Source organism: Roseivivax sp. GX 12232 (assembly GCF_021272185.1).
Classification (GTDB): domain Bacteria; phylum Pseudomonadota; class Alphaproteobacteria; order Rhodobacterales; family Rhodobacteraceae; genus Roseivivax.
Genome location: NZ_JAJSEC010000009.1, coordinates 1 through 115,343 on the forward strand (window position 1 = coordinate 1; position 115,343 = coordinate 115,343).

General features: G+C 69.8%; 97 protein-coding genes (1 of these 97 running past the window's edge). 61 read left to right on the top strand and 36 right to left on the bottom strand.

What is annotated here, in order from left to right; genetic code table 11:
- Positions 1–406, top strand: a 406-nt coding sequence (locus LR948_RS14565) for an A24 family peptidase (protein ID WP_232754809.1), incomplete at its 5' end; no start/stop codon positions are given.
- Between the two features lie 41 nt (positions 407–447).
- Here the strand turns inward: LR948_RS14565 and LR948_RS14570 are convergent.
- Positions 448–1,353, bottom strand: a complete 906-nt coding sequence (locus LR948_RS14570) for a LysR family transcriptional regulator (RefSeq protein ID WP_232754810.1) — start codon at positions 1,351–1,353, stop codon at positions 448–450.
- A gap of 169 nt (positions 1,354–1,522) precedes the next feature.
- Between LR948_RS14570 and xdhA the strand changes: the two genes are divergently transcribed.
- The 5 genes from xdhA to guaD are packed head-to-tail and all read left to right on the top strand — an operon-like array spanning position 1,523 to position 9,284.
- Positions 1,523–2,983: a xanthine dehydrogenase small subunit gene (gene xdhA, locus LR948_RS14575; protein ID WP_232754811.1), complete on the top strand. Its 1,461-nt coding sequence runs from the start codon at positions 1,523–1,525 to the stop codon at positions 2,981–2,983.
- Between the two features lie 23 nt (positions 2,984–3,006).
- Positions 3,007–5,355: a xanthine dehydrogenase molybdopterin binding subunit gene (xdhB, locus tag LR948_RS14580; RefSeq protein ID WP_370634981.1), complete on the top strand. Its 2,349-nt coding sequence runs from the start codon at positions 3,007–3,009 to the stop codon at positions 5,353–5,355.
- The gene (gene xdhC / locus LR948_RS14585) at positions 5,352–6,230 is read left to right on the top strand and encodes a xanthine dehydrogenase accessory protein XdhC (RefSeq protein WP_232754813.1); all 879 of its coding nucleotides are present in this window, start codon (positions 5,352–5,354) and stop codon (positions 6,228–6,230) included. The genes xdhB and xdhC overlap by 4 nt, the downstream gene beginning before the upstream one ends.
- Positions 6,231–6,279: 49 nt before the next feature.
- Positions 6,280–7,863 (top strand): xanthine/uracil/vitamin C permease, encoded by a 1,584-nt coding sequence (locus LR948_RS14590; RefSeq protein WP_232754814.1) that lies wholly within the window; start codon positions 6,280–6,282, stop codon positions 7,861–7,863.
- 56 nt (positions 7,864–7,919) lie between these two features.
- Entirely contained in the window at positions 7,920–9,284 is a 1,365-nt protein-coding gene (gene guaD / locus LR948_RS14595; protein ID WP_232754815.1) for a guanine deaminase, read from the top strand.
- Positions 9,285–9,366: 82 nt separating this feature from the next.
- Here the strand turns inward: guaD and LR948_RS14600 are convergent, their stop codons facing one another.
- The 4 genes from LR948_RS14600 to LR948_RS14615 form a co-directional block, all read right to left on the bottom strand.
- Positions 9,367–10,014: a DsbA family oxidoreductase gene (locus LR948_RS14600; RefSeq protein WP_232754816.1), complete on the bottom strand. Its 648-nt coding sequence runs from the start codon at positions 10,012–10,014 to the stop codon at positions 9,367–9,369.
- 80 nt (positions 10,015–10,094) lie between these two features.
- Positions 10,095–10,796: a glutathione S-transferase family protein gene (locus LR948_RS14605; RefSeq protein ID WP_232754817.1), complete on the bottom strand. Its 702-nt coding sequence runs from the start codon at positions 10,794–10,796 to the stop codon at positions 10,095–10,097.
- The gene (locus tag LR948_RS14610; protein WP_232754818.1) at positions 10,783–10,995 is read right to left on the bottom strand and encodes a hypothetical protein; all 213 of its coding nucleotides are present in this window, start codon (positions 10,993–10,995) and stop codon (positions 10,783–10,785) included. Before LR948_RS14610 ends, LR948_RS14605 begins: the two co-directional genes overlap by 14 nt.
- Before the next feature lie 38 nt (positions 10,996–11,033).
- Positions 11,034–11,909 (bottom strand): LysR substrate-binding domain-containing protein, encoded by an 876-nt coding sequence (locus tag LR948_RS14615; protein ID WP_232754819.1) that lies wholly within the window; start codon positions 11,907–11,909, stop codon positions 11,034–11,036.
- Positions 11,910–12,029: 120 nt separating this feature from the next.
- Here LR948_RS14615 and LR948_RS14620 point away from each other — a divergent pair, with 120 nt between their 5' ends.
- The 7 genes from LR948_RS14620 (at position 12,030) to LR948_RS14650 (ending at position 21,475) form a co-directional block, all read left to right on the top strand.
- Complete coding sequence (locus LR948_RS14620) at positions 12,030–13,640, top strand: GMC family oxidoreductase (RefSeq protein WP_232754820.1); 1,611 nt, start codon at positions 12,030–12,032, stop codon at positions 13,638–13,640.
- Complete coding sequence (locus tag LR948_RS14625) at positions 13,637–14,812, top strand: mandelate racemase/muconate lactonizing enzyme family protein (protein ID WP_232754821.1); 1,176 nt, start codon at positions 13,637–13,639, stop codon at positions 14,810–14,812. The genes LR948_RS14620 and LR948_RS14625 overlap by 4 nt, the downstream gene beginning before the upstream one ends.
- Entirely contained in the window at positions 14,809–16,293 is a 1,485-nt protein-coding gene (locus LR948_RS14630; RefSeq protein WP_232754822.1) for an aldehyde dehydrogenase family protein, read from the top strand. The genes LR948_RS14625 and LR948_RS14630 overlap by 4 nt, the downstream gene beginning before the upstream one ends.
- A gap of 105 nt (positions 16,294–16,398) precedes the next feature.
- A complete protein-coding gene (locus tag LR948_RS14635; RefSeq protein ID WP_232754823.1) occupies positions 16,399–17,964 on the top strand; it encodes an ABC transporter substrate-binding protein in 1,566 nt (521 codons plus the stop codon).
- Between the two features lie 91 nt (positions 17,965–18,055).
- Positions 18,056–19,012 (top strand): ABC transporter permease, encoded by a 957-nt coding sequence (locus tag LR948_RS14640; protein ID WP_232754824.1) that lies wholly within the window; start codon positions 18,056–18,058, stop codon positions 19,010–19,012.
- An 11-nt stretch (positions 19,013–19,023) separates the two neighbouring features.
- A complete protein-coding gene (locus LR948_RS14645; RefSeq protein ID WP_232754825.1) occupies positions 19,024–19,839 on the top strand; it encodes an ABC transporter permease in 816 nt (271 codons plus the stop codon).
- 10 nt (positions 19,840–19,849) lie between these two features.
- Positions 19,850–21,475 carry an ABC transporter ATP-binding protein gene (locus LR948_RS14650; protein WP_232754826.1) on the top strand — a complete coding sequence of 542 codons (1,626 nt, stop codon included), beginning with the start codon at positions 19,850–19,852 and terminating at the stop codon, positions 21,473–21,475.
- Positions 21,476–21,700: 225 nt separating this feature from the next.
- On the opposite strand, the gene LR948_RS14655 is transcribed toward LR948_RS14650, so the two are convergent.
- The 5 genes from LR948_RS14655 to LR948_RS14675 form a co-directional block, all read right to left on the bottom strand.
- On the bottom strand, positions 21,701–22,933 hold the full coding sequence (locus LR948_RS14655) for a mandelate racemase/muconate lactonizing enzyme family protein (RefSeq protein WP_232754827.1): 1,233 nt from the start codon (positions 22,931–22,933) through the stop codon (positions 21,701–21,703).
- Between the two features lie 601 nt (positions 22,934–23,534).
- Entirely contained in the window at positions 23,535–23,990 is a 456-nt protein-coding gene (locus LR948_RS14660) for a CoxG family protein (protein WP_232754828.1), read from the bottom strand.
- 430 nt (positions 23,991–24,420) lie between these two features.
- The gene (locus LR948_RS14665) at positions 24,421–25,236 is read right to left on the bottom strand and encodes an alpha/beta fold hydrolase (RefSeq protein ID WP_232754829.1); all 816 of its coding nucleotides are present in this window, start codon (positions 25,234–25,236) and stop codon (positions 24,421–24,423) included.
- Positions 25,233–26,996 (bottom strand): thiamine pyrophosphate-binding protein, encoded by a 1,764-nt coding sequence (locus tag LR948_RS14670; RefSeq protein WP_232754830.1) that lies wholly within the window; start codon positions 26,994–26,996, stop codon positions 25,233–25,235. The genes LR948_RS14665 and LR948_RS14670 overlap by 4 nt, the downstream gene beginning before the upstream one ends.
- 32 nt (positions 26,997–27,028) lie before the next feature.
- Positions 27,029–29,080, bottom strand: coding sequence for a tripartite tricarboxylate transporter permease (locus tag LR948_RS14675; RefSeq protein WP_232754831.1), 2,052 nt, complete (start codon positions 29,078–29,080; stop codon positions 27,029–27,031).
- Between the two features lie 197 nt (positions 29,081–29,277).
- On the opposite strand from LR948_RS14675, the gene LR948_RS14680 reads away from it, so the two are divergent.
- The 5 genes from LR948_RS14680 (at position 29,278) to LR948_RS14700 (ending at position 34,395) form a co-directional block, all read left to right on the top strand.
- On the top strand, positions 29,278–30,330 hold the full coding sequence (locus tag LR948_RS14680; protein WP_232754832.1) for a tripartite tricarboxylate transporter substrate binding protein: 1,053 nt from the start codon (positions 29,278–29,280) through the stop codon (positions 30,328–30,330).
- 132 nt (positions 30,331–30,462) lie between these two features.
- Positions 30,463–32,064, top strand: a complete 1,602-nt coding sequence (locus LR948_RS14685; RefSeq protein WP_232754833.1) for a UbiD family decarboxylase — start codon at positions 30,463–30,465, stop codon at positions 32,062–32,064.
- The gene (locus LR948_RS14690; protein WP_232754834.1) at positions 32,061–33,167 is read left to right on the top strand and encodes an AbrB family transcriptional regulator; all 1,107 of its coding nucleotides are present in this window, start codon (positions 32,061–32,063) and stop codon (positions 33,165–33,167) included. Before LR948_RS14685 ends, LR948_RS14690 begins: the two co-directional genes overlap by 4 nt.
- A gap of 36 nt (positions 33,168–33,203) precedes the next feature.
- Entirely contained in the window at positions 33,204–33,881 is a 678-nt protein-coding gene (locus LR948_RS14695) for a GntR family transcriptional regulator (protein WP_232754835.1), read from the top strand.
- A gap of 10 nt (positions 33,882–33,891) precedes the next feature.
- Positions 33,892–34,395: a TIGR02444 family protein gene (locus tag LR948_RS14700; protein ID WP_232754836.1), complete on the top strand. Its 504-nt coding sequence runs from the start codon at positions 33,892–33,894 to the stop codon at positions 34,393–34,395.
- 127 nt (positions 34,396–34,522) lie between these two features.
- Here LR948_RS14700 and LR948_RS14705 read toward each other — a convergent pair whose 3' ends face one another.
- From LR948_RS14705 to LR948_RS14720, 4 genes are read right to left on the bottom strand one after another with little or no spacing between them, the layout of a single operon-like run.
- Positions 34,523–35,338 carry a xanthine dehydrogenase family protein subunit M gene (locus LR948_RS14705; RefSeq protein ID WP_370634976.1) on the bottom strand — a complete coding sequence of 272 codons (816 nt, stop codon included), beginning with the start codon at positions 35,336–35,338 and terminating at the stop codon, positions 34,523–34,525.
- Between the two features lie 6 nt (positions 35,339–35,344).
- Positions 35,345–35,830 carry a (2Fe-2S)-binding protein gene (locus LR948_RS14710; protein ID WP_232754837.1) on the bottom strand — a complete coding sequence of 162 codons (486 nt, stop codon included), beginning with the start codon at positions 35,828–35,830 and terminating at the stop codon, positions 35,345–35,347.
- Entirely contained in the window at positions 35,827–36,771 is a 945-nt protein-coding gene (locus LR948_RS14715) for an ABC transporter substrate-binding protein (protein ID WP_232754838.1), read from the bottom strand. The genes LR948_RS14710 and LR948_RS14715 overlap by 4 nt, the downstream gene beginning before the upstream one ends.
- A complete protein-coding gene (locus LR948_RS14720) occupies positions 36,768–39,233 on the bottom strand; it encodes a xanthine dehydrogenase family protein molybdopterin-binding subunit (protein ID WP_232754839.1) in 2,466 nt (821 codons plus the stop codon). The genes LR948_RS14715 and LR948_RS14720 overlap by 4 nt, the downstream gene beginning before the upstream one ends.
- A 126-nt stretch (positions 39,234–39,359) precedes the next feature.
- Between LR948_RS14720 and LR948_RS14725 the strand changes: the two genes are divergently transcribed.
- The gene (locus LR948_RS14725) at positions 39,360–41,648 is read left to right on the top strand and encodes a xanthine dehydrogenase family protein molybdopterin-binding subunit (RefSeq protein ID WP_232754840.1); all 2,289 of its coding nucleotides are present in this window, start codon (positions 39,360–39,362) and stop codon (positions 41,646–41,648) included.
- Positions 41,645–42,232, top strand: a complete 588-nt coding sequence (locus tag LR948_RS14730) for a UbiX family flavin prenyltransferase (protein WP_304621979.1) — start codon at positions 41,645–41,647, stop codon at positions 42,230–42,232. The genes LR948_RS14725 and LR948_RS14730 overlap by 4 nt, the downstream gene beginning before the upstream one ends.
- A gap of 721 nt (positions 42,233–42,953) precedes the next feature.
- On the opposite strand, the gene LR948_RS14735 is transcribed toward LR948_RS14730, so the two are convergent.
- Positions 42,954–43,934 carry an NAD(P)-dependent alcohol dehydrogenase gene (locus tag LR948_RS14735; RefSeq protein WP_232754841.1) on the bottom strand — a complete coding sequence of 327 codons (981 nt, stop codon included), beginning with the start codon at positions 43,932–43,934 and terminating at the stop codon, positions 42,954–42,956.
- Between the two features lie 107 nt (positions 43,935–44,041).
- Between LR948_RS14735 and LR948_RS14740 the strand changes: the two genes are divergently transcribed.
- Positions 44,042–44,923 carry a LysR family transcriptional regulator gene (locus LR948_RS14740; RefSeq protein ID WP_232754842.1) on the top strand — a complete coding sequence of 294 codons (882 nt, stop codon included), beginning with the start codon at positions 44,042–44,044 and terminating at the stop codon, positions 44,921–44,923.
- 318 nt (positions 44,924–45,241) lie between these two features.
- Here the strand turns inward: LR948_RS14740 and LR948_RS14745 are convergent, their stop codons facing one another.
- The 8 genes from LR948_RS14745 to LR948_RS14780 all read right to left on the bottom strand — a co-directional run bounded on the left by LR948_RS14745 (position 45,242) and on the right by LR948_RS14780 (position 55,074).
- On the bottom strand, positions 45,242–46,150 hold the full coding sequence (locus LR948_RS14745) for a 2-oxo acid dehydrogenase subunit E2 (protein ID WP_232754843.1): 909 nt from the start codon (positions 46,148–46,150) through the stop codon (positions 45,242–45,244).
- A gap of 10 nt (positions 46,151–46,160) precedes the next feature.
- A complete protein-coding gene (locus LR948_RS14750) occupies positions 46,161–47,591 on the bottom strand; it encodes an NAD-dependent succinate-semialdehyde dehydrogenase (RefSeq protein WP_232754844.1) in 1,431 nt (476 codons plus the stop codon).
- Between the two features lie 17 nt (positions 47,592–47,608).
- Positions 47,609–49,033, bottom strand: a complete 1,425-nt coding sequence (locus LR948_RS14755) for a biotin/lipoyl-containing protein (protein WP_232754845.1) — start codon at positions 49,031–49,033, stop codon at positions 47,609–47,611.
- Entirely contained in the window at positions 49,023–50,018 is a 996-nt protein-coding gene (locus LR948_RS14760; RefSeq protein ID WP_232754846.1) for an alpha-ketoacid dehydrogenase subunit beta, read from the bottom strand. Before LR948_RS14760 ends, LR948_RS14755 begins: the two co-directional genes overlap by 11 nt.
- 28 nt (positions 50,019–50,046) lie before the next feature.
- Positions 50,047–51,042 carry a thiamine pyrophosphate-dependent dehydrogenase E1 component subunit alpha gene (locus tag LR948_RS14765; RefSeq protein ID WP_232754847.1) on the bottom strand — a complete coding sequence of 332 codons (996 nt, stop codon included), beginning with the start codon at positions 51,040–51,042 and terminating at the stop codon, positions 50,047–50,049.
- A 69-nt stretch (positions 51,043–51,111) separates the two neighbouring features.
- On the bottom strand, positions 51,112–52,410 hold the full coding sequence (locus tag LR948_RS14770; RefSeq protein WP_232754848.1) for a Xaa-Pro peptidase family protein: 1,299 nt from the start codon (positions 52,408–52,410) through the stop codon (positions 51,112–51,114).
- An 87-nt stretch (positions 52,411–52,497) separates the two neighbouring features.
- Positions 52,498–53,307 carry an SDR family NAD(P)-dependent oxidoreductase gene (locus tag LR948_RS14775; RefSeq protein WP_232754849.1) on the bottom strand — a complete coding sequence of 270 codons (810 nt, stop codon included), beginning with the start codon at positions 53,305–53,307 and terminating at the stop codon, positions 52,498–52,500.
- An 18-nt stretch (positions 53,308–53,325) separates the two neighbouring features.
- Complete coding sequence (locus LR948_RS14780) at positions 53,326–55,074, bottom strand: extracellular solute-binding protein (protein ID WP_232754850.1); 1,749 nt, start codon at positions 55,072–55,074, stop codon at positions 53,326–53,328.
- Positions 55,075–55,378: 304 nt separating this feature from the next.
- Here LR948_RS14780 and LR948_RS14785 point away from each other — a divergent pair, with 304 nt between their 5' ends.
- From LR948_RS14785 to LR948_RS14815, 7 genes are all read left to right on the top strand, one after another.
- Positions 55,379–56,335 (top strand): sugar ABC transporter substrate-binding protein, encoded by a 957-nt coding sequence (locus LR948_RS14785; RefSeq protein WP_232754851.1) that lies wholly within the window; start codon positions 55,379–55,381, stop codon positions 56,333–56,335.
- Positions 56,336–56,409: 74 nt separating this feature from the next.
- Positions 56,410–57,207: an SDR family oxidoreductase gene (locus tag LR948_RS14790; protein WP_232754852.1), complete on the top strand. Its 798-nt coding sequence runs from the start codon at positions 56,410–56,412 to the stop codon at positions 57,205–57,207.
- Positions 57,208–57,300: 93 nt separating this feature from the next.
- Entirely contained in the window at positions 57,301–58,275 is a 975-nt protein-coding gene (locus tag LR948_RS14795) for an ABC transporter permease (protein ID WP_232754853.1), read from the top strand.
- A gap of 13 nt (positions 58,276–58,288) precedes the next feature.
- A complete protein-coding gene (locus LR948_RS14800) occupies positions 58,289–59,290 on the top strand; it encodes an ABC transporter permease (RefSeq protein ID WP_232754854.1) in 1,002 nt (333 codons plus the stop codon).
- The gene (locus LR948_RS14805; protein WP_232754855.1) at positions 59,287–60,801 is read left to right on the top strand and encodes a sugar ABC transporter ATP-binding protein; all 1,515 of its coding nucleotides are present in this window, start codon (positions 59,287–59,289) and stop codon (positions 60,799–60,801) included. Before LR948_RS14800 ends, LR948_RS14805 begins: the two co-directional genes overlap by 4 nt.
- A gap of 222 nt (positions 60,802–61,023) precedes the next feature.
- Positions 61,024–61,863 (top strand): cytochrome c, encoded by an 840-nt coding sequence (locus tag LR948_RS14810; RefSeq protein ID WP_232754856.1) that lies wholly within the window; start codon positions 61,024–61,026, stop codon positions 61,861–61,863.
- Between the two features lie 341 nt (positions 61,864–62,204).
- Positions 62,205–62,708 (top strand): fasciclin domain-containing protein, encoded by a 504-nt coding sequence (locus tag LR948_RS14815; RefSeq protein WP_232754857.1) that lies wholly within the window; start codon positions 62,205–62,207, stop codon positions 62,706–62,708.
- Between the two features lie 73 nt (positions 62,709–62,781).
- Here LR948_RS14815 and LR948_RS14820 read toward each other — a convergent pair whose 3' ends face one another.
- Positions 62,782–63,063: a type II toxin-antitoxin system RelE/ParE family toxin gene (locus tag LR948_RS14820; protein WP_232754858.1), complete on the bottom strand. Its 282-nt coding sequence runs from the start codon at positions 63,061–63,063 to the stop codon at positions 62,782–62,784.
- Positions 63,060–63,344 (bottom strand): CopG family ribbon-helix-helix protein, encoded by a 285-nt coding sequence (locus LR948_RS14825; protein ID WP_232754859.1) that lies wholly within the window; start codon positions 63,342–63,344, stop codon positions 63,060–63,062. The genes LR948_RS14820 and LR948_RS14825 overlap by 4 nt, the downstream gene beginning before the upstream one ends.
- 236 nt (positions 63,345–63,580) lie before the next feature.
- Between LR948_RS14825 and LR948_RS14830 the strand changes: the two genes are divergently transcribed.
- Positions 63,581–64,681, top strand: a complete 1,101-nt coding sequence (locus tag LR948_RS14830) for a hypothetical protein (RefSeq protein ID WP_232754860.1) — start codon at positions 63,581–63,583, stop codon at positions 64,679–64,681.
- Positions 64,682–65,555: 874 nt separating this feature from the next.
- Positions 65,556–65,984, top strand: a complete 429-nt coding sequence (locus LR948_RS14835; RefSeq protein WP_232754861.1) for a PACE efflux transporter — start codon at positions 65,556–65,558, stop codon at positions 65,982–65,984.
- A 199-nt stretch (positions 65,985–66,183) separates the two neighbouring features.
- Here the strand turns inward: LR948_RS14835 and LR948_RS14840 are convergent, their stop codons facing one another.
- The gene (locus tag LR948_RS14840; RefSeq protein ID WP_232754862.1) at positions 66,184–67,416 is read right to left on the bottom strand and encodes a urate hydroxylase PuuD; all 1,233 of its coding nucleotides are present in this window, start codon (positions 67,414–67,416) and stop codon (positions 66,184–66,186) included.
- A 105-nt stretch (positions 67,417–67,521) separates the two neighbouring features.
- On the opposite strand from LR948_RS14840, the gene LR948_RS14845 reads away from it, so the two are divergent.
- Positions 67,522–68,451, top strand: coding sequence for a LysR family transcriptional regulator (locus LR948_RS14845; RefSeq protein ID WP_232754863.1), 930 nt, complete (start codon positions 67,522–67,524; stop codon positions 68,449–68,451).
- Here the strand turns inward: LR948_RS14845 and uraH are convergent.
- Complete coding sequence (uraH, locus tag LR948_RS14850; protein ID WP_232754864.1) at positions 68,448–68,801, bottom strand: hydroxyisourate hydrolase; 354 nt, start codon at positions 68,799–68,801, stop codon at positions 68,448–68,450. The genes LR948_RS14845 and uraH overlap by 4 nt on opposite strands.
- A gap of 147 nt (positions 68,802–68,948) precedes the next feature.
- Here uraH and puuE point away from each other — a divergent pair, with 147 nt between their 5' ends.
- Genes puuE through LR948_RS14865 form a run of 3 tightly spaced genes read left to right on the top strand, consistent with a single transcriptional unit; the run spans position 68,949 to position 72,319 of the window.
- The gene (puuE, locus tag LR948_RS14855) at positions 68,949–70,361 is read left to right on the top strand and encodes an allantoinase PuuE (RefSeq protein WP_232754865.1); all 1,413 of its coding nucleotides are present in this window, start codon (positions 68,949–68,951) and stop codon (positions 70,359–70,361) included.
- Complete coding sequence (locus LR948_RS14860) at positions 70,358–70,843, top strand: ureidoglycolate lyase (protein ID WP_232754866.1); 486 nt, start codon at positions 70,358–70,360, stop codon at positions 70,841–70,843. Before puuE ends, LR948_RS14860 begins: the two co-directional genes overlap by 4 nt.
- A 51-nt stretch (positions 70,844–70,894) precedes the next feature.
- Positions 70,895–72,319 (top strand): uracil-xanthine permease family protein, encoded by a 1,425-nt coding sequence (locus tag LR948_RS14865; RefSeq protein ID WP_232754867.1) that lies wholly within the window; start codon positions 70,895–70,897, stop codon positions 72,317–72,319.
- Between the two features lie 832 nt (positions 72,320–73,151).
- Here the strand turns inward: LR948_RS14865 and bhcD are convergent.
- From bhcD to bhcA, 4 genes are all read right to left on the bottom strand, one after another.
- Entirely contained in the window at positions 73,152–74,117 is a 966-nt protein-coding gene (gene bhcD / locus LR948_RS14870; RefSeq protein ID WP_232754868.1) for an iminosuccinate reductase BhcD, read from the bottom strand.
- Positions 74,118–74,232: 115 nt separating this feature from the next.
- The gene (bhcC, locus tag LR948_RS14875) at positions 74,233–75,396 is read right to left on the bottom strand and encodes a 3-hydroxy-D-aspartate aldolase BhcC (RefSeq protein WP_232754869.1); all 1,164 of its coding nucleotides are present in this window, start codon (positions 75,394–75,396) and stop codon (positions 74,233–74,235) included.
- Between the two features lie 81 nt (positions 75,397–75,477).
- A complete protein-coding gene (gene bhcB, locus LR948_RS14880) occupies positions 75,478–76,446 on the bottom strand; it encodes a beta-hydroxyaspartate dehydratase BhcB (protein WP_232754870.1) in 969 nt (322 codons plus the stop codon).
- The gene (bhcA, locus tag LR948_RS14885) at positions 76,446–77,636 is read right to left on the bottom strand and encodes an L-aspartate--glyoxylate aminotransferase BhcA (protein ID WP_232754871.1); all 1,191 of its coding nucleotides are present in this window, start codon (positions 77,634–77,636) and stop codon (positions 76,446–76,448) included. Before bhcA ends, bhcB begins: the two co-directional genes overlap by 1 nt.
- Positions 77,637–77,804: 168 nt before the next feature.
- On the opposite strand from bhcA, the gene bhcR reads away from it, so the two are divergent.
- Positions 77,805–78,641, top strand: a complete 837-nt coding sequence (gene bhcR, locus LR948_RS14890; RefSeq protein ID WP_232754872.1) for an HTH-type transcriptional regulator BhcR — start codon at positions 77,805–77,807, stop codon at positions 78,639–78,641.
- Positions 78,642–79,176: 535 nt separating this feature from the next.
- On the opposite strand, the gene LR948_RS14895 is transcribed toward bhcR, so the two are convergent.
- From LR948_RS14895 to LR948_RS14905, 3 genes are all read right to left on the bottom strand, one after another.
- Positions 79,177–80,010, bottom strand: coding sequence for a bifunctional allantoicase/(S)-ureidoglycine aminohydrolase (locus LR948_RS14895; RefSeq protein ID WP_232754873.1), 834 nt, complete (start codon positions 80,008–80,010; stop codon positions 79,177–79,179).
- Between the two features lie 336 nt (positions 80,011–80,346).
- Positions 80,347–81,267, bottom strand: a complete 921-nt coding sequence (locus LR948_RS14900; RefSeq protein WP_232754874.1) for an SDR family NAD(P)-dependent oxidoreductase — start codon at positions 81,265–81,267, stop codon at positions 80,347–80,349.
- A gap of 29 nt (positions 81,268–81,296) precedes the next feature.
- Complete coding sequence (locus LR948_RS14905; protein ID WP_232754875.1) at positions 81,297–82,094, bottom strand: IclR family transcriptional regulator; 798 nt, start codon at positions 82,092–82,094, stop codon at positions 81,297–81,299.
- Positions 82,095–82,183: 89 nt separating this feature from the next.
- On the opposite strand from LR948_RS14905, the gene LR948_RS14910 reads away from it, so the two are divergent.
- From LR948_RS14910 to LR948_RS14945, 8 genes are all read left to right on the top strand, one after another.
- Positions 82,184–83,350: an acyl-CoA dehydrogenase family protein gene (locus tag LR948_RS14910; RefSeq protein ID WP_232754876.1), complete on the top strand. Its 1,167-nt coding sequence runs from the start codon at positions 82,184–82,186 to the stop codon at positions 83,348–83,350.
- A gap of 2 nt (positions 83,351–83,352) precedes the next feature.
- Entirely contained in the window at positions 83,353–83,784 is a 432-nt protein-coding gene (locus LR948_RS14915; protein ID WP_232754877.1) for a PaaI family thioesterase, read from the top strand.
- Between the two features lie 355 nt (positions 83,785–84,139).
- Positions 84,140–84,520, top strand: coding sequence for a Zn-ribbon domain-containing OB-fold protein (locus LR948_RS14920; protein ID WP_232754878.1), 381 nt, complete (start codon positions 84,140–84,142; stop codon positions 84,518–84,520).
- Positions 84,517–85,677, top strand: a complete 1,161-nt coding sequence (locus LR948_RS14925) for a thiolase (RefSeq protein WP_232754879.1) — start codon at positions 84,517–84,519, stop codon at positions 85,675–85,677. The genes LR948_RS14920 and LR948_RS14925 overlap by 4 nt, the downstream gene beginning before the upstream one ends.
- Positions 85,674–87,770 carry an acetate--CoA ligase family protein gene (locus LR948_RS14930; protein WP_232754880.1) on the top strand — a complete coding sequence of 699 codons (2,097 nt, stop codon included), beginning with the start codon at positions 85,674–85,676 and terminating at the stop codon, positions 87,768–87,770. The genes LR948_RS14925 and LR948_RS14930 overlap by 4 nt, the downstream gene beginning before the upstream one ends.
- Before the next feature lies 1 nt (position 87,771).
- Positions 87,772–88,638 (top strand): MaoC/PaaZ C-terminal domain-containing protein, encoded by an 867-nt coding sequence (locus LR948_RS14935; RefSeq protein ID WP_232754881.1) that lies wholly within the window; start codon positions 87,772–87,774, stop codon positions 88,636–88,638.
- Positions 88,635–89,396 carry an enoyl-CoA hydratase/isomerase family protein gene (locus LR948_RS14940; protein WP_232754882.1) on the top strand — a complete coding sequence of 254 codons (762 nt, stop codon included), beginning with the start codon at positions 88,635–88,637 and terminating at the stop codon, positions 89,394–89,396. The genes LR948_RS14935 and LR948_RS14940 overlap by 4 nt, the downstream gene beginning before the upstream one ends.
- A 17-nt stretch (positions 89,397–89,413) precedes the next feature.
- A complete protein-coding gene (locus tag LR948_RS14945; protein ID WP_232754883.1) occupies positions 89,414–90,868 on the top strand; it encodes a hypothetical protein in 1,455 nt (484 codons plus the stop codon).
- On the opposite strand, the gene LR948_RS14950 is transcribed toward LR948_RS14945, so the two are convergent.
- Both LR948_RS14950 and LR948_RS14955 read right to left on the bottom strand, forming a co-directional pair.
- Entirely contained in the window at positions 90,846–92,024 is a 1,179-nt protein-coding gene (locus tag LR948_RS14950; protein ID WP_232754884.1) for a CaiB/BaiF CoA-transferase family protein, read from the bottom strand. The genes LR948_RS14945 and LR948_RS14950 overlap by 23 nt on opposite strands.
- A 149-nt stretch (positions 92,025–92,173) precedes the next feature.
- A complete protein-coding gene (locus tag LR948_RS14955) occupies positions 92,174–93,100 on the bottom strand; it encodes a LysR family transcriptional regulator (protein ID WP_232754885.1) in 927 nt (308 codons plus the stop codon).
- 179 nt (positions 93,101–93,279) lie between these two features.
- On the opposite strand from LR948_RS14955, the gene LR948_RS14960 reads away from it, so the two are divergent.
- The 18 genes from LR948_RS14960 to LR948_RS15045 form a co-directional block, all read left to right on the top strand.
- Positions 93,280–94,407 (top strand): TAXI family TRAP transporter solute-binding subunit, encoded by a 1,128-nt coding sequence (locus LR948_RS14960; RefSeq protein ID WP_232754886.1) that lies wholly within the window; start codon positions 93,280–93,282, stop codon positions 94,405–94,407.
- Between the two features lie 75 nt (positions 94,408–94,482).
- The gene (locus LR948_RS14965) at positions 94,483–96,459 is read left to right on the top strand and encodes a TRAP transporter fused permease subunit (protein ID WP_232754887.1); all 1,977 of its coding nucleotides are present in this window, start codon (positions 94,483–94,485) and stop codon (positions 96,457–96,459) included.
- A gap of 11 nt (positions 96,460–96,470) precedes the next feature.
- The gene (locus LR948_RS14970; RefSeq protein WP_232754888.1) at positions 96,471–97,136 is read left to right on the top strand and encodes a 3-oxoacid CoA-transferase subunit A; all 666 of its coding nucleotides are present in this window, start codon (positions 96,471–96,473) and stop codon (positions 97,134–97,136) included.
- The gene (locus LR948_RS14975) at positions 97,133–97,819 is read left to right on the top strand and encodes a 3-oxoacid CoA-transferase subunit B (RefSeq protein ID WP_232754889.1); all 687 of its coding nucleotides are present in this window, start codon (positions 97,133–97,135) and stop codon (positions 97,817–97,819) included. Before LR948_RS14970 ends, LR948_RS14975 begins: the two co-directional genes overlap by 4 nt.
- Positions 97,820–97,915: 96 nt before the next feature.
- Positions 97,916–99,079 (top strand): acyl-CoA dehydrogenase family protein, encoded by a 1,164-nt coding sequence (locus tag LR948_RS14980; protein WP_232754890.1) that lies wholly within the window; start codon positions 97,916–97,918, stop codon positions 99,077–99,079.
- 7 nt (positions 99,080–99,086) lie between these two features.
- Positions 99,087–99,911 (top strand): CoA ester lyase, encoded by an 825-nt coding sequence (locus LR948_RS14985; RefSeq protein WP_232754891.1) that lies wholly within the window; start codon positions 99,087–99,089, stop codon positions 99,909–99,911.
- Positions 99,908–100,756 (top strand): MaoC family dehydratase N-terminal domain-containing protein, encoded by an 849-nt coding sequence (locus LR948_RS14990; protein ID WP_232754892.1) that lies wholly within the window; start codon positions 99,908–99,910, stop codon positions 100,754–100,756. Before LR948_RS14985 ends, LR948_RS14990 begins: the two co-directional genes overlap by 4 nt.
- The gene (locus tag LR948_RS14995) at positions 100,753–101,724 is read left to right on the top strand and encodes a nitronate monooxygenase family protein (protein WP_232754893.1); all 972 of its coding nucleotides are present in this window, start codon (positions 100,753–100,755) and stop codon (positions 101,722–101,724) included. Before LR948_RS14990 ends, LR948_RS14995 begins: the two co-directional genes overlap by 4 nt.
- Before the next feature lie 17 nt (positions 101,725–101,741).
- Positions 101,742–103,463, top strand: a complete 1,722-nt coding sequence (locus tag LR948_RS15000) for an acyl-CoA dehydrogenase family protein (protein ID WP_232754894.1) — start codon at positions 101,742–101,744, stop codon at positions 103,461–103,463.
- Positions 103,460–104,764, top strand: a complete 1,305-nt coding sequence (locus LR948_RS15005) for an MmgE/PrpD family protein (protein ID WP_232754895.1) — start codon at positions 103,460–103,462, stop codon at positions 104,762–104,764. The genes LR948_RS15000 and LR948_RS15005 overlap by 4 nt, the downstream gene beginning before the upstream one ends.
- Before the next feature lie 573 nt (positions 104,765–105,337).
- Entirely contained in the window at positions 105,338–106,255 is a 918-nt protein-coding gene (locus LR948_RS15010; RefSeq protein WP_232754896.1) for a HAMP domain-containing sensor histidine kinase, read from the top strand.
- Positions 106,256–106,649: 394 nt separating this feature from the next.
- The gene (locus LR948_RS15015; protein WP_232754897.1) at positions 106,650–108,230 is read left to right on the top strand and encodes an ATP-binding protein; all 1,581 of its coding nucleotides are present in this window, start codon (positions 106,650–106,652) and stop codon (positions 108,228–108,230) included.
- Between the two features lie 154 nt (positions 108,231–108,384).
- Positions 108,385–108,717 (top strand): Hpt domain-containing protein, encoded by a 333-nt coding sequence (locus tag LR948_RS15020; RefSeq protein WP_232754898.1) that lies wholly within the window; start codon positions 108,385–108,387, stop codon positions 108,715–108,717.
- Positions 108,714–110,711, top strand: a complete 1,998-nt coding sequence (locus LR948_RS15025) for a cellulose biosynthesis cyclic di-GMP-binding regulatory protein BcsB (RefSeq protein ID WP_232754899.1) — start codon at positions 108,714–108,716, stop codon at positions 110,709–110,711. Before LR948_RS15020 ends, LR948_RS15025 begins: the two co-directional genes overlap by 4 nt.
- Before the next feature lie 4 nt (positions 110,712–110,715).
- Complete coding sequence (locus tag LR948_RS15030) at positions 110,716–112,605, top strand: glycosyltransferase family 2 protein (RefSeq protein ID WP_232754900.1); 1,890 nt, start codon at positions 110,716–110,718, stop codon at positions 112,603–112,605.
- Positions 112,602–114,017, top strand: a complete 1,416-nt coding sequence (locus LR948_RS15035; RefSeq protein ID WP_232754901.1) for a hypothetical protein — start codon at positions 112,602–112,604, stop codon at positions 114,015–114,017. The genes LR948_RS15030 and LR948_RS15035 overlap by 4 nt, the downstream gene beginning before the upstream one ends.
- Positions 114,018–114,020: 3 nt before the next feature.
- On the top strand, positions 114,021–114,962 hold the full coding sequence (locus LR948_RS15040) for a response regulator (protein ID WP_232754902.1): 942 nt from the start codon (positions 114,021–114,023) through the stop codon (positions 114,960–114,962).
- Positions 114,946–115,343, top strand: the 5' portion of a protein-coding gene (locus tag LR948_RS15045; protein ID WP_232754903.1) for an ATP-binding protein. It continues 1,681 nt past the right edge of the window; only the first 398 of its 2,079 coding nucleotides appear in the window; its start codon is at positions 114,946–114,948; the stop codon falls past the right edge of the window. Before LR948_RS15040 ends, LR948_RS15045 begins: the two co-directional genes overlap by 17 nt.

Consider the following 115,343-nt stretch of genomic DNA (forward strand, 5'->3'; position numbering starts at 1 on the left):
GCTCGGGTATCTTGCCTGGCGCGATCTGGCCGACCGCCGGCTGCCGGATGCGGTCACCCTGCCGCTACTCGCGGCGGGCCTCGCGCTGGCGGCGCTCACGCCCGGGCTGGAGCTGCGCGCAGCGGTGCTGGGCGCGGGGGGCGGCTTCGCGGTTTTCTGGGCAATCGGGGCGTGGTTTTTCGCACGCCACGGGCGCGAGGGCCTCGGGCTGGGCGATGCGAAGCTCTTCGCAGGGGCGGGCGCCTGGCTCGGCTGGCAGGCCTTGCCGAGCCTCTTGCTGATCGCCTCGCTCGGCGGCCTGGCCGCCGCGCTTTTCCGGCGTGAGGGGCGGGGGGCGGAGCTGGCCTTCGGCCCCTGGTTGTGCCTGGGTTTTGCGCTGCTCTGGGGGGCGCGGCTGGCGGGCTGAGCGCGGATCGGAGCGCACCATCACGTCCCGTCCCGGGCCGCTCACCCAGTGAGCCGCCGCTTCCCCGCCTCCTGCATGAAATCGATAAAAAGCCGCAGCTTGGTGTCCTGCAGCTGCTTGTGCGGATAGAGGCACCCGAACAGCGCGGGCGGCGGCGGATAGTCGGGCAGCACCTCGACCAGCGCCCCGCTGTCGAGATGCCCGGCCACGTCGAAGCGCGGCTTCATCGCGATGCCCCGCCCAGCCAGCGCCCAGTCGGTCAGGATGTCGCCGTCGTCGGCGTCGTAGCGGCCCGCCACGTCGAGCTTGCGCGGCCCCTCCGGCGTGTTCAGCACCCAGTAATACTCGGGCGAGCGCGGATAGCGCAGCAGCAGGCAGTTGTGCGCCCCGCCCAGGAGGTCGTCGGGCCGCCGCGGGCTTCCGTGACGCTCCAGATAGGAGGGCGCGGCCACCAGCACCCGCGGGCAGTCGGCGATCTTGCGCATCTTCAGGTTGGAATCGCGCGGATTGCCGAGAAAGAAGGCCACGTCCATCTCCTCGCCCAGGATGTCGACGCGGCGGTCGGAAAGCCGCATGCGCACCTGCGTCTCGGGGTAGGCGTCGGTGAACTCCGGCACCAGGGGCGCCACCAGCCGCCGCCCGATGCCCAGCGGGGCGCTGACGCGGATCGCCCCGCGCGGGGTCTGCGAGTAATTCGCCACCGCGGCCTCGGCGCGGTCGAGCCGTTCGAGCACCTCCTTGGCCTCCTCGTAGAAGACCCGGCCGACCTCGGTCGGGGTAAGCGAGCGCGTGGTGCGGTTGAAAAGCCGCACGCCGAGCTTCTGTTCGAGCTCCTTGATCCGCTTGCTGGCCACCGCCGGGGTGAGCCGCAGGTCGCGGCCGCCCGAGGTGATGCTGCCCAGCTCCACCACCCGGGCGAAGACGCGCAGGCTTTCCACGTAAGGCATCGGGCCCTCCCTCTCAGGCCGGTCTGGCAAGGCCCTTCTAGCAGATCCCCCGGCGGGGGCATTTTCAACACTTCGTTGAAAGAATTTGCCGATTGGCTCTGTTATCGGTCGGGGTGCTCCGGGCGTATGGTCTGCCGCAGATTCCACAGATCCGCGACGGGGGAGAGCCATGGCGCATCGCACGGAGATCCGTTTCCTGCTGAACGACCGCGAGGTCGTGCTCGAGGGTGTCGGCGCGTCCGACACGCTTCTGGACCACCTGCGCCTGGCGCGGCGGCTGACCGGCACCAAGGAAGGCTGCGCCGAGGGCGACTGCGGCGCCTGCACCGTGCTGGTGGGCCGCTTGCAGGACGGGGCGCTGCGCTACGAGACGGTGAACGCCTGCATTCGCTTCCTCGCCTCGGTGGACGGCTGCCATGTGGTCACGGTCGAGCATCTCTCGCCGCGCGGCGGCGCGCTGCACCCGGTGCAGCAGGCCATGGTCGATCACCACGGCAGCCAGTGCGGCTTCTGCACGCCGGGCATCGTCATGTCGCTCTACGCGCTCTGGATGGCCTCGCCGCGGCCCACGACCGAGGAGATCGAGACCGCGCTGCAGGGCAACCTCTGTCGCTGCACCGGCTACGCGCCGATCCTGCGCGCGGCGCAGGCGGTCCATGGCTACGGCACGCCGGAAAACGACCCGATCGCGCAAGAGCGCGCGGCCATTGAGGCGCGGCTCCGGGCCATGCGCGACGGGCGGCGCGTGGTCAGCGGGCCCGAGAAGAACCGTGCGATCCTGCCGGGCTCGGTCGACGACCTGGCCGAGGTCCTGGCCGAACTGCCCGAGGCCACGGTGATCGCCGGGGCCACCGACGTAGGCCTCTGGGTCACGAAGTTCCTGAAGCCCATCGGCCCGGCGGTCTTCATCGGCCATCTCGACGGGCTGCGACAGATCGCGGTCGAGGAGGACGCCATCGAGATCGGCGCCGGCGTCAGCTATTCCGGCCTCGAGCCGGTGATCGCGGAACATGTCCCGCATCTCGCGCCCTATTGGGCCCGCATCGCCGGCTGGCAGGTGCGCAACATGGGCACCATCGGCGGCAATATCGCCAATGGCTCGCCGATCGGCGACACGCCCTGCGTGCTGATCGCGCTGGGTGCCACGGTCACGCTGCGGCACGGGCAGGCGCGGCGGACGCTGCCGCTCGAGGACTTCTTCATCGACTACGGCAAGCAGGACCGCGCCCCCGGCGAGTTCGTCGAGAGCATCCGCGTGCCGCGCCCCGCGACGGGCCAGCGCGACGCCGCCTACAAGGTCTCGAAGCGGCGCGACGAGGACATCTCGGCGCTCGCCGCGGGCATCAGCGTGACGGTGGCGGACGGGATCATCACCGACGCGCGGATCGCCTTCGGCGGCATGGCGGCGACGCCGCGCCGGGCGCCCGGACCCGAGGCGGCGCTGTTGGGCCAGCCCTTCGGCGCAGCCGCCTTCGAGGCGGCGGCCAAGGCACTGGCGCAGGATTACCAGCCGCTGACCGACTGGCGCGCCTCGGCCGAATACCGCGCGCTGGCGGCGCAGAACCTCCTGCGCCGCTTCCATCTCGAGCATGCCGACGGGGCCGCGGCCCGCGTCCGTTTGAGCGCCTGAGGGGAGGGGACCCGATGACCGACATGAAGACCATCCGCGCGCCGATCCGGGGCGACGAGAGTTTCGCGCCGATCCGCGGCGCCGTGCACAGCAGCCTCACCCACGACAGCGCCGCCAACCACGTCACCGGCCGCGCCGCCTACACCGACGACATCGCCGAGCCGGCGGGCACGCTGCACGCCTACCTCGGCGTCTCGGAGGTGGCCCACGGGCGCATCCTGTCGATGGACCTCGCAGCCGTGCGCGCGGCCCCCGGCGTGGTGGACGTGCTGACCGCCGCCGAGATCCCCGGCGAGAACGACGTGAGCCCGACCGGAAAGCACGACGACCCGGTCTTCCCCGAGGACCTGATCCAGTACCACGGCCAGCCGCTCTTCGCGGTGATCGCCGAGAGCCGCGATGCCGCGCGCCGCGCCGCGACGCTGGCCAAGGTCGAGGTCGAGGTGCTGCCGCATGCGCTCGACCCCGAGGCCGCCATCGCGGCGGGCTACCCGCATGTGACCGAACCGCTGACCTTGAAGCGCGGCGAGCTGGCCGAGGGCCGGGAGGGGGCCGCGCATCGGCTTGCCGGTCGGGTCCGCATCGGCGGGCAGGACCACATGTATCTCGAAGGCCAGATCTCCTTCGCGGTGCCCGGCGAGGACGACACCGTCACGGTGCATTGCTCGACCCAGCACCCGAGCGAGGCGCAGCACATGGTCGCCCACGTCCTCGGCGTGCCGTCGAACGCAGTGGTCGTGCAGGTCCGGCGCATGGGCGGCGGCTTCGGCGGCAAGGAAAGCCAGATGAACCTCTTCGCCGCGGTCGCCGCGGTGGCCGCCAAGCGGCTCGACCGGCCGGTGAAGATTCGCCCCGATCGCGACCAGGACATGACCGCCACCGGCAAGCGCCACGACTTCGTCGTGGACTACGACGTGGCCTTCGACGGTGACGGCGTGATCGCGGCGGTCGAGGGCAGCTTCGCGGCGCGCTGCGGCTTCTCCGCCGACCTCTCGGGTCCGGTGACCGACCGGGCGCTGTTCCACGCCGACAACGCCTACTTTTACCCGCACGTGCGGCTTCAGAGCCGGCCGATGAAGACCAACACGGTCTCCAATACCGCCTTCCGCGGCTTCGGCGGCCCGCAGGGCGTCGTCGCCGCCGAGCGCATGATCGAAGAGATCGCCTACGCCCTCGGCCGCGACCCGCTCGACGTGCGCAAGGCGAACTTCTACCGCAAGGGCCGCGATCTCACCCCCTACCACCAAGAGGTCACCGACAACGTGATCCTGCGGCTGGTGGAGGAGCTCGAGACCAGCGCCGATTACCGCGCGCGGCGCGCGGAGATCCTCGCCTTCAACCGCGAGAACCCGGTGATCCGGCGCGGCATCGCGCTGACGCCGGTGAAGTTCGGCATCTCCTTCACCGCCACGCATTTCAACCAGGCGGGCGCGCTGATCCACGTCTACAACGACGGCTCGATCCACCTGAACCACGGCGGCACCGAGATGGGGCAGGGCCTCAACACCAAGGTGGCGCAGGTGGTGGCCGACGCCTTCCAGGTCGACATCGACACGATCCGCATCACCGCGACGACCACCGAGAAGGTGCCGAACACCTCGGCCACGGCGGCCTCCTCGGGCTCGGACCTGAACGGCATGGCGGCGCTCGATGCCGCCGAGCAGATCAAGGCGCGGCTGGTGGGCTTCGCCTGCGAGAGCCGCGGGGTTGCCGCGGACGCCGTGCGCTTCCTGCCGAACGCAGTCGCCATCGGCGACGAAGTGGTGCCCTTCGCGGCTTTCGTGAAACAGGCCTACATGGCGCGCGTGCAGCTTTCCGCGGCGGGCTTCTACAAGACCCCGGACATCCACTGGGACCGCGCCAGCGGCACCGGGCGGCCGTTCTACTACTACGCCTATGGCGCGGCCTGTTCCGAGGTCGAGATCGACACGCTGACCGGCGAATACCGGGTGCTCAGGACCGACCTTCTGCACGACGTCGGCCGCTCGCTGAACCCGGATCTCGACCGCGGCCAGGTGGAGGGCGCCTTCGTCCAGGGCATGGGCTGGCTGACCACCGAGGAGCTCTGGTGGGACGAGGCCGGGCGGCTTCGCACGCACGCGCCCTCGACCTACAAGATCCCGCTGGCCTCGGATGCGCCGCGGATCTTCAACGTCGATCTCGTCAGCTGGAACGCCAACGCCGAGCGCACCATCAAGCGCTCCAAGGCCGTGGGCGAGCCGCCCTTCATGCTCGGCATCTCGGTCCTCGAGGCGCTGTCCATGGCGGTGGCGAGCGTCGCCGACTACCGGACTTGCCCGCGCCTCGACACGCCGGCCACGCCCGAGCGCGTGCTCATGGCGGTGGAGCGGCTGAAGGGGCAGGGGGCATGAGACCGCTGGAGGACTTCCTCGCGGCCCAGGGCGCGGTGGTGCGCGTCGCGCTCGACCGGGTGCGCGGGTCCTCCCCGCGCGAGGCCGGGGCCGCGATCTTCGTGGCGTCCGAGGACCTGCACGGCACCATCGGCGGCGGGCGGCTCGAATATATGGCCGTCGCCCGCGCCCGCGAGATGCTCGAGACCGGGGTGCTTTCGGACCGGATGGACCTGCCGCTCGGCCCGGAGATCGGCCAGTGCTGCGGCGGGCGCGTGGAGATCACCCTGACCCGCATGGGCCGGGGCGACCGGCGCGCCGCCTGCGACCGCGCGGCCCGGGCCCGCGCGGCCTGGCCCGAGGTCTTCATCTTCGGCGCGGGCCATGTCGGCCGGGCGCTGGCGGATCTGATGCAGCACATGCCGGTGCGCACCGTTCTGGTGGACATGCGCCCCGAGGAACTGGCGCTCTGCTCCGCCCAGGTCGAGACGCGGCTCGCCGTCCTGCCCGAGGCGCTGGTCGAAGCCGCCGCTCCGGGCGCGGCCTTCGTGGTCGCCACGCATGATCACGGGCTCGATTTCCTGGTCACCGACGCGGCGCTGGCGCGGGGCGACGCGGGATATGTCGGGCTGATCGGATCCCGAACCAAACGGGCGAAATTCGACCGCTGGGTGCGCCAGACCGGCGAGGCGCGCTCGACCGAGGGGCTGACCTGCCCGATCGGCGCGGGCCTGAGCCGCGACAAACGCCCCGAGATCATCGCCGCCTGCGTCACCGCCGAGGTGATGGGCGCGCTGACCCGGGAAGACACCGCGGCCCGCGCGCCGCGACACCCCACCCCATGCGACAGCATGGAACGGCCCCGCGCCGCGGTCCGGGAGGACCCGCACGGCTGAGGGCCGGCGGGAGAGACCAAGGCGCAACCACCCAGGGAGGAGACCTGACATGGACACCGGACACTCTAGCTACAGGCTATTTTCACGCAGCGATTTCAGTGCCTTCTGGGCGCTATTTACCGACAACCTGGTCAATCTGATCGTGCTTTCGGGGATCTGCCGCTTCGTCTTCGGCATGCCCTCGGAGATCGTTTTCGGGCGCATCCTGCCGGGCGCTGCCATGGCCATCATCGCCGGGGTCGCGGTCTACGTCTGGCTCGCCAAACGCACCGCCGCGCGCACCGGCCGCGACGTGACCGCGCTGCCCTACGGCATCTCGACGCCGGTGATGTTCGTCTATCTCTTCGGGGTCATCGGGCCGATCTACTGGGCCACCGAGGATCCGCTCCTGGCCTGGCAGGTCGGCATCGGCGCGGGCTTCATCGGCGGCATCGTGGCGGCCATGGGCGCGCTGGTCGGGCCCTGGCTGAAGCGCGTGACTCCGCGCGCCGGCATGCTCGGCACGCTCTGCGGGATCGCGCTGGTCTTCATCGGCACCGTGCCGCTCGCCACGGTCTTCGAGGACCCCTACGTCGGCTTCGCCTCGATGATCATCATCCTCTGGGGCCTCGTCGGGCGCTTCCGCCTGCCGGGCAACGTGCCGGCGGGCCTTCTGGCGCTGGTCGCGGGCACGCTGGTGGCGCTGGCGCTCGGCAAGTCCGAGATCGATGTCTCGACCGTCGGGGTCTACCTGCCCATGCCCTACCTGGGCGACCTCGTGGCGGGCATCCAGCACCTCTTCGCCAACCCCGAGCTCTTCCTCGTCCTGGTGCCGGTGCAGATCTACAACTTCATCGAGACCATGAACAACGTCGAGAGCGCCGAGGCGGTGGGCGACAGCTACCCGGTGGGGCTCTGCCAGGTGACCGACGGCGCCGGGACCATGGTCGGCGCGCTCTTCGGCTCGCCCTTCCCGACGACGGCCTATATCGGCCATCCCGCCTACAAGCGCATGGGCGCCCATGCGGGCTATGTGATCGGCGTGGGCACGGTGATCCCGCTGGCGGCCTTCACCGGGCTCCTGGCCTTCCTCAACGGGCTGATCCCCGCCGCCGCCGCCGCGCCGGTGCTGGTCTTCGTGGCGCTGAGCCTGATCACCAATACCGCGCAATCGGTGAAGCCCTCGCATATCGCCGCAGTGAGCATCGCGATGATGCCGCATATCTCGAGCTTCCTGGTGACCAAGTGGAACTCGATGATGAGCGCGCTCGGCGCCTCGGGCGTCGAGGGGCTGCCGGTGCTGGGCGACGCGGCGCTGACCGCCGAGCTGATGACCCAGGGCGCGCATTACCAGGGGCACCTGCTGCTGAGCCAGGGCGCGATCCTGACCGGGCTGATCTGGGGCGCCATCGTCGCCAGCGTGATCGACGGGCACTTCCGCACCTCCGCCGGGTTTGCCTTCGCGGCCTCGGTGATGTCGGCCTTCGGGGTGATCCACGCCGCCGGCCTGCAATGGCCCGAGCCGACGCCGGTGGCGATGGGCTACCTGATGGCGGCGGCCTTCCTGGCGATCTACCCGGTCTTCCACCGGCAGGAGAGCGCCGGCGAACCCTCTGACCCGGTCGACCCGGTCGGAATGCAGCCCGGCGAATGAAACACGGCCGGACGGGCGCCCCCCGCGCCCGTCCGCAGAACGAGGCAAGAGAGACGATGACACAGACCGACCAGATCATCCGCGGCCGCCTTCTGAGCTTCCACCGCGCGCCGGAAGGCCCCGAGGACCACGCGGCCTACACCTATCTCGAGGACGGCGCTTTGCGGCTTTCGGATGGCCGGATCACCGCCTGCGGGGACTGGGACCAAGTGCGCGCCGAAGCGCCCGCGCTGCCGGTGACCGATCACCGCCCGCATCTGATCCTGCCGGGCTTCATCGACACCCACATCCATTTTCCCCAGATCGAGATGATCGCCTCCTGGGGGGCGCAGCTTCTCGACTGGCTGAACGGCTACACCTTCCCCGCCGAGCTGCGCTACGGCGACCCCGACCATGCCGCGGCGATGGCGTCGGAGTTCTACGACCTCATCCTGTCGCATGGCACCACCACGGCGGTGGCCTTCTGCTCGGTCCATCCCGCTTCCGCCGAGGCCTATTTCGCCGAGGCCGAGCGGCGCGGCATGCGGATGCTGGGCGGCAAGGTGATGATGGACCGCAATGCCCCCGAGGGCCTCCGCGACACCGCGCAGAGCGGCTACGACGAAAGCCGCGCGCTGATCGAGCGCTGGGACGGCAGGGGCCGGGCGGGCTATGTCATCTCGCCGCGCTTCGCGCTGACATCGACGCCGGAACAGCTCGAGGCCGCGGGCGCCCTGGCGGCGGAGCATCCGGGCTGTCCCATCCAGACGCATCTCTCCGAGAACCTCGACGAGATCGCGGCGACCCGCGCGCTTTTCCCCGAGGCCCCGGACTACCTCGGCGTCTACGAGGCGCATGGGCTGGTGCGGCAGAACACGCTTCTCGGTCATGCCATCCACCTCGAGCCGCGCGAGATCGACCTCCTGGCCGAGCGCGGCGCGACGCCGGTCTTCTGTCCAACCTCGAACCTGTTCCTCGGCAGCGGGCTTTTCGACGACGCGGGCCTGCGGGCGCGCGGGATCACCCCGGGCGTGGCCACGGATGTGGGCGCCGGCACGAGCTATTCGATGCTGACCACGCTCGCCGAGGCCTACAAGGTGCTGCAGCTCCGCGGCCAGAAACTGCACCCGCTGGCCGCCTTCGACTGGATCACCCGCGGCAACGCCGAGGTGCTGGGCCTGTCGGACCGGATCGGCACGCTCGCGCCCGGAACGGAGGCCGACCTCGTGGTGCTCGACAGCCACGCAACCCCGGCGCTGGCGCTGCGCAGCGCGCGGGCGACCAGCCTGTCGGAAGAGCTGTTTGCGCTGCAGATCCTGGGCGACGACCGCGCCGTGGCGGAGGTCTACGTCGCGGGCGTAGCGCAGAAGGGGGGCATTGCGCGCCGCCGGGGCACGGTAGCCGAGGGCCCCGCCGCGCGAGATCCGGCGCTCGTTCCCTGAAACGGGGGCCGGTGAGGATCAGCCTCCGCACGGGAAGCACGCCGGTCCGACCGGAGCGCTTGTCGCAGAGGCTGTCGCCCCCTCAAGCCGCCGCGTCCTCGGCCAGGTGGTGCAGGATCTTGGCGTAGTTCTCCTCGCCCTGGGCGCCGGTGACCAGGTGCTTGCGGGCGAAGATCATCGCGGGCACGCCGGAGATGCCGCGCGCGGTCCAGAACTGCTCTTTCTGGCGCACCAGGTCGGCCAGCTCGCCGCTTTCGAGGACCGCCAGCGCCGCCGCGCGGTCGAGCCCGATGGCGGCGGCCTCATCGGCCAGCACCTGCGCATCGTCGAGGTTCTCGCGGCGGGTGAAGAACGCCTCGAAAAGCGCCATGTTCATCTCGTGGCCGCGGCCCTCGCCGGTGGCCCAGTCGATGAGCTGATGCGCGCGGAAGGTGTTCACCATGCGCATGTCCTCGGCGTAGTTGAAGGTGAAGCCGAGCGCCGCGCCCATCTCGGTCAGCCGGTCGCGGGCCCGGGCGGAGTCCTCGGGCGAGGTGCCGTATTTCTCGGCCAGATGCGCGCGCAGGTTCTGGCCCTCGGACGGCATCTGCGGGTTCAGCTCGAAGGGGTGCCACTGCACCTCGATCTCGAAGCCGGTCTCCTCGGCGGCGCGGGCGAGCTGCGAATAGCCGATCACGCACCAGGGGCAGACGACGTCGGAGACGATATCGACGCGGATGGGGTCAGGCATGGGGTCTCTCCAGAATCTTGGGACGGGGCAGGGCGCGCCTCAGGCGAGCGCCGCCCTATTGGCAGGGATCGCGGTCCGGCTCACCGGAACCGCGCGGCGTTTTCCTTGGCCGCCCGGGCCACGTCGCCCTCTCCGAAGGCCGAGGGCCGGGGTTCGGGCAGCTGCAGCGCCTCCTGCACCCGGGGCATGGCGTCGAGCCGGTCGAACCAGGCCTGCAGATGCGGCAACCCTTCGACGCTGACCGTGGCCCAGAAATGGCTGCGCGCCCAGGGATAGGTGGCGATATCGGCGATCGAGAGCGCCTCGCCCACCAGCCAGTCGCGGCCTGCGAGCCGGGTGTCCAGCACCTCGAGCAGGCGGCGGCTCTCGGTCACGTAGCGGTTGATGGCATAGGGCACCTCGTCGCCGTTGGGTTTGGCGATGCGCTGAAAGAACATCGCCTGGCCCATCATCGGGCCGATGCCGCCCATCTGGAACATCAGCCATTGCATGGTTTCCGAGCGTTCCTTGGGGTCGTGGCTCAGGAAGCGGTCGTATTTCTCGGCCAGGTACCAGAGGATCGCGCCGCTTTCGAAGACGGCGAAATCCTCCGCGCCGCGGTCGACGATGGACGGGATGCGGCCGTTGGGGTTGAGCTTGAGATACTCCGGCGCCTTCTGCTCCTTCTTGCCGAAGTCCACTGGCGCGAGCTCGTAGTCGATCCCGGCTTCGTGCAGGAAGATCAGGGGCTTCCAGCCGTTCATCGTGTTGGCGGTGTAAAGCAGGATGTCAGGCCGCGACATGGGCGTCCTCCGCGAGGGCATGGGCAAGATGGGCGTCGAGGCGGGCGAGGGTGCCCGCGCGGGGTTTCATCGCGTCGAAGCCGTCGAGGCGCGGCAGCGGCGTCGTCCCGAAGAACTTCGGGTCGAGAGGCCGCATTCGCAAGAGGGCGTCGGGCGACAGGTCGCCGAAGACGGCGCGCGGCGGGCGCGTCAAAGGCATCTCGCGACGCTGACCACCCCGGCGCGCCGCAAACCCTCTCACGGCTCCGCCGCGATCTCGCGCAGCCAGTCGATGATCGCCCGCATCCCGTAGCGGTTCCGGTCGGCGCTGGGGGGCACCACGATGAAATGCCCGTGCCGCGCCTCGAGCTCGGCGGGGCAGGAGCGCACCAGCCGCCCGGCGTCGAGATAGGGCCGCGCGAAGGTATCGGCGACCAGCGCATGGCCGAGGCCGCGCTCGGCCAGGTCCAGCGCCACCAGCGAGGTGTCGACCACGTAGCGGGGCAGGGGCGGGGCGACACCTTCGAGGTGCATCCCGAAGAAATGCTGCCAGGTGTCGACGACCCCCGCCATCTCGATCAGCCGGCCCGTCTCCAGCGACACCAGCCCGCCCGCGAGGCCCGGCGCGCAGACCGGCTGCACGGCGTGGCGCATCAGCGGGATGACCTCGCCGTCGGACCAGAGCCCCTCGCCGAAGCGGATGTCGAGGTCGATCAGCGCGCTGTCGCCGCCCTCGGCCCAGGAGGAGGACAGAAGGCTCAGGGTGATGTCGGGATGCCGGGCCTGGAAGCTCTCGATCCGCGGCACCAGCCAGAGCATGTTGAGCGAGGTCATGCAGCGCAGGGTGATCCGCTCGCCGCCGCTGCGCCCGAAGACCCCCGCGGTGCTGGCGTCGATGTCCACGAAGGCCTTGCTGACCACCGGCAGGTAGGATTGCGCCAGCCGCGTCAGCACCAGCGCGCGCCGCCGCCGCTCGAAGAGCTTGTGGCCGAGCCGCGCCTCGAGCGCGCGGACCTGGTAGCTCACCGCCGAGGGCGTGAGGTTCAACTCCTCGGCGGCGCGGGTGAAATTTCCAAGCCGCGCCGAGGCCTCGAAGGACCGCAGCCAGCCCAGCGGGGGAAGCTCGTCGAACATGGCGGCAGCCTAGCCCTTGCCGCGAAATTTTTTAAGGTTGCTGCGAATTATTTTTCGTTAGGGCATTCCGGCCCGGTTCTGACACCCTGCGGCCAAAGGCGAAGGCAAGGCAGGCCCGGTTTGGCAAGCTATGACTACATCATCATCGGCGCGGGATCGGCGGGCTGCGTGCTGGCCGAGCGGCTCAGCGCCTCGGGGCGGCACAGCGTCCTGGTGCTCGAGGCCGGCGGGCGGGACCGCTCGCCCTGGGTGCGGCTGCCGCTCGGTTACGGCAAGACCTTCTTCCACCCGGAGATGAACTGGCGCTACCAAAGCGAGGCCGACCCGGGCCTCGGCGGGCGCAGCGACTACTGGCCGCGCGGCCGCGTGGTCGGCGGATCAAGCTCGATCAACGCGCTGGTCTGGGCGCGCGGGCTGCCGCATGACTTCGACGACTGGGCCGCCGCCGGGGCCACCGGCTGGAGCTGGGAGGTCGCCCGCCGCACCTATGACGCCATGGAGACCCGCGTCTCCGCCGATGGTGGCCGCGAGGGGCAGGGGCCGCTGCACGTCCAGGACGTCTCGGACCAGATCCACAAGGTGAACCGGCATTTCTTCGCGGGCGCCGAGGAGGCCGGACTTCCGCGCACCGAGGATTGCAATGGCGCCACCCCCGAGGGCGCGACCACCTACCGGATCACCACCCGGGACGGGCTGCGGCACTCGGCGGCGCGGGCCTACCTGGCCCCGGCGCTGAAGCGCGCCAATGTCACCCTGCGCACCGGCGTCACCGTGACCCGCATCGGCTTCGAGGGCCGCCGCGCCAGGTCGGTGCACCTGCGCCACCACGGCCACGAGGAAGTGCTGCAGGCGGGGCGCGAGATCATCCTCTCGGCGGGCGCGGTCAGCTCGCCGCGGCTCCTGCAGCTTTCGGGCGTGGGGCCGGCGCAACTTCTGCGCGAGCATGGCATCGAGGTCCGGGCCGATGCGCCGCATGTGGGCGGCAACCTGCAGGATCACCTGGGGCTCAACTACTACTTCAAGGCCAACGAGCCGACGCTGAACGACCAGCTCCGCCCGCTCTGGGGCAAGGCCCTGGCGGCGCTGCGTTACGCGCTGACCCGGCGCGGGCCGCTGGCGCTCTCGGTGAACCAATGCGGCGGGCTTTTCCGCTCGACGCCCGAGGCGCCGGTGCCGGACCAGCAGATCTACTTCAACCCGGTCAGCTACACGACGACGCCCAGCGGCACGCGGAACGTGGTCAATCCCGACCCCTTCCCGGGCTTCATCATCGGCTACCAGCCGACCCGGCCGACAAGCCGCGGGCGGATCGACATTTCCTCGGCCGACCCCGAGGCGGCGCCGCGCATCCGTCCGAACTCGCTGGCCACCGAGGAGGACCGCGCGGCGGTCATCGCGGGCGGCACGCTTTGCCGGCGGATCATGCAGACCCCGGCGCTTGAGGGGCTGATCGATAGCGCGCTCGACCCCGACCTGCGCGAGCTTCAAGGCGAGCAGATCCTCGAGGACTTCCGCCGCCGCTGCGGCACCGTCTTCCATCCCGTCGGCACCTGCCGGATGGGCGCCGACCCCGCAAGCTCGGTCGTCGATCCGCGCCTGCGCCTGCACGGCTTCGAGGGGCTGCGCGTGGTCGACGCCTCGATCTTCCCGAACATCACCTCGGGCAACACCAATGCGCCGACCATGATGGCCGCGCATCACGCCGCCGAGCTGATCCTGGAGGCCACATGACATCCACGCCCTATTCCGCCTCGGGGGCGGTCCCGAAGCCCGGGCGCGGCGCCGGGGACAGCGGCCCGCGCATCACCCGGCTCGAGACCTTCTCGACCCCGCTCGTGGGCTTCGTGCGGCTGACCACCGAGGATGGCGCCCAGGGCTGGGGCCAGGTCTCGACCTATAACGCCGATATCACCGCGCAGGTCTTCCACCGCCAGATCGCCCCCTGGGCGCTGGGCCGGGGCGTCGATGCGCTGGAAGCGATCGTGGACGAGATCCCCGAGCGCGAGCACAAGTATCCCGGCACCTACCTGATGCGCGCGCTGGCGGGGCTCGACACCGCCGCCTGGGACTGGCGCGGCAAGGTGGCGGGCCAGCCGGTCGCGGCGCTTCTTGGCGGGTCGGCGGGCGAGATCCGGGCCTATGCCTCCTCCATGCGGCGCGACATCACCCCCGAGTCTGAGGCCGAGCGGATGCTGCGGCTCCAGGGTGAACAGGGCTTCGACGCCTTCAAGGTCCGGGTGGGCGCCGAATGCGGGCGCGACGTGGACGAATGGCCGGGCCGCACCGAGGCGATCCTGCCCGCGATGCGCCGCGCGCTCGGCCCCGATGCCGCGCTCCTGGCCGATGCCAATTCCGGCTTCTCGCCCGCCCGCGCCATCGAGGTCGGCCACCGGCTGGAGGCCGAGGGCTTCGAGCATTTCGAGGAGCCTTGCCGCTACTGGAAGCTCGAGGAGACCGCCGAGGTCACCCGCGCGCTCGACCTCGACGTGGCGGGGGGCGAACAGGACTGGGACCTCGAGAGCTGGCAGCGGATGATCGCGCTCGGCGCGGTCGACATCCTGCAGCCCGACATCCTCTATCTCGGCGGCATGACCCGCGCCATGCAAGTCGCCCGCATGGGCGCCGCGGCGGGCCTGCCGGTGACGCCCCATGCCGCCAACCTGTCCCTGGTGACGCTGTTCACCATGCATCTCATGCGCGCCCTGCCGCAGCCCGGCCGCTACCTCGAGTTCTCGATCGAGGGGCCGGACTACTACCCCTGGCAGGACGCGCTCTTCGTCGAAAGCCCCTATGCCATCGACGCGGGCCGGGTCCGCGTGACCGAGGCGCCCGGCTGGGGCGTCGAGATCGCCCCCGACTGGCTGGCACAATCCACCCATCAGACAAGCGAGGCTGACATATGACCGCCGAGGAGCTGATCACCACCTATTTCGAGACCGGCACCCTGCCGGATCTGCCGCAGGGCCATTTCATCGACGGCGCCTTCACCGCGCCCGCCTCGGGCGCGACGATGGAGAGCTTCGACCCGGGCCAGGGCCGCGCCTTCGCCAGCTTCGCCGCCGGCGGGGCCGAGGACGTGGACCAGGCGCTGGCCTCCGCGCAGCGGGGCTTTGCACTCTGGTCGCGGCGCAGCCCGGCCGAGCGCTGCGGCATCCTCAACGAGATCGCCCGCACCCTGCGCGCCCATGCCGAGCGTCTGGCCGTGGTCGAGGCGCTCGACAGCGGCAAGAGCCTCGACGAGGCGCGGGGCGACGTCGCCGGCTCGGCGCGGCTGTTCGAATATTACGCCGGGGCCGCCGACAAGCTCGATGGCCGCTCGGTCAACCTGGGCTCCGACGCCGCCGCCTTCACCCTGCGCGAGCCGGTCGGCGTGACCGCGCATATCGTGCCCTGGAACTACCCGACCTCGACGCTGGTGCGCGGCATCGCCCCGGCGCTGGCGGCGGGCTGTTCGGCGGTGGTGAAACCGGCCGAGACGACACCCTTCACCGCGCTCCTGATCGCCGAACTGCTGATCGAGGCGGGCCTGCCCGCGGGCGTGGTCAACGTGGTCACCGGCACCGGCACCGAGGCCGGCGCGCCGCTGGTCGCCGATCCGCGCGTCGCCCATGTGACCTTCACCGGCTCGGTCGCGACCGGCGTCAACGTCATGCGCTCGGTCGCGCCGAACGTCACCGGCCTGACGCTCGAGCTTGGCGGCAAGTCGCCGCTCGTGGCCTTCGAGGACGCCGACCCCGAGGCGGTGGCCGACGGCGCGCTCTGGGCGATCTTCTCGAACTCCGGGCAGATCTGCTCGGCGGGCTCGCGGCTGATCCTGCACGAGAGCCTGCGCGACGCGGTGCTGCCGCGCCTCGTCAAGAAGGCCCGCGCGCTGAAGCTCGGCCACGGGCTCCGCAACCCCGAGATGGGGGCGATCAACTCCGCCGCGCATCTCGACAAGGTGGCGGGCTTCGTCTCCCGCGCCCGCGCGCGCGGCATCGAGGTGCTGACCGGCGGATCGGTGACCAGCGACCCCGAGACCGGCCAGGGCTGGTTCTTCGAGCCGACCATCCTCGACACGCCCGATCCCGAGGACGAGGCCGTCCTGCAGGAGATTTTCGGCCCGGTTCTCGCGGTGCAGAGCTTCGCCAGTGAGGAAGAGGCCGTCGCCCGCGCCAACGGCACGGAATTCGCCTTGAATGCAGGGGTTTATACGCGCGATACGGGCCGCGCCCTGCGCGTCGCTCGCGCCATCGACGCGGGCCAGGTCACGGTCAACGACTACTGGGCGGGGGGCATCGAGCTGCCCTTCGGCGGCAACCGCAAATCCGGGTTCGGCCGCGAGAAGGGGCTCGAGGGCCTCGACGCCTACACCCGCGCCAAGGCGATCACGCTGGCCGCCTGAGCCAGCCCGGGCGGCCCCGCCGCCCCGACGCGCCCGAGCGCGCGCCAGACAGGCCCCCGGCGGCATCCGGCCGCCGGGGGAGCACACAACAGAGGAGGGATCCGTTTGACCCAGTTTTCCAGCTTCACCACGCCCAGCCGCCGCGGCTTTCTCGCAGGCAGCGCCGCCGCCGGCATGACCCTCGGCCTGGGGCTCACGCCCGCGCGGGCCGCGACGCCGCAGAAGGGCGGCACCCTGCGGGTCGGCTTCACCCAGGGCAGCACCTCGGATTCGCTTGATCCGGCGACCTATTCCAACGACTTCATGTTCGCCACGAGCTACGCCGTCTTCTCGACGCTGGTCGAAGTGGCCCCCGACGGCAGCGCCAAGCCGGACCTCGCCGAGAGCTTCGAGGCCACCCCCGACGCGGCGACCTGGACCTTCCGCCTGCGCGACGACGCCACCTTCTCGGACGGCAAGACGATCACCGCGCAGGACGTGATCGCTTCGGTCCGCCACCACATGGGCGAGGGCTCCAAGTCCGGCGTGAAGCCGCTCCTGAAGCAGATCAGCGACATCAAGGCCGATGGCGACAAGGTGGTGGTCTTCACGCTGGAGACCGGCAACGCCGATTTCCCCTTCATCTTCAACGACTACCACCTGACCATCCGGCAGGATCAGGGCGACGGCACGATCGACCCCGACAGCCGGATCGGCACCGGCGGCTACGTCATCGAGGCCTTCGAGCCCGGCGTCCGCATCGAGCTGGCGCGCCGCGACGACTACTGGAAGGAAGGCGCCGCGCATTTCGACCGCGTGGTGATCCTCAAGGTCGGCGACGCGGCGGCGCGGATGAACGCGCTGATGACCGGCGAGGTCGACCTGATCGACCGCCCGGACCTCAAGACCATCCACATGCTCGAGCGCAACCGCGACGTGCGCATCCACACCCAGAACGGCACGCTGCATTACACCATGCCGATGCATGTCACCACGGCGCCTTATGACGACGTGAACGTGCGGCTGGCGCTGAAACATGCGATCGACCGCGAGGCCATCGTCGAGAAGGTGCTCAAGGGCTACGGCACGGTCGGCAACGACCATCCGATCGCCAGCTCCATGCCGTTCTACAACGCCGAGCTGGAGCAGCACGCCTATGACCCCGAGAAGGCCAGGCACCATCTGAAGAAGGCCGGGCTCGAGGGGCTCGACGTGACGCTGCACACCGCCGACGCGGCCTTCAACGGCGCGGTGGATGCCTCGGTGCTATTCTCCGAGGCGGCGAAATCGGCGGGGATCAACCTCAAGGTCTCGCGCGAGCCCGACGACGGCTACTGGTCCAACGTCTGGCTGCAGAAGCCCTTCTGCACCAGCTACTGGGGCGGGCGGCCCACGCCGGACCTGATGTTCTCGGCCGGCTACGCCGCGGATGCGGACTGGAACGCCACCAAGTGGCAGAACGAGCGTTTCAACGAGCTGCTCGTCGGCGCCCGCGCCGAGCTCGACCAGGACCGCCGCGCCGAGATGTACGGCGAGATGCAGAAGCTCTGCCAGACCGACGGCGGCGCGCTGATCCCGGCCTTCGGGCAGTATGTCTCGGCGATGAACAAGCGGGTCGCCATGCCCGAGAAGGTCTCGGAGATGTGGGATCTCGACAGCCAGCGCTTCATCGAACGCTGGTGGTTCGCCTGATCCGCCCCTAGCCCTTTCTTGCGGCGGCTCCGGTGACCCGGGCCGCCGCGCTTCTTGACCGGCCCGTCCGCCCGGGCCGCGGAGACCCGCCATGACCCGCCTGAACAAGCTGATCCTCAGCCGCCTCGGCCTGGGGGTCGTGACCCTCTTCGCCGTCTCGGCGCTGATGTTCATCGGCATCGAGCTTCTTCCCGGCGACCTCGCCCAGCAGATCCTCGGCCAGTCCGCGACACCCGAGACGCTGGCCGCCTTCCGCGCCGAGCTCGGCCTCGACCTGCCGCCGCATGTCCGTTACCTCGACTGGCTCGCGGGCGTGGTGCAGGGCGACTTCGGCCAGAGCCTCGCTTCGGGGCGCGAGGTCACGGACCTGTTGTCGACCCGGCTCGCCAACACGATGTTCCTCGCGGGCTATGCCGCGGTGATCGCGGTGCCGATCGCGGTGAGCCTCGGGCTCCTGGCCGCGCTGTGGCGCAACTCGATCTTTGACCGGACCGCCAATATCGGCGCGCTCAGCGCCATCTCCATGCCCGAGTTCTTCGTGGCCTACCTGCTGATCCTGGTCTTCTCGATCAAGCTCGGCTGGTTCCCGACGCTGGCACGGATCGACACCGCCGAGAGCCTCGGGCAGGCCCTGCGCGTCACCTTCCTGCCGGCGCTGACGCTGATCATGGTGGTGATCGCCCACATGATGCGGATGACCCGGGCGGCGATCATCAATGTGCTGGCCGCCCCCTACATCGAGATGGCCCGGCTGAAGGGCGTGCCGCGCTGGCGGGTGATCCTGCGCCACGCGCTGCCCAATGCCATGGCGCCGATCATCAACGTCATCGCGCTGAACCTCGCCTATCTGATCGTCGGCGTGGTGGTGGTCGAGGTGGTCTTCTCCTACCCCGGGCTGGGCCAGCTTCTGGTCGACGCGGTGGCGAGCCGGGATTTCCCGGTGGTGCAGGCGGTCGGGCTGTTCTTCGCGGGCACCTACATCCTGTTGAACACCGGCGCCGACATCCTGTCGATCCTGTCGAACCCGCGCCTGCGGCAGACGGGCTGAGGGGGCACGCCATGACAGTTCTCCGTTCCGCCCCGCCCACCGCCATCTTCGGCCTCCTGGTGCTGTCCGCGACGCTGCTTCTGGGGCTCTTCGCGCCGCTCGTCGCGCCCTACGGCGAGACCGAGATCGTCGGCGCCGAATACCTGCCCTGGAGCGCCGCGCATCCGCTGGGCACCGACAACCTCGGCCGCGACATGCTTTCGCGGATGATCTACGGCGCGCGCAACACCGTGGGGCTCGCGCTTCTGACCACCGGCATCGCCTTTTCCATCGGCGCCGCGCTCGGCATGTTCGCCGCGCTCAAGGGCGGCTGGGTCGACCAGGCGCTCTCGCGCATGGTGGATGTGGTCATGGCGGTGCCGCCGCTAATCCTGGCGCTGATGCTGCTCGCCATCATCGGCCCTTCGATCCCCAACATGGTCGGGGTGATCGCGGTGATCTACCTCGCGCCTGTCTTCCGCCTGTCGCGGGCCGCGGCGATGAACGTCGTGGCGCTGGATTTCATCGGCGCGGCGCAGCTTCGGGGCGAGGGCACGCTCTGGCTCCTGCGCCGCGAGATCCTGCCGAACATCTCGTCGACGCTGGTCGCCGAGGCGGGGCTGCGCTTCTGCTTCGTCTTCCTCTTCATCGCGGCCTTGTCCTTCCTGGGCATCGGCATCCAGCCGCCCACCGCCGACTGGGGCTCCATGGTGAAGGAGAACGCCACGCTGATCACCTTCGGCGACGTCACGCCGCTGATCCCGGCCGGGGCCATCGCGCTGCTGACCGTCTCGATCAACTTCATCGTCGACTGGATGCTGCACCGCGCCAGCGGTCTGAAAAGCTGAGGAGGACGCCATGGGCAATCTGCTGACCATCCGCGATCTGCGTCTCGAGGCCGGGCCGCCGCGCGCGCCCAAGGTGATCCTCGAGGGGCTGGACCTCGATCTCGACCGGGGCGAGGTGCTGGGCCTCGTCGGCGAAAGCGGCGCGGGAAAAAGCTCCGCCGGGCTGGCCGCCATGGGCTTCACCCGCGACGGCGTGCGCATCGCCGGGGGCGGCATCCAGTTCGACGGGATCGACCTGGCGCGGGCCTCGCAGGGGCAGCTCCGCCGGTTGCACGGGCGCCGCATCGCCTATGTCGCGCAATCGGCGGCGGCAAGCTTCAACCCCGCGCACCGACTGATCGATCAGTTCGCCGAAGGGCCTCTACTGCATGGCACCGCCGATGCCGGGGCGGCGCGCGACGACGCCCGCGCGCTTTATCGCCAGATGCAGCTGCCGAACCCCGACCAGATCGGCTTCCGCTACCCGCACGAGGTCTCGGGCGGGCAGTTGCAACGCGCCATGACCGCCATGGCCATGGCCTGCCGCCCGGACCTGATCATCTTCGACGAGCCGACCACGGCGCTGGATGTGACCACCCAGATCGAGGTGCTGGGCGCCATGCGCGACATCACCGAGCGCTACGGCACCGCGGCGATCTACATCACCCACGACCTTGCCGTGGTGAGCCAGATGGCCGACCGGATCACCGTCATGCGCCATGGCCGCGAGGTCGAGACTCAACCGACCCAACGCATGCTGGAGGCCCCCGAGGAGCCCTATACCCGCTCGCTCTGGGCGGTGCGGGGCATCCAGAAACCCGCCGCGACCGGCAGCGCGCCGCCGCTTCTGACGCTCGAGGGCGCGAGCGCGCAATACCGCGGGTTCAAGGCGCTCGACGGCATCGACCTCGCGCTGGCCAAGGGCCGCACCACCGCCGTGGTGGGCGAAAGCGGCTCGGGCAAATCGACGCTGGCCAAGGTGATCGCCGGGCTCATGGCGCCCTCCGAGGGCCGGGTCCTCTGGGAAGGCGCGCCGCTTGCCGGTCACCACGGCAAGCGCGACAAGCGCCAGCTGCGCGACATCCAGATGATCTACCAGATGGCCGATACCGCGCTGAACCCGCGCCACACCGTGCGCGAGACGCTGGAGCGCCCGGTGGGTTTCTTCACCGGGCTGCGCGGCGCGGCGCGGCGGGCGCGGGTGCGCGAGCTGATGGAGCTGATCGAGCTCGATCCCGAGGAGTTTCTCGACCGCCGCATCCCCGAGCTTTCGGGCGGCCAGAAGCAGCGCATCGGTATCGCCCGGGCGCTGGCCGCCGAGCCCCGGTTCATCATCTGCGACGAGGTCACCTCGGCGCTCGACCAGATCGTCGCCGAGGGCATTCTGAAGCTCCTGATCCGCCTGCAGGAGGAGCTGGGCTTGAGCTACATGTTCATCACCCACGACCTCGCCACGGTGGAGGCCATCGCCGACGAGGTGGTGGTGATGAAAGACGGGCAGATCATCGAGGCGGGCGCCCGGGCGCAGATCTTCGAGGCGCCGCGTCAGGCCTATACCCGGCGGCTCCTGGCCTCGGTGCCGCAGATGGACGCGGGCTGGCTCGACCGCGCCCGCCGCGACGCCGCCGAGGCGAAGTCGCTGGAGGCGGCGGGCTGAGGGTGGTTTTGCGGCGCGGGCTCGGGCTGAGTGTCCGGGCCCCGTGCTGTTGGGCTCCTTTTGGCTGGGCCCTGTCCCATTCGGCTCTTTGTGGCGAGGCCCTTTTGCGTCCGGCCCCCTTCAAGCCGGGCTCCCTGACGTCGGGCCTCCGCCCGCGCCACATCCACCTGACACCGCAGCGTCACCCCCCGAGGCACGCCTCCGCGCTTCGGGCAGGCCCCCCGCTCAGGCCTTGGGCGCCGGCGCGCCGCCCTCGAAGACATTGCCGTTCTGGTAGTCGCAGGGCGCTTCGCGCATCTCCAGGTGCAGCCCGTCGCCTTCGTAGGGATGGGCGCGGGCCAGCTCCTCGTCGACCTCGATCCCGAGGCCGGGCGCATTGGGCGGGGTGACAAAGCCTTCCTCCACCTGCGGCCCGCCCTTGATCAGCTGTGCGTGGAAGGGCGACTCGATGGTCTCGGCCATCAGGAGGTTCGGGATCGTCGCGGCGAGCTGGATGTTGGCGGCCCATTCCACCGGCCCGGCGTAGAGATGCGGCGCGATCTGGGCGTTGAAGCTCTCGGCCAGGGCGGCGAGCTTGCGGCTCTCCCAGAGACCGCCCGCGCGGCCCAGGGCGGGCTGCAGGATCTCGGCCCCGCCGGTGCGCAAAAGCAGCGCGAACTCCGCCCGGGTCGAGAGCCGCTCGCCGGTTGCCACCGGGATGCCCGTGGCCTCGGCCACCTTGGCGAACTCCAGCGGGTTGTCCGGGGGCAGGGGCTCCTCGTACCAGAGCGGGTCGAACTGGGCGATGGCGCGCCCGAGCCTGATCGCGCCGGCGGTGTTGAACTGCCCGTGCGTGCCGAAGAGGATGTCCGCCCGGTCGCCCACCGCCGCGCGGATCTTGCGGCAGAACTCCACCGAGCGCGAGATGTCCGACATCGCCGGCTGGTGTCCGCCGCGGAGCGTATAGGGCCCCGCGGGGTCGACCTTGACCGCCGTGTAGCCGCGCGAGACGGCATCGGCCGCGCTTTCCGCGGCCATATCCGCATCGACCCAGAAGTCGGGCAGCGGGTGAGCCTCGAGCGGGTAGAGATAGGTATAGGCGCGGATGCGGCGGTTCATCATGCCGCCCATGAGCGCCCAGACCGGCCGGTTCCGCGCCTTGCCGAGGATGTCCCAGCAGGCGATCTCGAGGCCCGAGAAGGCGCCCATGACGGTCGGGTCCGGGCGCTGGGTGAAGCCCGAGGAATAGGCGCGGCGGAACATCATCTCGACGTTCTCGGGGCTCTCGCCCTCTATGTGGCGGGCGAAGACGTCGCGGATCACCGCCTCCATGGCGCGGGGCCCGACGGCGGCGGCGTAACATTCGCCCCAGCCGGTGATGCCGTCGTCGGTGGTGAGCTTCACCAGGATCCAGTAGCGCCCGCCCCAGCCCGGCGGCGGCGGGGCGACGGTGAGGATCTCGAGATCGCGCAGGCGCATGGGGGCGCTCCCTTGGGGTTGTGGAGGTGTGGGTTGCGGGTCGCCGCGAGGACAACAGGGCGCGGCGGGGTTGTCCAGCAGGTCGGGGGGAGGGGGTGGTTTTGGGGTGCTCTGGAAGCGGGCCGCGCCGGACTGTCCCTGAGCGCCGCATATCCGAGCGGTGCACCCCGAAGCCGCAACATCCCCCGGAGCGCAACATCCCCCGGAACCGCAACACACAGCCCCGGCGGCCATGTCCCCAAACCACCCGTTCAGCGCCCCCCCTTGCGCCCGAATAGCACCGAAGGTGCCGGGCGCGCGCCGGACCGGCCCCTTGGGCCGGCGCTCCTTCGGATGGCGTGCATAGTTCGCCTTTAGTCCTGACCTTGCTGGGATAAAGCGCCTCGCTCTGAGGTCAGAAGCGCCGCCCCCCGGTCCGGCGCGCGCCCTCTGTTGGTGCGGGTGTCGACGGGGTTGGGGCGCTGCTTGAGGGGGGAGGCGGAATGCCCAGGGCGTCGCAGTCTTGGCCGGATAGCCGTTCCGTAGCTGCGCCACGGCAACCTCAGGCCAATTCGTGCGCACTCTCGAGTCTCCGAGCTGAGCCACCCAGCGCCCCAGCCCCTCACGCCACCGCGTCTTCCTCTACCACCCGGGCGAATTCCTCGAAGAACCGCGCGGAGAGCTTCTTCGCGGTGCCCTGGATCAGCCGGTTGCCGAGCTGGGCGAGCTTGCCACCGACCTCGGCGCGGGCCTCGTAGCGCAACAGGGTCTCCTGCGGGGCGGTCTCGGTCAGCACGACCTCGGCGCCACCCTTGGCGTGGCCCGCGGCGCCGCCGGAGCCCTGGCCGGTCAGGGTGAAGGCATCGGGCGCGGCGCTCACGTCGAGCGTCACCCGGCCCTTGAAGCGGGTCTTCACCGGGCCGACCTTCAGAAGCACCGTGGCCTCGAGCTCGGTCTCGGAGAGCTTCTCCAGGTGCTCGCAGCCGGGAATGCAGCGCTGCAGGACCTCGGGGTCGTTGAGCGCGGCATAGACCCGGGGCTTGGTCGCGGCGATGGTGATCTCGTCGGTAAGATCCATGGGCGGTCTCCTTTTGCTAGGTTCAGGGACAGGGGGCAGGCGGCGGGGCCGCTGCCTTGGGATGATGTCGCGTGCGCGGGGGCGCGCATGGAGGTGACGCGGGGCGCCGGGGGTTTATGCGGCGCGCGGAGGGACGGCGCGGGCGGTGCGATGCCCCAAGGCCAAGGTGCCGCCGTGCCAAAAGGCCCGCTGTCCGGCGCATGAGCCGCCCGCCCGCAAGGCCCGCCCTCCAGCGCAGGCGCCGCCCTGCGGCAAGGCCCAACTTCAAGCCCAGACGCCGCAGCGCTCCACCCCGACCGCCGTCACACTGGCCAGCCCACCGACCGCCCATCCCGGCCAAACCACCCCCCGCCCCCAAAACCTCAACGACGCGGGCGACGGGTGCTGCGCCCGCGCCGCGTTGCCTGCGCGCGGCGGGCCGAGGCGAGCCTCAGCCGCGCGTGACCCCGCGCAGGCAATCCGCGATCCGCTCGGGCACTTCGAGCGGGGTGAAATGGCGCACCCCGGGCAGCACCTCAAGCCGGGCGCCGGGGATGGCGGCCTGCATGGCCTCGGCCATGGCCACCGGCGTGGCGTAATCCTCTTCGCCGACCACGATCTGCACCGGGACATCGAACCCCGGCAGCGCCGCGCGCATGTCGCAGCGCCCGAGCATCCGGCAGGTCTCGAGGTAGGCCGCGGTGTCATTGGCCAGGAAAACCGAGACCGCCGCCTCGACGGCCAGCGGGACCTCGGCGCGGAAGCGCTCGGAGAACCAGCGGGTCTTCTGGAAATCGGTCAGCGCCGCCATGCCCTGGGCGGCGGCCTTCTGGCCCCGGCCTTCCCAGTCCTCGGCGGCGGTCTCGCCATACCAGGCGGTGGTGTCGATCAGCGCCAGCCCTTGGGTGCGATCCGCATGGGCTGCCGCGAAGGCCAGAGCCACGCAGCCACCCATGGAGGCCCCGCCAATGAGCGCGCGCTCCCATCCGGCGTGATCGAGCACCGCCGCCAGATCCTCGGCGAAAAGCTCGACCGTATAGGGCCCGGCGGGCTTCCCCGAGGCGCCATGGCCCCGGCAATCGAGCGCCAGCACCTGCCAGTCGGGACCAAGCGCGCGGGCCGTGGCCTCCCAGAACTCGGCCTGCATGGCGAGCGAATGCACCAGCGCCACGCGATAGCGCGCACCGGGCGCACCCCAGACCACGTAGCGCAGGCTGGTGCCATCGGCGCCGCGGGCGACGGCCTCGGTTTTGGCCGGCGCGCTCACGACAGCTCCACCATGGGCTGGCCGATGTATTCCTGCCGGACCCGCACATCGAGCACCACCGCCGCGCCTTCGGCCACCCGGTCGAGCGCCCGGGTCAGCGCGCCGGGCAGATCGGCGAGATCCGTCACCGGGTCCGGCGCCTCGAGCCCGAGCGACCGCGCCAGCCCGGCGAGGTCGGGATCGGGGCCCTGCATGCGCTGGCCAATCGGGGCGTTCTCCTCGGGGCGGCCGCGCCGGCGGGCGACTTTGATCTGGTGATCCTCGTCGTTGTAGTAGGAATGGTTGTTGGCGATCAGGAAGAGCACCGGCAGCCGCAGGGTCGCGGCGTTCCAGATCGCGGTGAGCCCCATGGTGTAATCGCCGTCCCCGAGGATCGCCACGGCGCGGCGCGAGGCGCCGGTCTCGCGCAGGCCTAGCGCGGCGCCGACGGCGATGCTGGGCCCGGCGCCGAGGCCGCCGCCGCCGGTATGGCCGAGAAAGCCCAGCGGATGGGTGATCTCGTTGGCGTTCTGCGGCCAGCCGAGCGGGCGCCCGGTGATGCAGATCTCGCGGTCGCGGCTGGCGTGGTGGAAGGCGCGGGCGAGGTCCATCAGGCCGATCTCGCCCTGGCCCGAGACCTCGGGCACGTCCCAGCCCTTGTGGGTGGCCTTGGCGGGGCCGGCATCCAGCCCCTCGAGCAGGGCGCGCACCGTGGTGCTGGTCACGGTGGGGATGGTCACATCCACCGCCGGCAGCCCGCCGTAATCCATGTTCCAGCCGCGATGGATGTGGAAGTCGTTCGAGACATGGATGATCGGCGGGCGCTCCTGGCCCGGTGGGAAGGCCAGCTTGATGGTGTTCCCCGCGTCGAGCCAGTCGAGCATGATGATCGCATCGGCGGCCTGAATTTCTTCGAGAAGCGTGCCCTTCAGCCGCCAGCCGGTCTCGCCGATGAAGGCGGGATGGGTGGTCGGGAAGCCCGCGGGCAACTTCATGTGGGTCGTGGTCCGCGCGCCGAGCGCCTCGGCCAGGCGGATGCGGTCGTCCCATTCCTCGAGGCTGCGGCTCGAACGGCCGCAGAAGATGAAGGGCCGCTTGGCGGTCTTCAGGATCTCGAGCGCGGCCTCCAGCGCGGCCTTCGGCGGCTCGGCGTCCTCGGGCGTGGGGTATTGCGAGATGTCGCCCAGCTCGGGGCGCTCGGTGATCTCCATCTCCTGCACCGAGACGTCGAGGTTCACGTAGACCGGGCCCGAGGGCCGGGTGTTGGCCAGCATCACCCCGCGCCGGATCGCCTCGACCGCGGCCTCGGGCGAGGCCGGCTGGTCGTCCCACTTGGTGTAGCCGCGCACCATGTCGGCCTGGTCCACGGTGGTGTGGATCCATTCGATCCAGGGCCGGCGCTTGGCCGCGTCGAAGGGGCCGGTGGCGCCGATCACCAGCATCGGCGTGCGGTCGCACCAGGCGTTGAAGATGCCCATGGAGGCATGCATCAACCCGACGTTGGAATGCACCGCCACCGCCAGCGCCCGGTCGGTGATCTTGGCGTAGCCCTGGGCGATGCCCACGGCGTGTTCCTCGTGCATGCAGGTGACGATCTCGGGCGTCTCGTTGCCGAGGTGGTTCACCAGGCTGTCGTGCAGCCCGCGGTAGCTCGCCCCGGGATTGAGCGCGATATAGGGGAAGTTCTGCTCGCGCAGGGCCTCGGCGATCAGGTCGCTGCCGTAAAGGACATGGTTCGACCCTTCGGTCTCTTGCGGCGGGGTCTGAAGCGGCTTGTCCACGGGGGATCTCCTTCTCTGCGGGTCGGCGGGCCTCAGATGAGGCGTTCCGTCAGCTTGCGAATGTCGGGGAAGAGGTCGCCCAGCAGCGATTGCGGCCAGGGGATGTGCAGCATCTCGTGGAAGAGAAAGAGGATGCCGCCGATGAAGGGCACGACCAGCAGGAGCGCGTGCAGCGGCCGGACCTTGCCCTCGATCATCATGTAGGCCAGCGCGAAGACCGCGATGGCGGGCACCATGCCGATCAGCCGCACGCCGACGATCAGGGCCAGCAGCCAGGCCACCTGTTTCAGGATCGCGGGCAGGGGCTCGCTGCCTTCGGCGCGGAGCGGCGGGATCTTCCCGAGCGCCCGGAAGGCGAAGAAGCCCCCCGCCGCGAGCAACCCGCCGACGGCCACCGCCTGGGGCAGCATCTTCGCGGGCGCGGGCCAGCTTGCCGAGCTGAGATAGACGTAGAGCATCAGCCCCACGACCACGGCCCAGAGCGCGAGGTCGGCAAAGAGCTCACCGCCGCGGGCATGGACGACGCCCGAGGTCGCGGTCTTGCCGTCCTCGGTGCGGGCGTCCCGCGCCGCGGTGCGGGGCGGCGCACCCTTGCGGGTCTGGAACTTCTCCCAGCCGGGCAGGAAGCGCACCACCAGCGGCCGCAGCAGCAGGAAGGAGATCACCAGCAGCACCACCGCGGGCAGCGGCTGGATCATCCAGCCGAAGCCGTAGCGCAGCTGCGAGATGAAGAGGTAGTTCTCGACCAGCCCGCCCAGCACGAAGGCCAGGATCAGCGGCGGGCGCGGCCAGCTCAGGCGCTTCATCACCCAGCCCAGAAGGCCGAAGCTCAGAAGCACGATCAGGTCGGCGTAATCCTTGGCGCCCTGGTAGGCGCCGATCACCATGATCCCGAAGACCAGCGGCACCAGCAGCCCGGCGCGCACCATGGCGACCTTGGCAAACTGGCCCGCGAGCCCGAAGCAGATGCCCGCGCCCAGGATATTGGCCAGCGCCACGGTCCAGATCAGCGTGAAGGTCACGTCGAGCTGCGCGCCCAGCATGTTCGGCCCCGGCGCGATGCCGTGGATCAGGAAGGCGCCGAGCAGGATTGCCATGGAGGCCGAGCCCGGCACGCCGAAGGCCAGGGTCGGCACCAGCGCGCCGCCCTCCTTGGCGTTGTTGGCGCTTTCCGCCGCGATCACCCCGCGCACATCGCCCTTGCCGAAGGTCTCGCGGGCATCGGGCAGGCTGCGCGCGGCATAGCCGTAGGAAATCCAGTCGATGACATTGGAGCCGAGCCCCGGGATCGAGCCCAGGAAGGTGCCGATGCTGGAACAGCGCAGCACCAGCCACCAGTTGCGGAACGCGTCGCGCGCGCCTTCGAGCTGGTCCCAGGCCGACATCTTGTCGCCGTTGCGCGCGATGGTGCGCTTGGAGGCGCCGAGGTCGATCATCTCGGGCACCGCGAAGAGCCCCAGCGCCACCGGCACCAGGCTCAGCCCGTCCCAGAGATAGAAGGAGCCGAAGGTCCAGCGCAGCTCGCCGGTCTGCGGCTCATCGCCGATGGTCGCCAGAAGCAGGCCGATGGCCGTGGCCACCAGCCCTTTGAAGAGCGCGCCATGGCTGAGCGAGACGACCAGCGTCAGGCCCAGAAGGCAGATCACCAAGAGCTCCGGCGTGCCGATCGCCATGATGAAGGGCCGCAGGATCGGGATCGAGATCGCCAGCACCACCGCCCCGAAGAGCCCGCCGCAGACCGAGGCGGTGAAGGCTGCCCCATAGGCCCGCCCGGCCTGGCCCTTCTTGGCCATCGGGTGCCCGTCGAGCACCGTCGCCGCCGAGCCGGTCGTGCCCGGCACCCCGAAAAGGACCGCCGGGATCGTGTCGGACGTGGTGGTCACCGACTGCACGCCGACCAGGAAGGCCAGCGCGGTATAAGGGTCCATGGAGAAGGTGAAGGGCAACAGAAGCGCCAACCCGACCAGACCGCCGATGCCGGGGATCACCCCGATCATCAGCCCCAGGACCGTGCCCAGCGCGACGAAGACCAGCCGCGAGGGGTCGGTGATGATCAGGAGCGCGTCGAGTGCCGCTTCGATCATGCGATATCCTCCCTTTAATCGAAGCCCGGGTCCTGCCTCCCCGCAGGATCGCCTGGTCGATTGCATTTCCGTATAATGTATGACAATATGACTTACAACCGATTTGTGGCGGCCCCTTGCGGCGCGCCCCGGATGGGTTCGCGCCGCAAGGGGCCGGAGGGGCCTCGTTCGCGGTGATCATAACTGGGAGGAGTGATATGAACTTCGGACGAATTCTTCGCGCAGCCACCATGGTCGGGGCCGTCGCGGCGACCGCGGCCTGGGTGCCGCAGACTGCCGCGGCGCAATCCCTCGAGGAGGTCTACGAGGGCGAGACGCTGACCATCATGATCGGCCACCCGCCGGGCGGCTCTTATGATCTATACGCCCAGCTGGCCGCGGAATTCATGGGAGAGCACATCGCCGGCAATCCCAATGTCATCGTGCAGCACATGCCGGGCGGGGGCGGGCGCAAGGGCGCGGCCTTCTTCCTCAACAACACCGACCCCGACGGGCTGACGGTGGGGATCTTCCCCGATAGCCTCGGCCACATCCAGCACCTGCGGCCCGACGCGGCGAGCTGGGACGCCGCCGATTTCCGCTACATCGGGCGATTCTCCACCGCCAATGCGGCTTTCGCGGTGCGCGCCGACAAGGTCTCCTCGGCCGAGGAGATGCGCGAGACCGAGGTGATCGTGGCCTGCACCGGCCGCAACGCGCGCTCGGCGCAGCAGGCCGCGGCGCTGAAGAACGCCGCCGGGCTGAACCTGCGGCTGATCTGCGGCTACGACGGCTCGCAGGCGACCGTGCTCGCGGCGCTGCGCGGCGAGGCCGACATGCTCTCGCAGAACTGGGCCTCCTTCGTCTCGGACCCCGCCGACCTCGGCGACGGCACCCTGAAGGTGGTCGTGCAGACCGGGCTCGAGCGTGATCCCGACCTGCAGGATGTGCCGCTGATGCAGGACCTGGCCGAGGATCCCGCCGACAAGGCGGTGCTGCGCTACCTCGGGGCCTCGGCGCCGATCGGGCGCTCGATGATGGTGCATCCCGACACCGACGAGGCGGTGATCGAGGGGCTGCGCGCCGCCTTCCAGGCGATGATCACCGACGAGGACTTCCTCGCCGCCGCCGAACAGCGCTCGGCGATCATCAACCCCGCCTCGGGCGAGGACATGGAAGCGGTCATGGCCGAGATCATGGGCGCCAGCGACGAGCTCCTGGCCGACGTGAAGGCGGCCATCGACACCTCGGACGCCGAAGAGGCCAACTGAGAGACGCCGGCCAGCGGGTGTTCCCCATCCGCTGGCCGGTCTATTGACGGACATGCGCCGCTGCAGATCCTGCAGGCGGCGCTTCAGTGACGGTGGACCACGATGTCGAATGCGCAGGGGACCCGGGCCCCCATGGATCTTCAGGATCATCTCTCGCGGCTGGAGGAAAAGGGCCTCCTGCAGCGGATCGAAATCCCCATCGACAAGGACAGCGAGCTGCACCCGCTGGCGCGGTGGCAGTTCCAGGGCGGCATCCCCGCCGAGGACCGCAAGGCCTTCCTTTATACCGATGTGACCGACGGCAAGGGCCGCTCCTACGACATCCCGGTGACCGTGGGCGCGCTGGCCGCCAACCCCGAGATCTACGCCGCCGGGCTCGGCGTTTCGGTCGAGGAGATCGGCGAGGTCTGGGTGCGCGCCATGCAGAACCCGATCCCGCCCGAGGTGGTCACCGAGGCGCCCTGCCAGGAAGTGGTGATGACCGGCGCGGATCTGACCCGCGAGGGCGGCGGCCTCGCGGCGCTGCCGGTGCCGATCTCGACCCCGGGCTTCGACGCCGCGCCCTATCTCACCGCCACGCTGGTGGTGACCAAGGACCCCGAGTCGGGCATCCGCAACATGGGCACCTACCGCGGTCAGCTGAAGGCCCGCGACCGGCTGGGCGTGCGCATGGCCAGCCGTCTCGGCGGGGCGGGCGGCTACCAGCACTGGCTGAAATACAAGGAACGCGGCGAGAAGATGCCCGTGGCCATCGTCATCGGCTGCGCGCCGGCGGTGCTGTTCACCGGGCCGCAGAAGCTGCCGATCGACCAGGACGAGATGGCCGTGGCCGGCGGGCTGATCGGCGCGCCGGTGCGCACCGTGGCCTGCAAGACCGTCGACCTCGAGGTGCCCGCCGACGCCGAGATCGTGATCGAGGGCGAGATCGCCATCGACTACCTCGAACCCGAGGGGCCCTTCGGCGAAAGCCACGGCCATGTGGCGCTCGAGGATTTCAACATGTCGATGCAGGTGACCGCGATCACCACGAAGAAGAAGCCGGTCTTCGTTTCCATCGTCAGCCAGGTCACGCCCAGCGAAAGCTCGACCTTGAAGAAGGTCGCCTATGAGCCGCTCTACTTCGAGCACCTGAAGAACGTCCTGAACGTCAAGGGCATCACCCGGGTCGTCATGCACGAGCCCTTGACCAATATCCGCAAGGTGATCTTCCTGCAGTTCGACCGCAGCGCGCCGCAGACCGAGGTCTGGCGCGGGCTGCAGGGGGCGGCGGCGCTGCAGGCGCAATGCGGCAAGGTGGTTATCGCCGTCTCCGAGGACATCGAGCCCAACAACGCCGACGCGATCTTCTGGTCGATCGCCTATCGCGCCAATCTCTCGACCGACCTGCATGTGACGCCCTACCGCTCGGGCGGGCACGGGCCGAAATCGGGGCGGAGCGGCGCGGATTCGACGCTGATGATCGACGCCACGCTGAAGGCCGCCATGCCGCCCTTGGCGCTCCCGCGCGAGCCCTACATGACGCGCGCCCGGAAGATCTGGGAAGAGCTGCAACTGCCGCGCCTGACGCCGCAGCCGCCCTGGCACGGCTACGAGCTGGGCGACTGGTCGGACCTCTGGTCGGACTACGCCGACCGCGCCGTCGCCGGCGACTGGGAGGACAACGGCCGGGTGACCGAGGGGCGCCAGCGGGGCGGCATGAAGCCCGAAACGCCGGTTCGCGACATCGAAGGGTGAGCGCGGCAGCTGCCAAAGACGCGGGCCCCCCGGGGGCCGGGGGCGGCCCCGCGCGGGGGCTGCCGCAGATCCTATTCGCGCTTGCGCTCGGCGCGGCGGCGGGCGCGGTCTTCTACTGGCTGACGCTGCCCTTGCCCTGGATGCTGGGGGCGATGATCGTCAACACGCTGGCGGCGATCGGTCGGCTGCCGGTGGCCTCTCCGGTGCGGGTCCGGCCCTATGTGGTCGTGGTCATCGGGGTGATGCTGGGCTCGGGTTTCACGCCCGAGATCCTCGATCAGCTCGGCCTATGGACGCTCTCTTTCCTGTTCCTGGGGCTATATATCGCGATCAGCGGGGCGGTGGTCATTCCCTATTACCGCTGGGTCGGCGGCTTCGACCTGCCCACCGCCTATTTCGCCGGGATGCCCGGCGGGCTCAACGAGATGATGATCGTCGGCAAGGAGATGGGCGGCGACGACCGCGCCATCGCGCTGGCGCACGCCAGCCGCATCGTCATCGTGGTGGCGCTGGTCGCGGTCTGGTTCCGGCTGATCCAGGGCGTCGACCTCTCGGACCGCTCGCAGTTCGGCACGCCTTTCGCCGAGATCCCGGGCAGCGAGCTGGTGATCCTGTTCCTTGCCGGCGTCGCGGGCTACGCGCTGGGCAAATACCTGCGGCTGCCGGCGCCGATGCTCCTCGGCCCGATGATCGTCAGCGCGGCGGTGCATCTGGGCGGGCTCACCGCCAGCCCGCCGCCGCAGGAACTGGTGATCGTCGCGCAGGTCTTCCTCGGCACGATCATCGGCTGCCGCTTCGTGGGCGCCGCGCCCGGGACCATCCTGCGCGCCATCGGGCTCAGCATCGGTGCAACAGTCCTGATGCTGGCGATCACCTTCGGCTTTGCGCTGCTGCTCTTCGGCATGTTCAATCAGACGCTCGAGCAGGTGATCCTGGCCTATTCTCCGGGCGGGCTGGCGGAAATGAGCCTGGTCGCGCTGGCGATGGATGCCGATATTGCCTACGTGGCCAGTCATCACCTGTTACGGATCAGCATGATCGTGCTGATGGCGCCCCTGGTATTCGGGGCCGTGAAGAAAAGAGCCGGCCGGCGGGCGCGCTAGCGCCCCTTCGGGCCGCATCATTGGAGGACGTGGATCATGGCGGAGACCAACTCGGGGCGGCTGTCCCCCATCCAGTTCGAAGCGGCTCCGCTGCGCGCCAAGATCATCGAATCTATGCGCCGGGCCATCGAGCGGGGGCAGCTGCAACCCGGTGAACGGCTGGTCGAGAAGGACCTCTGCGAACAGCTCGGCGTCAGCCGCACCTCGCTGCGCGAGGCGCTGCGCGAGCTCGAGGCCGAGGGCGTGGTGGCCCAGCTCGGCGCGCGCGGGCTGACCGTGGTGAAGATCTCGCGCCGCGACGCCGAGAACATCTACCGCATCCGCGCCGACATCGAGGCGCTGGTCTTCGAGCAGTTCCTGGATGCCGCCGACGGCAAGGCGCTCTCCGAGGCCGAGACGCTGTGTGACGACATCATCGCCGCCTACAAGAGCGGCGATTTCGTCGCCATCGTGGATGCCAAGCGGGCGCTTTACGATTTCATCTGCGACTGCGCCGACAACCGCATCGCGCGCGAGCTCCTGGGCCGGCTGACGCTGCGCACCGCGCAGCTCCGCAGCCGTTCGGTGGTGCGCAAGGAGCGCCAGAGCCAGTCGATCGAGGAGATCGCCGCCCTGAAGACAGCCCTTCTGGCGCGCGACGTGGACGCGGTGCGGACCGCCGCCCGCGCCCATGTCGACAACGCCGCGAGATCGGCGCTGGGCTTCGCCGAATAGGGCCGGGCGGGTGTCGGACGCGGATACCCCCGCCGAGGATCTCTGGCGCTTCGCCCTGGCGGTTTACGGCGCACCGGGTGTCTCGGCGGCCTGTCTCGAACTGCAGGACCGCTTCGGCGCGGATGTGCCGGTGCTGCTCACCGCGCTCTGGATGGGGCGCCGGGGGCGGGGGCTCGATGCCACGGGTATGGCGGCGCTCGACGGCGTGGTGGCCGATTGGCGCGCCGAGATGGTCCAGCCGCTCCGCGCGCTCCGGCGGCGGCTGAAGTCCGGGCCGGCACCCGCGCCCTCGGAGGCGACAGAGGCGCTGCGGAGCGCGATCAAGCGCGCCGAGCTCTCCGCCGAGAAGATCGAGATGGTCCGGCTGGCCGAATGGGCCGCGGCGCAGCCCGAGGCAGAGGGGCAGGGCGATGCGGCCCGGAACCTCGCGCTGGCGGTTGCCTATTTCGCGGGAAGGGCCGAAGTGCCCGAGGCGCTGCTTGCGCCGCTTCTCGAGGCGGCCGAGGTCAACTAGCCCGACGTGGTGGTGATTGGCTGAGAAAGCGGGGTGGTCTGTGGCCACGCGCGAGGTGCTCTAACCCAACGCACAGGCTTTGGTGGGCGCGACAGGAGACGCGCCCTCAAGCCGGCCCGAGCCTCTCTCAAAGCAGCGTCAGCTTCCCCTGATGACCCACCGCCTCGGCACTCGCCACGGCGCAGAGATGCGCCCGGTAGCGCGCGTCGGCATGCATGTCCGACATCATGTCGCCGGGATCGAGCGCCAGCCCCGCCAGCGCCCCGCGCTCGAAGCGGGTGGCCAGCGCCGCCTCGGCCTCGGACCAGCGGAAGACGCCGTTGTTGCCCGCCCCGGTGATCGCCAGCCGCACGCCACCCGGCCTCCGGGCGACGAAGCTCGCCGCCAGCGCGTAGCGCGAGGCGGGGTTGCGCATCTTGGCGTAGCCCGCGCTGTCCGGGACCGTGAAGGTGACGCGGGTGATGATCTCGCCCTCGTCGAGCGCCGTGGTGAACATCCCCTGGAAGAAGTTGTCCGCCGAGATCGCGCGCTCCGAGGTTTCGATCACCGCGTCGAGGGCCAGCGCCGCGGCGGGGTAATCCGCCGCCGGGTCGTTGTTGGCGAGCGAGCCGCCGATCGTGCCGCGATGGCGCACCTGCGGATCGCCGATCGACCCGGCGAGCGCCGCCAGCGCCGGGATCGCGCCGCGCACCTCGGGGGAGGCGGCCACGGCGGCATGGGTCTCGGCGGCGCCGATCGACAGCCGGTCGCCCGCGCGGGTGATGCCCCGAAGTTCGGGGATCGCCGCGAGATGCACCAGCCGGTCGGGCGCCGCGAGCCGGTTCTTCATGGTCGGCAAAAGCGAATGCCCGCCCGAGAGATAGGCCGCATCCTCGCCGCCCTCGAAATAGGCGCGGGCCTCGTCCAGCGTGCGCGCGCGGTGGTAGGAGAAGGGATACATCATCGCGCCTTACTCCGCCGGGGTCCTCTGCGCGCCCGCCGCCGCGAGCACCGCCTTGACGATGTTGTGGTAGCCGGTGCAGCGGCAGAGGTTGCCCTCGAGCTGGTGGCGCACCGTCTCGGCGTCGACATCCGGCCCGTGCCGGTCCACCAGGTTGACCGCCGCCATGATCATCCCCGGGGTGCAGAAGCCGCATTGCAGGGCGTGATGGGTGCAGAAGGCCTCCTGCATGGGGTGCAGGCTCTCGCCCTCGGCCAGCCCCTCGATGGTGCGGATCTCGGCCCCCTCGGCCATGACGGCCAGAACCGTGCAGCTTTTCACCGCCTGGCCGTCGAGGATCACCGTGCAGGCGCCGCATTGCGAGGTGTCGCAGCCCACATGCGTGCCGGTCAGGCCCAGGTGCTCGCGCAGGAAGTCCACGAGCAGCAGCCGGTCCTCGACCTCGGCGCGGCGCTCGGTGCCGTTCACGGTGATGGCGATCTCGCTCTGGCTCATGCGGGCGCTCCCTTGCGGATCTCCTCCCAGAGGGAGAGGTCGATGTAAGGCGCGATGTCCTCGGACAGCGCCCCGCCCGAGCCGTGGCGGCTCCGGAGGTCGAGGACGCAGGCCATGCCCTCGGGCAGGATCGCGCCTTCCGGGGTCAGCCCCGAGCGCGGATCGAGCAGGCTTGCCATGACCGGCGCCACCGCCTGCGGCTTGATCGCGGGCATGTGCTTTTGCAGATGCGCGGCGGCGGCCTCGCGGTTCTTCGGGCGGCGCACCCAGTCGAGCCCGGCGAGATAGCCGCGCATATAGGCCGACAGCGCCTCGGGCTGGGCCTCGCGGTAGCCCCGGTTCGCCGCCATGACGCCGCCCTGGTAGGCGGGCAGGATGTCGGTCGATTTCTGCAGGACCTGGAAGCCCGCGCGGGTCGCCAGCGTGGTGAAGGGCTCGATGGTCAGCGTGCCGACATGGGTGCCCGCCTGCACCGACTGCCAGCGCTGGGGCGTGGCGCCGACGGCCACGTAGTCGGTCTCGCCCGGGGCGAGGCCCGCGCGTTCGAGCATCTCCGAAAGCACGAAGGCAAAGCCCGTGTCCTTGGCGTCAAGCGCGATGCTGCGACCGCGCAGATCCTCGAAGCGGGTGATCTCGGGGGCGGTGACAAAGCTCAGCTCGAGCTGGGTCGCGCCCATGACGGCCACGTAAGCCGGATCGACCCCGGGCCCCGCGGCGCCCTGGCCGGTGGAATAGGCCACGACATTGTCGAAGGCGGTCATGGCGACGTCGAAGGTGCCCGCCGCGACCTCTTCGGCCTGGTAGATGCTCGAGGGCGTCAGCTCGATCTCGACGGCGAGGTCGCGCTCGGCGAAGAAGCCCTCTTCCAGGGCGGCGAAGATCGGCAGGTTCGGGGCGCCCGGGAAGGCGATCACGCGGGTCTTGTGGCGCGGGGCGGTCATGTCTCTGCGGTCTCCCTGTCGAAAGCTGTCGCGCCGGCGTCACTCAGCGCCTGCCAGATCCGCTGCGGCGTGATCGGCATGGAAATGTCCCGCACCCCATGCGCGCGCAGCGCATCCAGCACGGCGAGCGTGACGGTGGCGAGCGCCGGCGTGGTGCCGCCCTCGCCGCCGGCCTTGATGCCGAAGGGATTGGTGGGCGAGAGCACCTCGGCGATCTCGCAGTCGTAGAAGGGCAGGTTGTCGGCGCGCGGCATGCCGTAGTCCATCAGCGAGCCCGACAGCGGCTGGCCGCTTTCGGGGTCGATGGCGCAGTTCTCCCACATCGCCTGGCCGACGCCCTGGGCGATGCCGCCATGGCTCTGGCCGTGCACGATCAGCGGGTTGATGCAGCGGCCCACGTCGTCGATCGAGGCGTAGCGGGTGATGCCGATCTGGCAGGTCACCGGGTCGATCTCGACCTCGCAGATGGCGGTGCCATTGGGAAAGACCGGGGCGTGCATCTCGTTGGTGCGCGCGGCAAAAAGCGGGTCGTCCTCGGTCGACAGCTCCGCCAGGGTGACCGAGCGGTTGGTCTCGCGGCCCGAGAAGGCGCCGCCTTCGAAGCTCAGATCCCCGGGCGGCAGGCCCAGCCGTTCGGCCGCGCGCTCCCGCGCCAGGCGCAGGAGATCGGCCGAGGCCATGGCCATGACCGTGCCCGCGTGCCGCATCGAGCGGCCCGAATGCGAGCCGCCGCCGAGGCTCACCTTGTCGGTGTCGCCGATCACGATGCGGACCCGTTCGACCGGGGTCTGCAGCATGTCGGCCACCACCTGCGCGAAGGAGGTCTCATGGCCCTGGCCCGAGGGCTGGGTGCCGATCACCACCTCGATCCGCCCGTCGGGCGACAGCGTGATCTCGGCGCGTTCCTTGGGCGTGCCGATCGAGCTTTCGACGTAGTTCGCCAGCCCCACGCCCAGGAGCTTGCCGCGCCCCGCGGCCTCAGCCCGGCGGGCCTCGATGGCGCTCCAGTCGAAGATCGCCATGGCGCGGTCCATGTTGGCCTCGTATTGGCCGCTGTCGTAGATCGAGCCCACGGCGTTGCGGTAGGGCATGTCCCCGGGCGGCACGAGGTTGCGGCGGCGCAGGGCGATCTTGTCGATGCCCATCTCCTCGGCGGCGATATCGACGAGCCGCTCGATGGCATAGGTGACCTCGGGCCGGCCCGAACTGCGGTAGGCCTGGGTGCACATGGTGTTGGTGAAGACCGCCCGGGCGCGCAGATGCGCATGCGGGATGTGATAGGAGCCGGTGATCAGCCCCGAGCCCTTGGAGAGCGGTGAGAGCGAGACGCAGCGCGCGCCGACGTTCGAGATATTGTCGGCCCGAAGCGCCAGGAAGTGCCCGTCGGCATCGAGCGCCAGCTCGACCCGGCTGTGCAGGTCGCGGCCCTGGTAATCGGTCAGGAAAGCCTCGGAGCGGGTGGCGGTGTATTTCACCGGCCGCTTCAACCGCCGCGAGGCCCAGAGCACCAGCCCGAACTCCACGTAGACCCGGTTCCGCGCGCCGAAGTTGCCGCCGACGTCGTAGGAGAGGACGCGCAGGTCCTCCTGCGGGATGCCCAGCACCTGGGCCAGCTCGCGCTTCTGCCTGACCGCGCCGCCGCTGCCGGCGTAAAGCGTGGAGCGGCCGCTTTCGGCGTCGTAGTCGGCCAGCGCCGCGCGCGGCTCCATGGTGACGGCGGTGACGCGGTTGATGTGGAACTCGGCCTTGGCGACATGGGCTGCGGCGGCGAAGGCGGCATCGACCGCGGCCTGGTCGCCGAAGCTGCTGTCGACCAGCGTGTTCTTCGCGGTCTCGTCCCAGACGCGCGGGGCGCTGTCGGTGATCGCCTCGAGGCTGTCGGCCACATGCGGCAGCTCTTCCCAGTCCACCTCGACCAGTTCGGCGGCGTCCTCGGCGGCGCCCTTGCTCTCGGCGATGACCACGGCGACGGCCTCGCCGACGTGGCGGGCCTTGTCGGTCGGCAGAAGGACATGCGGGCCGATGAAGGGCATGCTGCCGTCGGGGGCGCGCAGCTTCACGTCGAAGCGGGTCGAGGGCACGGGGTTGTGCGGGATCGGGCCCAGCCCGTCGGCCTCGGCGTCCGAGCCCGTTAGCACCGCGACGACGCCCGGCAGTTCCAGTGCCGCGCTGGCGTCGATGCCACCGATCCGGGCGTGCGGATAGGGTGAGCGGACCATGGCGGCGAAACATTGGCCGGGCCGGGTGAAATCGTCGGTGAACTGCCCCTTGCCGGTGACGAGCCGGTGATCCTCGCGCCGTTTCAGTGGCTTGCCGATATTGCGGAAGAGCTCGACCGAGAGCGGCCCGATGCCCGAGGCGCCTTCGTCATAGGCCCAGCCCTCGGGCAGATCGGTGCAGGGGCCGGCGGGGCTGCTGCCGTCCTCCGGGGTCGGGATTCCGCCCTTTTTCTGCTCGGTCATTGCGCCATAATCCATTCCACCGCGAATGTTGTATGTCTTAATGTATGACGATATGCTTTGCAAGTGGCGGCCCGCAAGGGGACGCGCGTATGACGGGGGCAGGGCCTCCGGGGATTGGGGGAGCTCATGTGGAAAATCGGTCGGTCGCAGGTGCGGGTCGAGGATGACCGCTTCCTGAGGGGGCAGGGCGATTACACCGGCGACCGGGTGCCCGAGGGCGCGCTCGAGATGGTGATCCTGCGCGCGCCCGTGGCGGCGGGGCGGATCACCGCGCTCGATGCCGAAGAGGCGCGCGGGATGCCCGGCGTGGTCGCGGTGCTGACCGCCGAGGAGCAGGCCGAGGACGGGCTTGGCCCGATGCTGCCCCGGCTGCATCATCCCGGCCCCGACGGCGGCGAGATGCGGGTGCCGCATGTGCTGCCGCTCGCCACGGGCTCGGTGCATTACGTGGGCCAGCCTATCGCGGTGATCCTGGCCGAGAGCCGGGCGGCGGGCGAGGAAGCCGCCGAGGCGATCCTTCTCGATTTCGAGGACCGCGCGGCGGTGATCGACCCGCTTGTGGCCCTGGAGAAGGACGCGCCGAAGGTCTGGCCCGAGCTGCCCGACAACCACTGTTTCCGCGTCGAGAAGGGCGACGGCGCGGCGGTCGCGGGGGCCTTCGAGGGCGCCGCCCATGTGACCCGCGCGCGGCTCCGCATCAACCGCGTGACCGCCGTCGCGCTCGAACCCCGCGAAGTGATCGCGCGCTATTCTGAAGGTGAGGGCTACCGGCTCGACACCGGCACCCAGACCCCGCACCGGGTGGCGTCGGACGTGGCCCCGATCCTGGGCGTCGAGCCGGGCGCGCTGCGCGTCGTCTCGGCCGATACCGGCGGCTCCTTCGGGATGAAGAACGCGGGCTACGGCGAATATGCGCTGGCGCTCTGGGCGGCGCGGCGCAGCGGGCGGGCCGTGCATTGGCAGGCCAGCCGCACCGAATCCTTCATGTCCGACGCCCATGCCCGCGACCAATGGGCCGACGTGGCGCTGGCGCTCGATGCCGAGGGCCGGATCCTGGCGCTCGACGTGGGCATCACCGCGGCCATGGGCGCGGTGCTGGGCCCCGCCACGACGCATCCGCCGGTCGCCAATGTGGCGGGGCTGGCCGGGGTCTACGGCACGCCCGCGATCCGGGTGGTGATCGACGGGGTCTATACCAACTGCCTGCATGTGGCGCCCTATCGCGGCGCGGGCCGGCCCGAGGCGACCTATATCATCGAGCGCATCCTCGACATCGCCGCCGCCGAGACCGGCCACGACCGGGTGGCGCTGCGGCGGATGAACCTGATCCCGCCCGAGGCTCTGCCCTACGAGACGCCGCTTGGCTGGGTCTACGACAGCGGCGATTTCGCCGGGGTGCTCGACCACGCGCTCGAGGCCGGGGACTGGGCGGGCTTCGCCGCGCGCCGTGCCGAGACCGAAGCGCGGGGGCGGCTGCGCGGCATCGGTCTCAGCATGCCGATCGAGATCGCGAGCGGGCCGGTGAAGAAGCCGCATCCCGAATACGCCCGGCTTTCGATCGGGGCGCAGGGCAGCGGGCGGCTGGCGCTGGGCTCCTGCAGCTCCGGGCAGGGGCATGAGACCGCCTTCCGGCAGCTCCTGTGCGAGCGGCTCGGGCTCGACCCCGAGGCGGTGGAGATCCTGACCGGCGACACCGGCGTGGTGCCGCAGGGCACCGGCACCTTCGGCTCGCGCAGCCTGACCGCGGTGGGCACCGCGCTTTGGCAGGCCATGGCAGAGGCCGAGGAGGCCGCCCGCCCGGCCGCCGCGACGCTTCTGGAGGTGCCCGAGGCGGCCCTGAGCTTCGAGGCGGGCATGTTCCGCAGCGAAGGCGGCGGCGCGGTCTCCTTCCTCGAGGCTCTGGCCCACGCGAAGCGCGATTTCGACACCGAGGTCAACGCCCATGCCGAGGGCGCGACATTCCCCAACGGCTGCCACCTCTGCGAGGTGGAGATCGACCCCGAGACCGGGCAGGTCAGGCTCGACCGCTACACCGTGGTCGACGACGTGGGCACGGTGATCAACCCGATGCTGGTCAAGGGCCAGATCGCCGGGGGCGTCGCCCAGGGCCTCGGCCAGGCGCTGCTCGAGGATGTCGCCTACGACACAGAGACCGGGCAATTGCTCTCGGCGAGTTTCATGGACTACGCGGTGCCGCGGGTTGACGATATTCCTGGGATCACGGTGCTGACCCACCCGGTGCCCACCGCCGCCAACCCGCTTGGCGCCAAGGGCGCGGGCGAGGCCGGGACGGTGGGCGCGCTGGCCGCCGCGGTGAACGCGGTGGTCGATGCGCTCGGGGCGCGCGGGGTCAGACACCTAGACATGCCGGCGACCCCGGCCCGGGTCTGGGCCGCGCTGAGGGGAGAGGAATGATGACGCAGAGCGACCGCCGGAAGCGGCTGATCGTGGCGATCACCGGCGCCTCGGGGGTGATCTACGGCATCCGCGCCCTGCAGCTCCTGCGGGAGGTGCCGGGGATCGAGACCCATGCGATCATCTCGCCCTCGGCCTTCCGCACCGCCCAGGACGAGGTCGACATGACCCAGGAGGAGATGAAGGCGCTGCCGGATGTGCTTTACAGTCACCGCGACATCGGCGCCTCGCTGTCCTCGGGCTCGTTCCAGACCGCGGGCATGCTGGTGGCGCCCTGCACGGTGAAGACCCTGTCGAATATCGCGACCTGCAACGCCGGAGAGCTGATCCCGCGCGCCGCCGACGTCTGCCTGAAGGAGCGCCGCCGGCTGGTGCTGATGTTCCGCGAGACGCCGCTGCACCCGGGCCATATCGCGCTGATGGAGCAGGCGACCCGCAACGGCGCCATCGTGATGCCCCCGGTTCCGGCTTTTTACAGCAAGCCGAAGACGCTGATGGAGATGGTGGATCAATCGGTCGGGCGGGCGCTGGATTTGTTCGACATCCATATGGATCACGTGCGGCGGTGGACGGAGGACGGGTGAGGGGGGCTTGGTGCGGTGGAAGGGGGATGATCAGCCCCGCACCCATCGCCGAACTTGAAAACCCCACTGCACCCCGCGCGTCTCCCGCCCTGAATAGCCGACCAGCAAACCACACCCACGCCCACCCCCTTGCGCCCGAACAGCACCGAAGGTGCCGGGCGCGCGCCGGACCGGCCCCTTGGGCCGGCGCTCTTGTGGGTGGTGCGCATAGCTCACCTCTAGTCCTGACCTTGCCGGGATAAAGCGCCTAGCCCAAAGGTCAGCAGCGCCGGCCCCCGGTCCGCCGCGCGCCCTCTGTCAGAGCGGGTGTCGAGCGGGTTGGGGGCTGCTTGAGGTGAAAGGCGGAAAGCCAAAGGCGTCACATTCTTGGCCGGATAGCCGATCCCTGGATGCGCCGCCGCAACCCAGGGCCAAGTCGAGCGCACCCATTGACTGCCTACGCCCCCTTGCGCCCGAATAGCACCGAAGATGCCGGGCGCGCGCAGGACCGGCCCGATGGGCCGGCGCTCTTGTGAGTGGTGCGCATAGCTCACCCCTAGCCCTGACCTTGCCGGGATTAAGCGCCTCGCTCAAAGGTCAGCAGCGCCGACTCCCGGTCCGGCGCGCGCCCTCTGTCGGTGCGGGTGTCGACGGGTTGGAGTGCTGCTTGGTGGTGGGGCGCTTCAACTGTTGGGGAGCGCGGAAATTGGCCCCGTCCCCGACTCCGGCCCGAGGCCCCCCCTCACACCACCACCACGTTCCCGCGCTTGTGGCCGGTCTCCATGTGCCGATGCGCCTCGACAAGGTCGCTCAACGGGTAGACCCGGTCGAGGAGCGGCACCAACGCGCCCTCCTCGAGCAGCCCCAGAACCTGGCCGAGATAACCCCGCAGCACCTCGGGCGGCAGCAGCCCCGCGGCGGCGAACAAGGCGCGCTTTCCACCGACCACCCGGCTCCAGAGGCTCGCCGCCAGCAGTGGCAGGCTCAGCACCGGGCAGAGGTAGCGCCCGCCCTCCGCCAGCTGGTCCTTCATCGCGCGGAAGCTGCTGACGCCGAGCGTGTCGAAGATCACGTCGTAGCGTGCGGCACCCGTCTCCAAGGACCGACTCGTATAGTCGATCGCGTGATCGGCCCCGAGCTCCAACAAAAGCCCTTGATTGCGCGGGCCCGCCGTGGCGGTCACCTCGGCACCGGCGGCGCGGGCGATCTGCACCGCCGCGCTGCCGAGGCTGCCGGCGCCGCCCAGGATCAGCACCCGCTGGCCGGCGTGCAACCCGCCCAACTCGCGCAGAAAGTGCCAGGAGGTCAGCGGTCCGTCACACAGCACCGCCGCGTCCTGGTGCGACAGCCAGTCGGGTTTGGGCATCAGCACGCTCCCGTCCTCAAGACAGATGTGGCTCGCATTGGCGCCGAAGCGCATGCCCGCCTCGCCGAAGACCGCGTCGCCCGGGGCGAAGCGGGTGACCTCGGCGCCGACAGCGATCACCTCGCCCGAGAGCCCGGTGCCCGAGCGGTTCTGGCGCGGCCGCCCGAGGCCCAGGAAAAGCCGCGCGAAGCGCGGGCGCCCGGCGCGCATCATGCCGTCGGCGCGGGTCACCGCCGAGGCGCGGATGCGGATCAGGATCTCGCGCGGGCCGGGCGTGGGCAGGGGCGCGGTCTCGGGGCGCAGGACCTCGGGCGGGCCGTATCGGTCGATGCGCCAGGCGGATAACGTGGCAGCCATGGGGGTCTCCTTTCCTGTGACACCAGTGCCGTGACCCCCGAAATAGCGGGGCGTCATCACTCCGCCTATTGCCGCAAACGCGCCGCTATGGTTCAAAATCGATCCGCATGATCGATTGGAAATCTCTGCCGGCCTTCCTGGCCGTGGCGCGGGCGGGCTCCCTGCGCGGCGCGGCCGAGGCGCAGGGCGGCACCCATGCTACCCTGCGCCGCCAGATCGAGGGGCTCGAGGCGCAGCTTGGCGTGACGCTCTTCCGCCGCAGCGCCGGGGGGCTGGAGCTGTCTGCCGCCGGGCGGCGGCTCCTGCCGCAGGCGCTCGAGGCCGAGGCGGCGCTGCGCCAGGGCTTCAACGCGGTGCGCGGGCTCGACAGCGCGGCCTCCGGGCGCATCCGGCTCTCCGCCGATCCGATGACCGCGCATTACCTCCTGGCCCCGGTGCTGGGCGAGTTCCTCGCGCTCTACCCCGAGATCTACCTGGAGATGCGGCTCTCCTACGAGACCGACTCGATCGAGCGCGGCGAGACCGACGTCTCGATCCGCCATGTCCGCGAGGTCTCGGGCGACGTGGTGGGGCGCAAGCTCTTCCCGCTCTCCATCGGGGTCTTCGCGGCGCGCAGCTACATCGACCGGGCGCTGCATGACGCGGGCCCGCGCGGAGAGGGGCTGACCTGGCTCGGCTACGGCCCGGTGCCCGAGCTCGAGGCGATGATCGCCGCCTCGCCCTTTCCGCGCGCGCGGGTCCGCCACGCGATCCCGGACCCGGCGATGCATCTGCACCTGGCGCGGGCCGGGGCGGGGATGAGCTTCCTCGCCGCCTGGGTGCCCAGCGTCTTTCCCGAGCTGCAACGGGTGCCGGGCACGGCGCTCGACCAGAGCCGCGCGACCTGGGTTCTGATGCACGGCGACCTGCGCCGGGTCGCGCGTGTGCGGCTCCTGGTGGATTTCCTCTACGAGAGCCTGCTGGAGCGGCGGGCCGATTTCATCGGGTGAGGGGGCTTCGGGCACGGGGCGCAGGGCGGCCCGCTGGGGGACCGGAACGGACGAGTGAAGGGAAAGGGCTTGGAGATGAGGCGCCGAGGTCCTCGGGTGACGGCGCGACTTGGCCTCGGGGCGCTTCGGAAGGTGCCCGCTGCGCCACCGGCCTCACAGGCAAACCGGCCAAAAGAAAACGGGCGGCGCTGGGAGAACGCGCGCCGCCCGCCCTCGGGGTCCGGCTTGGAGGAGCCCCCGCCGGACCCGCGCTTCGTGGAGGCCGGGCCGCCCACGAGGGGCACCCAAGACCCTAGCCCCCCGGGAAGGCCCGGACCCTCAGACCATCAGCCGGCGCGGATCGGCGATGAGCCCGCCGAGGTAGCGCAGGAAGCGCGCCGCATCCGCGCCGTTGATCACCCGGTGATCGTAGCTCAGATCGAGCGGCACCATGTCCACCGGGCGCGGGGTCTCGCCTTCCCAGACCGTCACGGTCTCGACCCGGGTGATGCCCAGGATCGCCACTTCGGGCGGGTTCACGATCGGGGTGAAGCCGATGCCGCCGATACCGCCGAGGCTGGTGACGCTCATCGAGGCGCCGCCCATCTCCTCGGGGCCGAGCTTGCGGGCCTGCGCGCGGCCGGCGAGATCGGCGATCTCCGCCGCGATCTGCCAGAGCCGCTTTTTGTCGGCGTCGCGGATCACCGGCACCATGAGCCCATGGGCGGTGTCCACCGCCACGCCGATATGCACGTAATCCTTCAGGATCAGCCGCTTGCCGTCGGGCGAGAGCGAGGCATTGAACCGCGGGAACTCGCGCAGGGCACGCGCCAGCGCCATGACCTGGAAAGCCAGGGCGGTCAGCTTCACGCCGCGCGCCTGGGCCTCGGGCTTGAGGCGCTTGCGCAGGGCCTCGATCGCGGTGACCTCGGCGCGGTCGTGGTGGGTGACCTGCGGGATCGCCACATGCGCGGCCGAGAGATTGGCCGCCGCCACCAAGGCGAAGCGGCTCATCGGCTCCTCGGTGACCGGGCCGTAGGCGGCGTGGTCGACCTCCCAGTAGGCCGTAACGGCGGGGTCGGGACCGCCAGAGGCTTGAGGCGCGCCCGAGCCGGAACCAGAGCCCCCGCCCTCGACATCCTCGCGCCCGATGGTGGTCCGGCCCAGCTCGCGGGCCAGCGCCTCGATCTCGATGCCCTTGGCCAGGGCCAAAGCCCGGACCGAGGGGGATGCGATCACACTGTCCATGGTCACCTCCTTACCAGCTTGCCGAGATGTATTGCGTTTCCATGAACTCGAGCATGCCCTCGTGTCCGCCCTCGCGCCCGAGGCCCGACTGCTTGGTGCCGCCGAAGGGCGCCGCGGGGTCCGAGACAAGGCCGCGGTTCAGGCCGACCATGCCGTAGTCCAGCCGCTCGCAGACCTGCAGCGCGCGCTTCATGTCCTCGGAGAAGACATAGGCGACCAGCCCGTATTCGGTGTCATTGGCCCGGCGGATGACGTCCTCCTGGTCGGTGAAGGTCTGGATCGCGGCGACCGGGCCGAAGATCTCGTCCTGCACGCAGTCGGCGTCTTCGGAGACGTTGGACAGAACCGTGGGCGGGTAGAAGAACCCGGTGCCCTCGGGCGTGGTGCCGCCGCATTCGAGCTTGGCGCCCTTGGCCAGCGCATCCGCCACGAAGTCGGCCACCTTGTCGCGGGTCTGGGCGTTCACCAGCGGGCCCACGTCGACCGAAGCATCGCTGCCGTCGCCGACCTTGAGCGCGGACATCGCGGCGGTGAACTTCTCGGTGAAGGCGCGCGCCACCTTCTCGTGCACGTAGAAGCGGTTGGCCGCGGTGCAGGCTTCGCCGAGGTTGCGCATCTTGGCGAGCATCGCGCCTTCCACCGCCACGTCGAGATCGGCGTCCTCGAAGACGATCAAGGGCGCGTTGCCGCCCAGCTCCATGGCCGGTTTCAGCACCTGGTCGGCGGCGGAATGCAGAAGCTTGCGCCCGACCCCGGTGGAGCCGGTGAAGGAGACGACGCGCACGCGCGGGTCGTGCAGCATGTGATCGACCAGCGCCCCGGTGCGCTTCGAGGGCAGCACGTTGACGAGGCCCTTCGGCACGCCGGCCTCTTCCAGAAGCGGCATCAGCGCCAGCATGGTCAGCGGCGTCTCGGAGGCGGGCTTGATGATCACCGCGCAGCCGGCGGCGAGCGCGGGCGCGATCTTCCGGGTGCCCATGGCGGCGGGGTAGTTCCAGGGGGTGACCAGCACCGCGAGGCCCGCGGGCTTGTGCTGCACCATGATCCGCGCGCCCGAGGCGGGGGCATGGGTGATCATCCCGTCGGCGCGAACCGCCTCCTCGGCGAACCAGCGGAAGAACTCGGCCGCATAGGTGGCCTCGCCCATGGCGTCGGCGCGGGCCTTGCCGTTCTCGAGCGTGATGTAGCGCGCGAATTCCTCGAGCCGCGCAGTCATCAGCTCCCAGGCGCGGCGCAGCACCTCCGAGCGCTGGCGCGGGGTGCGCGCGGCCCAGTCGGTCATGGCGGCCTCGGCGGCGTCGAGCGCGGCGTCGGCATCGGCGATCTCGGCCGAGGCGACCGAGGCCAGCACCTCCTCGGTGGCGGGGTTGATGACGTCGAAACGGTCCTTGGCGGCGCCGGGCACCCAGCTGCCGTTGATGTAGAGGTCGGTGAATTCCATGCAGGGTCTCCCCGGGGTCAAAGCAGGTGGCGGAGCGGCAGCTCCAGCCGACCGGCGAAATTGGACAGGAGGGTCACGGCCTCGGAGGCCGACAGCTGGGCGCTGCCGCATTCCAGCGTGACCGCGAGGCCCGCGCCCTCACGGGTGAGGGTCAGGACCGGCGCGGCCTCCGCGCCGAGGGTGACGGTCTGGACCGCGCTGAAGCGCAGGTCGCGCAGGATCAGGTCGGGGGCGGCATCGCCCTCGGCCTCGGTGATCTGGCCAAGGGCCTGGCCCGGGACCGCGACGGCCCTGGTGGCGCCGAAGCTTTCCACCGCGACGGTGACGGCGCCCCGGTCGAGGCTGGCGCCCGCGAGCCCCGCGAGAAGCTGGGTCGCGTCGCCGAGGCCCATCTCGCGCGCGGCCCAGTCGGCGAAGGCCGAGAAGCCTTCCTCGGGGAGGCGCGCGGTCAGGTGACGGCTCGCGGCGGCGGCGCCGGGCGCGGTGTCCTCGGGCGGCAAGGCCTTCAAGACCTCGACGTCGGCGGCGTGGTAGGGCTGGGGATGGCCCGCCCGGACCAGGCGCGCGAGGTCGAGCCCCTGTTCCAGCGCCAGCCGCCGGGCCTTGGGCGAAGCGAGGATGCGGGTGCCCTCGGCGGGGGCGGCGCTCTGCGCACCGGGTGTGGCGGACTGCGCCGCGCCTGCCTTGGAAGCGGCGGGTTGAGGCGCGCCCGCTTTGGCCGCACCCGCTTTGGCGGGAGCGCTTGGTGCGGGCTTGGTCTCCGCCTCCGCACCGCCTGCCGCCGGTGGGGCGGCCTTCGCGGGGGCCGCGCCGGCCTTGCGGCTGCGGCTGATCGGGGCGGCGGGTTTGCTGGCGGAGATGATGGCGATGGGCTCGCCCACCGGCGCATCCTCCCCGGCCTCGGCCAGGAGCGCCGCGACGAAACCGTCGTGGCCCGCCTCGACATCCATGGTGGCCTTGTCGGTCTCGACCTCGAAGAGCACGTCTCCGGCGGCGACCGCATCGCCCGGGGCCTTGTGCCAGGCGACGATCTGGCCGGTGTCCTGGGCCATGCCGAGCGCGGGCATGATGACCTGGGCGCCCTCGGGCAGGGCGGTGTCGTCGGCGGCATCCGAGCCGCTTGCGTCGTCGGACGCAGCCGGAGCGGTTCCGGCGTCGGACCCGCCGGACGCCGCGTCAGAGCCACCGGCCCCCGCCGCCTCCGCGCTGTCTGCGATCACCGCGATGACATTGCCGACCGGCACCTCGGCCCCGGCCTCGGCGCGCACATCGGTCAGGAAGCCCGCGCCCTGGGCCTCGACCTCCATGGTGGCCTTGTCGGTCTCGACTTCGAAAAGCACGTCGCCCTCGGCCACGGCCTCCCCCTGGGACTTGTGCCAGGAGACGATCAGCCCGGTGTCCTGCGCCATGCCGAGCGCCGGCATGATGACCTCAAGCGGCATGGATCATCTCCCGTGCGACCAGCTTGCGCGCCTGCGCGGCCACGCCTTCGGGCGTCGGCACGGTGATGTCCTCGAGCGCGGGACTGAAGGGCACTGGCACATCCATCGCGCCCATGCGCAGGACCGGGGCGTCGAGATGGTAGAAGGCCTTCTCGTTGATCCGGCTCGCGATCTCGCCGGTGACGCCGTAGCTCTGGTGGCCCTCGTCGACGACGATCACCCGGCTGGTCTTCCTGGCCGAGGCCAGAAGCGTCGCCTCGTCCAAGGGCACGATGGTGCGCGGGTCGATGACCTCGGCCGAGATGCCCTCGGCCGCCAGGATCTCGGCGGCCTTCTCGCAGACCTGCACCATGGAGGAGGTGCCGATCAGCGTGATGTCGGTGCCCTCGCGCTTCACGTTGGCCTCGCCGAAGGGGATCAGGAACTCTTCCTCGGGGACCGGGGCCTTGTCGTTGTACATGAGCTTGTCTTCGAAGATCACCACCGGGTTGTCGTCGCGGATGGCGGTCTTCATCAGGCCCTTGGCCTCGTAGGCCGAGGAGGGCAGGGCGACCTTCAGCCCCGGGATATGCGCCACCAGCGCGTGCAGCGACTGGCTGTGCTGGGCCGCCGAGCGGCGCGTCGCGCCCAGGTTGGTGCGCAGCACCAGCGGCACCGAGAGCTTGCCGCCGGACATGTAGTGGGTCTTGGCCGCCTGGTTACAGAGCTGGTCCATGATCAGGTAGATGAAATCGCCGAACATCAGGTCGACGACGGGCCGGGTGCCGGTCATGGCGGCGCCGACGGCGAGCCCCATGAAGCCCGGTTCGGCGATCGGCGTGTCGACGACCCGCTGGGTGCCGAACTCCTCCACGAGGCCCGAGAGCACCTTGAAGGGGGTGCCGGCCTCGGCGACGTCCTCGCCGATGATGAAGACCGTCTCGTCCCGGCGCATCTCCTCGGCGAGCGCCTCGTTCACGGCCTGGGACAGGGTGATCTCTCGCATGGGTGTGTTCCTCTTGCTCGGGCCGGGCTCAGGCCAGCGCGTGGTCGACGCCGACGTAGACATGCATGTCCACCTCGGAGACGTCGGGATATTTGGCGTTCAGCGCGTATTCGACGGCGGATTTGGCATCGGCCTTGATCTCGCCGTTCATGGCCTCGATCTCGGCCTCGCTGGCGATGCCCTGGTCGACCAGCCAGGCGCGGAAGCGGATGATCGGGTCGCGGTTGTCCTTCCAGTCCTGTTCCTCGGACTTGGAGCGGTAGTATTCGCGGTTGATGTCGCCGACGTGGTGACCGTGGTAGCGATAGGTCATCAGCTCGAGGAAGAAGGGGCCCTCGCCCTTGCGGGCCCGGGCCACGAGGTCACGCGTGAGGTTGTTGACCGCCAGCACGTCCTGGCCGTCGACCTGGTGCGCCTCGATGCCGAAGGCCTCGGCGCGGGCGGTGATCGAGCCGGCGGCGATCTCCTCGGTCTTGGTGTATTCGGAATAGCCGTTGTTCTCGCAGGCGTAGATCACCGGCAGCTTCCAGAGCGCGGCCATGTTCATCACCTCGTACCAGAGGCCCTGGGCGGTGGCGCCGTCGCCGAAGAAGCAGACGGTCACATCCTTGGTGCCCAGCATCTTGGCGGTGAAGGCCGATCCGGTGGCGATGCCCATGGAGCCGCCGACGATGGCATTGGCCCCGAGGTTGCCGTTCGACTGGTCGGCGATATGCATCGAGCCGCCCTTGCCGCGGCAGTAGCCCTCTTCCTTGCCGAGAAGCTCGCAGAACATCTCGCGGAAGGCGGCGCCCTTGGCGACGCAATGGCCGTGGCCGCGGTGGGTCGAGGTGATCTTGTCGCTGGTGGTCAGCGCCTCGCAGATGCCCACCGCCACGGCTTCCTCGCCGGAATACATATGCGTGAGCCCCGGCATCTTGGCCGAGAGATAAAGCTGGTTGGCGTTGTCCTCGAAGGTGCGGATGCGGACCATCTGGCGGTACATCCGCAGGTAGTCCTCGGTGTTGTGTTTGGTCTGTGCCATCTGGTCTTTCCCTGAGCTTGCGGGCGGGTCGGGGCCCCGCGGTCGGTCGCGGGGTGGGCCCCGGGCCGGTCAGTAGCGGTTGGCGATCGGCAGATCCTCGGCCGGGAAGAGCGAGATCACCTCGCAGCCGGTCTCGGTGACCACGACCTCCTCCTCGATCCGGGCGGCGGAATAGCCGTCGGCGGCGGGGCAGTAGGTCTCGAGCGCGAAGACCATGCCGGTCTGGATCTCCATCGGGTGATCGAGCGACACCGCGCGGGAGATGATCGGCCGTTCGTGCAGCGCGAGGCCCAGCCCGTGGCCGAACTGCAGCCCGAAGGCGGCATCCTCGGAGGGGAAGCCGAACTCCTCGGCCTTGGGCCAGACCTCGGCGACCTTGTCGGTGCTCACGCCGGGCTTGATCATCTGGATCGAGGCGTCGATCCATTCGCGCGCCTTCACGTAGGCGTCGTTTTGCGCGGGCGTCGCCCGGCCGATGTTGAAGGTCCGGTAGTAGCAGGTCCGGTAGCCCTGGTAGGACTGCAGGATGTCGAAGAAGGCCTGGTCGCCGGGGCGGAAGTAGCGGTCGGTGAAATTGTGCGGATGCGGGTTGCAGCGCTCGCCCGAGATCGCGTTGATCGCCTCCACGTCGTCGGAGCCCATCTCGTAGAGCATCTTGTTCGACATCGCGACGATGTCGTTTTCGCGCACGCCCGGTTTCAGCTCTTCCCAGATCATGTGGTAGACGCCATCGACCATGCTCGCGGCCTGGGTCAGCAGCTGGATCTCGTCCCAGTTCTTGATCTCGCGGGCGGCCAGCATGATCTGCTGGCCATCGACGACCTTGATGCCTTCCTCCTGCAGGGCATGGAACATCGCGGTCTCGGCGTAGTCGACGCCCACCGGCATGTCGGCCATGCCGGCCTCCTTGATGAGGCGGGCGATCTCCTTGGCGTATTTGCGCATCAGGCCGAACTCGGGCGGGATGGTGCCGCGCATGCCCACGACGCCGGCAAGGCAGTGGTCGGGCTCGAGCCAGTCGGAATACTTCTGGTGGTGCACCGCCGCCGAGCCGAAGTCCCAGACATAGGGGCTGTCATCGCCGGTCAGCAGGCAGAAGCGGCACATCTTGTCCCGCTCCCATTCGCCGATCTTGGTGGCCGAGACGTAGCGGATGTTGTTCACGTCGAAGAGCAGGAGCGTGCCCGCGCCCGAGGCCTGCAGCGCCTGGCGGGTGCGCGCCAGCCGGTAGCGGCGCAGGCGGTCGTGGTCGATCCGGCGCTCGAAATCCACCGAGGTATGGCCCCAGGCGGGGATCCGCCCCTCCCATCGCCAGTTCGGTTCGAGGTCTTGCGGGGTCAGCATGTTGGGCATGAGTGCGCGGGACATTAGGCAATACTCCTTGGGGCGCGTGCCGGGCACGCACCGGATTTCTGCAGGGCGGAAAGGGGGCGCGGGATCACGCCCCCGGGGGCGTCACTGGATGCACCAGCCGCCGTCGATGTGGATCATCTGGCCGGTCATGTAGTCGCTGTCGTCCGAGGCCAGGAAAGCGGCCGTGCCGGTGATGTCCTCGGGGTAGGAGACCCGCTTGATCTGCAGCGCGTCGCGGACGATGTCCTCGTAGGCCTGGCCTTCCTTCTGCTTGAAGCCGATGTCCACGAGGTCCTTGTCGAGCTGCTCCCAGAGCGGGGTGACGACGACGCCGGGGGCATAGCCGTTCACGGTGATCTTGTGCTCGGCCAGGCCGATGGCGCCGCAATGGGTGAGCGCCAGGCAGCCGTATTTCGAGGTGCAATAGACCGTCACATCCACGAGCGGCTTGCGCGAGGCGATCGAGCCCACGTTGATCAGCTTGTAGGGGTGATCCTCCATCGGCCCCTGCTTGATCATCTGGCGGGCGGTCTCCTGCATGCCGAGCCACATCGCCTTGGTGTTGACGTTCATGATCATGTCCCAGTTGTCCTCATCGATATCCATGAAGAACCGGGGCTTGTTCAGGCCGGCGTTGAAGAGACCGACGTTGATGGAGCCGAAGGCCTCGACCGTGGCGGCCACCGCGGCGGCGTTGTCGGCGCGCTTGGTGACGTCGCAGGTGACCGCAATCGCCTTGCCGCCGCCGGCGGCGTTGATCCGCTCGGCGGTCTGCGCGGCCTCGTCGCCGTCGAGATCGGCGATGCAGACATTCGCGCCCTGGGCGGCGAAGGCCTCGGCATTGGCCGCGCCCATGCCGCGGGCGGCGCCGGTGATCAGGATGTGCTTGCCGGTCAGGCGGTTGGGGTCCATTGGTCTCTCCTCCTCAAATCATGTGGGTCCGGGGGCCCGGACGATCGCCTCGGCCCGCGCCTGGGCCTTGCGGATGGCCTCGCGCGGCGTGACGATGCCGCGCAGCATGTCGTGAAATTCCTCGCCGCAGATCTGGATGATGTCGGTGATCTCGGGCACCGGCGGGCGCGGCCAGAACTGCAGCTCGTCGCGCCAGGACATGGCGTCCACCGCCTCGAAGATCGGCGAGATGCGGCGCACCTCGGGGTCGGCGCCGACGGAATAGCGCGGGTTGGTGCGGCTGCCGTTCTGCACGTACATCTTCTGCGCCTCGGGCGAGGTGAAGAGCACCAGCGCCTCGACGGCGGCGCGCACGCGGTCCTCGGGCAGATTGGCGGGAATGCCCATGACGTAGCCGCCCACCGGCGCCAGCGCCCGGCCGCCCGGGCCCGCGGGATGCGGCAGGTAGCCGGTGTTGCCCGCCGCCGGCGAGGTCTCGTCGAGCTCGAAGAAGGGCGCGAGCAGCGTGTAGCCATAGGCCATGGCGATCTTGCCCGCCGCATAGGGGCGGACGCGCTCGTACCAGGACATCGACAGGATGTCGGGCGGCGAGAACTCCAGAAGCTGGAGCAGGAACTCCGCGGCGCGCAGGCCGCCCTCGGTGTCGATCGTCGGGCGGTAGTCGCGCCGGGCCAGGTGGTCGGTCTCGAAGCCCCCGGCGATCTCGGGCAAATCGAGGACCGGCTGGCCGAAATCGGCCATGGTCATCAGGACGGTATGGCCAAGCGCGGTGCCCCGGGCGGCGTTCCAGCCGATGCCGTAGCGCCCGCGCAGGGGCTCGTGGAAGCGCTGGGCGGCCTTCAGAAGCGCATCGGTCGTCGCGGGCGCGGCCAGCCCCGCCTCGGCGAACAGATCCTTGCGGTAGAACAGCACCTCGGGCGTGGTCTGGGCCGGCGCGCCATAGGGCCGTCCGCCCCAATGCGCGGCCTTCCAGCCGGCGGTGTGGAAATCCGCCGGATCGAGCCGGGCGATGTCCATCGCCTCGTCGAGCGGCATCAGCACGCCGCTTTCCGCGAAATCCCCGATCCAGGGCAGGTCGACGGCGATGATGTCGTAGCGGCTGGTCTTGCGCTCGGCGTTGCGCCGGGCCTCCTCGCGCAGCCGGTCGATGGAGAAGGCGCGCTGGTGGATCTGCGCGCCGATGGCCTGTTCGAACTGCCGCTTGAGCGTGTCCATGACCATGAAGGTCGGATCGCCGTGGACCAGGACCCGCAGCCCGCCCGGCAGCTTGATCGGCTCCGAGAGGACCTGCATCGGCGGGATCGCACTGGTGGCCATATAGGAGCCGCCGTAGAAGTAATCCTCGTCCCCGCCGGGGCGGTCGGCGCCGCCGAAGCTGGTGCGGGCCAGCCGTTCGACGCGGCCCGAGAGCTGCATCCATTGTTCCATCAGCTTGTCGCTGGGATGCAGCGAGAAGCTCTTGCCGCTCTGGGTGCGGGGGCGACGCTCGATCAGCCCGGCCTCGACCATCTCGTTCATGCGCCGGGTGGCGGTGGCGTAAGGCACGCGGCTTTGCCCCACGAGGGAGGTCGGCGTGATGATCTTCGCCTCGAGATGGCCGCGCACCAGGTGCAGCATCATCCGAAAGTAGGGATTGGGCTCCACCAGTTCGAAGGTGTGGTCGAGCTCGTCGCCGAATTTATCCAGAAAGGACAGGATACGCAGCATCTTGGTCTTCGCCTGGGGCGAGACCTGGCTGGTCGTGAGTTGTCCTTGCATGGCGTTCATCTGCGGCGGTATCGTCTCGTGGGTCGCGGAGCGCGCCTTTTTGCGCGGGCCACTCCGGCGGTTGGGGGATCTGCGTCGCACCACGGCGGCACTCCTCGAGATTGTTCAAATCGATCAATTCAGCGTATCGCGATAATGTCCAAATTGGATATGAACATATTCAAGATGGACATATTCACGGACCCCGTGGGCGACCGGGCACGGCAGGCTTCAAGGGCTCGCCGGACTTTCGGCGGCGGATGTCCGACGGCTGGAGGAGCCGGAGGGCAGACGTTCAACAGGATCATTCGGGAGGAGACCGAACATGACATCGCGCAAGACACTCGCCGCATCCACGGCGCTCGTATCGCTGGCCTTCGCAGGCGCGGCCGCCGCCGAGACGATGAAGATCGGGATCACGCAGAACAACGTCGGCGTGGACAGCTACCAGACCACCTACGAGAAGGCCTTCATCGCGGCCGCCGAGGCCAACGACAGCGTCGAGACGGTGGTGCTTGACGCCGGCGGCGACGTGGCGCGGCAGATCGCCCAGATGGAGGACCTGATCCAGCAGGAGGTCGACGCCATCATCATCTGGCCGACCAACGGCGAGGCGGTGATCCCCGCGGTCCGCAAGGCCTTCCAGGCCGACATCCCGGTGATCGTCACCAATTCCAATATCGCCGAGGCCGGCTTCGACTTCGTGAAGTCCTTCTCGGGCCCCGACAACATCACCCAGGGCGCGCGCTCGGCCGAGATCATGTGCGACAAGTTCAAGGAGATGGGCATCGAGACCGAGGCCCAGGTCGTGCATATCACCGGCCAGCCGGGCTACACCACGGCGATCGAACGCGCCAAGGGCTTCGAGGACCGTCTGCCCGAGGTCTGCCCCGAGGTGAGTGTGGTCGACACCCAGCCGGGCGACTGGAACCGCGAGAAGTCGCAGAAGGTCATGGAGGCCTTCCTGGTCAAATACGACGACATCGACGGCGTCTATGCGGGCGACGACAACATGGGCGTGGGCGCGCTGAACGCCGCCAAGGCCGCCGACCGCGACGGCATCATCTTCGTCGGCGCCACCAACTTCGCGGTGGGCTACGAGGCGATGGAGCGCGGCGAATACTGGGGCTCGATCTACCAGTCGCCGGTCGATGACGCCGAGGCGGCGCTGCAGACCGCCATCGACGTGCTGAACGGCGAGGAGGTGCCCTTCCTCAACTACTTCGACACCCCGAAGATCACCCAGGACAACATGGGCGATTACACCAAGCCGGTCTTCTAAGGTCGACACACAAGCCGGGCGGGGCAGTGGCCGCGCCCGGCGCTTTCACGTCACTTTGGCCGAGGGAGGGGACTTTGGCGCGTGTGAAGGGTCGGTCCTGCATCGTCACCGGTGCGGCACGGGGCATCGGACGGGCGATCGGCGAGGCGCTGCTCGACGAGGGTGCCGACGTCTGTTTCGCCGATATCAATGGCACGGCGATCCGCGAGGTCGCCCTGGCCAATGCCGCCCGCGCCGAGGCAGGCGGCGGCAAGGTCACCTGGGCGCAGGTCGACGTGGCCGAGCGGGCCGAGGTCCGCGCCATGATCGACAAGGCGGTCGGCGCCTTCGGCAAGCTCGACGTGATGTTCAACAACGCCGGCGTGAACAAGCCGATGAACTTCCTCGATGTGACCGAGGAGAACTGGACCTTCATCATGCGGGTCAACGGCCTAGGCTGCCTGATCGGCATGCAGGAGGCGGCCCAGCAGTTCATCCGCCAGGGCAGCTTCGGCAAGATCGTCAACACCGCCTCGGTGGCCAGCCGGCAGGGCTTCGACACGGTCGCCCCCTACTGCGCCAGCAAATGGGGCGTGGTCTCGCTGACCCAGTCGGGGGCGCGCGACCTGGCCAAGCACGACATCACCGTGACCGGCTTCGCCCCGGGCGTGGTCGCCACCGAGATGTGGGACGAGGTCGACCGCGACCTCATGGAGATCGGCGCGGCCGAGAAGCCGGGCCAGGCGATGCAGGAGTTCTCGGCTTCGATCCTGCGCGGCCGGGTCGCGCGGCCGCAGGACATCACCGGCACGACCACCTTCCTGGCCTCGCCCGAGAGCGACTACATGACCGGCCAGATCGTGATGATCGACGGGGGAATGACCCTGGTCTGATCGCGGGTGGCGCCCGGTCCCGGAGGAGGGGAACGGATGGCTGACATTTCAGGCAGAGAGGCGCGCCAGAGGGGCGCAGGAAGGGAGAGACGCATGTCCGGCGTGAACAAGGCGCAGATCGGCGGGTTCCTGGCCCGCCAGGGCATCCTGGTGGCCTTCGTGGTCTTCATGGTGGGGTTCACCCTCGCCAATCAGCGGTTTCTCGATCCCGACAACATCATGGGGGTCATGCGGTCCTCGGCGATCCTGGGGGTCATGGCGCTGGGCGTCACCTTCGTGGTGATCTCGGGCAACCTCGACCTCTCGGTCGGCTCGATGATGTCCTTCTCGACGATCGTGGTGCTGGACCTGCACGACAAGCTCGGCCCGGCCCTGGCGATCCCGGCGATGTTCGCCATGACGCTCTGCCTCGGGGCCTTCATCGGCTTCCTGGTGGGCTATCTGAAGCTCAATTCGTTGATCGTCACGCTGGGGATGCTCTCGGCGATCCACGGGCTGACGCTGACCTATTCGGGCGGCCAGAACATGGACATCGCCGACAAGGAGGGCACCTGGTTCTCGGTCTTCGGCCAGGGCGAGGCGCTGGGCATCCCGGTGCCGATCCTGATCTTCGTGGGGCTCGCGGCACTCCTGGGCGTGACGCTCGGCAAGACGCCTTTCGGGCGCAAGGTCTACGCCGTCGGCGGCAATGGCACCGCGGCGACCTTCTCGGGCATCCGGCGGGCGCGGGTGGTCTTCATCTGCTACCTGATGTCCTCCTTCTGCGTGGCCACCGCCGGGCTGATCCAGGCCAGCCGCTCGCTCGGCTCGCAGAACACCGTGGGCCAGGGGCTCGAGCTCGAGGTGCTGGCGGCGATCATCCTCGGCGGGGCCTCGCTCCTCGGCGGCTCGGGCACGATCTTCAAGACGGTGATCGGCGTGTTGATCCTGGGCTTCATCCAGAACGGCCTGCTGCTCGTCGGGCTGCAGTTCTACGTCCAATATGTCGTCACCTGGGTCATCATCATCCTTGCGGTCTGGCTCGACATCGCGGCCAAGCGCGGCAAGCTCTGGTCGCCCATCGCGTAAGGGAGAAATGGTTATGCAAGCGGGTTCCCTGTCCACCTTCCTCAAGCGCGGCGCGATCTGGGGCTTCATCGTCCTCGAGCTGATCTTCTTCAGCGTCGCCGGAGAGTTCATGTCGCTCAGCGACAAGGCCTTCATGGACGTCGACAACATGTTGCTGCTGTTCAAGCAGTCCGCGCCGATCGGCATCATCGCCATGGGCATGACCATCGTGATGATCAACGGCAACATCGACCTCTCGGTCGGGGCGATCTACGCGATCTGCGCGATCATCCTGCTCGACAGCATGACCTGGCCGATCTTCGCAGGCCTCGGCGACTGGGCGATCCCGGTGGCCTGGCTCCTGGCGCTGGGCGCGGGCGTGGGGCTCGGCGCGCTCAACGGGCTGATCGTCTGGAAGACCGGGGTCGACGCCTTCATCGTGACGCTGGGCGCCATGCTCGGATACCGCGGGCTGGTCTTCATGTACAACGGCGAGCAGCCCACCAGCCATCTGAACTGGACGCTGGTCGACTTCGCCGAGGCGCAGGTCCTCGGCCTGCACACCGCAACCTGGTTCCTGCTCGCGGTGACGGCGGCGATCTGGTTCCTGATGAACAAGACCGTGCACGGCCGCAACGCCTATGCCATCGGCGACAACCGCGAGGCGGCTGTGAACGCCGGGATCCGGGTCGGCCCGCACATGATGATCAACTTCATGATCATCGGCTTTCTCGCCGCGCTCTCGGCGGTGGTCTTCTACTCCGAAAGCGGCTCGGTGAACCCCAACGACGGCGAGCTCTACGAGCTCTGGGTGATCACCGCGGTGGTCCTCGGCGGCACCAAGCTCACCGGCGGCTCGGGCTCGATCATCTCGACCCTCGGCGGGGTGCTGGCGATCCAGCTTTTGCGCAAGGGGCTCGCCCATATCGGCGCCGACACCGAGACGGTGAACCTGGTGATCGGCCTGATCCTGATCGCGGTCCTCTTCCTGGACCGGCAGCTCAACATCAAGGGCAAAGAGGAGCTCAAGGTATGACCGACCAGACCCCCGCCCTGCGGCTCGAGGGCATCGTCAAGACCTTCCCCGGGGTGCGGGCCCTCGACGGCGTGTCCTTCAGCGTCATGCCCGGCGAGGTCCACGCCCTGATGGGCGAGAACGGCGCCGGCAAGTCGACCCTGATGAAGGTGCTGGGCGGCATCCACCAGCCCGACAGCGGCCAGATCGTCGTGGGCGAAAGCCCGGTGGTGATGCGCAGCCCGCTCGAGGCCAAGGCCAAGGGTATCGTCTTCATCCACCAGGAACTGAGCCTCGCCGAAGAGCTGAGCGTGGCCGAGAACATCTATCTCGGCGAGCTGCCCCGCAAACGCTTCGGGCTGGTCGACTGGCCCCGCCTCGAGGCCCAGACCAACGAGATCCTCGGCAAGCTGAAGGTCGGCTTCAACGCCAAGACCAAGGTCGGCGACCTTTCCATCGCCAACCAGCAGATGGTCGAGATCGCCCGCGCGCTGACCGTCGACGCCAAGGCGGTGATCTTCGACGAGCCCACGGCCTCGCTGACCGACGCCGAGAAGGTCGTGCTTTTCGACGTGATCGCGGACCTGCGCGCCCATGGGGTGGGGATCATCTACATCTCCCACCGCATGGAGGAGATCTTCAAGATCACCGACCGCATCAGCGTGCTGCGCGACGGCCAGTATCGCGGCACGCTCGACACCGCGGCGACCGACGAGGAAGAGATCACCAGCCTGATGATCGGCCGCAAGCTCGACCTCACCCGCAGCGCCCGCACCCACGAGCTGGGCGGCGTGGCGATCGAGGTGCGGGGGCTCTCCTGCGGCGGGCTCTTCCGCGACATCGATTTCGAGGTGCGGCGCGGCGAGGTGCTGGGCTTCTACGGGCTGGTCGGCGCCGGGCGCACCGAGATCGCCGAGACGCTCTTTGGCCTGCGCGACCCTTCGGCGGGGCAGATCCTGCTCGACGGCGAGGAGGTGCGCATCCATTCCCCCGCCGAGGCCATCGCCCGCGGCATCAGCCTGGTGCCCGAGGACCGCAAGGGGCAGGGGCTGGTCCTCGGCATGAACTGCCGGGACAACATGACCCTGCCGCAGGTCTCGGACCTCAAGGCCGGGCCCTTCGTGGCCGAGGGAGCCGAGGTGGCGATCTTCGACCAGTATCGCGACCGGCTCGACATCCGCACGCCGGGCTGGAAGCAGATGGTCGGCAACCTCTCGGGCGGCAACCAGCAGAAGATCGTGATCGGCAAGTGGCTCTCGATGCACCCCAACGTGCTGATCGTGGACGAGCCGACGCGCGGCATCGACGTCGGCTCCAAGTCCGAGATCCACAACCTGATCCGCGATCTCGCCGCCCAGGGCTACGCGGTGATCGTGATCTCCTCGGAGATGCCCGAGGTGCTGCATGTCTCCGACCGCATCGTGGCGATGTACAGCGGGCAGATCATGCGCACCTTCACCGCCGAGGAGGTGACCGAGGACAACCTGATCCAGGCGATCTCGGGCCTCTCGGGCGAGGGCGCGGCGGCCTGATCCGCGTGGCGTCCGGCATGCCGGGCAGGGCGCGGGGTAGGGCACGGAAACGCCTGTTAGCGGTCCTGCGTCCGGCTGGGCGCCGGGCTTTCAGACCCTCGCCAATCCAACCGCCCGACACGCGGCATCCGCACGTCCCGCGCGCAACCTTTCGTGGTATACTCCTCGCCATGGCGCAGAACGGGGGCACAACCGTCCACGCCGCGGATAGGGAGAAGACACATGCATGGACTGTCTGTGGCCGCAGCGGCCGCCTGCCTGGCGCTGCTCGCCGGGCCGGCGGCCTCGGAAAGCGCCGAGGCGCGCGGCAAATACCTTGTCGAAGGGCTCATGGGCTGCGGCAACTGCCACACCCCTCTGGGCCCCCAGGGCTTCGAGGCCGACCTCGCGCTGGGCGGGCGGCTGGTGGAGAAGAACGAGATGTTCACCGCCGTGGCCCCCAACATCACGCCCGGCGGCCGCGTCGCCGAATGGAGCGACGCCGAACTGGCCGTGGCGATCCGCGAGGGCCGGCGCCCCGACGGCAGCATCATCGGCCCGCCGATGCCCTTCGCCGTCTACCGCGGCATCTCGGACGACGACCTGGCCGCCGTCGTTGCCTACCTGCGCAGCGTGCCCGCGGTCAGCCATGATCCCGGCGTCTCGGACTACAAGATCCCGCTGCCCCCCGCCTATGGCCCGCCGGTGGAGGCGGTCATGGCCCCCGAACCTGGGGTCAGCGTGGATTACGGCGGCTACCTCGTGGCGCTGGCGCATTGCATGGAATGCCACAGCCCGATGACGCCGCAGGGCCCCGACCTGGCCGAAGGGCTCGGCCGCGGCGGCTTCGTCTTCCACGGGCCCTGGGGCACCTCGGTCGCCGCCAATATCACCAACCACGCCGACGGGCTCGCGGGCTATTCCGACGCCGAGCTGAAGATGATGATCACCGAGGGCCGCCGCGCCGACGGCGGGCAGATGCTGCCGCCGATGCCCTACAGCTTCCTGGCCAAGGCCTCGGAGGCCGATCTCGACGCCATGGTGATGTATCTGCGCACGGTGCCGGGCCAGCCCGACCCGTGAGCTTTGCGCGGGCCCCGGTCCCTCTTGTGCTAGGGGCCGGGGCGCATCGCCGGTGCGACCGTCGCGCGGCTTGCACCTGCGCGGCGCGGCTGCGATCTGCGCGGCCTTACTTGGGGTGCCGGGCGAAAAAATCACCCCGCGCGCCCCTCTCCCGATGACATGATGTCACGAAAACTTGGCTCGTCCCGCCGCAAGCTCTCGGCTTGGTTCGGGGTGACGCGAAGTCAAGGCGGCGCATTCGCCCCATGGCAGAAAAGCGCGCATGATCCTGCGCGGCTTTCGTCCGTAGTCCCCTGTGAATGCGCGGGTGCCGCGCGTTCGGATTTCACAAGGAGACTCTCATGTTCCGCAGAACCTACCTGACGCTCGCCCTGACCGCCTCCGCCGCCGTGGCCATGTCCGGCGCGGCCTTCGCCGCCGCCCATGGCAACAAGATGACCATCCTCGAGACCGCGGCCGAGGCCGGCAACTTCACCACGCTCGCCGCCGCGATCGAGGCCGCGGGCCTGGTCGAGACGCTCGAGGGCGAGGGCCCCTTCACCGTCTTCGCCCCGACCGACGAGGCCTTCGCCGCGCTGCCCGAGGGCACCGTGGAGAGCCTCCTCGAGGAAGAGAACCGCGACCAGCTGACCGCCATCCTGACCTACCACGTGGTGCCGGGCGCGGTGATGTCGGGCGACCTCTCGGACGGCATGGAAGCCGAGACCGTGCAGGGCGAGAGCATCACCGTCAGCATCGACGGCGACAGCGTGATGATCGACGGCGCGACGGTGACCAGCGCCGATATCGAAGCCTCGAACGGCGTGATCCACGTCATCGACAGCGTGATCATGCCCGAGATGTGATCGGGTGGGGCGGGGCCCGTCCCCGCCTGTTGACCTGGAAGGCGGCGCTCACTCGGGCGCCGCTTTTTTGCGCTCAGTAGCCGGTGCCTTGCCGGTTGTCCCAGAGGCGCAGGATCTCAATCCGCGTCGCGGTCACGCGGTAGATCAGCGTGAAGGGCGTTCGCGGGATCGACAGCTCGCGCAAGTCTGCGTGCAGCTCGCTTGGATGCCCGGCGTAGGGATTGGCCGCCAGCGTCTGCTGGATCGCCTTCAGATGCGCCCGGGCCTTGGCGCTGCCTTCGGGAAAGACCGAGACGTAATAGTAGCGGAACCACTGGATGTCCCGCGCGGCGTCCTCGAGGAAGACGATCTTCATGCCTCGTCGGGCGTGATGTCCGCCTTCGGGGCGGGCCCTTCATCCTCGGTGTCCCAGGTGTCGATCCAGTCGTTCATCGCTTCGGCGGAAATGAAGCGTCCCTGGTCGGCCTGCCGCAGCGCGGCCTCGAGGGCGGCGCGTTTCGTGGCCTTGGCCTCCAGCATGGCGCGGATGGCGCGGACCGCGAGCTGCGCGGGCGGGCGATCCTCAAGCGCCGCTTCCCGCTCCAGCGATTGCCGAAGCTCGTCGTCGAGGCGGATCGAATAAGGTGCGGTGCCCATGGGTGCGTCCCCTGTTGCGCAGTGTCATACAGAGTAATACGCCGTCCGGCGTGTCGCAAGCCGCACCCGGAAGGGCGGCGCATGGCGACGTCTGCGCCCACCACCCCCGCCGCGCCCAAAGGCCCCAGCCCCCTTCACATCCCGCGCCCGCGTGGCCACCTCTGCCCCTCGGGGTCCGAACCCATGGCATCTCCCCGCCGCCATGGTGTAGAGGGGGCCCCGCAAACGGAGGCGCCATGCTCACCCAGACAGAACTCGACAACCAGCTTGTGATCCACGTCTTCGGCGAGACCGACTTCACGTCCTTCGCCATCGACAAGTCGGCCTTCGACACCAGCGCCGAGCCGGTCTTCGACACGCCGGCGGGCGAGGATTACGTGCAGGTCCTGGGTACGCTCTTCGGTGGCGGCAACTGGCAGAGCCTCAAGGATCGCGTGGCCGAGAACGGGCTGCGCTACGAGGAGCTGGTGGCGCGCTCCATCGTCAGCCTGGTGGCCGGGACCGAGACCCTGCGCGCGGCGCTCGAGCGGGGCTACAACCTGATCGCCATCGGCGTCTTCCGGGCGCCGGACCGCGACGGAGCGGCGGGCTTCACCGCGCGCTTCCTCGGCACCTCGCTGACCAGCACCGCCGATCCGCATGCGCATCTCGAACTGGTGAAGGAGGGCAGCCGCGCCATGGCGCCCTTCCTGCAGGAGGACATCGACGCGGGCCGTCTTTCGGCGAAAAGCGTCGTCGCGCGGCTGATCTCCGAAGGTGACGAGGTCGAGACCGACGGCGAGGGCGCGCCCGGTGACGAAGACGACTGGGAAGGCGAGGCCGGCTTGCAGACCGCCACCTTCTTTCACGAGATGGTCACCGAGAAGGGACTCGAAAGCGTCATCATCTGCGCCTGCGATCCCGACATCGCCGAGGCCGCCGCGGGGGTCGACCGGCTGAACGTCGGGCTGGTCTCGGGCATCATCCCGACGCCTTTCGGCAGCGTCGGCTACTGGCTCTGGCAGGTCGCGCCGGACAGCGAGGCGGGTTTCCTGCAGGAGCAGTTCATCGACCTCTCGGAGTTCCCCGATCCGACCTACGACCGGATGAAACGCGCCGAGATGGTGCGCTTCCTGGTGGTCGACCGCAGCACCCAGGAGAACACCCGCGGGGTCTTCCTCGGCACCGAGAGCCTCGGGCTCGCGGGTTTCGAGGAGATGGCGCGCGAGGTCTCCGCCTCGGAGAGCGGCGTCGATTTCGAGGCCGCCTGCGCGCATGTGCTGGAGACGGTGGAGCCGCGGGATTTCCTCGACCGCGCGCAGGCGCAGGAGGCGAGCGGGAAGACGAATTTGCATTGAAGGGCGGGGCGGTCGCTGGCTGCCTGCGGTGACGCGGGTCATGCTGCAGAAGCGGGTCCTACCGGAGATTCGGGTCCTACCGGAGACGCGGGTTCTGCCGGAGACGCGGGGCGTCGTGTCAGTAAAGGCCGACCCGCAATAATCCCGTGCCCCTCTTGCGCCCGAATAGCACCGAAGGTGCCGGGCGCGCGCCGGACCGGCCCCTTGGGCCGGCGCTCCTTGGAATGGTGCGCCTAACTCACCCCTAGTCCTGACCTTGCATGGATAAAGCGCTTCGCTCGAAGGGCAGCAGCGCCGGCCCCCGGTCCGGCGCGCGCCCTCTGGTGTGCGGGGTGATAGGTGGTGGAGCGGACTTCGCCACGCCCCTCCGGTGCATAGGGTGATGGGTGGGGGGGAGCCGGGTTTCCAAACGCTGGTGCTTGCAGTGACAGGTCGGGAGCCGGGTTTCGGGACTCTGGTGCCTGGAGTGACAGGTAGGGAGCCGGGTTTCGGACTCAGGTGCCTGGTGTGACAGGTAGGCAGCCGGGTTTCGGGACTCTGGTGCTTGGAGTGACAGGTCGGGAACTGGGTTTTGCCGAGGCGGACGCCATCTTCGGCTCACCGCCAGCTTCCAGCCACCAACACCCGAGCCACCTCTCGCCAGCGCACCTGCATGCGCACCCATGCCCCCGCTCATCCCCCTCCCAACCCCGAACAATCCCCGCCACGCAACACCCGTTGTCGCCACCCGCCCCCTGCAAACCCGGCCTGCGGGCCGCCGCTCTTGAAACCCCACCCCGGGGAGCGCAGATTGCGCGGCAGGCGGGGACGGCCCCGCTTGGCCCGGAGGGGTCCGCAGGCGGGACGGCCCGACAGTCAGAAGGAGCCGCTCCCCATGCGCACCACCGCAGACCGCATCCGCCAGGCCGTCAGCTTCGAGATCATCGGGCTCGCCATCGTCACCCCGCTTTTCGCGCTGATCTTCGACCATTCGCTGGCCGAGACCGGCGTGCTCGCGCTCCTGGGCGCGACCGCGGCGACCGCCTGGAACTACCTCTTCAACCTGGGCTTCGACCATGCGCTGAAGCGCTGGCGCGGGGATCTTCACAAGACGCTGCCGCTGCGGATCCTGCATGCGGCGCTCTTCGAGGCGACGCTCCTGGTGCTGCTCCTGCCGATCTTCGCCTGGTGGCTGGCGATCTCGCTCTGGCAGGCGCTGCTGCTCGACCTGTCCTTCGCGGTCTTCTACATGGGGTATGCTTTCGTCTTCACCTGGGGCTACGACACGCTGTTCCCGCCGCAGGGCAAGGAAGGGCTGGCCTGAGCGGGAGGCCCGATGGCGGCGACGCCCGGGCAGGGTTCTGATGCGCGGGCAAGCGCACCAGTGGCGGTGCGCTAAGACCGGCGAAACCCGAGCCACCCGCACCAAGATTGCCACCGACAAGACACAAAAAAGGGCACCCCCTCCGGTGCCCTCTCACGCCTCACGAACCCAACACCGCGAAACCAACCCAGCCCCGCGCTCACCCCCCAGTCGCCGCGCGATACCAGGTGACGATCTCCGCGCGCGCCTCCTCGGACATGGCGAAGGCGCCCGGGGGCGGCATGGCGTGGCTGCGCCCGGCCTGCAGGTAGACCTCCTGGGCGTGGCGCGCGACATCGCCCTCGGTCTCGAGCACCACGCCCTTGGGCGGCCAGTGCATCCCCTCCCAGGAGGGCTCGCGGGCGTGGCACATGGAGCAATTGCCGATGACGGCGAAATAGGCGGCCTCGAAGCCCTCGGCCTCGGCAAACTGCGCCTCGGCGGGGCTGAGCGGGCGGGCCTGCGCCTCCTCGTAGCTCTCGCCCCCGGGCACGGTCGAGAGCCAGGCGATCACCAGCATGATCAAGACCGTCACGCCCCAGGTCCAATGCGGCCCCCGCCCGGTGGCATGCATGGTGTTGAAGTAATGCCGGATGGTGACCCCGGTCAGGAAGATCAGCGAGGCGATCACCCAGGCGTATTCCGTGCCGAAGGCCAGCGGGTAGTGGTTCGACAGCATCAGGAAGACCACCGGCAGCGTCAGGTAGTTGTTGTGGGTCGAGCGCAGCTTGGCGATCTTGCCGTATTTCGGATCGGGCTTGCGGCCGGCCTTGAGGTCGGCGACCACGATGCGCTGGTTCGGCATGATGATGAAAAAGACATTGGCCGTCATGATCGTCGCGGTGAAGGCGCCGAGATGCAAAAGCGCCGCGCGGCCGGTGAAGACCTGGTCGTAGCCCCAGGCCATGACCACCAGGATCGCGAAGAGGATCAGCATCAGCGCCGTCGGTGTCTCGCCGAGCCGCGACTTGCAGAGCGCGTCATAGGCCAGCCAGCCGATGGTCAGCGAGCCGCCCGAGATCAGCACCCCCTGCCAGAGCGCGAGGTCCACCTTGCCGGGATCGAGAAGGAAAAGCTCGCCGCCGACCCAGTAGACGATCATCAGAAGCGCCGCGCCGGAAAGCCAGGTCGTGTAGCTCTGCCACTTGTGCCAGGTCAGATGCTCGGGCAGCCGGTCGGGGGCCACGAGATACTTGGTGGTGTGGTAGAAACCGCCGCCATGCACCTCCCATTCCTCGCCCGAGGCGCCCTCGGGCAGGTCCGGGGCCTCGCGCAGCATGAGGTCGAGCGCGATGAAATAGAAGGAGGCCCCGATCCAGGCCATGGCGGTGATGACATGCAGCCAGCGGACCGAGAAGGCCAGCCAGTCCCAGATGATCGCCAGATCGTACATCGTCGCGCGCTCCCTCTCGGCTTCGGAATCACCGTCACCCTAGTGCAAAGCTCTTTGTTCTGGTATTTCTGACGAAAGCCAAGCAGCATCAAAAATTGCCGAATAATGTCCTATCTCGACAACGTCCGCACCTTCGTCCGCGTCTACGAGCTGGGCAGCATGTCGGCGGCGGGGCGCGACCTGCGCGTCTCTCCGGCGGTGACCTCGGCGCGGATCTCGCAGCTCGAGGATCACCTGGGCGTGCGGCTCTTCCAGCGCACCACCCGCAGCCTCGCGCCGACCGAACAGGGCAATGCCTTCTACCGCGGCGCGACCGACATCCTGGCGGCGGTGGAAAGCGCCGAGGCGCAGATCATGGACATCACCGAGAACCCGCGCGGCTCGCTTTACGTGGCCGCGCCGCTCGGCGTGGGCCGGCGGCTGATCGCGCCCCGGGTGCCGGAGTTCCTGGCCGAATACCCGCAGGTCAGCGTGCGGCTGCGGCTGACCGACCGCAAGGTCGACCTGACCACCGAAGGGCTGGACCTGGCCTTCTTCCTGGGCCAGCCCGAGGACAGCAACCTGCGCATCCGCAAGATCGCCGACGTGGAGCGGGTGCTCTGCGCCGCGCCCGACTATATCGCCGCGCGCGGGCTGCCCCGGCAGGGCGAGGACCTGGTCTCGGGCGCGCATGAATGTCTGAACCTGCGCTTTCCGGGCGCGACCGAGTTCCAGTGGCGGCTCGCCACGCCCGAGGGGCCGAAGCGCTTCCGGGTCTCGGGGCGCTACGAATCCGACGACGGGGACGTGCTGACCGACTGGGCGCTGGCGGGCCATGGCATCGCGATGAAACCGGTCTTCGAGATCGCCGAACACCTGGCTTCGGGGGCGCTGGTCCCGGTGGTGACCGAGACCCCGCCCGAGCCGATCCAGATGGCCTGCCTTTACACCCACCGGCGCGGGCAGGACCCCAAGACGCGGCTCTTCATGGATTTCGTGATCGCGCGCATTGGCGATCTGATCCGCGCGCCCGGGGCGGGCGCGCCCGCGACCTAGCTGCCGCGATAGGTCGAATAGCCGAAGGGCGAAAGCAGCAGCGGCACGTGGTAATGCGCCGCCTCCGACATGCCGAAGCGGATCGGGATCACGTCGAGAAAGCGCGGCTCTTCCGGCGGCACGCCCGCGGCGTCGAGATAGGCCCCGGCGTGGAACACCAGCTCGTAGCTGCCCTTGGCAAACTCCGCGGCCGGCAGGATCTGTTCGTCCGTGCGCCCGTCGTCATTGGTGGTCAGCGTCTTCAGGTGCTGCCGCGCCTCACCCTCGATGCGGTAGAGGTCGATCCTGAGCCCCGCCGCGGGGCATCCGCGTGCGGTGTCGAGCACATGGGTCGTCAGATATCCACTCATCGGCGTCTCTCCTCGCAGCTGGGACCGTTCTATGGTGGAGAGGTGGCACAGGCCAAGCGCCGGCGCCAGAAGGCTGCTTTTAGATTTTTTTGATAATGGCGCGGCATTTTTCGTCATATGAACGCAAGAAACCGGAGGAGTGCCAATTTGACCCGCTATCCCCGCGACATGACCGGATATGGTGCCACCCCGCCCAAGGCCGACTGGCCGGGCGGCGCGAAGATCGCCGTGCAGATCGTGCTGAACTACGAAGAGGGCGGCGAGAACAACATCCTGCACGGGGATGCGGCCTCGGAGGCCTTCCTGTCGGAGATCACCGGCGCCCAGCCCTGGCCGGGCCAGCGGCACTGGAACATGGAGACGATCTACGACTACGGCGCGCGGGCCGGGTTCTGGCGGGTGCACCGGATGCTCTCGGACCTGCCGGTCACGGTCTATGGCGTGGCCACCGCGCTGGCGCGCGGGCCCGAACAGGTCGCCGCGATGCAGGCCGCCGGCTGGGAGATTGCGAGCCACGGGCTGAAGTGGGTCGAACACAAGGACATGCCCCCCGAGGAGGAGCGCGCCCAGATCCGCGAGGCGATCCGGCTGCACACCGAGGTCACCGGGCGCGCGCCGCGCGGCTGGTACACCGGGCGCTGTTCGATGAACACCGTGGAGCTGGCCGCCGAGGAGGGCGATTTTGCCTATATCTCCGACAGTTACGCCGACGACTTGCCCTATTGGGTGAAGGCGGGCGGCAAGGATCAGCTGATCCTGCCCTACACGATGGATTGCAACGACATGCGCTTCGCGATCCAGGCGGGCTTCACCACCGGCGAGCAGTTCGAGAGCTACCTCAAGGACAGCTTCGACATGCTTTATGCCGAGGGTGAGGCGGGCGCGCCGAAGATGCTCTCGATCGGGCTGCACTGCCGGCTGATCGGGCGGCCGGGCCGGGCCATGGCGCTGAAGCGCGCCCTCGATCACATGCGCGCCCACGAGGGTGTCTGGTTCGCCACCCGCGAGGACATCGCCGAGCATTGGGCGCGCGCGCATCCCCCCGAGCACCGCGCCCGCCCCTCCGAGATGGACCGGGAGACCTTCGTCGCCGAGTTCGGCGGCATCTTCGAGCACAGCGCCTGGATCGCCGAGGGCGCCCATGCGCTGGAGCTGGGCCCCGCGCATGACAGCGCCACGGGCGTGCACAACGCGCTGGCGCGGATCTTCCGCAGCGCCGACGACAGCCGCCGCATGGGCGTGCTGACCGCGCACCCCGACCTTGCCGGCAAGCTCGCCGCCGCCAAGCGGCTGACGGCCGAATCGACCGCCGAACAGGCCTCGGCGGGGCTCGATGCGCTGACCGACGCGGAGCGCGCGGGCTTCACCGAGCTGAACGACGCCTATACCGCCAAATTCGGCTTCCCCTTCATCATCGCGGTGCGCGACCACGACAAATCCTCGATCATGGCGGCCTTCCGCGCCCGGCTCGACAACGACCGCGCCACCGAGTTCGAGACCGCCTGCGCCCAGGTCGAGCGCATCGCCGAGCTGCGCCTGCGCGAGAAGCTCGGCACATGAGCCGCGAGATCACCCTCGAGCCGCTGACCGCGGCGGCTTTCGCCCCCTTCGGCGACCTCTTGGAGGTCGCGGGGCCGCCGGACAAGCTGATCAACCAGGGGCTCTGCGGGCGGCACCATGACCGCGCGCGGCTCGATTTCGGGGACGGTCGGGCGGGCATCAGCCTCTTCGACGCCGAGCCCCGCGCGCTGCCGCTCGACCTCGAGATGGTGGAACGCCACCCCGAGGGCAGCCAGGCTTTCCTGCCGATGACGCAGGCGCCCTTCCTGGTGGTGGTGGCGCCCGACGCAGGCGGCGCGCCGGGCCAACCGCGGGCCTTCCTGACCAGCCCGGGGCAGGGCGTGAACTATCACCGGGGCACCTGGCACGGGGTGCTGACGCCCCTGTCCGCCCCGGGGCTTTTCGCGGTCGTCGACCGCATCGGCGCGGGATCCAACCTGGAGGAACATTGGTTCGACGCGCCTTATCGCATCGTCGCCTGACGAGAACCGCCGGTTGAGGAGCCGGCTGCCGCATCAAAGGGAGGGAACACCATGGCTGATGCATCCATCGGGACCGCGGAGGAGCTGCGCGACCCCAATTACACGCCGCCCATCGCACAGGCGGTGCCGCTCGGCATCCAGCACGTGCTGGCGATGTTCGTCTCGAACGTCACCCCGGCGATCATCGTCTGCGGCGCGGCGGGCTTCGGCTTCGGCTCGAACAGCCCCGACTTCCCCGAGATGATCTACATGATCCAGATGAGCATGTTCTTCGCGGGCATCGCCACGCTCTTCCAGTCGATCGGCGTGGGCCCGGTGGGCGCGCGGCTGCCGATCGTCCAGGGCACGAGCTTCGCCTTCATCCCGATCATGATCCCGCTGGTCGCGGGCAAGGGCGTCGACGCCATCGCGGTCTTGATGGGCGGCGTGCTGGTCGGCGGCCTCTTCCACGCGGTGCTGGGCCTGTTCATCGGGCGCATCCGCTTCGCGCTGCCGCCCCTGGTGACCGGCCTCGTGGTGACCATGATCGGCCTGGCGCTGGTGAAGGTCGGCATCCAGTATGCCGCGGGCGGCGTCCCGGCGATCGACACGCCGGAATACGGCTCGGCGCTGAACTGGTCGATGGCGGGCGTGGTGATCCTGGTGACCCTGGCGCTGAAGTTCTTCGCCCGGGGCATGCTGTCGCTTTCGGCTGTGCTGCTGGGGCTTCTGGCGGGCTATGCCTTCGCCTTCGTCATGGGGCAGGTGAACCTCGGCAATGTCGGCCGCGCGGCGAGCTTCGCGCTGCCCGATCCGCTGCACTTCGGGCTCGAGTTCTCGGTCGCGGCGATCCTGGGCTTCTGCCTCATGGCCTTCGTCTCGGCGGTCGAGACGGTGGGTGACGTCTCGGGCATCACCAAGGGCGGCGCGGGCCGCGAGGCCACCGACCGCGAGATCCAGGGCGCGACCTATGCCGACGGTTTCGGCACCGCGATCTCGGGGCTCTTCGGGGCGCTGCCCAACACCTCCTTCAGCCAGAACGTCGGGCTGATCGCCATGACCGGCGTGATGAGCCGCCACGTGGTGACCATCGGGGCGCTCTTCCTGATCGCCTGCGGGCTGGTGCCGAAGATCGGCGCGGTGATCTCCTCGGTGCCGATCGAGGTGCTGGGCGGCGGCGTGATCGTGATGTTCGGCATGGTGGTCGCGGCGGGCATCTCGATGCTGTCGGATGTGACCTGGAACCGCCGCAACATGGTGATCTTCGCGATTGCCCTGTCGCTGGGCCTGGGCCTGCAGCTCGAGCCCAACGCGCTGCAATACCTGCCGGGCACGCTGAAGGTGCTGGCGACCTCGGGCATCCTGCCCGCGGCGCTGATCGCCATCGTGCTGAACCTGGTGCTGCCCGAGGAGCTGTCCGGTGAGAGCACCGAGGAGGTCTCGGGCGGCATGTCCGGCCACGCGCGCGGCAGCTTCACCCGCGACGAACGCGGGTGAGGTCAGGGCGGGGGGCCTTTCGAGGGCCCTCGCTTGCGCCGGGGTGCGGTGGTGGTGCGGTTTAGGCCGGGCGGGAGACGATGGGTGCTGATCTCTCACGCTTGGCCCGGCGCGCGCCGCACCCCGCGCCTTGGCGCCAACGACAAAAGGCGGCGCTCTGTGCGCCGCCTTTTGTCGTTCTGGGGCTGCTTTCACGGCCCACTGAGCGTGGACTGCGGCGAAGTGCGGACCGCTGCCCTTCGTCGCGACCACAAGCGATTGAACATTCGCTTAGCTCCACCCGCCGTCAGGCCGCCCTAACCACAACCACCCCATTCAGTGCATCGCGCCGTCCCATCCACCCGCTGCGCCCGGACCGCGCCGCAGGCGCAGGGCGCGCGCCGGACCGACCCGGCGGTCTGGCGCTCTTGTGGGCGGTCTGCGCCGTTCGACGGGCGGAGGAACATGGCATCCATAAATCGCATCGCTCAGAGGTCGGCCGCGCCGTCCCATCCACCCGCTGCGCCCGGACCGCGCCGCAGGCGCAGGGCGCGCGCCGGACCGGCCCGGCGGTCTGGCGCTCTTGTGGGCGGCGCGCGCCATTCGTCCGATAGAGGAACATGGCCGCCATAAAGCGCGTCGCTCAGAGGTCGGCAGCGCCAGCCCCCGGTCCGCCGCGCGCCCTGCGCCTGCGGCTGGCGTGGGATGTGCTGCGCGGTCTAAGCGGGTTGCTGACGGATGAGCGGGACACCCACGGTAGGCCATCGTCCAAACCCGTCCCCCTCAAAAACAAAACGGCCGGGCATTCGCCCGGCCATCCCGCCTCGCTCCAAACCGCGAGAAAGCCTCCGCGTCAGACCTCCACCTCGATCGCCACGCCTTTCTCCACCGCCAGGTCCACCACGGCGGCGGCGACGGCGAGGTCCTGCAGCCCGACCCCGGTGCCGTCGAACAGCGTGATCTCCTCGTCCGAGCGGCGCCCGGGGTCGTCGCCGTTGATCACCGCACCGAGCGTCTGGATGTCGCCCTCGCCGATCAGCCCCGAGGCCACCGCGTGCTGCGCCTCGCCGAGGCTCACTGCCTGCGCCACCTCGTCGGTGAAGACCCGGGCACGGGCCAGGAGCGCCGGGTCGACCTCCTGCTTGCCCTTGGTGTCGGTGCCCATGCAGGCCAGATGCGTGCCGGGCGCCACCTGGTCGGCCCCGAGGATCGCCGCGAAGGAGGAGGTGATCGAGACGATCACATCCGCCGCATGCATCTCGTCCAGCTCGACCGCCTGGAAGGGCACGCCGGCGCCGCGGGCGACCTCTTCGAGGCCGGGCAGCATCTCGGGGTGCAGGTTCCAGCCGATCACCTTCTCGAAGGCGCGCTGTTCGAGCGCCGCGCGCAGCTGGAACTTCGCCTGGTGGCCCGCGCCGATCATGCCGAGGACCCGCGCGTCGCGCCGCGCCAGGTGCCGGATCGAGACCGCCGAGGCCGCCGCCGTCCGCAGCGCGGTCAGAAGATTGCCGCCGACCATGGCCCGGGGCCGCCCGGTGTCGGGATCGAAAAGGAAGACCGTCGACTGGTGGTTGATGATCCCCTTTGTTTCGAGATTGTTCGGCCAGTAGCCCCCGGCCTTCAGCCCCAGCGTCAGGCCCGAGCGGTCGAAACCGCCCTTGAAGCCGTAGAGCGCGTCCTCGTGGCCCAGGGCCTCGCGCACCACGGGGAAGTTGTAGGCCTGGCCCGCGGCCATGGCGGCGAAGACCGCCTCGACGGCGTCAAAGGCCGCCTCGCGGGTCATCAGGTCGGCGATCTCGTGCTCGGGCACGATCAGCATGTCTGTCCTCCGTCCGAAATTCGTGCGTCCGCGCGCCACCGCCGGAGGGCGGGCATACGCCGCGGACGGCTTCCCGGCCCCTCGCGGGCCGGGCCCTCCAGATTGCGCGGGGGCCTCAGTAGGCCTTGCCGCGCGCCGAGACCGGCCAGAGCGTCTCGACCTTGCCGCCCCGCACGCCGACGTACCAGTCGTGCACATTGGCGGTCGGGTCGCAGTGGCCGGGCACCAGGCGCAGCTTCTCTCCGACCTTGAGGACGCCCTCGGGGTCGGCGATCACCCCGTGTTCGTCCGAGCATTTCACGTATTCCACGTCGGTGCGGCCGAAGATCACCGGCAGCCCGCTGTCGACCGATTGCGCCTTGAGGCCGGCGTCACAGATCGCCTTCTCCGCCTTGGCGTGGCTCATCACCTGCGTCAGGAGGAACATCGCGTTCTCCCATTCGCCCTGGTCGATGCGCTTGCCCTCGGCGTCGAGGATGCGGCCGTAATCGGCATCCATGAAGGCATAGGAGCCGCATTGCAGCTCATTGTAGACGCCCGAATTGCTCTCGAAATAATACGACCCGGTACCGCCGCCGCCGACGATGTCGCAGGAGAGGCCCTTGTCCTTCAGCCCGTCCACGGCGTCCTTTACCATGGCGACCGCCACGTCGATCTTGGCCTTGCGATCCTCGTAGCTGTCGAGGTGTTGCATGGCACCCTGGTAGGCCTGGATGCCGGCGAACTTCAGCCCCGGCGCGGCGTCGATGGCCTCTGCGATCTCGATCACCGCAGGCGTGGTGGTCACGCCGCAGCGGCCCGCGCCGCAGTCGATCTCGACCAGGCATTCGATCTCGGTGCCGTGCTTTTCGGCCGCCGCCGAAAGCTCGGCCACATTGGCCAGGTCATCGACGCAGCAGATCGTCCGCGCGCCGAGCTTCGGCATCCGCGCCAGCCGGTCGATTTTCTGCGGGTCGCGCACCTGGTTCGAGACCAGCACGTCGGTGATCCCGCCCCGGGCGAAGACCTCGGCCTCGGAGACCTTCTGGCAGCAGACCCCGCAGGCGCCGCCCAGCTCGACCTGGAGCTTCGCCACGTCGACGGATTTGTGCATCTTGCCGTGCACCCGGTGGCGCATGCCATGGGCGCGGGCGTAATCGCCCATCTTCTTGATGTTGCGTTCGAGCGCGTCGAGGTCGAGCACCAGGCAGGGGGTCTGGATCTCGTCCGCCGACATGCCGGGCAGGGCGGGGACGTCGAAGCCGACCTCGAGGTCGGAAAGCGAGAGGGGGGCGTTCATGGGGCGTCTCCTGTTGTCAGGTCTGTCTCGGTTTGCGCGGGGCCCGGGCGCGAAGCCCGGCCCTCGCTTTGGAAAGAGTGCTCAGCCCGCCATCCAGGGCAGGCGGTCGAGGTCGACATTGCCGCCGGTCACGACCACACCGACGCGCTTGCCGGCGAAGCGCTCGCGGTTCTTCAGGATCACCGCCAGGGGCACCGCGCAGGAGGGCTCCATGACGATCCGCAGGTATTTCCACGTGATCTTCATGGCCTCGACGATCTCTTCCTCCGAGGCGGTGAGGATGTCGCTGACGTGGTTCGACACGAAGTGCCAGGTCAGGTCCTTGAGCGGCACCTTCAGCCCGTCGGCGATGGTCTCGGGCGCGTCGTCGGCGATGATATGCCCGGCCTTGAAACTGCGCATCGCGTCGTCGGCCTGCTCGGGCTCGGCGGCGATGATCTGCACCTCGGGCGCCAGGGTCGAGAGCGTCAGGCAGGTGCCCGAGATCATGCCGCCGCCGCCGATCGGCGCGGTGACGATGTCGAGCCCCTCGGTCTGTTCCATCAGCTCCTTCGAGCAGGTGCCCTGGCCCGCGATCACGCGCGGATCGTTGTAGGGATGCACGAACTCGCCGCCGGTCTCCTGCTGGACGCGGGCGAAGACCTCCTCGCGCGAGGAGGTCGAGGGCTCGCATTCGGTGACCTGGCCGCCGTAGCGCCGCACCGCGTCCTTCTTGGCCTGGGGCGCGGTCTTCGGCATGACCACGTTGCAGGGGATGCCGCGCCGCCCGGCGGCATAGCTCAGACAGAGCGCGTGGTTGCCCGAGCTGTGCGTCGCCACGCCCAGCCTGGCCTGGTCCTCGTCGAGGCCGAAGACCGCGTTCGAGGCGCCGCGCACCTTGAAGGCGCCGGGCTCCTGCAGGTTCTCGCATTTGAAGAACAGCTTCGCGCCGGTCAGATCGTCCAGGTGATCCGAGGTCAGCACCGGGGTGCGGCGGATATGCGGGCGGATGCGGTCGTGCGCGGCCAGCATGTCCTCGTAGGTCGGGATATACATCGGGGCATCCTTCATCAGGCGGCGTCCTTGTGCAGCAGCGCCGGGTGGCCGCGGTAGTAGTCCTGCGCCGCCGCGACGCCGGAGCCCAGGGTAATCTCGAGCCCGAGGTCCTTCATGCACATCTCCGCCGTGGCGATGCCCGAGAGGGTCATCACGTCGGTGAGGCTGCCGAGGTGGCCGATGCGGAAGACCTTGCCCGCGACCTCGCCGAGGCCGACGCCGAAGGCCACGCCATAGGTCTCGGCGGCATGGGTGACGATGCGCGTGGCGTCGAAGCCATCAGGCGTGCGGATCGCGCTGACGGTGTCGGAATAGACCTCGGGCGAGGTGGCACAAAGCTCGAGCCCCCAGGCCGCGACCGCGGCGCGGACACCCTCGGCGATGCGGTGGTGACGGGCGAAGACATTCTCCAGCCCCTCTGCGAGCAGCATCCCGCAGGCCTCGTTCAGCCCGTTCATCAGCCCCACGGCGGGGGTATAGGGATAGGCGCTGTTGGCGTAGCCCTTGGCCATGTCGTGCACGTCGAAGAAGGTGCGCGGCAGGCGGGCGGTCCTGGTGGCCTCCATGGCGCGCGCCGAGAAGCCGGTGATCGCGAGGCCCGCGGGCAGCATGAAGCCCTTCTGCGAGCCGGTGACCGCGACATCGACGCCCCAGTCGTCGAAGCGGAAGTCCATCGAGCCGATGGAGCTGACGCCGTCGACGAAAAGGAGCGCGGGATGGCCCGCCGCATCCATCGCCCGGCGCACCGCGCCGATGTCCGAGCGCACGCCGGTCGCCGTCTCGTTGTGGGTGGCGAGCACGGCCTTGATCTCATGGCCTGTGTCGGCGCTCAGGATCTCTGCGTAGCGGTCGGCGGGGATGCCCGCGCCCCAGGGGGTCTCGACGATCTCCACCTCGAGCCCGTGGCGCTGGCACATGTCGATCCAGCGGTGGCTGAACATGCCGTTCCGCGCCGCCAGCACCTTGTCGCCGGGCGAGAGCGTGTTGCTCAGCGCCGTCTCCCAGCCGCCGGTGCCGGTCGCGGGGAAGATGAAGACCTCGGCGCTGTCGCTCTTCAGGATCCGCCGCACACCCGCGCGGGCGGGGTGCAGGATCTCGCCGAAGAGCGGCGAGCGGTGGTCGATCGTCGGCATGTCGCAGGCCTTGCGCAGCCGTTCGGGGATATTGGTCGGCCCCGGAATGAAAACCGGATTCTGAAAGCTCATCGGTGACTCCCTCCGTCGATGCAGACAGGATACGCCGGGGCGCGTCTCGGGGAAATTTTTTTAAAACCATTTTTCAGAAATGCGGGTGGCGGGATTTTTCGCCCGTTGTCAGGGGTTTGCGTTTTTCATATCGTGGGGGCGTTTTTCAGGGAAATGCGAAGGTGTGTCATGGAGAACCCGAAGACCGGCGCCCGGCGGGCCCGGGGGCGGCCGCGCCACTGGGACGACAAGACCGATCAGAACGTCATCAAGTCGCTCGATCGGGCGATGGAAGTCTTCGAGTTCCTGAGCGAGGCCCAGGGCAAGGCGCTGACCGTGATCGCCGCCGAGATGGGCCAGTCGCCGGCCACGGTCTACCGCATCCTGATCACCCTCGAGGGGCGCGGGCTGGTCGAATTCGACGCCGAGGAGCAGCTCTGGCACATCGGCCCGCGCGCCTTCGTGATCGGCGCGCGTTTCCTGCGCCGCACGAGCCTGGTCGACCGCGCCCGCCCGGTCCTCCGCAAGCTCATGGAGACCACCGGCGAGACCGCCAACCTCGGGGTCGAACGCGAGGGCTCGGTGCTCTTCCTGAGCCAGGTCGAGACCCATGCCAGCATCCGCGCCTTCTTCCCACCGGGGACGCTTTCGCCGATGCATGCATCGGGGATCGGCAAGGCGCTCCTGGCGCATATGGACGCCGCGCGGCTCGACCGGCGGCTGGCCGAGGGCGGTCTCGGGGCCTTCACCGGCCGGACGATCACCGCGCCCGAGGCGCTGCGGGCGGATCTGGCCGAGATCCGCGCCCGGGGCTACGCGGTGGACGACGAGGAGAAGAACGCCGGGATGCGCTGCATCGCGGCGCCGGTCTTCGACATGACCGGCGAGGCGGTGGCCGGGATCTCCGTCTCCGGCCCGACGAGCCGGGTCGCGCGGGAAGAGATCGCCCGCTTGAGCGCCGCCGTCATGGCCGCCGCGCGCGAGCTGAGCGCCGCGGTGGGCGGGACGGTTGGGGGTGAGGGGTGAGGGCGGGGCTCCAAGTGAGGTGAGATAGCGCTGGCTATGCGGAGTGAATCGCGGCTGGCTGCCCGGAGGATGCCGAGGAAGCGGAAGCGCGCGAGTAGCGATGAGTGAGGGTTTCCGAGGGGGCTTGAAACGAAGCCCTCCAGCGCGAGGCAGCCCTGCCAACCTAGGAGCAGCTTGGTCCCGCAGTCACCGCGCTCCCCTTGCGCCCGAATAGCATCGAAGATGCCGGGCGCGCGCCGGACCGGCCCCTTGGGCCGGCGCTCCTGTGAGTGGTGCGCCTAACTCACCCCTAGCCCTGACCTTGCCGGGATAAAGCGCCTCGCTCAGAGGTCGGCAGCGCCGGCCCCCGGTCCGGCGCGCGCCCTCTGGTGTGCGGGGTGAGAGGGGGCGGGCGTTGAGGTCTCGCCTGCCTTGTGGCGGTTCTTCTGCGTTTGCATTGGGTCGGAGTTGGGCTTCTGCTCTTTGGCAGGCAAAAAGCATCAAAGGCGACGGCCACGACGCTCAAGCGAGCACCAAAACCGCCCCCGCTACCCCCTCACCGCCCTCCGCGCGGCCGCAGCGGCATGTGCCGGTTCACGTCCTTGTAGAGCAGATACCGGAACGGCCCCGGGCCGCCGGCGTAGCAGGCCTGCGGGCAGAAGGCGCGCAGCCACATGAAGTCGCCGGCCTCGACCTCGACCCAGTCGCGGTTCAGCCGGTAGACCGCCTTGCCCTCGAGCACGTAGAGCCCGTGCTCCATCACATGGGTCTCGAGGAAGGGGATCACCGCGCCGGGCTGCAGCGTGACGATGGTCACATGCATGTCGTGGCGCAGATCGGTGGGATCGACGAAGCGCGTGGTGGCCCAGCGGCCCTCGGTGCCGGGCATGGGCGCGGGGGCGATGTCGGCCTCGTTCAGGACCAGCGGCTCGGGCGCCGAGAGCCCCGGCGCGGGCTCATAGGCCTTGCGGATCCAGTGGAAGCGCAGCGTCTCCGTCCCCCGGTTCCAGAGCGTCCATCCCGAGGAGGGCGGCAGATAGGCGTAGCCCCCCGGGGTCAGCTCGTGGGTCTCGCCGCCGACCTCGAGAAGCGCGCTGCCTGCGACGACGAACAGCACACCCTCGGCCTCGGGATCGCTTTCGGGGGCGTCGGAGCCGCCGGCAGGGGCGACCTCCATGATGTATTGCGAGAAGGTCTCGGAGAAGCCGCTCATCGGGCGGGCCAGCACCCAGAGGCGGGTGCCCTCCCAGCCGGGCAGGAAGCTCGTCACGATGTCGCGCATGGTGCCGCGGGGCAGCACGGCATAGGCCTCGGTGAAGACCGCGCGGTCGGTCAGGAGCTGGTCCTGGCCGGGGTGGCCGCCGGTCGGGGCGTAATAGGGGACACTCATCGCGGCTCCGGGCTTGGGGGATGGATGTGCCCGATAATGGCCCCCGCGCGCGCGGGCTGCCACCCGGCGCGGGGCGGGAAGTCTTTTCGGGAAGTTTTGATAATGGCGGGCGGCTCTTTTTCGACGCCTAAGAATGTGGGCGGGCCGTGAGGCGGGCTTTGAGTGCGTGAGGTACTTTGAAATTCAGGCACCCAGCCGACCGTGAGGCGGACGGCGGTGCAGTCCAGAAGCCAAAACCAAACGCCTGCCAATTCTCAGCCTGCCGAAGGCGAACCCCTTACCGCCCGCACAAATCAAACCGCGCGCCCGAGGCTCCCCCCGGGCGCGCAAATCCCCTCAGACCGGATCCCAGGAGAACACATCCGCCGAGACGTCCAGCGGCAGGAAGTTCGACCGGAGCGCCGGGATCGCCCGGGCGCCGACGCTGTCGATGTCCCAGCCCGCGTCGCCCGCATGGACCGAGCGCATCGGCCGCGGCTGCGACATCAGGAAGATCTCGTTGTTGCGCACCGCGAAGATCTGCCCGGTGACGTCCTCGGCGGCATCCGAGGCGAGATAGAGCGCGAGCGGCGCGATCTTCGCGGGCACCATCTCCCGCAGCTTGGCCACGCGGGCCTCCTGCTCGGGGCTGTCGACCTTGATCGAAGAGGTCATCCGGCTCCAGGCAAACGGCGTGATGCAGTTCGAGCGCACGTTCCAGCGCTTGAGGTCCAGCGCCATGCTCTTGGAGAGCGCCGCCACGCCCAGCTTGGCGGCCGAGTAATTCGCCTGGGCGTAGTTGCCGATCAGCCCCGAGGCCGAGGTCATGTTGATGATCGAGCCGGAATACTGCTCGCGAAAGACCTCGGAGGCGGCGCGGCTGACGTTGAAGGCCCCGTAGAGATGCACCTTCACCACTGCGTCGAAGTTCTCGTAGGTCATCTTGTGGAAGAAGCCGTCGCGCAGGATGCCGGCGTTGTTGATCACCGCGTCGAGCCGCCCAAAGGCCTGGGTGGCCTGGGCGACCATGGCCTGCGCGCCTTCGGGGTCCGAGACGTCGTCGCCATTGGCGACCGCGCGCCCGCCGGCGGCCTCGATCTCGGCGACCACCTCGTCGGCGGCGCTGGTCTCGGCCTCGCCGGTCAGCGAGGCGCCGAGGTCGTTGACCACCACGCTGGCGCCGGCCTTGCCGGCCTCGGTGGCCAAGGCGCGGCCGATCCCGGCGCCCGCGCCGGTGATGAGGATGACCTTTCCGGTCAGCGGCAGTTGATTGGACATGGTTCCTCCCTGGACGTCCTGCAAAAGGCTCATTCGGCGGCCTGGCCCGCGCGCGAGGGCGCGCGGCGGCCGAAGATGTTGCGTTCCACCTGGCCGGCGGCGTCGACCAGCTGGGCCGCGACGGCTGTCAGGTCCGCGGGCTCGTGCTGGCCGGTGATGGTGATGCTGCTCATCCCGAGCCGCGGCGTGCCCTCGGCGTCGCGGGCCACGGCGGCGACGATCTCGAGCCCGCGGAAGAGGTTGCCGTGGTCGAAGGCCGCGCCGCTCTCGCGGGCCTGGGCGACATCGGCCCAGTAGCTCTCGAAGCCCGGGGCCTTCTGCCAGCGCACGCTGTCGTAGCCGCGCCGCGCCTCGGCCTCGGAGAGATCCAGCGCGGCGGCATAGCAGCGCCCGATGGCGCCCGCGAAGACCGGCAGGCGGCTGTTCTGCGACATCATCGCCTGCACGATGCGCGGGGCGGTGAAGCGGTCGATCAGCACGATGCGCTCCGAGGCGGTGATCTGCCAGAGCGCCAGCATGACCTGCTGGCTCTGGGCGATCTCGTTCATCAGCGGGCGAATCAGGTCCGCGGGATTGGCCCCGAGGATCGGCGCGACGACCTCCATGAGGCCCATGCCGATCCGGTAGGTCTTGTCCTCGGGGTCGAAGCTCAGCAGCCCCTCGTGGCTGAGCGTGCGCAAGATGTTGAAGGCAGACGAGACGTTCAGCCCGGTCTCGCGGGCGATCTGCGTGGCTCCCATGGGCGCGCCGCGCGCCGCCAGGAGCCGCAGGATGGCGGTCGCGTTCTGGACGGCGGGCACGGATTTTTGACGCGGCTGATCGGCCATGATATTTTCCTTGCGAAATTGCATTCAATATACAGAATGGCACCGAGCGCACAAGTGGCGGTCGCCCCGCCGGACAAGGGAGAGGTTTCATGGCGAAGGATGTGGATGCGGATGTCTTCGGGCAGCTCGTCGCGACGGTGGAGCGGTTCGTCCGCGAGCGGCTGATCCCGGCCGAACGGAAGGTCGAGGAGGACGCCGAGGTGCCCGCCGAGATCGTCGCCGAGATGCGCGAGATGGGGCTTTTCGGCCTGTCGACGCCCGAGGCCTACGGCGGCATCGGCCTCTCGGCCTCCCAGGAGGCGCGCATCGTCGAGGCGCTTTGTTACGCCTCGCTGTCCTTCCGCTCGCTGCTCGGCACCAATGTCGGCATCGGCGCGCAGGGCATCGTCATGGATGGCACCGACGCGCAGAAGGACCGCTGGCTGCCGGGCATCGCCTCGGGCGAGACGGTGGCCTCTTTCGCGCTGACCGAACCGGACAACGGCTCGGACGCCGCGGGCATCCGCACCGCCGCGCGCCGCGACGGCTCGGACTTCGTGATCAACGGCACCAAGCGCTACATCACCAACGCGGTCTATGCGGGCGTCTTCACGGTCTTCGCCCGCACCGATCCCGAGAGCCGGGACGCGAGCGGCGTCTCGGCCTTCCTGGTGCCCGCCGACACTCCCGGCATCACCGTCGCCACCCCCGACCGCAAGATGGGCCAGCGCGGCACCAAGACCTCGGACGTGATCTTCGAGGACGTCCGCGTGCCCGAAAGCGCGATCATCGGCGGGCCCGACAAGCTCAACAAGGGGTTCCGCACCGCGATGAAGGTGCTCGACCGGGGCCGCATCCACGTCGGCGCCATGGCCGTGGGGCAGGGGCAGCGGATGCTCGACATCGCCACCGACTACGCGCTCGAGCGCAAGCAGTTCGGCAAGCCGATCGGCGAGCACCAGCTGGTGCAGGGTCTCCTGGCCGACTGCCAGGCCGACCTGCAGGCCGCCCGCGCGCTGGTGCGCGCCACCGCCGAGACCTTCGACCGCGAGGGCAAGGCGATCCTCGAGGCCTCCTGCACCAAGTATTTCTGCACCGAGGCCGCCGGGCGCATCGCCGACCGCGCGCTGCAGGTGCATGGCGGCGCGGGCTACATGTCGGAATACGATATCGAGCGCTTCTACCGCGACGTGCGGCTCCTGCGGATCTACGAGGGCACCTCGCAGATCCAGCAGCTGATCATCGCGCGCCGGACCCTCGCGGACCGGGCGGCCTGAGCATGGAGGGAGCCCCCGAGGACGATGCCCCGCGCGGGCCCGCCGACCTGCCGCCGCAGTCCGAGTTCGCCAAGCTCGCCGGGATCCGGCTGGTGGAGGCGACGCTCGACCGGGTGATCTGCGAGATGGAGGTGACGCCGCAGCTGACCAACCGCAACGGCGTGCTGCACGGCGGGGCGATGATGACCCTGGCCGACAACGCCGCGGGCAGCGTGGCCTTCATCAATATCCCCGCCTCGAAGTCGAACACCACGGTGGAGGCCAAGACCAACTTCCTGCGCGGCGTGAAGGTCGGCGACACGGTGCGCGCCACCTGCACCGCGCTGCACCGGGGGCGGACCACCATGGTCCTGCAGGTCGTGATGACCCGGGGCGACGGCAAGCAGGCGGCGGTGACCACGCAGACGCATCTGATCCTCGACTGGAACGGCTGAGGCGCGGGGCAGGGCCGTCCGCGCTGCCCGGCTTTGGAGAGAGGCGCGGCGCCATGGGCTGAGAGTGCCGCGAAGGGGAGACCCATAGGGCGGCGCTAAGACAGCCGGGGGAAGCACAGCGCCAAGAGGGGGAGATCCACGGCGGCGCGCTGAGACCACCGGGAAAGCGCGCCAAGAGGAGGGCTGACCGGCAGAGGGCTCGGATAGTGGGAGCGGAGACGCAGAGGAGGAGACGCCACCCCGCCACCGCTCTGCCCCCCGCACAGCCCCAAGGCCCCGCGCCGCCCACCACATTCTGCCCGGCCCGCCGGCCGGGGACACGAGACGAACCGAAACCAAGGGAGAGAGACACGCGATGACCGCGCCCGAGACCGGGGCATCCGGCCCCGAAGCCACCTACAACGCCTTCCTCGCCGAGGGCCGCTTCATGATCCAGCACGCGCCGAGCACCGGCGAATACGTCTTCTATCCCCGGGTGGTCACGCCCGAGGGCGCCACCGACCTTGAATGGGTCGAGGCCAAGGGGACGGGCACGCTCTATGCGATCACCGTCAACCGCTCGCGCCAGGGCGCCTACAACGTCGCGCTGGTCGAACTCGACGAGGGCGTGCGCATGATGTCGACCCTGCCCGGCGTCGAGACCGCCGAGATCGGCACCCGCCTCACCGCCCGCATCGAAGAGGCCGAGGCCGGCCCGCGGGTGGTCTTCGACATCGCGGAAGGAGGTGCGGCATGAGCGCGAATGGCAAGGATCTGCGCGGCAAATCCGCGATCGTGGGCATGGCGACCGCCGGCATGGGCGAGGCGCATGGCTTCTCCGCCATGGAGCTTCTGGGCCAGGCCGCCGTGGGCGCGCTGAAGGACGCCGGGCTGGGCCTCAAGGACGTCGACGGCGTCTTTGCGGCGACCTCCTCGCATGCCTTCCCGACCATGAGCGTGGTGGAATACCTCGGGCTGCGGCCGCGCTTCTTCGACGGCACCAATGTCGGCGGCTCGAGCTTCGAGATGCATCTGCTGCAGGCGACCATGGCGCTCGAGGCCGGGCTCTGCGACGTGGCGCTGGTCTGCTACGGCTCGAACCAGCGCACCGCGGGCGGCAAGCTTGTCTCCATGTCCGAGCCGCAGTGGCACGAGACGCCCTACAAGCCGCGCCACCCGATCACCGCCTATGGTCTCGCGGCGAGCCGGCACATGGCGGAATACGGCACCACCCGCGGGGATCTCGCCGATGTGGCGCTGGCGGCGCGGGACTGGGCGAACCTCAACCCCGAGGCTTTCGCGCGCGGGCCCCTGACCAAGGAGGAGGTGCTCGACGCGCGGATGATCTCGGACCCGCTGACCAAGGCCGACTGCTGCCTGGTCACCGATGGTGCCGCCGCGGTGGTGCTGACCCGCGCCGACCGCGCCAAGGACCACCACGAGAGGCCCGCCTATGTGATGGGTGTGGGCGCCGCGAACTATCACCGCTCCATCGTGGAGATGCCGGACCTCGCGACCACCGCCGCCGTGGACAGCGGCAACCGCGCCTTCGAGATGGCCGGGGTCAGCCGCGCCGACATGGACGTGGTGATGCTCTATGACGCCTTCACCATCAACACGATCCTCTTCCTCGAGGACCTGGGTTTCTGCCCCAAGGGCGAGGGCGGGCGCTTCGTGCAGGACGGCCGCATCGCGCCGGGTGGCGAGCTGGCGGTGAACACCAATGGCGGCGGGCTCTCCTGCGTGCATCCCGGCATGTACGGGCTCTTCCTGATCGCCGAGGCGGTGACCCAGCTGCGCGGCGCGGGTGGCGACCGGCAGGTGGCCGACGCGACGCTGGCGCTCTGTCACGGCAACGGCGGGACGCTCTCGAGCCAGTGCACCGCGATCCTCGGGACGGAGGCCGCGCTGTGACCTCGCTTCCCGACATCGACGGGCTGCTCGCGCCCCGGAGCGTGGCGATCATCGGCGCCTCCGACGACCCGACCCGCATCGGCGGACGGCCCATCGCGGCGATGCTGCGCTCGGGTTACGCCGGAAAGATCCTGCCGGTGAACCCCAAGCGCGAGAGCGTGCAGGGCATTCCCTGCTTCGCCTCGGTCGCCGATCTGCCCGAGGCACCGGATGCCGCGCTGATCGCCGTGCCCGCCAAGCTGGTGCCCGAGACGATCACCGCGCTGGGCGCCAAGGGCTGCAAGGCCGCGACGCTCTTCTCGGCGGGTTTCGCCGAGACCGGCGAGGACGGCGAGGCGGCGCAGCGCGACCTTCTGGAACTCGCCCGCGCCCAGGGCGTGCGGCTTCTGGGGCCCAACACGCTGGGCGTCTACAACGTCGACCTGGGCTATTACGGCACCTTCTCCTCCTCGCTCGACACCGGCCACCCGCGGCCCGGCAACATCGGCATCGCCAGCCAGTCCGGCGCCTTCGGGGCGCATCTCGGCGCGCTGGCGCGGGACCGGGGGCTCGGCTCCTCGATCCTGATGACCACCGGCAACGAGGCCGACATCTCGGTCGCCGAGGCGATCCGCTGGATGGCCGAGAGCGACACCACCGAGGTGATCTGCGCCTACATGGAGGCGATCAACGACGCGCCGGCCTTCCTCTCCGCGCTCGACGCGGCGCGGGACGCGGGCAAGCCGGTCTTCGCGCTGAAGGCCGGGCGCTCGGCGGTGGGGGCGCGGGCGGCGGCCTCGCATACCGCCTCGCTGACCGGCGACGCGGCGGTGGCCGACGCGGTGCTCGAGGATCACGGCGCCATCGTGGTGCGCGACCCCGAGACCATGATGGATTACGCCTATGTCGCCTCGAAGAAGGTCTTTCCCGACCGCCATTCGCTGGGGGTGATCACCATCTCGGGCGGCGCGGGCATCGTGATCTCGGACGAGGCCGAGCGCATCGATTTCCCCATGCCCGCCGTGCCCGCGCCGACGCAGGCGCGGTTGAAGGAGGTGCTGCCCTATGCCTCGCCCGCCAATCCGCTCGATTGCACGGCGCAGGCGCTGAACGATCCGACGCTGCTCGAGACCTTCACCCGGGCGGCGCTGGAAGAGGGCGGCTACGGCGCGATCCTGAGCTTCCTGACCTATGTCGCGGGCAGCCCGGCGCTCTGTGACACGATCCTGGCCGCCACGAAGACCCTGCGCGAGGCATACCCTGACCGCATCATCGCCTTCTGCGCGCTGGGCGACCCGGAGGTGCTGCGCCGCTACGACGAGGCGGGCATCCTGGTCTTCGAGGACCCCTGCCGCGCGGCCCGGGCGCTCGACATGGCCTGCCGCCTCGGCGCGGCCCGCGCAGAACCCCGGCGCGCGCTGCCGGAGCCGGCCAAGGTCACGCTGCCCGCGCGCACCCCGAACGAGGCCGAGGCGCAGCGCCTTCTGGGCGAGGCGGGCCTTCCCGCCGCCCCGCAGGAGGCCGTGAGCGATCCCGAAGCAGCCGTCGCGGCGGCTGAGGCCATGGGCTACCCGGTGGTGATGAAGGTGCTCTCGCCCGACATCCTGCACAAATCCGACATCGGCGCGGTGAAGCTGAACCTCTCCGACGCAGGCGCCGTCCGCGCCGCCTATGCCGAGATCGCCGAGGCCGTGGCACAGAGGGCGCCCGAGGCGCGGATCGAGGGCACGCTGGTGGCCAGGCAGCTCTCGGGCGGGGTGGAATGCCTCATGGGCATCAGCCGCGACCCGACCTTCGGGCCGGTGGCGGTCTTCGGGCTGGGCGGCATCTACGTCGAGATCCTGAACGACGTGGCGCTGAAGCCCTGTCCCTTCGACGAGGCGACCGCGCGCGAGATGATCCTCTCGATCCGGGGCGCGGAGATCCTGACCGGCGCACGCGGGCAGGGGGCGGTCGACATTCCCGCGCTGGCGCGGATGCTCTCGGACCTGTCGCGCTTTGCGGCGGGCGCGGGCGAGCGGCTGACCTCGATCGACCTCAACCCCGTCGTCGCCATGCCCGAGGGTCAGGGCGCATACGCGCTCGATGCCGTAATCGAGATCGAGGAGGGCTGAGATGGCGATCGACTACGACCACCTGATGAACTTCGACATTCCCGAGGTGCGGCAGGGCTACGGCCCCCGCGACTGGGCGCTCTACGCGCTCTCGGTGGGCATGGGGCAGGACCCGATGGACCGCGCGCAGCTGGCCTATGCGGGCGCGCTCTCGGACGACGCCAGGGTCATGCCGGCGCTCGTCAACGTGCTGGGCCACCCGGGCTTCTGGCTCAGCGATCCGGCCACCGGCGTCGACGCGCTGAAGCTGGTGCACGGCGAGCAGGGCATGACGATCCACGCCGATCTGCCCGAGGCCGCGACGGTGATCGGCAAGACCCGGGTGACCGGACTGGTCGACAAGGGCGAGGGCAAGGGCGCGCTGCTCTACTACGAGAAGACCCTGCACGACGAGGCGACCGGCACCCATCTGGCCACCTGCCGGGGCACCACCTTCCTGCGCGGTGACGGTGGCTTCGGCGGGCCCGAGGGGCCGGTGAAGAAACCGCATGTGTTGCCGGACACCCCGCCCGACCATGTCTTCGAGACCCCGACCCGGCCCGAGCAGGCGCTCCTCTACCGCTGGAACGCCGACCCGAACCCGCTGCACCTCGACCCCGCCGTGGCCGAGAAGGCGGGCTTCGAGCGGCCGATCCTGCACGGGCTCGCGACCTTCGGCGCGGCGGCGCACGCGCTTCTGGCGGTGCTCTGCGGCTACGACGCGCGGCGCTTCGGCAGCATGGACGCCCGCTTCACCGCGCATGTCTTCCCCGGCGAGACGCTGCGCACGGAAATCTGGACCGACGGCTCTTTCCGCACCATCGCGGTCGAACGCGACAAGCAGGTGATCGGCAACGGGCTGTTCCAACCCCGACAGGAGACGAGATGAGCCTGAAGATCACCACCGAGGAGGCCGGCATCCGCGTCCTCACCCTGAGCGACCCCGACCGCCGCAACCCGCTGGGCCACGCGGTCCGCATCGAGCTGGCCCGCGCCCTGGCCGAGGCCGAGGGCGACGCCGCGGTGCGGGGTGTCGTGCTGACCGGCGCGGGCGGGCATTTCTGCGTCGGCGGCGACATCCGCGACCAGGGTGAGCGCAGCGCCGCCGAACACCGCGAACGCTTCGCGGTGATCAAGGACATGGTCGGCCGCATGGTGCGGTTCTCCAAGCCCCTGGCCGCGGCGGTCGAGGGCTGGGCCGCGGGTGGCGGCATGGCCCTGGCCATGGCCTGCCCGCATGTTGTCGCGAGCCGTGAGGCGCGCTTCGTCGCGAGCTTCACCAAGATCGGGCTGATCCCCGACATGGGGCTTCTCGCGACCCTGCCGGCGCGCATCGGCGCCGCCCGCGCGCGGCGGCTGATCCTGAACAACCGCGCCGTGACCGCCGAGGAGGCCGAGCGCCTCGGCATGGTCGAGGAGCTGGCCGAGCCGGGCGCCGCGCTTGACGCCGCGCTGGCCCAGGTCCGCGCCGAGGCCGAGGCCGCCCCCCTGCCGCGCCACTACGTGATCGACTGGTTCGCCCGCGAGGTGGACGCCGCGCTCGACTACGAGCGGCAGGTGCAGCCCGATCTTCTGAACAGCGCCGATGCCGCCGAGGGCCGCGCCGCCTTCTTCGAGAAGCGCAAGCCCGCCTTCACGGGCCGCTGAGGCCGGAAAGGAGCCATATGACCGACAGCACGGCTGCGCGCGCGGCGGACCGCCCGGGGCCCGAGGTGAGGCACCGGGGCCTGCGCGCGGGTCTCATGGGCCTGGTGATCGCCACGGCGATCCTGCTGGTCTTCGTGGATGCGCTCTGGCTCGACGCGCTGGGGGCGGTGGCGCTGGCGGGTTTCCTGGTGCTGGGCTGGCGGCAGTTCAGCGTCGGCACCTGGGTGCCGCTGATCCTGTCGCTCGGGGCGCTGGTCACGGCGCTCCTGCGCGAGGTGCCGACCGAGGTGCTGATCGCCGCGGTCGAGCGGATGATCTTCCTCGCCGCGCTGATCGCGGTCCTGAACGCGCTGCGCTCGGCGGCGCTGATCGCCCCCGAGGTGGCGCGGGCGGGCGCCTTCCTGACCGGCCAGCCGGCCTCGCGGCGCTATATCTCGCTGGTCCTCGGCGGGCATCTTTTCGGGGTGCTGATCAACTTCGGCGGGCTGGCGCTCCTGCTCGACCTGACCAAGCGCTCGATGGAGAGCGCCGCCACCCGCGCGCTGCCCGAGGAGATCCGCGAGGTGAAGCTGCGGCGCATGTCGCTGGCGGTGGTGCGCGGCTTCGGGCTCATTTCGCTCTGGTCGCCGCTGGGCTTTGCCACCAATGCGCTGCTGATCACCCTGCCGGGGCTCGACTACCTCGAGTTCGGGCCCATCGGCTTTGCCATGTCCTTCGTCTTCGTGGGCATCGGCTGGCTCTTCGACCGTTTCGCCGGGCGGCGCTACCGCAACCTGCCGCTGCCGCGCCCGAGCCCACCCGAGGGCGCCTGGCGCGGGGCGGCGCTGCTGGTGGGCCATGTGCTTGTGGTGGGCGGCTCGGTCTTCCTGCTGCACGCGCTTTCGCCCGTGACCTTCCAGGAATCGCTGATCCTGGTGGTGCCGAGCTACGCGCTGATCTGGGCCGCGGCCTCGGGGCTGCGCACCGGCGGCGGTGCGCTTGGCGGCGCGCGGGCGGCGATCCGGGACTACCGCGGGCGGCTGCCGCTCATGGGGGCCGAGGTCGGGGTCTTCGCCTCGGCGGGCTTCCTGCCGGTCCTGCTGCTGGCGCTGATCCCCACCGAGGCCATCCAGGCGCAGGTGGCGCTCCTGGGGCTCGGCGCGGTGCCGATCGCCATGATGGTCTCGGTCGGCATCCTGGTCTTCGCGCTGATCGGCATCAATCCGATCGTCTCGACCTCGGTCCTGGGCTCCATGGCGCTGCAGCTCGAGGTCGCGGGGCTCGGGCCCCAGGCCATCGCGCTGGCGGCCATCGGCGGCTGGACCGCGGTGATCGGGCTCTCGCCCTTCATCACCACGATCATCCTCGCCTCGACCATCGTCGGCCGCTCGGTCTGGCGGGTGGGGCCGGGCTGGAACGGCGCCTACTGCGCGACGATCCTCGTCGTCTGGCTGGTCTTCATGGCGGTGCTCATGGGGTCCGGGCTTGTCTGAGGGGCGGGCCATCCATCGCATCGGCTGCGGGGGCGAACTCGGCGCGGATCGCTGCGCCGTGCTGGTCCAGCGCGGGGCTTTCGCCCGCCTCCAGCCGCCGCGCCCCGTCGACCAGCGCCGGCGGCGCGGGCAGGGGGATGCGCGCGCCGCCCGGCACGCCGACCTCGGCGGTGGTGGTCTGCGGATGCGCGATCAGCCCGTCGAGGTCGTTGACCCGCGCGAAGGCGATGTTGCTTTCCATGAGCCGCTCGGTGATCCGCGCCACCTCGAGCCCCGCGAAGACCTGCGCCACGGCGGCATCGACCTCGGAGCGATGCGCGACACGGGCGGTGTTGGTGGCCATCTCGGGGGCCTCGATCAACTCGGACCGGGCCAGCACCTCGCGGGCGAAGATCGCCCATTCGCGGTCGTTTTGGATCGAGATCAAGACCGGCACGCCATCGGCGCTGTCGAAGACGCCGTAGGGCGAGATCGAGGGATGCGCGAGCCCGATGCGCTTCGGCGGCTTGCCCGCGGCGGCGTGCAGATAGGGCACCGCCAGCCAGTCGGCGATGACGTCGAACATGGAGATATGGATGTCGCAGCCGCGCCCGGTCACGCCGCGCTGGATCAGGCTTTCAAGGATCGCCGACTGCGCCGCCGCGCCGGTGGCGATGTCGACCATGGAGATGCCGACGCGGGCCGGGGCCTCGGGGCCGCCGGTGATGCTCGAGAGGCCCGACTCGGCCTGGATCAGCAGGTCATAGGCCTTGCGCTGCGCGTAAGGGCCGGTCTCGCCGTAGCCGCTGATCCCGCAGGTGATGAGCCTTGGGTTGCGCTGGCGCAGGACCTCGGGGCCCAGCCCCTTGCGGGCCAGCGCGCCGGGCTTGAGGTTCTGCACGAAGACATCGGCGCGGTCGGTCAGCGCCAGAAGCAGCGCGCGGTCTTCCTCCTGTCCGAGGTCCAGCGCGAGCGATTCCTTGCCCCGGTTGAGCCAGACGAAATAGCTGCTCTCGCCGCCCGCGACGCCATCGTAGCCCCGGGCGAAATCGCCCTCGGGCCGTTCGACCTTGATCACCCGCGCGCCGGCATCGGCCAGCCGCGAGGTGCAATAGGGTGCGGCGACGGCCTGTTCGATCGAGACGACCAGGAGGCCCTCGAGTGGTCTGCCTGACATGATATCCTCCCTTCGCGGGGCCTGACCGGCCCCCTTGAAGGGCACGCTAGCGCGCCGCCTGTCATGCCGCAAAGGCTATGGCGGTATTTCAGTCATGCTTTTGTGGCATGTCACGCAGAGGGCGCGCCGGCGTCGGACCAGGCGCGCGCCTACATGGTGGTTCCCGGCCAGGCGCCCGAGGTCGAGAGCCGGTGCACCTCGGAAATCAGGAAGTCCGAAAAGCCCGAGGTCAGCCGCGAGGTCGGCCGGTTTAGCGGGCTCATCAGGATCAGCGTGCGGTCGATCGGACGGCGCACGATGGGCCGCGCGATCAGCCGCCCCGAGGCCACCTGTTCGTTGACCGACATGAGCGGCAGGATGGTCGATCCGAGCCCGCGATCGACGAAGGCCAGCATGGTCGGCAGGATGTCGATCTCGAGCCGCACGTCGAGCGGAATGCCCTGGCTTTCCGAGATATGGTCGATGCGCTTGCGCAGCCCGTGTTCGGGGTTGGGCAGGATCAGGGGCAGGCTCAGCGCCTCTTCCGAGGTGATCGGCGTGCCGTCGGCCACGGCGCCTTCGCCGCCGCGCTGGATCAGGAAAAGCTGTTCGATAATAATGGCCTGGCTCTTGATGGCCGAGGATTTCTGGCCCTCGTAGGCGACCCCGAGGTCGATGGTCCCGCGCTGCAGCCAGTCCTGCACATGGCCCGAGAAGCCCGAGACGATGCGCAGCTTGACCTGCGGGTGGGTCTGCATGGTCCGCTCGATCAGATGGGTCGCCAGCACCTCGGCCACGGTGGGCGGCAGGCCCAGGGTCACGGTGCCCGAAAGGGTCTTCTGCGCGCCCGAGACATCGGTCGCGAGATCGTCGATATCCTCGAGGATCACCCGCGCGCGGGCGGCGAGCCTCAGGCCCTCTTCGGTGGGCATGACGCCCCGCCCGTGGCGGCGCAGGAGCGGCACCGCCAACGCCTCTTCCAGCGCCTTGACCTGGCGGCTGAGCGCGGGCTGGGCGATGTTCAACCGCTCGGCCGCGGCGGTGATGCTGCTCAGCTCGACGATCTGGATGAAGTTGCGAAGCTGCCGGATGTCCATGTCATGCCGTTTCGGTATCGCTGATATATTTATAATGCATTTGCAACATATGCGCCGACCCGACAGGCTCCCGTCAAGGGCAAACCCGCCCGGAGGCGCGATCCTCCGGAGACGGCCCGGCAGAGGAGGCCGGGCGCCGCGCGGGGGACCGGACCCTTGGACATTTGGGAGGAACTACCATGGTCTTCAGCAAGAAACTCGGCGTCGCCGCCGCGGCGCTCATGGCCTTCGCGGGCACCGCGCAGGCGCAGGAGCTGCCGGGCACGATGGTCTGGACAAGCTACGACGTCGGCTCGGCCGGCTACGCCGAAGCCTCGGCCATCGCCGACGCCTTCGGCAAGGAATACGGCACCCGCGTGCGCATCCAGCCCTCGGGCAGCGGCATCGGCCGCCTGCAGCCGCTCCTGCAGGGACGGGCGGATTACGCCTTCCTCGCCACCGAGGCCTTCTTCCTCGGCGAGGGCGCCTATGACTTCGCCACCCCCGACTGGGGCCCGCACCAGCTGCGCGCCGTGGCCGGCCGCCCGGCGGGCATCACGCTGATCGCCGCCGGCGACGCGGGCATCGAGACCGTCGAGGACGCGCGCGGCAAGCGCATCGCCTTCGTGGCGGGCAACCCCTCGGTCAACGTGAAATGCGAGGCCATCCTGGCCTTCGGCGGGCTGACGCTCGACGACGTCGAGGTGATCACCTTCCCGACCTACAGCGCCGCCATGTCTTCCATGACGCGCAACGAATCGGATGCGACCTGCACCACGCCGACCACCAGCCAGCTCTACGAACTGGCCGAAAGCCCGCGCGGCATCCACTACGCGCCGCTGCAGGCCGACAACGAGCAGGGCTGGGACCAGCTGCTCAAGGTGCTGCCGATCATGAGCCCCTCCGACGAGGACGTGGCCGCGGGCCTGGCCGAGGGCGAGACCGCCAAGATGGCCGCCTACCGCTACCCGGTGATCACCACCACCTCGGACAAGGGCGCGGACGAGGTCTATGCCTTCATCAAGGCGCTCGACGAGACCTTCGACATGTACAAGGACGGCACCGCCGCCATGTCGCGCTGGACGCTCGAACGCTCGGGCAAGCCCGCGATCGACATTCCCTTCCACGAGGGCGCCGTGCGCTACCTCGAGGAGATCGGCGTCTGGACCGAAGAGGATGAAGCCTGGAACCAGCAGCGGCAGGCGCGCATGGACGCGCTGACCGAGGCCTGGGACAGCTTCAAGGCCGAGAACGGCGAGCTCTCCGAGGAGGCCTTCGCCGAGGCCTGGATGGCGCGCCGCGGCGAGGTCCTGGCCTCCCTGAACTAAGCCGCCGCGCTTCTCTGCCCCCGGCGTTGCACCCGCGCCGGGGGCGTTTTGACACCTTCAGCCCAGGACCGTCCCATGAGTGCCGAGAGCGACCGCGACGGCGCCGAGAAGGCGCCCCTTGCAGCCCCCGGGCATCTTGCCGAGGCCCAAGACGACCACCCCCTGCCGGCGCGCCACCGCGCCCTGCGCATCGCGATCATGGTGCTGGGGGGGCTGGGCGTCCTTCTGGCGGTGAACCAGCAGTTCCTGCTGAACCTCTTCGGCTTCCAGCCGCTGGGCAACTCCTACCTTTATTACCTGATCGGGATCTTCCTCGCGACGGCCTTCCTGACGCTGCCGATCTCCACGGCGCTGACCGGAAAGCTGATCTGGCTGAACGTGATCCTGGCGCTCCTGGCGCTGGTCAGCGCGGGCTGGCTGGGCCACCACGGGCTCGACATCATCCAGAAGGGCTGGGAATACGACGCGCCGCTGACCGCCGACATCATGGCCTCGATCCTGATCGTGCTGGTCCTCGAGGGCGTGCGCCGCGCGGGCGGGCCGATCCTGCTGGCCACCGCGCTTCTCTTCGGGACCTTCCCGCTTTACGCGGGCCACATGCCGGGCTTTCTCTGGGGCACCCAGTTCGCCCCGATCGAGACCGTGCGCGCCCATGTCCTGGGCGTCGAGAGCATCATCGGCATCCCCATGCAGGTCGTGGCCGAACTGGTCATCGGCTTCGTGATCTTCGGCTCGGTCCTGGTCATCACCAAGGGCAGCGACTTCTTCATGGAGCTGGCCTCGGCGCTTCTGGGTCACAGCCGTGGCGGGCCCGCCAAGGTGGCGGTCATGGGCTCGGGCATCCTGGGCTCGCTCTCGGGCAGCGTGATCTCCAACATCCTGACCTCGGGGCCCTTCTCGATCCCGACCATGCGGCGGGTGGGCTATCCCGCCACCTATGCCGCCGCGATCGAGAGCTGCGCCTCCACCGGGGCCACGCTGATGCCGCCGGTCATGGGCACCGTGGCCTTCGTCATGGCCTCGTTCCTGGGCGTGCAATATTCCACCATCGTCATCGCGGCGATCATCCCGGCGCTGCTGTTCTACGCGGCGCTGCTTTTGCAGGTGGACATGTTCGCCGCCCGCCGCGGGCTGCACGGCCTGCCGAAAAGCGAGACCCCCGACATCTGGCCGGTCTTGAAGCGCGGCTGGCCTTACCTTCTGTCGCTGGGCGTCTTGATCTTCGTGCTCATGGGCCTGCGGCTCGAGGCGCGCTCGCCCTATTACGCCTCGCTGGTGATGCTGGTGGCGACCGCCTTCAACCGCGAGACCCGGCTGACGCTCTCCCGCGCCAAGGAGCTGGTCTTCGACGTGGCCAAGAACGTCTCGAACCTGGTGGCGGTGCTCTGCGGCATCGGCCTGGTGGTGGGCGGACTGTCCTACACCGGGGTCGCCGGGGCCTTCTCGCGCGAGCTTCTGCTTTATGCCGGCGGCAACACCGCGCTGATGCTGATCGCGGGCGCGGTGACGAGCTTCGTCCTCGGCATGGGGATGACGGTCACCGCCTGTTACATCTTCCTGTCGATCCTGCTCGCGCCGGCGCTGGTGCAGGCCGGGCTGAACCCGATCGCCAGCCACCTGTTCATTCTCTACTGGGGCATGCTCAGCTACATCACTCCGCCGGTGGCGCTGGCCGCGATCACGGCGGCGAATGTGGCTGGCTCGAAGCCCATGCAGACGGGCTTCACCTCGATGCGGCTCGGCCTGCCGCTCTTCGTGCTGCCCTTCATCTTCGTCTACGACCCGGCGCTGATCATGGTCGGCGACTGGCTCTCCATCGCCGAGCGCGTCGGGATCACGCTGGTCGCGCTCTGGGCGGTGACCTCGGCCTTCGAGAGCTGGATCTACAAGGTCGGCCGCATCGACTTGCTGAGCCGGGTGGTCTTCGGCGCGGGCGGTCTGCTGATCATCGTGCCGGAACTGCTGACCAGCCTGATCGGGGCCGGGCTGCTGGTCGCGGTCATCGCCATCAATCTCATGGTGCAGCGCCGCGGGCGCGACGCCGAGGCCTAAGGGAGGTTTCTTTGGACAAGAGGGTAGGGGATCTGGCCACCGCGGTGGCGCCCATCACCGACGGGGCATCGATCATGATCGGGGGGTTCGGCTCCTCGGGCATTCCCTTCGGGCTGATCGACGCGCTGCTCGAGCAGGGGGCCAGCGGGCTCACCGTGATCTCGAACAACGCCGGCGCCGGGGAGACCGGCATCGCCAAGCTCCTGAAGGCGGGGCGGGTGGCGCGGGTCGTCTGCTCCTACCCGCGCTCGCCGGGCTCGATCTGGTTCGAAAAGCGCTACGAGGCGGGCGAGATCGACCTCGAGGTGGTGCCCCAGGGCACGCTGGCCGAACGCATCCGCGCCGCGGGCGCGGGCATCGGCGGCTTCCTGACGCCCACCGGCTACGGCACGCGGCTCGCCGAGGGCAAGGAAACCCGCGAGATCGAGGGTAGGGGCTACGTCATGGAGATGCCGCTCGCGGCGGATTTCGCGCTGGTCCGCGCCGAGGCGGGCGACCGCTGGGGCAACCTCAGCTTCCACGCCACCGCGCGGAACTTCAATCCGGTCATGGCCATGGCCGCCGATCACGCCATCGCCGAGGTGCGGCAGGTGGCGACCGGGGCGCTCGATCCCGAAAGCGTCGTCACCCCCGGCATCTTCGTCGATTGCGTCGTCGAATACGGAGCGCGCCCATGACCCAGAGCCAGACCCAGACCAAACCGCAAGCCGCGGGCGCCGACGGGCTGACCCGGCTGAGCGACGCCCAGCTGGCGGCCCGCGTGGCCCAGGACATCCCCGATGGCTCCTACGTGAACCTCGGGATCGGCAAGCCCACCCATGTGGCGGGCTATGTGCCCGAGGGCCGCGAGGTGATCTACCACTCCGAGAACGGCATCATCGGCGTCGGCCCGACCCCGCCCGAGGGCGAGGAAGACCTCGAGCTGATCGACGCCAGCAAGCGCTATGTCACCGCTGCCCCCGGCGCGGCCTATTTCGACCACCCCGACAGCTTTGCCATGATGCGCGGCGGCCATATCGATATCGCCGTCCTCGGCGCCTACCAGGTGGCCGAAAGTGGCGACATCGCCAACTGGGCGACGCTGGACGAGAAGTTCCCGCCCGCCGTCGGCGGCGCCATGGACCTTGTCGCGGGGGTGAAGACCATCCTCGTGATGATGCGCCACGTGAACAAGGACGGCAGCCCGAAGCTCCTGGAACGCTGCACCTACCCGCTGACCGGGCTGGGCGTGGTGAGCCGCGTCTACACCGACCTCGCGGTCCTCGACGTCACCCCCGAGGGCTTCCGCCTGGTCGAGCTGACCCCCGGCAACGACCTGGAGGCGGTGCAGGCGCTGACCGGCGCCAAGATTCTGACCTGAGACCGGAGCGGGCCCCGCCCGCCGCCCCGGCGCAATTTCGCGCCGCGGCGGGCGGGCCCCCCATGCTCCTGGCCAACGACGAAGGACGACGAGACCGTGAAGACCAGTGCCCCCGATACCCATGACGACCTCCGCGACGCGCTGCGCGCGCTCTGCGCCGAGTTCCCGGCGGAATACCACCGCAAGCACGGCGCCGCCGAGACCTACCCCGAGGAGTTCATCGAGGCCCTGACCAAGGCAGGCTGGCTCGCCGCGATGATCCCCGAGGAATACGGCGGCTCGGGGCTGGGGCTGACCGAAGCCTCGATCGTCATGGAAGAGATCAACCGCTGCGGCGGCAACGCCGGGCATTGCCACGGCCAGATGTACAACATGGGCACGCTCCTGCGCCACGGCTCGGAGGCGCAGAAGCAGCGCTACCTGCCGAAGATCGCCTCGGGCGAGCTGCGGCTGCAGTCCATGGCGGTGACCGAGCCCACCACCGGCACCGACACGACCAAGCTGAAGACCACCGCGCAGCGCAAGGGCGACCGCTACGTCGTCAACGGCCAGAAGGTCTGGATCAGCCGGGTGCAGCATTCCGACCTGATGATCCTTCTGGCGCGCACCACGCCGCTGGCCGAGGTGAACCGCAAGTCCGAGGGGCTGTCGGTCTTCCTGGTCGAGCTCGACCAGGTCATCGGCAAGGGCATGGAGGTCAAGCCGATCCCCAACATGGTCGGCCATGAGACCAACGAGCTGTTCTTCGACGACCTCGAGATCCCCGCCGAGACGCTGATCGGCGAAGAGGGCAAGGGCTTCCGCTACATCCTCGACGGGCTCAACGCCGAACGCTCGCTGATCGCGGCGGAATGCATCGGGGACGGCTACTGGTTCGTCGAGAAGGCGGCGCAATACGCCGGTGAGCGGCAGGTCTTCGGCCGGCCCATCGGGCAGAACCAGGGCATCCAGTTCCCGATCTCGCGGGCCTTCGTGAACCTCGAGGCGGCGAACCTGATGCGCTTCGAGGCCTGCCGCCGCTTCGACGCGCATGAGCCCTCGGGCGCCCAGGCCAACATGGCCAAGCTCCTGGCCGCCGATGCCTCCTGGGAGGCGGCCAATGCCACGATCCAGACCTTCGGCGGCTTCGGCTTCGCCGAGGAATACGACATCGAGCGGAAGTTCCGCGAGACGCGGCTCTATCAGGTGGCGCCGATTTCGACCAACCTGATCCTGTCGTATGTGGCCGAGCACATCCTCGGCATGCCGCGCAGTTTCTGAGGGGCCGATGGACGCAATCAAGGATTCTTTCGCCACGCTGAGCTTCCCGCTCTTCGTGCCCGCCGACCGGCCCGAGCGCTTCGCCAAGGCCTGCGCGGCGGGCAGCGACAGCGTGATCATCGACCTCGAGGACGCGGTCGCCTCGGACCTCAAGACCTCGGTGCGGCGCATCCCGCGCGACGCGCTGCCCGCCGACCGGCAGGTGACGCTGATGCTGCGGGTCAATGCGCCGGGCACCGAGTGGTATCGCGACGACGTGGCCTTCGCCCGCGCCATCGGCTTCGACGCCGTGGTGCTGCCCAAGGCCGAAAGCGCCCAGCAGATCGCCGAGCTGCGCGCCGCACTCGATCCCGGGCAGAAGGTGCTCGGGCTGATCGAGACGGTGCGCGGGGTGGCACGGATGACCGAGCTGGCCGAGGCCGCCGACCGTCTGGCCTTCGGCTCGATCGACCTGGCCGCCGACCTCGGCTGCGAGAACACCCAGACCGCCTTCCTGCCGATCCGCAGCCAGATCGTGCAGGCCGCGCGGCTGGCCGGGCGGCCGGCGCCTCTGGACGGGGTGACCACCGCCACCCGCGACCCCGAGGTGATCGCCGGAGACGCACGCCACAGCCACGAGATGGGCTTCGGCGGCAAGCTCCTGATCCATCCGGTGCAGATCGAGCCGGCCCGCGCCGCCTTCCGGCCCGCACCCGAGACCGTGGACTGGGCCGAGCGCGTGGTCGCGGCCTCGGTGCATGGCGGGGCGGGGCTGGTCGACGGCGCGATGATCGACGCGCCGGTCCTGAAACAGGCGCGCCGCATCCTCGACCGGGCGAGGGCCCTGGCATGAGCGCGCTCGACGATCTCGACATTCCCGCGCTCGAAGCCTGGATCGGTCGCGAGGAGGTGATGACCGACATCCTCACCCCGGCGCTGGTCTCGCGCTTCGGCGCGACCTTCGGCGACTGGGTGATGACCCCCGACGAGGGTGTCGCGCCGGGGCTGCACTGGTGCATCGCCCAGCCCGCGGTGGATCACGCAGGCCTCGGCCCCGACGGCCACCCCAAGCGTGGCGGCTTCCTGCCGCCGGTGCCCTTCCAGAACCGCATGTGGGCGGGCGGCGAGGTCACCTTCCGCGCCCCCCTGCGCGCCGGCGACGAGGTTACCCGCAGCTCGCGGATCGAAAGCCTGAAGCCCAAGGAGGGCCGCTCGGGCCCGCTCGTGTTCGTGGCCGTCCGGCATCTCTATTCGGTCGCCGGCGAGACCGCGATCGAGGAGCGGCAGGACATCGTCTACCGCCCCGCCACCCGCAGCGACACGCCCAAGGGCGCGGGCGGCGACGGCCCTGCAAGCCCCGAGAGCTTCACCGGCGATCCGGTCACGCTTTTCCGTTACTCGGCGATGACCTTCAACGGCCACCGCATCCACTACGACTACCCTTACGTGACCGAGACTGAGGGCTACGCCGGGCTCGTGGTGCACGGCCCGATCCAGGGCACGCTCCTGATCAATGCCGCCGCCCGGGCCTTCGGGACAACCGGGCTGACGGTCGCCTACCGCGGCCTCGCGCCGCTGATCGCGGGCCAGCCGGTGACGCTCCACCGCGAGGGCGCGCGTTTCTGGCTCGAGAAGACCGACGGCACCGTGACCTTCGAGGCCCGCGCCACCTCCGAGACAGACAAAGGACAGGCATGACAGATCCCAACGCCATCGCCGCGCTCAAGTCCCGGCTTTCCCTGCCGCTCATCGGGGCGCCGATGTTCCTGGCCTCGGGCGTCGACCTCGTGGTCGCCCAGTGCTGCGCGGGGATCATCGGGACCTTCCCCTCGCTGAACGCCCGGCCCGCCGAAGAGCTCGACCGCTGGCTGACCGAGATCGAGCGCCGCCTCGCGGCCTTCGAGGCGGAGACCGGCAAGACCCCCGCGCCCTACGGCGTGAACCTCATCGTGAACGAGTACAACGAGCGGCTGGAGGGCGACCTCGAGACCTGCGTGCGCCACAAGGTGCCGCTGGTGATCACCTCGCTTTCGGCGCCCGACAAGGTGGTCGAGGCGGTGCATGGCTACGGCGGGCTGGTCTTCCACGACGTGATCAAGGCCCGCCACGCGCGCCGGGCGGCGAAATCCGGGGTCGACGGGCTGATCCTGGTGGCCGCGGGCGCGGGCGGCCACGCGGGCACGCTCAGCCCCTTTGCGCTCGTCGAGGAGGTGCGCGCCTTCTGGGACGGGCCGCTGGTCCTCTCGGGCGCGGTGGCCAACGGCCGCTCGGTCCTCGCCGCCGAGGTGCTGGGCTGCGATTTCGCCTATGCGGGCACGGTCTTCATCCCCTCGGCCGAGGCCATCGCGCCCGACCCCCACAAGGAGATGATCACCCGCGCCGAGGCCGATGCCATCGTCTACACGCCGCTCTTCTCGGGCACCCATGCCAACTACCTGGCCGAAAGCGTGAGCCTGGTGGGCGTCGACCCCGAGGAGGCCCGCCGCGCCGAGCCGCGCAAGATGAAGTCCAAGGACGACCCCGACCGGCCCAAGGCCTGGAAGGACGTCTTCTCGGCGGGCCAGGCGGTCGCCCAGTCGCGCGGCGTCGAACCCGCGGGCGAGATCGTGGACCGGCTGGCGCGCGAATACCGCGCGGCCCGCGCGGCGATCACCGGGACAAGCTGACAGCGAGGAGGGGCCCCATGGCCGGTGCGAGCGAGAACAACATCCCCGACAGCCGCGGCGTGAACGCCTATCGCGCCGATCCGGCGCTGGCGGCGCTGATCGAGGTCTACCTGCCGCGCGAGTTGCAGGCCCGGATCACCCCCGAGCTCGACCGCATGGGCGCGCTGGTGGGCGACAGGCTGGAGGAGCTGGCGCTCGTCGCTGATCACAATCCGCCGAGCCTGAAGCTCCGCAGCCGCACCGGGGCCCGCGCCGAGACGGTGGAGAAACACCCCGCCTACCGCGAGCTCGAGCGCTACGCCTTTTCGGAGTTCGGCCTGGCCGCCATGTCGCATCGCGCCGGCGTCTTCGGCGCCGAGGACAAGCTGTATCCGCTGGCGAAATACGCGCTGGTCTATCTCTTCGTGCAGGCCGAGTTCGGGCTGTGCTGCCCGCTCTCGATGACCGACAGCCTGACCCGGACGCTGGTGAAATTCGGCGATCCCGCGCTGGTCGCGCGCTACATCGACCGGCTGACCAGCCAGGACATGGAAAGCCTCTTCCAGGGGGCGATGTTCATGACCGAGCAGGCGGCGGGTTCGGACGTCGGCGCGATCGAGACCACCGCCCGGCCCGACGGCGAGGCCTGGCGGCTGACCGGCGACAAGTGGTTCTGCTCCAACCCCGACGCCGAACTGGCCATGGTCCTGGCCCGGCCCGAGGGGCAGGGGGCCGAGGGCACGCGCGGGCTCTCGCTGTTCCTGCTGCCCCGGCATCTGCCCGACGGCAGCCTGAACGCCTACCGGATCCTGCGGCTGAAGGACAAGATGGGCACGCGCTCCATGGCCTCGGGGGAGATCTCGCTCGAAGGCGCCACCGCCTATCTCGTCGGCGAGGCCGGGCAGGGCTTCAAGCAGATGACCGACATGATCAACATGTCGCGGCTCGCCAACGGCGTGCGCAGCGCGGGGCTCATGCGCCGCTCGGTCGCCGAGGCGCTGTTCATCGCGCGGCACCGCACGGCCTTCGGGCGGGCGCTGGTCGACATGCCGCTGATGCGGCGGCAGCTCGCCAAGATGCTGGTCACCGCCGAACAGGGCCGCAGCATGGTCTTCCACACCGCCCGCGCGCTGGCGGCCGCCGACGGCGGAGAGGCCACCATGGCCCGCGTGCTGCGCATCCTGACGCCCTTGGTGAAGTTCCGCACCTGCCGGGACGCCCGCAAGGTCGCGGGCGACGCCATGGAGGTGCGCGGCGGCTGCGGCTACATCGAGGAGTTCTCCGACGCCCGGGTCCTGCGCGACGCCCACCTTGGCTCGATCTGGGAGGGCACCTCGAACATCATCGCCCTCGACGTGGCCCGCGCGATCAAGCGCGAAGGCGCGCTGGAGGCGTTGACGGACTACCTGCGCGCGCTCCTTTCCGAGGCCGAACCGGCGCTGGCGGCGGAGCTGGAGGCGGCGCTGACCCGCGCCGCGGCGCTGGCCTCCGCGGTCGCCGAGGACGGCTCGGGCGGAGAGGCCCGCCGCGCGGCTTCGGCGCTCTATCACGTCGCCTCGGCGAGCTTCATGGCCTGGGAGGCGGCGCAGCTCTCCGGCCAGCCCGCCCAGGACCGCGCCGCGCTCGCGCGGCTGGTGCTGGCGCACCGGCTGACGCCCCGCGACCCGCTCGCCCCGCGCGAGGACGAAGACACCGCGCTGGCGGGGCTCCTGGCCCGCGCCGGCATCGACCCCGAAGACCAGGCCATGGCTGCAGAATGACATCACTTGCCCAGACCCTCGCCCGTTTCGCCACCGGCCCCGCGCCCCGGGACGAAGACCTCGCCCGGATCGTCACGCTGTCGCTCTTCGACTGGGCGGCGGTGGGGCTTGCGGGCCGCGACGAGCCGGTCGCCCGCGCGGCGCTGCGGCTCGCCGGCACCGAGCCCGGCGGCGCCACGCTCTTCGGCGGCGGCGGGGCCGCGCCCCGCGCCGCGGCGCTGGCCAATGGCGCGGTGAGCCATGCGCTCGACTACGACGACACGCATTTCGGCCATATCGGCCACCCGAGCGTCGCCGTCATGCCCGCGGCACTGGCTCTGGCCGAGACGCGCGGCGCCTCGGGCGGCGATCTGCTCGCGGCGCTGGGATACGGGCTCGAGACCGCCTGCCGCATCGGCGACTGGCTGGGCCGGGCGCATTACGAGGCGGGCTTCCACCAGACCGGCACCTCGGGCGCCTTCGGCGCGGCGGTGGCGGCGGGCCGGCTGATCGGGCTCGACGCGGCGGGCATGGAGGCGGCGCTTGCGCTGACCGCGACCCGCGCGGCGGGGCTGAAAAGCCAGTTCGGCACCATGGGCAAGCCACTGAATGCGGGCTTCGCCGCCGAGGTCGGCGTGACTTGCGCGCTCCTGGCCGAGGCCGGCGCGGGCTCTGCCGCCGCGGCGCTGGAAGGGCCGCAGGGCTTCGGGCCGACGCATGCGGGCGAGGCGCGGGACGCGGCCTTCGAGGATCTCGGCACGCGCTGGGTCTTCCCGGCGGTCTCCTACAAGTTCCACGCCTGCTGCCACGGGCTGCACGCCATGCTGGAGGCGCTGCGCGAGCTGACGCCGGGTCTGGAGACGGACACGGTCGAGGCGCTGGAGGTCACCACCCATCCGCGCTGGCTCAAGGTCTGCAACCAGCCTTCGCCCGAGACCGGGCTTGGCGCGAAGTTCAGCTACCGGGTCACCGCCGCCATGGCGCTGGCGGGCGTCGATACCGCGGCGCTCGAGAGCTATTCCGCCGAGACCTGCCAAAGGCCCGACATTCAGGCGCTGCGCGACCGGGTGCAGGTGCGGACCGACGAGGGCCTGAGCGACACCGAGGCGCATCTGCGCCTGCGGCTTTCGGACGGAGCGGAGAGGACCGCGCGGTACGACCTTCTGACCGACGCGCGCCCCGAGGAGACCGCGCCGCGGCTCCGCGCCAAGGCCGAGGCGCTTCTGGGCGCCGAGGGCGCCGGGGCGCTCTGGCAGGCGGTGGAGGATCTGCCCGGGGCGGGGGATGTCTCGGGGCTCGCCGCGCGCATGGGTGGGGGCTGACCGGGTCGCGCCCGAGTTTTTCTCGCTGAGGCAAGCGGTTACACGACAAACCTGATGTTGGCGGACTCGCCGTGGCGCGGCCCATCCGCCCGCGCGTAACGGAAACCACCATGACGTGTTCGCTAAGCAATTTACTCCGCGTCAATTTGCGCCGATAAAGACTGTGAGGGGGCACCGCCGGGTCATCAGGCCCGGCGCGGCGACCCTATTCATCAGGGTTGCGGTGGAATGCACACCGAGCTTGCGCATCGAGGGCCAGGCGGCCCGGGCGATTGGCCCGGGGCCGGGGGGCTTTGGCGCGTGTTTCGTGGGGGATTGCCTGGGGCTGAGCGGCTCTGGCCCGCGTGTCGGGGGCTTGGGCGCGAGGCTGAGGGGGCTTTGGAAGGTGTCCGGCGGCTTCGGCACGAGGCTGAGACATCGCCGCGCAAGACCCTTGGGCGGTGTCGCACCCCCAAGTCTTTCCCCACGGCACTGACGCCCGCCCTTGCGGCAACCCTCAGCCTCCTGCCTCTGCCGACCCTCGCGCAGGGCACCGAACCGCTGCTCGGCTCGCGCGGGCCTGGCCTCCTGCTCATGGCGCTCCTGGTGCTGGCGGTCCTCGCGCTGGCCTTCGGCAGCCGGATCAAGCGCCGTCCGAAGCGGCCCGCGACACCCGCGCCCGCCCCGGAACCCGAGGCCCCGCGCCCTGCGGGCGATCCGGCCCTGCGGCGGCGGCTCCGCAGCATCGAGGCGCGTTACGAGCTGGCCTGGAAGACCGCCATGCGCCGCGACCTCTCGGCCCGGAACGCGCTGGAGGCCCTGACGCCCGAGCTCGACGCCCTGCGCCGCGCCGTCTCGACGGGCCCCGAGGGTGATGAGGCCGAGGCGCTCTCCCCCCGGCTCCAGCGGCTCGAGGCCCGGATCGAGGCGCTGCTTGGCCCCGCCACGCCCGAGGCGCGCCCCGGCCCGGATCTGACCGGGCCCGGCAGCCCCCAGACCGAGGGCGCCGACATGGGCCTGCCGGACATCCTCGCCACCGTGCACGAGATGTTCCTGCCCGAGGCCGAGGCCAAGGGCCTGCGGCTCGACTACGTGCCGACCAGCGCCCGCCCCGAGCTGCCGCCGCTCGCGATGATGCGGATCGCGGCCAACCTGGTGTCCAACGCGGTGAAATTCACCGACCACGGGCGCATCCTTCTGGGCGTGCGGCGGCGCGCCAGCGGGGTGCGTGTCGAGGTACATGACACCGGCGCGGGGCTCGACGCCGCGGCCTTCCGGCGCGCCAGCGCGCGCTCGGTGCGGCTGGCGGGCAGCGAGGGCGCGCAGGGCGGGCAGGGCCTGGGGCTGGCGGTGGTCATGGACCTCGCCCGACGGCACGACCTGCAGGTGACGGTCAGCGACAGGCCGGGCGGGGGGACCTCGATCGGGGTGCTGATCCCGGGCCCGCGCGGCAGCTGGGCCGCTGATGCGCCGGGCCCCGCGCGCCGCCGCGCGGGCGGGCGGTTGGGATAGGCTCAGGGCAGCCGCAGAGATCACAATAGCGTGCGCAGGCAAGGGGTTGCGCGGCAGAGTTGAGGTGGGGCTGGGGTGAAATACCGCCTCGACATCCATCGTCTCAGAACCCGAGGTCACGCCCTAAAACCATGCCCTAAACGTCCCCGAAGGCTCCCGGAACTACGCCAGAGCAACCCGGGGCGCATCCCAAGGCACAAATGCGCCGCACAACCCCGCGCCACACCCCGGCAACACCCCCGGCACCCCCCGCCAATCGCACACATTTTCACCACAATTACATCATATTGCAGATTCCCAGCAGATGCTGCACTCGGGTCGAACGGCGACGGGGACGGCCCCCATGTTTTGGACCCTGCGCCGGGTGTGTGTGAGTACTTCCGGAGGGAACGCGATGTTGAAGGCCTTGCTCGAGGTGACGGATAATTCCGATACCGACAGGGTGATCGACCGCTCCCTGCGCCAGCTCTACCTGGTCGCCGCCGATCCCGACAAAGCCTTCGAGGACAAGGCCAACGAGCTTCTGGCCATCGGGCTCGACTGCCTGGGCCTGAGCCTCGGCATCGTCAGCCGGGTCGAGGCCGGGCGCTACATGGTGGTGCATTCCGAAGGGCCGGGGGCGCCCGATCCGGGCACCATCTTCGACCTTGCGCAGACCTACTGCTGCCACACGCTGGCCGCCGAGGACGTGGAGAGCTTCCACCACGCGGGCCGCTCGCGCATCGCCACGCATCCCTGCTACCAGAGCTTCGGGCTCGAGAGCTACATCGGCACGCCGCTTGTCGTGCGCGGCAAGGTGCTGGGCACGCTCAATTTCTCGGCCGCCGAGGCGCGGCGCCAGCCGTTCAGCGAGAAGGAGCACGAGTTGGTGCGCTTCTTCGGGCGCTGGATCTCCAAGGAATGGGAGCGCGCCGAGGACGCCCGCGAGCTGGAGAAGAAGACCGCGCTTCTGGAGGCGATCTTCGACGCCATGCCGGGCTCCTTGATCGTGGCCGACCTGAACCGCCGCATCACCATGACGAACGAGACCATGACCGAGATGTTCGGCTATTCCGCCGAGGATCTCGAAGGGCGGCAGACCTCGGTCCTTTATTCCGACTTCGAGCAGTTCCGCGAGACCGGGGCCACGCGCTACAACCCCGCCGCCTCGGGGGCGCTCGATGCCTACGAGATGAGCTACCGCCGCCGCAACGGCGAGGATTTCATCGGCGAGACCAATGCCACCCGGCTCAAGACCCGCGCCGGCGTGCCGCTCGGCTATCTCGCGGTGATCCGCGACATCACCCGCCGCAAGCGCGTCGAGCGCCAGCGCGACCACGCGATTTCCGTGGTCAGCCACGAGCTGCGCACGCCGGTCTCGCTGATCGCGGGCTCGCTGCAGCTTCTGGGCCGCTTCTCCGCCGCGCTGCCGGAGCGGGGGCGCGAGCTTCTGGAGGTCTCGGGCCGCAACGCCGAACGGCTGGGGCGGCTGATCGACGACATCCTCGATTCCGGGCGGCTGCAATCGGGCCAGTCGGCGATGGATTTCGCCGAGCTCGACCTCGGCCACCTCCTACGCCAGAGCGCCGAGGACGCCCGGCATTTCGCCGAGGAACACGGCGTCGGCGTCACGGTCAGCGACACGCCCGAGGCCCCGGTGCTGGTGCGCGGCCATGCCTCGCGGATCCAGCAGGTGATCGACAACCTGACCACCAATGCCATCAAGGCCTCGCCCAAGGGCGCGAGCGTCGAGCTGGGGCTCCTGCCCGAGGGCGGCTTCTGGGTGCGCGACGCCGGTCCCGGCATTCCCGAGAAGCTGCAGCCGGTGCTCTTCGAGCGCTTCACCCGCAGCGATGCCGAGAGCTTCCGCTTCGGCGGCGGCACCGGGCTGGGGCTCAGCATCGTGAAGGCGATCCTCGACCAGCACGATGCCGAGATCAACTTCGCCACCGCCGAGGGGCAGGGCACCACCTTCCGGGTCCGCTTCCCGGGCTGATCGGGCGCGCCCCGCGGCGCGTGACGTAAGGGCAATTGTGGCTCGGCGGTGACAACCGGCGCGGAAGCGACGCGGCGGAACGGGTGCAGGACGGAACACAACTCGACGGAGAGCCGCCTTGGCGGCAGGTTCTGGACAAAAATGGAGAGCAGGCTTGGCTGATTATTCACAAAAGGTGCGTGACATACGCAGGCGGTTCCTCGAATCGCTCGACGCCCGGGTCGGGGATATCGACTCGGTGCTGCGCCAGGTGGAGACGGGCGCCCCCGGCGCGGCGGATGAGCTGCACCTCAGGTTGCACGACCTGAGCGGCAATGCCGCGATGCTGGGCTTCGACGGCATGGCGCGCGAGGCCCGCCGCGGTCTCGACGCGATCGACAACGGCTACGGCGAGGCCTCGGGCAACAGCCCCGAGGCCACGGCCATCGTGCGGTCCTCGATCGCGCGGATCAGGGAATTGAAGGCAGAGGGCGAGACCTCGGAATGACACGACACGTCCCGATCGCGCTGGCGCTGGCGGCGCTGGCTCCCGGCTATCTGTGGGCGCAGGAGGCGGTCACGCCGGCCGTCGAGGTGCGCGCCCCCGCCGCGGAGGAGGGCGCCCCGGCAGCGGAGGCTCCCGCCGGTGCGGTCCTGCGCGAGGTCGACCTGGCCGAGATCGGCTTTGCCGCGGGCTTCGAGTTCGAACAGCTCTCGGGCAGCGCGGTGGCCTTCTTTCCGGTCGGCGCCGAGGAGGCGATCCGGGGCATGACCCTGACCCTGCGGCTGCGCCACGGAGAGGCCATGCCGGTCGAGCGGCATCTGAAGCTGCGGATCAACGACCGGGTCGTGCATGTCGAGCGACTGGACGAGGGCCGCGAGGCGCTCGAGGTCAGACTGCCGGTGCCGCCCGAGGCGGCGCAGGGCGGCTTCGTGAAGCTTGGGCTCGAATACGCCGGGGCCAGCTCCGACAACATCTGCATCGACGAACGCGCCTCGGGCGACTTCCTGACCGTGCTGCCGGAGTCGGCGCTGGCGCTGAGGCTCGACCGCGCCGCGCTCGACACCGTGGACCGGGTGGCGCAGGTCATGCCGCCCTTGAAGGTGCTCGAGGCCGGGGCGGACAGCGATCCCGCCCGCGCGCTGCCCTTCGCGCTGCGCGCCGCGGCGCTGTTCGATGCCGAATACGGCATGCTGCAGGCCGGGCAGGGCGGTCTGCCCGCGGGCGAGACCTGGGAGGCCGTGACCCTGGGGCTCAACGGCCGGCCCGACACCGCCGAGACCGGCACCGTGTCGCTGGGCGCGGGCCCCGCGCCGAGCCTGGAGTTTGGCGGCGCGGAGCCGGGCCTGGGCCTCGCGCTGGCCACCAGCCGCTGGCGCGCGCTTGGCGGCGGCACCATCGCCGCCCAGGCGGTGAGCCCGGACATGGGCGGGGACGACGACCGGGTGAGCTTTGCCACCCTCGGCGCGCCCGAGCTGCGCCAGGACGTGGTGGGCAGCTCGACCTTTGAATTCTCGGTGCCCGCCGATGCCTTCGCGCCGGGGCGCCTGCCCTCGGAGGTGGAGCTGCTGATCGGCGCGGGGCGTTCGGTCAACGGGCGGGGCGTGACCGTCTCGGCCTATCTCAACAACACGCTTCTGGGCAGCCGGCCGCTCGACAGCGACGTGCCGGTCTGGATGGATTTCCCGATCCCCGAGGGGCTCGTGGGCCGCGACAACCTGATGACCGTGGTGGTCCAGCGCCAGACCGAGGGCGGCAACTGCCTGTTCGCGCCGCAGGGCTACCCGGTGCAGATCCTGCCGCAGAGCCGCTTCGTCACCGCCGAGGCCCCCGCGCCCGAGAGCGACTTCTTCCTGATGCGCCAGGCCTTCGGCCAGGGCGCCGACGTGATCCTGGGCGAGGGCGAGACGCTGGAAGGCTTCCTGCCCTGGCTCCTTCCGGTGGCCGGCGCGCTGCTCCCTGACAGTGCCGAGGTGCGGCTGGCGAGCAGCCTCGAGGCATCGCTGCCCGACGAGGACACGGAGGAGACCGCGACCCCGCGGCCCTTCCTCTACATCGGTGCCGAGGCGCCCGAAGGCAGCGACCCGGGCCTGCGCTTCGACCGCGGCCGGGTGGAGCTGCGCGACAGCGCCGGCGAGGTGATCTTCGCGGGCGCCGCGCTCGACGAGGTGGGGCTCGTCCAGATCGTCGAGGCCGGGGGCCGGCCGGGCGTCTGGCTGCGCCCCGGACGCGGCCCCGCGCCGAGCCCGAGCCAGGCGCAGCCGCTGCTGCTCGACCGGGGCGACCTGGCCTTCCTCGACGGTGAGGGGCTGGCGCTGGCCGCCTCCACCGCGCGAAATGATCTTGTCGAGGTGCGCTACCCCGACCGCATGGACCTCTGGCAGGTGGCGGCGAAATACCGCCCCTGGATCGTCGGCGCGCTCTGGCTGGCGCTGACCCTGGTCATCATCCGCGTGCTGAGCGGCATCTACCGCCGGTCGCGCGGCACCCAAGAGGGCTGAACCCATGGCACTCGACGTCGACAGCATGGCAATCGGCGAGCTGCTGCTCGACCGGGGCCTGCTGTCGGCGGCCCAGCTCGACGAGGCGGTGGCCCTGGCCGAGGAGTGGAACGTCGGGCTGATCGACGTCCTGCAAAGCCGCCGCTGGCTGAAGCCCGGTGAGCTCTATCGCCAGCTCGGCTATTACTACGACCTTCCGCAGATCGACCTGATCGCCGATCCGCCCGACCGCGCGCTGATCCGCGCCCAGGACGTGGGTGCCATGACCGACGCGCTGACCGTGCCGGTCAGGCGCACGCCCGAGGGCGCGCTCCTGGTGGCCACGGCGCGGCCCGGTCCCAGCACGCTCCTGCACATCCTCGACACCTATCCCGGCCAGGTCGAGATCGCGGTCGCCCCGCAGCTCGACATCTCGCTGGCGCTGCAGAAGGCCTTCCGCGAGGAGCAATCCCGCCAGGCGGTCTTTGGGCTGGCCGACACCGACCCGGTGATGTCGGCGAAAAGCGTCATCACCCCGCCGCAGATCGTGGTGCTCTACCTGCTCGGCAGCCTGTTCCTGGCGGGCATGGCGACGGCGCCGGTGACCACGCTGATCGTGCTGAACCTCTTCATGACGGTCTTCTACACCGGCAATTTCCTGTTCAAGGCGGTGCTGGTCTGGGTCGGCGGCGAGGTGCAGGAGCGTTCCTCCCGCGCCATCGCGGCGGAAGCGGCGGCCATGCGCGACGACGACCTGCCGGTCTACACCGTGCTGGTGCCGATGTTCCGCGAGCCCGAGGTGCTGCCGATCCTGACCGCGGCGCTGCGCAAGCTCGACTACCCGCTGGCCAAGCTCGACATCAAGATCGTCCTCGAGGAGACCGACGACGAGACCATCGCCGCCGCGCGGGCGCTGGAACTGGAGGGCGTCTTCGAGATCGTCGAGGTGCCGCAGTCGCACCCCCAGACCAAGCCCAAGGCCTGCAACTACGCGCTGCAATACGCCCGCGGCGATTTTCTGGTGATCTACGACGCCGAGGACAAGCCCGAGCCCGACCAGCTCAAGAAGGTGCTCGCCGCCTTCCGCCAGCGCCCCGAGAACACCGCCTGCATCCAGTGCCGGTTGAACTACTACAACGCCCGCGAGAACTGGCTGACGCGGATGTTCACGCTGGATTATTCGCTCTGGTTCGACCTGATGCTGCCGGGGCTGGAATACCTGGGCGTGCCGATCCCGCTGGGCGGCACCTCGAACCACTTCCGCATGGACGTGCTGCGCGAGCTGAACGCCTGGGACCCCTTCAACGTGACCGAGGACGCCGACCTCGGCATCCGGCTCACCCAGAAGGGCTACCGCGTGGGGGTGATCGACAGCACCACCTTCGAAGAGGCCAACGTCTCGATCCCGAACTGGATCCGCCAGCGCTCGCGCTGGATCAAGGGCTACATGCAGACCTTCCTGGTCCACACCCGCCGCCCGGTGCACCTGGTGCGCAGCGTCGGCCTGGCCGGGGTGATCGGCTTCGTCTTCTTCATCGGCGGCACCTTCCTTTCTGGGCTGTTGAACCCGATCTTCTGGGGCGTCTTCATCGTCTGGATGCTCTTCGGAGCGGCGCTGATCGAGCCCTTCTTCCCGCCGATCCTTCTTTATCTGTCGCTGTTGAACCTGCTCGCCGGCAACAGCCTGTTGATCTACCTGACCATGGTCGCGCCCTTCCGGCGGCGCTGGACCGACCTGGCGCCCTGGGGCGTCAGCGTGGTCGGCTACTGGGTCCTGATGACCATCGCCTCCTACAAGGCGCTGAAGCAGCTGATCAGCAATCCCTTCTACTGGGAGAAGACGCAGCACGGGCTTTCCAAGCACACCGCGGACGAGTTGGACGCCGCCAAGTCGGAAAGCGAGGCCCTGGCATGACCGCGCTGACCCGCGCCGCGACGGTGCTGATCCCGCTTTTCGCGCTCCTGTTGGTGCCGCTTGCCTGGGTCGAGGCGCAAGGCTTCCTCTCGGGCGCGGTGATCGACATGTGGGCCAAGGCCATCGTCCAGATCGAGGGGCCGGGCGTCTTCCGCGCCAGCGATGCCTTCTACCCGCCCTTGCCCTTCTCGCTGGCGCTGATCCTGCAGATGATCGCCCCCGAGGCGGATGTGGCGCTGCCGCTCCTGATCGGGGCGGCGGCGGCGGCGCTGCTCCTCTACACCTGGTATCTGAACCTGCGCGAGCGCGGCGCCTACGATCGGGGCTCGGCGGGGCTCCTGGTGGTGCTCCTGGCGCTCAACCCCTTCTTCCTGCGCGCCCTGGCCGAGGGGCCAAGCGCGGTGCTTCTGCTTCTGGGCTTCTGGATCTACGCGCGGGGGCTTCTGAACCTGCGGCTGAACGGGGCGGCGCCGGACATGATGAAGGTCGCGGTGGGCCTGCTGATCCTGCCGCTGTCGCATGCCTACGGGATGCTCCTGGCGCTGGGAACGCTGCCCTTTATCGTGCTGGCCGCCCGGCCGAGCATGCTGGCGGCCTCGTCTTTCGGCTACCTGATGTCGATGTTCTTCCCGGTGGTGGCGGCCATCGGCTCGCTGCTTTTCGTCAACGCGGTCCTGAAGACCGAGTTCATCTCGGCCCAGGTGGTTCAGGGCGGCGCCGGGCCCGAGGCCTGGGCGCTGCTGCCGACGCTCTGCGGGCTGCTGGTCGCGGGGCTGGCGCTGCTGCGGCTGATGTGGCGGGCCCGGCTGGCGCTGCCGATCCTCGCCGGGGCGGGCAGCCTTCTGGGCGGGGCCTGGCTCAACGCGCAATACGGCTTCGAGGGCGATGCCGCGGTTGTCGCCCTGCCGAGCTTGGGCCTTGCGGTGGTGGCGATCCGCGCCTGGCCGCCGGGGCGCTTCCGGGTGCCCATGGTGGTCCTGGGGCTTCTCGCCTCGGTGCCGCTGGCGCTTTTTTCGATGCAGGCCGCGGGCGGGCCCGGCACCCGCGCGCTTCTCGACATCGCGCGCGGCGAAAGGGTGACAGGCCCCCATGCCGCCGACGCGGAACTGGCCGAATTTCTTGACAACCGCAGCGGGATTCTCGCCGATGTAGAGCGCAACCCCGGACTGGTGGCCGCGCTCGGAGACGTCGAGGGTTTCCTGGTCGCGGGCCAGCCGGCATATGACATCACCGTGCTGGGCGGGCGCCCGCGCGGACAGTATATCGCGGTGCGGCTCCCCGAGGCGGGCGAGATCCCGAGGGACCGTTTGCTCCGGGCCTATCCGCAACTTGAAAAGGGGGCTCCGCCGCCGTTCCGACTGCGCTATGACCGCGGCGGCTGGCGGGTGTTTGAGATCGTGGGACAGGATTGACGCATGGCTAGAAAGATCGTCGCCGTTGACGATTCCGACATCGCGAGAGAGCTGATCGTCGCCACCCTGGCGGACTTCGGCTACGACACGGTCGAGACCTTCTCGGACAGCCGGGCCGCGCTCGAGGCGCTCTCGGCCCAGCCCGAGACCGCCGACCTGGTGCTTCTCGACATCATGATGCCCGAGATGGACGGGATCGAGCTTTGCGCCCGGTTGCGCCAGCTCTCGGCCTGGCGCGACGTGCCGATCGTCATGCTGACCAGCCGCACCGACAAGGCGGCGCTGTCGCGGGCCTTCATGGCCGGGGCCAACGACTACCTGATGAAACCCTTCGACCGGGTGGAGTTCCAGGCCCGGCTGAAGGCGCAGCTCCGCCTCAAGGCCGAGCTGGACCGCCGCAAGAACCCCGCCGCGCCGGGCGCCGGGGTGCGCGGGGCCGAGCCGCGGCGCAAGCGGGTGCCGGGGCTCCTGGGCGACCAGAACACGCTTCTCGACGCGCTGACCACGGTGGACCAGAGCGAACGGCTGAGCGTTTTCACCCTGACCATCAACGCGCTTTCGGCCAATGCGGCGGATTTCTCCGAGGCCGAGCAGGAGGCGCTGATCGGCGCGGTCTCGCGCAGCCTCGCCGCGGCGCCGATGCCCGCGGGCGACCTCCTGGTGCGCTGGGAGGGCGAATGTTTCTGCGGCGCGGCCCTGGGGCGCAGCCCCGGCGAGGTGCTCGAGATGGTCGAGGCCCTGGCCGACCGCGCCGAGGCGGCGCTTGCCGCCATGCCCGAGGCGTTGAAGGGCGCCGAGCCATCGGTGCGCGGCGCGCTGGCCGACAGCGAGGGCAGCCTCGGCCCCTCGGAGGTGCTGGGCAATGCCTTCCGGGCGCTCGAAGCCGGCGAGGCCCCGGCGCGGGGCCGCATCCACCTCGCGAGCCGCCATGGCCCGTCTCATTGATCCGCAGTTCTTCGTAGAGGTCGGCGGCGTCGCCTATGCCGCCCTCCGGCGCTCGCGTCGGATGTTCCTGGGCGGCGCGCTCCTGACGGTCGGCACGGTGCTCTTCGTGGGGCTGGTGGTCTATGTCGACTACCAGCGCACGCTCGACAGCGGCCGGGCGCGGCTCGCGCATGTGGCGACGCTTTTCAACCAGACCTTCGCCTCGTCGATGGAACTGGCGAGTGCGCAGATCTCCGGCGTGGCGGGCGAGCTCGCCCGCGCGCCGATCGGCAGCCCCGAGGACGTCGAGGCGCAATTCGGCGGCCGGCTGCGCGCCATCGCCGCCAGCTCCGAGCAGATCGACGAGATGCTGATCGCCGACCCCGAAGGCCGGGTGGTCTG

Bases quoted from the DNA above. Each gene is read 5' to 3' on its own strand.
- LR948_RS14685 (WP_232754833.1), top strand. From the start codon at position 30,463: ATGGATCTTCAGGATCATCTCTCGCGGCTGGAGGAAAAGGGCCTCCTG.
- LR948_RS14760 (WP_232754846.1), bottom strand. From the start codon at position 50,018: ATGCGAGAGATCACCCTGTCCCAGGCCGTGAACGAGGCGCTCGCCGAG.
- LR948_RS14905 (WP_232754875.1), bottom strand. From the start codon at position 82,094: ATGGCCGATCAGCCGCGTCAAAAATCCGTGCCCGCCGTCCAGAACGCG.
- LR948_RS14590 (WP_232754814.1), top strand. From the start codon at position 6,280: ATGGACACCGGACACTCTAGCTACAGGCTATTTTCACGCAGCGATTTC.
- LR948_RS14735 (WP_232754841.1), bottom strand. From the start codon at position 43,934: ATGGCTGCCACGTTATCCGCCTGGCGCATCGACCGATACGGCCCGCCC.
- xdhA (WP_232754811.1), top strand. From the start codon at position 1,523: ATGGCGCATCGCACGGAGATCCGTTTCCTGCTGAACGACCGCGAGGTC.
- LR948_RS14915 (WP_232754877.1), top strand. From the start codon at position 83,353: ATGGAGGGAGCCCCCGAGGACGATGCCCCGCGCGGGCCCGCCGACCTG.
- LR948_RS14775 (WP_232754849.1), bottom strand. From the start codon at position 53,307: ATGGACCCCAACCGCCTGACCGGCAAGCACATCCTGATCACCGGCGCC.
- LR948_RS14860 (WP_232754866.1), top strand. From the start codon at position 70,358: ATGAGCCGCGAGATCACCCTCGAGCCGCTGACCGCGGCGGCTTTCGCC.
- LR948_RS14815 (WP_232754857.1), top strand. From the start codon at position 62,205: ATGTTCCGCAGAACCTACCTGACGCTCGCCCTGACCGCCTCCGCCGCC.
- LR948_RS14950 (WP_232754884.1), bottom strand. From the start codon at position 92,024: ATGTCAGGCAGACCACTCGAGGGCCTCCTGGTCGTCTCGATCGAACAG.
- LR948_RS14895 (WP_232754873.1), bottom strand. From the start codon at position 80,010: ATGAGTGTCCCCTATTACGCCCCGACCGGCGGCCACCCCGGCCAGGAC.
- LR948_RS14570 (WP_232754810.1), bottom strand. From the start codon at position 1,353: ATGCCTTACGTGGAAAGCCTGCGCGTCTTCGCCCGGGTGGTGGAGCTG.
- LR948_RS14925 (WP_232754879.1), top strand. From the start codon at position 84,517: ATGAGCGCGAATGGCAAGGATCTGCGCGGCAAATCCGCGATCGTGGGC.
- bhcA (WP_232754871.1), bottom strand. From the start codon at position 77,636: ATGAGCTTTCAGAATCCGGTTTTCATTCCGGGGCCGACCAATATCCCC.
- LR948_RS15010 (WP_232754896.1), top strand. From the start codon at position 105,338: ATGGCGCTCCTGGTGCTGGCGGTCCTCGCGCTGGCCTTCGGCAGCCGG.
- bhcB (WP_232754870.1), bottom strand. From the start codon at position 76,446: ATGAAGGATGCCCCGATGTATATCCCGACCTACGAGGACATGCTGGCC.
- LR948_RS14960 (WP_232754886.1), top strand. From the start codon at position 93,280: ATGGTCTTCAGCAAGAAACTCGGCGTCGCCGCCGCGGCGCTCATGGCC.
- LR948_RS14640 (WP_232754824.1), top strand. From the start codon at position 18,056: ATGACCCGCCTGAACAAGCTGATCCTCAGCCGCCTCGGCCTGGGGGTC.
- LR948_RS14660 (WP_232754828.1), bottom strand. From the start codon at position 23,990: ATGGATCTTACCGACGAGATCACCATCGCCGCGACCAAGCCCCGGGTC.
- LR948_RS14695 (WP_232754835.1), top strand. From the start codon at position 33,204: ATGGCGGAGACCAACTCGGGGCGGCTGTCCCCCATCCAGTTCGAAGCG.
- LR948_RS14945 (WP_232754883.1), top strand. From the start codon at position 89,414: ATGACCGACAGCACGGCTGCGCGCGCGGCGGACCGCCCGGGGCCCGAG.
- LR948_RS14940 (WP_232754882.1), top strand. From the start codon at position 88,635: ATGAGCCTGAAGATCACCACCGAGGAGGCCGGCATCCGCGTCCTCACC.
- LR948_RS14985 (WP_232754891.1), top strand. From the start codon at position 99,087: ATGGACGCAATCAAGGATTCTTTCGCCACGCTGAGCTTCCCGCTCTTC.
- LR948_RS14600 (WP_232754816.1), bottom strand. From the start codon at position 10,014: ATGCCTGACCCCATCCGCGTCGATATCGTCTCCGACGTCGTCTGCCCC.
- xdhC (WP_232754813.1), top strand. From the start codon at position 5,352: ATGAGACCGCTGGAGGACTTCCTCGCGGCCCAGGGCGCGGTGGTGCGC.
- LR948_RS14680 (WP_232754832.1), top strand. From the start codon at position 29,278: ATGAACTTCGGACGAATTCTTCGCGCAGCCACCATGGTCGGGGCCGTC.
- xdhB (WP_370634981.1), top strand. From the start codon at position 3,007: ATGAAGACCATCCGCGCGCCGATCCGGGGCGACGAGAGTTTCGCGCCG.
- LR948_RS14900 (WP_232754874.1), bottom strand. From the start codon at position 81,267: ATGTCCAATCAACTGCCGCTGACCGGAAAGGTCATCCTCATCACCGGC.
- LR948_RS14955 (WP_232754885.1), bottom strand. From the start codon at position 93,100: ATGGACATCCGGCAGCTTCGCAACTTCATCCAGATCGTCGAGCTGAGC.
- LR948_RS14720 (WP_232754839.1), bottom strand. From the start codon at position 39,233: ATGACCGAGCAGAAAAAGGGCGGAATCCCGACCCCGGAGGACGGCAGC.
- LR948_RS14745 (WP_232754843.1), bottom strand. From the start codon at position 46,150: ATGGACAGTGTGATCGCATCCCCCTCGGTCCGGGCTTTGGCCCTGGCC.
- LR948_RS14650 (WP_232754826.1), top strand. From the start codon at position 19,850: ATGGGCAATCTGCTGACCATCCGCGATCTGCGTCTCGAGGCCGGGCCG.
- LR948_RS14605 (WP_232754817.1), bottom strand. From the start codon at position 10,796: ATGTCGCGGCCTGACATCCTGCTTTACACCGCCAACACGATGAACGGC.
- LR948_RS14995 (WP_232754893.1), top strand. From the start codon at position 100,753: ATGACAGATCCCAACGCCATCGCCGCGCTCAAGTCCCGGCTTTCCCTG.
- LR948_RS15030 (WP_232754900.1), top strand. From the start codon at position 110,716: ATGGCACTCGACGTCGACAGCATGGCAATCGGCGAGCTGCTGCTCGAC.
- LR948_RS14920 (WP_232754878.1), top strand. From the start codon at position 84,140: ATGACCGCGCCCGAGACCGGGGCATCCGGCCCCGAAGCCACCTACAAC.
- LR948_RS14975 (WP_232754889.1), top strand. From the start codon at position 97,133: ATGACCCAGAGCCAGACCCAGACCAAACCGCAAGCCGCGGGCGCCGAC.
- LR948_RS14615 (WP_232754819.1), bottom strand. From the start codon at position 11,909: ATGTTCGACGAGCTTCCCCCGCTGGGCTGGCTGCGGTCCTTCGAGGCC.
- LR948_RS14830 (WP_232754860.1), top strand. From the start codon at position 63,581: ATGCTCACCCAGACAGAACTCGACAACCAGCTTGTGATCCACGTCTTC.
- LR948_RS14610 (WP_232754818.1), bottom strand. From the start codon at position 10,995: ATGCCTTTGACGCGCCCGCCGCGCGCCGTCTTCGGCGACCTGTCGCCC.
- LR948_RS14770 (WP_232754848.1), bottom strand. From the start codon at position 52,410: ATGTCCCGCGCACTCATGCCCAACATGCTGACCCCGCAAGACCTCGAA.
- LR948_RS15005 (WP_232754895.1), top strand. From the start codon at position 103,460: ATGACATCACTTGCCCAGACCCTCGCCCGTTTCGCCACCGGCCCCGCG.
- LR948_RS14755 (WP_232754845.1), bottom strand. From the start codon at position 49,033: ATGCCGCTTGAGGTCATCATGCCGGCGCTCGGCATGGCGCAGGACACC.
- LR948_RS14840 (WP_232754862.1), bottom strand. From the start codon at position 67,416: ATGTACGATCTGGCGATCATCTGGGACTGGCTGGCCTTCTCGGTCCGC.
- LR948_RS15035 (WP_232754901.1), top strand. From the start codon at position 112,602: ATGACCGCGCTGACCCGCGCCGCGACGGTGCTGATCCCGCTTTTCGCG.
- LR948_RS14675 (WP_232754831.1), bottom strand. From the start codon at position 29,080: ATGATCGAAGCGGCACTCGACGCGCTCCTGATCATCACCGACCCCTCG.
- LR948_RS14795 (WP_232754853.1), top strand. From the start codon at position 57,301: ATGTCCGGCGTGAACAAGGCGCAGATCGGCGGGTTCCTGGCCCGCCAG.
- guaD (WP_232754815.1), top strand. From the start codon at position 7,920: ATGACACAGACCGACCAGATCATCCGCGGCCGCCTTCTGAGCTTCCAC.
- LR948_RS15015 (WP_232754897.1), top strand. From the start codon at position 106,650: ATGTTGAAGGCCTTGCTCGAGGTGACGGATAATTCCGATACCGACAGG.
- LR948_RS15025 (WP_232754899.1), top strand. From the start codon at position 108,714: ATGACACGACACGTCCCGATCGCGCTGGCGCTGGCGGCGCTGGCTCCC.
- LR948_RS14810 (WP_232754856.1), top strand. From the start codon at position 61,024: ATGCATGGACTGTCTGTGGCCGCAGCGGCCGCCTGCCTGGCGCTGCTC.
- LR948_RS14625 (WP_232754821.1), top strand. From the start codon at position 13,637: ATGACATCCACGCCCTATTCCGCCTCGGGGGCGGTCCCGAAGCCCGGG.
- uraH (WP_232754864.1), bottom strand. From the start codon at position 68,801: ATGAGTGGATATCTGACGACCCATGTGCTCGACACCGCACGCGGATGC.
- LR948_RS14705 (WP_370634976.1), bottom strand. From the start codon at position 35,338: ATGATGTATCCCTTCTCCTACCACCGCGCGCGCACGCTGGACGAGGCC.
- LR948_RS14715 (WP_232754838.1), bottom strand. From the start codon at position 36,771: ATGACCGCCCCGCGCCACAAGACCCGCGTGATCGCCTTCCCGGGCGCC.
- bhcR (WP_232754872.1), top strand. From the start codon at position 77,805: ATGGAGAACCCGAAGACCGGCGCCCGGCGGGCCCGGGGGCGGCCGCGC.
- LR948_RS14750 (WP_232754844.1), bottom strand. From the start codon at position 47,591: ATGGAATTCACCGACCTCTACATCAACGGCAGCTGGGTGCCCGGCGCC.
- LR948_RS14710 (WP_232754837.1), bottom strand. From the start codon at position 35,830: ATGAGCCAGAGCGAGATCGCCATCACCGTGAACGGCACCGAGCGCCGC.
- LR948_RS15000 (WP_232754894.1), top strand. From the start codon at position 101,742: ATGGCCGGTGCGAGCGAGAACAACATCCCCGACAGCCGCGGCGTGAAC.
- LR948_RS14845 (WP_232754863.1), top strand. From the start codon at position 67,522: ATGTCCTATCTCGACAACGTCCGCACCTTCGTCCGCGTCTACGAGCTG.
- LR948_RS14645 (WP_232754825.1), top strand. From the start codon at position 19,024: ATGACAGTTCTCCGTTCCGCCCCGCCCACCGCCATCTTCGGCCTCCTG.
- LR948_RS14655 (WP_232754827.1), bottom strand. From the start codon at position 22,933: ATGCGCCTGCGCGATCTCGAGATCCTCACCGTCGCCCCGCCGCCGCCG.
- LR948_RS14835 (WP_232754861.1), top strand. From the start codon at position 65,556: ATGCGCACCACCGCAGACCGCATCCGCCAGGCCGTCAGCTTCGAGATC.
- LR948_RS14730 (WP_304621979.1), top strand. From the start codon at position 41,645: ATGATGACGCAGAGCGACCGCCGGAAGCGGCTGATCGTGGCGATCACC.
- LR948_RS14935 (WP_232754881.1), top strand. From the start codon at position 87,772: ATGGCGATCGACTACGACCACCTGATGAACTTCGACATTCCCGAGGTG.
- LR948_RS14820 (WP_232754858.1), bottom strand. From the start codon at position 63,063: ATGAAGATCGTCTTCCTCGAGGACGCCGCGCGGGACATCCAGTGGTTC.
- LR948_RS14825 (WP_232754859.1), bottom strand. From the start codon at position 63,344: ATGGGCACCGCACCTTATTCGATCCGCCTCGACGACGAGCTTCGGCAA.
- LR948_RS14865 (WP_232754867.1), top strand. From the start codon at position 70,895: ATGGCTGATGCATCCATCGGGACCGCGGAGGAGCTGCGCGACCCCAAT.
- LR948_RS14780 (WP_232754850.1), bottom strand. From the start codon at position 55,074: ATGAACGCCATGCAAGGACAACTCACGACCAGCCAGGTCTCGCCCCAG.
- LR948_RS14740 (WP_232754842.1), top strand. From the start codon at position 44,042: ATGATCGATTGGAAATCTCTGCCGGCCTTCCTGGCCGTGGCGCGGGCG.
- LR948_RS14725 (WP_232754840.1), top strand. From the start codon at position 39,360: ATGTGGAAAATCGGTCGGTCGCAGGTGCGGGTCGAGGATGACCGCTTC.
- bhcC (WP_232754869.1), bottom strand. From the start codon at position 75,396: ATGAACGCCCCCCTCTCGCTTTCCGACCTCGAGGTCGGCTTCGACGTC.
- LR948_RS14800 (WP_232754854.1), top strand. From the start codon at position 58,289: ATGCAAGCGGGTTCCCTGTCCACCTTCCTCAAGCGCGGCGCGATCTGG.
- bhcD (WP_232754868.1), bottom strand. From the start codon at position 74,117: ATGCTGATCGTGCCCGAGCACGAGATCGCCGACCTGATGACCCGCGAG.
- LR948_RS14990 (WP_232754892.1), top strand. From the start codon at position 99,908: ATGAGCGCGCTCGACGATCTCGACATTCCCGCGCTCGAAGCCTGGATC.
- LR948_RS14765 (WP_232754847.1), bottom strand. From the start codon at position 51,042: ATGGCACAGACCAAACACAACACCGAGGACTACCTGCGGATGTACCGC.
- LR948_RS14805 (WP_232754855.1), top strand. From the start codon at position 59,287: ATGACCGACCAGACCCCCGCCCTGCGGCTCGAGGGCATCGTCAAGACC.
- LR948_RS15040 (WP_232754902.1), top strand. From the start codon at position 114,021: ATGGCTAGAAAGATCGTCGCCGTTGACGATTCCGACATCGCGAGAGAG.
- LR948_RS14630 (WP_232754822.1), top strand. From the start codon at position 14,809: ATGACCGCCGAGGAGCTGATCACCACCTATTTCGAGACCGGCACCCTG.
- LR948_RS14785 (WP_232754851.1), top strand. From the start codon at position 55,379: ATGACATCGCGCAAGACACTCGCCGCATCCACGGCGCTCGTATCGCTG.
- LR948_RS14910 (WP_232754876.1), top strand. From the start codon at position 82,184: ATGGCGAAGGATGTGGATGCGGATGTCTTCGGGCAGCTCGTCGCGACG.
- LR948_RS14965 (WP_232754887.1), top strand. From the start codon at position 94,483: ATGAGTGCCGAGAGCGACCGCGACGGCGCCGAGAAGGCGCCCCTTGCA.